General features: G+C 73.1%; 117 protein-coding genes (2 of these 117 cut by a window edge). 59 read left to right on the top strand and 58 right to left on the bottom strand.

Going from position 1 to position 111,254, the window contains the following annotated elements:
- From KSK32_RS25535 to KSK32_RS25485, 11 genes are all read left to right on the top strand, one after another.
- Positions 1–437, top strand: partial view of an MBL fold metallo-hydrolase gene (locus KSK32_RS25535; RefSeq protein WP_216933494.1) — the end only. It extends 964 nt beyond the left edge of the window; 437 of the gene's 1,401 nt are visible here — the last part of the coding sequence; its start codon lies beyond the left edge, outside the window; it ends in the stop codon at positions 435–437.
- An 85-nt stretch (positions 438–522) separates the two neighbouring features.
- Positions 523–1,107: a rhodanese-like domain-containing protein gene (locus KSK32_RS25530; RefSeq protein WP_216933493.1), complete on the top strand. Its 585-nt coding sequence runs from the start codon at positions 523–525 to the stop codon at positions 1,105–1,107.
- Entirely contained in the window at positions 1,104–2,000 is an 897-nt protein-coding gene (locus KSK32_RS25525; RefSeq protein ID WP_216933492.1) for a sulfite exporter TauE/SafE family protein, read from the top strand. The genes KSK32_RS25530 and KSK32_RS25525 overlap by 4 nt, the downstream gene beginning before the upstream one ends.
- Positions 1,939–2,547, top strand: a complete 609-nt coding sequence (locus tag KSK32_RS25520; protein ID WP_216933491.1) for a bifunctional 2-polyprenyl-6-hydroxyphenol methylase/3-demethylubiquinol 3-O-methyltransferase UbiG — start codon at positions 1,939–1,941, stop codon at positions 2,545–2,547. Before KSK32_RS25525 ends, KSK32_RS25520 begins: the two co-directional genes overlap by 62 nt.
- Before the next feature lie 74 nt (positions 2,548–2,621).
- On the top strand, positions 2,622–3,332 hold the full coding sequence (locus tag KSK32_RS25515; protein WP_216933490.1) for a spermidine synthase: 711 nt from the start codon (positions 2,622–2,624) through the stop codon (positions 3,330–3,332).
- Positions 3,333–3,404: 72 nt separating this feature from the next.
- Positions 3,405–3,584 carry a hypothetical protein gene (locus tag KSK32_RS25510; protein WP_018787202.1) on the top strand — a complete coding sequence of 60 codons (180 nt, stop codon included), beginning with the start codon at positions 3,405–3,407 and terminating at the stop codon, positions 3,582–3,584.
- 101 nt (positions 3,585–3,685) lie between these two features.
- Positions 3,686–5,365: a long-chain-fatty-acid--CoA ligase gene (locus KSK32_RS25505; RefSeq protein WP_216933489.1), complete on the top strand. Its 1,680-nt coding sequence runs from the start codon at positions 3,686–3,688 to the stop codon at positions 5,363–5,365.
- A 48-nt stretch (positions 5,366–5,413) separates the two neighbouring features.
- Positions 5,414–5,632, top strand: coding sequence for a hypothetical protein (locus tag KSK32_RS25500; protein WP_216933488.1), 219 nt, complete (start codon positions 5,414–5,416; stop codon positions 5,630–5,632).
- A gap of 57 nt (positions 5,633–5,689) precedes the next feature.
- Positions 5,690–6,781 carry a winged helix DNA-binding domain-containing protein gene (locus KSK32_RS25495; protein WP_216933487.1) on the top strand — a complete coding sequence of 364 codons (1,092 nt, stop codon included), beginning with the start codon at positions 5,690–5,692 and terminating at the stop codon, positions 6,779–6,781.
- A gap of 26 nt (positions 6,782–6,807) precedes the next feature.
- Positions 6,808–7,362, top strand: coding sequence for an AAA family ATPase (locus KSK32_RS25490; protein WP_216933486.1), 555 nt, complete (start codon positions 6,808–6,810; stop codon positions 7,360–7,362).
- Complete coding sequence (locus KSK32_RS25485) at positions 7,359–8,129, top strand: maleylpyruvate isomerase N-terminal domain-containing protein (protein WP_216933485.1); 771 nt, start codon at positions 7,359–7,361, stop codon at positions 8,127–8,129. The genes KSK32_RS25490 and KSK32_RS25485 overlap by 4 nt, the downstream gene beginning before the upstream one ends.
- Positions 8,130–8,138: 9 nt before the next feature.
- Here the strand turns inward: KSK32_RS25485 and KSK32_RS25480 are convergent, their stop codons facing one another.
- Positions 8,139–8,777, bottom strand: a complete 639-nt coding sequence (locus KSK32_RS25480) for a class I SAM-dependent methyltransferase (RefSeq protein ID WP_216933484.1) — start codon at positions 8,775–8,777, stop codon at positions 8,139–8,141.
- A gap of 51 nt (positions 8,778–8,828) precedes the next feature.
- Between KSK32_RS25480 and KSK32_RS25475 the strand changes: the two genes are divergently transcribed.
- Together KSK32_RS25475 and KSK32_RS25470 are read left to right on the top strand one after the other, a co-directional pair.
- The gene (locus KSK32_RS25475; protein ID WP_216933483.1) at positions 8,829–9,590 is read left to right on the top strand and encodes a trans-aconitate 2-methyltransferase; all 762 of its coding nucleotides are present in this window, start codon (positions 8,829–8,831) and stop codon (positions 9,588–9,590) included.
- 255 nt (positions 9,591–9,845) lie between these two features.
- Positions 9,846–11,309: a PepSY domain-containing protein gene (locus KSK32_RS25470; protein WP_216933482.1), complete on the top strand. Its 1,464-nt coding sequence runs from the start codon at positions 9,846–9,848 to the stop codon at positions 11,307–11,309.
- A 257-nt stretch (positions 11,310–11,566) separates the two neighbouring features.
- Here KSK32_RS25470 and KSK32_RS25465 read toward each other — a convergent pair whose 3' ends face one another.
- Complete coding sequence (locus tag KSK32_RS25465; RefSeq protein ID WP_216933481.1) at positions 11,567–12,211, bottom strand: alpha/beta fold hydrolase; 645 nt, start codon at positions 12,209–12,211, stop codon at positions 11,567–11,569.
- Between the two features lie 111 nt (positions 12,212–12,322).
- Positions 12,323–12,904: a carboxymuconolactone decarboxylase family protein gene (locus KSK32_RS25460; RefSeq protein WP_254187186.1), complete on the bottom strand. Its 582-nt coding sequence runs from the start codon at positions 12,902–12,904 to the stop codon at positions 12,323–12,325.
- A 62-nt stretch (positions 12,905–12,966) separates the two neighbouring features.
- On the opposite strand from KSK32_RS25460, the gene KSK32_RS25455 reads away from it, so the two are divergent.
- The gene (locus tag KSK32_RS25455; RefSeq protein WP_216933479.1) at positions 12,967–13,623 is read left to right on the top strand and encodes an HAD family hydrolase; all 657 of its coding nucleotides are present in this window, start codon (positions 12,967–12,969) and stop codon (positions 13,621–13,623) included.
- 194 nt (positions 13,624–13,817) lie between these two features.
- Positions 13,818–14,423, top strand: coding sequence for a YdeI family protein (locus KSK32_RS25450; protein WP_216933478.1), 606 nt, complete (start codon positions 13,818–13,820; stop codon positions 14,421–14,423).
- A 24-nt stretch (positions 14,424–14,447) separates the two neighbouring features.
- Here KSK32_RS25450 and KSK32_RS25445 read toward each other — a convergent pair whose 3' ends face one another.
- Positions 14,448–15,323 carry an alpha/beta fold hydrolase gene (locus KSK32_RS25445; RefSeq protein WP_216933477.1) on the bottom strand — a complete coding sequence of 292 codons (876 nt, stop codon included), beginning with the start codon at positions 15,321–15,323 and terminating at the stop codon, positions 14,448–14,450.
- 127 nt (positions 15,324–15,450) lie between these two features.
- On the opposite strand from KSK32_RS25445, the gene KSK32_RS25440 reads away from it, so the two are divergent.
- The 6 genes from KSK32_RS25440 to KSK32_RS25415 are packed head-to-tail and all read left to right on the top strand — an operon-like array spanning position 15,451 to position 19,299.
- Positions 15,451–15,675 (top strand): hypothetical protein, encoded by a 225-nt coding sequence (locus tag KSK32_RS25440; protein ID WP_216933476.1) that lies wholly within the window; start codon positions 15,451–15,453, stop codon positions 15,673–15,675.
- A 42-nt stretch (positions 15,676–15,717) separates the two neighbouring features.
- Complete coding sequence (locus tag KSK32_RS25435) at positions 15,718–16,494, top strand: hypothetical protein (protein ID WP_254187185.1); 777 nt, start codon at positions 15,718–15,720, stop codon at positions 16,492–16,494.
- 51 nt (positions 16,495–16,545) lie between these two features.
- Complete coding sequence (locus tag KSK32_RS25430) at positions 16,546–17,289, top strand: cyclopropane-fatty-acyl-phospholipid synthase family protein (RefSeq protein WP_216933475.1); 744 nt, start codon at positions 16,546–16,548, stop codon at positions 17,287–17,289.
- 57 nt (positions 17,290–17,346) lie between these two features.
- Positions 17,347–17,844 (top strand): YcxB family protein, encoded by a 498-nt coding sequence (locus KSK32_RS25425; protein WP_216927932.1) that lies wholly within the window; start codon positions 17,347–17,349, stop codon positions 17,842–17,844.
- A gap of 41 nt (positions 17,845–17,885) precedes the next feature.
- Positions 17,886–18,206, top strand: a complete 321-nt coding sequence (locus tag KSK32_RS25420) for a PadR family transcriptional regulator (protein ID WP_216936356.1) — start codon at positions 17,886–17,888, stop codon at positions 18,204–18,206.
- Between the two features lie 31 nt (positions 18,207–18,237).
- Complete coding sequence (locus KSK32_RS25415) at positions 18,238–19,299, top strand: hypothetical protein (protein WP_216933474.1); 1,062 nt, start codon at positions 18,238–18,240, stop codon at positions 19,297–19,299.
- Positions 19,300–19,305: 6 nt separating this feature from the next.
- On the opposite strand, the gene KSK32_RS25410 is transcribed toward KSK32_RS25415, so the two are convergent.
- Complete coding sequence (locus tag KSK32_RS25410) at positions 19,306–20,709, bottom strand: alpha/beta hydrolase (protein WP_216933473.1); 1,404 nt, start codon at positions 20,707–20,709, stop codon at positions 19,306–19,308.
- Between the two features lie 184 nt (positions 20,710–20,893).
- Here KSK32_RS25410 and KSK32_RS25405 point away from each other — a divergent pair, with 184 nt between their 5' ends.
- Positions 20,894–21,088: a helix-hairpin-helix domain-containing protein gene (locus KSK32_RS25405; RefSeq protein ID WP_216933472.1), complete on the top strand. Its 195-nt coding sequence runs from the start codon at positions 20,894–20,896 to the stop codon at positions 21,086–21,088.
- Between the two features lie 113 nt (positions 21,089–21,201).
- On the opposite strand, the gene KSK32_RS25400 is transcribed toward KSK32_RS25405, so the two are convergent.
- The 3 genes from KSK32_RS25400 to KSK32_RS25390 form a co-directional block, all read right to left on the bottom strand.
- Positions 21,202–21,570, bottom strand: coding sequence for a YciI family protein (locus KSK32_RS25400; RefSeq protein WP_216933471.1), 369 nt, complete (start codon positions 21,568–21,570; stop codon positions 21,202–21,204).
- Between the two features lie 92 nt (positions 21,571–21,662).
- On the bottom strand, positions 21,663–22,526 hold the full coding sequence (locus tag KSK32_RS25395) for a PhzF family phenazine biosynthesis protein (RefSeq protein ID WP_216933470.1): 864 nt from the start codon (positions 22,524–22,526) through the stop codon (positions 21,663–21,665).
- 2 nt (positions 22,527–22,528) lie between these two features.
- Positions 22,529–23,128, bottom strand: a complete 600-nt coding sequence (locus KSK32_RS25390; protein WP_216933469.1) for a TetR/AcrR family transcriptional regulator — start codon at positions 23,126–23,128, stop codon at positions 22,529–22,531.
- Between the two features lie 102 nt (positions 23,129–23,230).
- On the opposite strand from KSK32_RS25390, the gene KSK32_RS25385 reads away from it, so the two are divergent.
- The 3 genes from KSK32_RS25385 (at position 23,231) to KSK32_RS25375 (ending at position 24,663) form a co-directional block, all read left to right on the top strand.
- A complete protein-coding gene (locus KSK32_RS25385) occupies positions 23,231–23,608 on the top strand; it encodes a DUF4267 domain-containing protein (protein WP_216933468.1) in 378 nt (125 codons plus the stop codon).
- A 26-nt stretch (positions 23,609–23,634) separates the two neighbouring features.
- Positions 23,635–24,102, top strand: coding sequence for an SAM-dependent methyltransferase (locus KSK32_RS25380; RefSeq protein WP_216933467.1), 468 nt, complete (start codon positions 23,635–23,637; stop codon positions 24,100–24,102).
- Positions 24,103–24,165: 63 nt separating this feature from the next.
- On the top strand, positions 24,166–24,663 hold the full coding sequence (locus KSK32_RS25375; protein ID WP_216933466.1) for a DinB family protein: 498 nt from the start codon (positions 24,166–24,168) through the stop codon (positions 24,661–24,663).
- Between the two features lie 39 nt (positions 24,664–24,702).
- Here KSK32_RS25375 and KSK32_RS25370 read toward each other — a convergent pair whose 3' ends face one another.
- Positions 24,703–25,080 carry an MmcQ/YjbR family DNA-binding protein gene (locus KSK32_RS25370; protein WP_216933465.1) on the bottom strand — a complete coding sequence of 126 codons (378 nt, stop codon included), beginning with the start codon at positions 25,078–25,080 and terminating at the stop codon, positions 24,703–24,705.
- Positions 25,081–25,206: 126 nt separating this feature from the next.
- Positions 25,207–25,950 carry an SDR family NAD(P)-dependent oxidoreductase gene (locus KSK32_RS25365; RefSeq protein ID WP_216933464.1) on the bottom strand — a complete coding sequence of 248 codons (744 nt, stop codon included), beginning with the start codon at positions 25,948–25,950 and terminating at the stop codon, positions 25,207–25,209.
- 122 nt (positions 25,951–26,072) lie between these two features.
- Between KSK32_RS25365 and KSK32_RS25360 the strand changes: the two genes are divergently transcribed.
- Positions 26,073–26,663 carry a hypothetical protein gene (locus KSK32_RS25360; RefSeq protein WP_216933463.1) on the top strand — a complete coding sequence of 197 codons (591 nt, stop codon included), beginning with the start codon at positions 26,073–26,075 and terminating at the stop codon, positions 26,661–26,663.
- 127 nt (positions 26,664–26,790) lie between these two features.
- On the opposite strand, the gene KSK32_RS25355 is transcribed toward KSK32_RS25360, so the two are convergent.
- Positions 26,791–27,543, bottom strand: coding sequence for a GNAT family N-acetyltransferase (locus KSK32_RS25355; RefSeq protein ID WP_216933462.1), 753 nt, complete (start codon positions 27,541–27,543; stop codon positions 26,791–26,793).
- A gap of 290 nt (positions 27,544–27,833) precedes the next feature.
- Here KSK32_RS25355 and KSK32_RS25350 point away from each other — a divergent pair, with 290 nt between their 5' ends.
- Both KSK32_RS25350 and KSK32_RS25345 read left to right on the top strand, forming a co-directional pair.
- The gene (locus tag KSK32_RS25350; protein ID WP_216933461.1) at positions 27,834–28,796 is read left to right on the top strand and encodes a hypothetical protein; all 963 of its coding nucleotides are present in this window, start codon (positions 27,834–27,836) and stop codon (positions 28,794–28,796) included.
- Positions 28,797–28,848: 52 nt separating this feature from the next.
- The gene (locus tag KSK32_RS25345; RefSeq protein WP_216933460.1) at positions 28,849–29,820 is read left to right on the top strand and encodes a PQQ-like beta-propeller repeat protein; all 972 of its coding nucleotides are present in this window, start codon (positions 28,849–28,851) and stop codon (positions 29,818–29,820) included.
- Between the two features lie 49 nt (positions 29,821–29,869).
- On the opposite strand, the gene KSK32_RS25340 is transcribed toward KSK32_RS25345, so the two are convergent.
- The 3 genes from KSK32_RS25340 to KSK32_RS25330 all read right to left on the bottom strand — a co-directional run bounded on the left by KSK32_RS25340 (position 29,870) and on the right by KSK32_RS25330 (position 31,935).
- Positions 29,870–30,451: a dihydrofolate reductase family protein gene (locus KSK32_RS25340; RefSeq protein WP_216933459.1), complete on the bottom strand. Its 582-nt coding sequence runs from the start codon at positions 30,449–30,451 to the stop codon at positions 29,870–29,872.
- 66 nt (positions 30,452–30,517) lie between these two features.
- Positions 30,518–30,946 carry a helix-turn-helix domain-containing protein gene (locus KSK32_RS33605; RefSeq protein WP_254187183.1) on the bottom strand — a complete coding sequence of 143 codons (429 nt, stop codon included), beginning with the start codon at positions 30,944–30,946 and terminating at the stop codon, positions 30,518–30,520.
- A 497-nt stretch (positions 30,947–31,443) separates the two neighbouring features.
- Positions 31,444–31,935, bottom strand: coding sequence for a hypothetical protein (locus tag KSK32_RS25330; protein WP_216933458.1), 492 nt, complete (start codon positions 31,933–31,935; stop codon positions 31,444–31,446).
- A gap of 130 nt (positions 31,936–32,065) precedes the next feature.
- Between KSK32_RS25330 and KSK32_RS25325 the strand changes: the two genes are divergently transcribed.
- Together KSK32_RS25325 and KSK32_RS25320 are read left to right on the top strand one after the other, a co-directional pair.
- The gene (locus KSK32_RS25325; RefSeq protein WP_216933457.1) at positions 32,066–32,428 is read left to right on the top strand and encodes a nuclear transport factor 2 family protein; all 363 of its coding nucleotides are present in this window, start codon (positions 32,066–32,068) and stop codon (positions 32,426–32,428) included.
- A 79-nt stretch (positions 32,429–32,507) separates the two neighbouring features.
- Positions 32,508–33,161 carry a Type 1 glutamine amidotransferase-like domain-containing protein gene (locus KSK32_RS25320; protein WP_216933456.1) on the top strand — a complete coding sequence of 218 codons (654 nt, stop codon included), beginning with the start codon at positions 32,508–32,510 and terminating at the stop codon, positions 33,159–33,161.
- A gap of 7 nt (positions 33,162–33,168) precedes the next feature.
- Here the strand turns inward: KSK32_RS25320 and KSK32_RS25315 are convergent, their stop codons facing one another.
- Both KSK32_RS25315 and KSK32_RS25310 read right to left on the bottom strand, forming a co-directional pair.
- Positions 33,169–34,092 carry an AEC family transporter gene (locus tag KSK32_RS25315; RefSeq protein ID WP_216933455.1) on the bottom strand — a complete coding sequence of 308 codons (924 nt, stop codon included), beginning with the start codon at positions 34,090–34,092 and terminating at the stop codon, positions 33,169–33,171.
- Positions 34,093–34,148: 56 nt separating this feature from the next.
- Positions 34,149–34,667, bottom strand: coding sequence for an antibiotic biosynthesis monooxygenase (locus KSK32_RS25310; protein ID WP_289256392.1), 519 nt, complete (start codon positions 34,665–34,667; stop codon positions 34,149–34,151).
- Here KSK32_RS25310 and KSK32_RS25305 point away from each other — a divergent pair.
- Positions 34,560–35,728 (top strand): IS3 family transposase gene (locus tag KSK32_RS25305; protein WP_216933453.1). Its coding sequence is split into 2 segments (ribosomal slippage): positions 34,560–34,844 and positions 34,847–35,728, totalling 1,167 coding nucleotides; the frame shifts between segments, so codons are not numbered across the junction. The genes KSK32_RS25310 and KSK32_RS25305 overlap by 108 nt on opposite strands.
- Before the next feature lie 57 nt (positions 35,729–35,785).
- On the opposite strand, the gene KSK32_RS25300 is transcribed toward KSK32_RS25305, so the two are convergent.
- Positions 35,786–36,427 (bottom strand): hypothetical protein, encoded by a 642-nt coding sequence (locus KSK32_RS25300; protein WP_216933452.1) that lies wholly within the window; start codon positions 36,425–36,427, stop codon positions 35,786–35,788.
- 618 nt (positions 36,428–37,045) lie between these two features.
- Positions 37,046–37,762, bottom strand: coding sequence for a DinB family protein (locus tag KSK32_RS25295; RefSeq protein ID WP_216933451.1), 717 nt, complete (start codon positions 37,760–37,762; stop codon positions 37,046–37,048).
- A gap of 427 nt (positions 37,763–38,189) precedes the next feature.
- On the opposite strand from KSK32_RS25295, the gene KSK32_RS35005 reads away from it, so the two are divergent.
- Positions 38,190–38,603, top strand: coding sequence for a protease complex subunit PrcB family protein (locus KSK32_RS35005; protein ID WP_374226725.1), 414 nt, complete (start codon positions 38,190–38,192; stop codon positions 38,601–38,603).
- A gap of 196 nt (positions 38,604–38,799) precedes the next feature.
- Here the strand turns inward: KSK32_RS35005 and KSK32_RS25285 are convergent, their stop codons facing one another.
- Positions 38,800–39,282 carry an N-acetyltransferase gene (locus KSK32_RS25285; protein ID WP_216933449.1) on the bottom strand — a complete coding sequence of 161 codons (483 nt, stop codon included), beginning with the start codon at positions 39,280–39,282 and terminating at the stop codon, positions 38,800–38,802.
- A gap of 112 nt (positions 39,283–39,394) precedes the next feature.
- The gene (locus KSK32_RS25280; RefSeq protein WP_216933448.1) at positions 39,395–40,021 is read right to left on the bottom strand and encodes a VOC family protein; all 627 of its coding nucleotides are present in this window, start codon (positions 40,019–40,021) and stop codon (positions 39,395–39,397) included.
- Between the two features lie 62 nt (positions 40,022–40,083).
- Between KSK32_RS25280 and KSK32_RS25275 the strand changes: the two genes are divergently transcribed.
- Entirely contained in the window at positions 40,084–40,668 is a 585-nt protein-coding gene (locus KSK32_RS25275) for a GIY-YIG nuclease family protein (RefSeq protein ID WP_216933447.1), read from the top strand.
- A 2-nt stretch (positions 40,669–40,670) separates the two neighbouring features.
- Here KSK32_RS25275 and pyrE read toward each other — a convergent pair whose 3' ends face one another.
- From pyrE to KSK32_RS25255, 4 genes are read right to left on the bottom strand one after another with little or no spacing between them, the layout of a single operon-like run.
- Complete coding sequence (gene pyrE / locus KSK32_RS25270; RefSeq protein ID WP_216933446.1) at positions 40,671–41,195, bottom strand: orotate phosphoribosyltransferase; 525 nt, start codon at positions 41,193–41,195, stop codon at positions 40,671–40,673.
- A gap of 19 nt (positions 41,196–41,214) precedes the next feature.
- A complete protein-coding gene (locus KSK32_RS25265; protein ID WP_167796883.1) occupies positions 41,215–41,388 on the bottom strand; it encodes a hypothetical protein in 174 nt (57 codons plus the stop codon).
- Entirely contained in the window at positions 41,385–41,603 is a 219-nt protein-coding gene (locus KSK32_RS25260; protein ID WP_216933445.1) for a hypothetical protein, read from the bottom strand. Before KSK32_RS25260 ends, KSK32_RS25265 begins: the two co-directional genes overlap by 4 nt.
- Positions 41,600–41,779: a hypothetical protein gene (locus tag KSK32_RS25255; protein ID WP_216933444.1), complete on the bottom strand. Its 180-nt coding sequence runs from the start codon at positions 41,777–41,779 to the stop codon at positions 41,600–41,602. Before KSK32_RS25255 ends, KSK32_RS25260 begins: the two co-directional genes overlap by 4 nt.
- Before the next feature lie 397 nt (positions 41,780–42,176).
- Between KSK32_RS25255 and KSK32_RS25250 the strand changes: the two genes are divergently transcribed.
- Positions 42,177–42,923, top strand: a complete 747-nt coding sequence (locus tag KSK32_RS25250) for a GntR family transcriptional regulator (protein WP_216933443.1) — start codon at positions 42,177–42,179, stop codon at positions 42,921–42,923.
- A 215-nt stretch (positions 42,924–43,138) separates the two neighbouring features.
- Here the strand turns inward: KSK32_RS25250 and KSK32_RS34645 are convergent, their stop codons facing one another.
- Positions 43,139–44,893: an AIPR family protein gene (locus tag KSK32_RS34645; RefSeq protein WP_216933442.1), complete on the bottom strand. Its 1,755-nt coding sequence runs from the start codon at positions 44,891–44,893 to the stop codon at positions 43,139–43,141.
- 260 nt (positions 44,894–45,153) lie between these two features.
- Between KSK32_RS34645 and KSK32_RS25240 the strand changes: the two genes are divergently transcribed.
- Positions 45,154–45,936: a transposase family protein gene (locus KSK32_RS25240; protein ID WP_216930649.1), complete on the top strand. Its 783-nt coding sequence runs from the start codon at positions 45,154–45,156 to the stop codon at positions 45,934–45,936.
- Between the two features lie 83 nt (positions 45,937–46,019).
- Here the strand turns inward: KSK32_RS25240 and KSK32_RS25235 are convergent, their stop codons facing one another.
- The 6 genes from KSK32_RS25235 to KSK32_RS25210 form a co-directional block, all read right to left on the bottom strand.
- Positions 46,020–47,840: an acyl-CoA dehydrogenase gene (locus KSK32_RS25235; protein WP_216933441.1), complete on the bottom strand. Its 1,821-nt coding sequence runs from the start codon at positions 47,838–47,840 to the stop codon at positions 46,020–46,022.
- Positions 47,841–47,856: 16 nt separating this feature from the next.
- Positions 47,857–49,320 (bottom strand): 26S protease regulatory subunit, encoded by a 1,464-nt coding sequence (locus KSK32_RS25230; protein WP_216933440.1) that lies wholly within the window; start codon positions 49,318–49,320, stop codon positions 47,857–47,859.
- A 236-nt stretch (positions 49,321–49,556) separates the two neighbouring features.
- On the bottom strand, positions 49,557–50,750 hold the full coding sequence (locus KSK32_RS25225; protein ID WP_216933439.1) for an alanine--tRNA ligase-related protein: 1,194 nt from the start codon (positions 50,748–50,750) through the stop codon (positions 49,557–49,559).
- Between the two features lie 464 nt (positions 50,751–51,214).
- A complete protein-coding gene (locus KSK32_RS25220) occupies positions 51,215–52,795 on the bottom strand; it encodes a glycosyltransferase family 4 protein (RefSeq protein WP_216933438.1) in 1,581 nt (526 codons plus the stop codon).
- A gap of 169 nt (positions 52,796–52,964) precedes the next feature.
- On the bottom strand, positions 52,965–54,104 hold the full coding sequence (locus KSK32_RS25215; protein ID WP_216933437.1) for an acyl-CoA desaturase: 1,140 nt from the start codon (positions 54,102–54,104) through the stop codon (positions 52,965–52,967).
- Positions 54,105–54,118: 14 nt separating this feature from the next.
- Positions 54,119–55,210, bottom strand: a complete 1,092-nt coding sequence (locus KSK32_RS25210; protein ID WP_216933436.1) for a ferredoxin reductase — start codon at positions 55,208–55,210, stop codon at positions 54,119–54,121.
- Between the two features lie 84 nt (positions 55,211–55,294).
- Between KSK32_RS25210 and KSK32_RS25205 the strand changes: the two genes are divergently transcribed.
- The 11 genes from KSK32_RS25205 (at position 55,295) to KSK32_RS25155 (ending at position 67,254) form a co-directional block, all read left to right on the top strand.
- Positions 55,295–56,518, top strand: coding sequence for a CdaR family transcriptional regulator (locus KSK32_RS25205; RefSeq protein ID WP_216933435.1), 1,224 nt, complete (start codon positions 55,295–55,297; stop codon positions 56,516–56,518).
- A 106-nt stretch (positions 56,519–56,624) separates the two neighbouring features.
- Positions 56,625–57,620, top strand: a complete 996-nt coding sequence (locus KSK32_RS25200; protein ID WP_216933434.1) for a nitroreductase family protein — start codon at positions 56,625–56,627, stop codon at positions 57,618–57,620.
- Between the two features lie 22 nt (positions 57,621–57,642).
- Positions 57,643–58,380 (top strand): serine/threonine protein kinase, encoded by a 738-nt coding sequence (locus KSK32_RS25195; protein ID WP_216933433.1) that lies wholly within the window; start codon positions 57,643–57,645, stop codon positions 58,378–58,380.
- A gap of 798 nt (positions 58,381–59,178) precedes the next feature.
- The gene (locus KSK32_RS25190; protein WP_216933432.1) at positions 59,179–60,507 is read left to right on the top strand and encodes a DegT/DnrJ/EryC1/StrS aminotransferase family protein; all 1,329 of its coding nucleotides are present in this window, start codon (positions 59,179–59,181) and stop codon (positions 60,505–60,507) included.
- Entirely contained in the window at positions 60,504–61,685 is a 1,182-nt protein-coding gene (locus tag KSK32_RS25185; RefSeq protein ID WP_216933431.1) for an MFS transporter, read from the top strand. Before KSK32_RS25190 ends, KSK32_RS25185 begins: the two co-directional genes overlap by 4 nt.
- Entirely contained in the window at positions 61,682–62,653 is a 972-nt protein-coding gene (locus KSK32_RS25180) for a sulfotransferase (RefSeq protein ID WP_216933430.1), read from the top strand. Before KSK32_RS25185 ends, KSK32_RS25180 begins: the two co-directional genes overlap by 4 nt.
- A gap of 4 nt (positions 62,654–62,657) precedes the next feature.
- Entirely contained in the window at positions 62,658–63,488 is an 831-nt protein-coding gene (locus KSK32_RS25175; RefSeq protein WP_216933429.1) for an SDR family NAD(P)-dependent oxidoreductase, read from the top strand.
- 29 nt (positions 63,489–63,517) lie between these two features.
- Positions 63,518–64,357, top strand: a complete 840-nt coding sequence (locus KSK32_RS25170; RefSeq protein ID WP_216933428.1) for a class I SAM-dependent methyltransferase — start codon at positions 63,518–63,520, stop codon at positions 64,355–64,357.
- Positions 64,358–64,371: 14 nt separating this feature from the next.
- A complete protein-coding gene (locus KSK32_RS25165; RefSeq protein WP_216933427.1) occupies positions 64,372–65,250 on the top strand; it encodes a family 3 encapsulin nanocompartment shell protein in 879 nt (292 codons plus the stop codon).
- A gap of 13 nt (positions 65,251–65,263) precedes the next feature.
- The gene (locus KSK32_RS25160; RefSeq protein ID WP_216933426.1) at positions 65,264–66,544 is read left to right on the top strand and encodes an FAD-binding oxidoreductase; all 1,281 of its coding nucleotides are present in this window, start codon (positions 65,264–65,266) and stop codon (positions 66,542–66,544) included.
- The gene (locus KSK32_RS25155; protein ID WP_216933425.1) at positions 66,541–67,254 is read left to right on the top strand and encodes an aspartate/glutamate racemase family protein; all 714 of its coding nucleotides are present in this window, start codon (positions 66,541–66,543) and stop codon (positions 67,252–67,254) included. Before KSK32_RS25160 ends, KSK32_RS25155 begins: the two co-directional genes overlap by 4 nt.
- 224 nt (positions 67,255–67,478) lie before the next feature.
- Here the strand turns inward: KSK32_RS25155 and KSK32_RS25150 are convergent, their stop codons facing one another.
- Entirely contained in the window at positions 67,479–68,168 is a 690-nt protein-coding gene (locus KSK32_RS25150) for a hypothetical protein (RefSeq protein WP_216933424.1), read from the bottom strand.
- A gap of 375 nt (positions 68,169–68,543) precedes the next feature.
- Here KSK32_RS25150 and KSK32_RS25145 point away from each other — a divergent pair, with 375 nt between their 5' ends.
- Both KSK32_RS25145 and KSK32_RS25140 read left to right on the top strand, forming a co-directional pair.
- Positions 68,544–71,339 carry a LuxR family transcriptional regulator gene (locus KSK32_RS25145; protein ID WP_216933423.1) on the top strand — a complete coding sequence of 932 codons (2,796 nt, stop codon included), beginning with the start codon at positions 68,544–68,546 and terminating at the stop codon, positions 71,337–71,339.
- A gap of 177 nt (positions 71,340–71,516) precedes the next feature.
- Positions 71,517–72,053 (top strand): hypothetical protein, encoded by a 537-nt coding sequence (locus KSK32_RS25140; RefSeq protein ID WP_216933422.1) that lies wholly within the window; start codon positions 71,517–71,519, stop codon positions 72,051–72,053.
- Between the two features lie 10 nt (positions 72,054–72,063).
- On the opposite strand, the gene KSK32_RS34640 is transcribed toward KSK32_RS25140, so the two are convergent.
- Together KSK32_RS34640 and KSK32_RS25130 are read right to left on the bottom strand one after the other, a co-directional pair.
- The gene (locus KSK32_RS34640; RefSeq protein ID WP_216933421.1) at positions 72,064–73,119 is read right to left on the bottom strand and encodes an acyl-CoA dehydrogenase family protein; all 1,056 of its coding nucleotides are present in this window, start codon (positions 73,117–73,119) and stop codon (positions 72,064–72,066) included.
- A 15-nt stretch (positions 73,120–73,134) separates the two neighbouring features.
- The gene (locus KSK32_RS25130; RefSeq protein WP_216933420.1) at positions 73,135–74,274 is read right to left on the bottom strand and encodes an acyl-CoA dehydrogenase family protein; all 1,140 of its coding nucleotides are present in this window, start codon (positions 74,272–74,274) and stop codon (positions 73,135–73,137) included.
- Positions 74,275–74,406: 132 nt separating this feature from the next.
- Here KSK32_RS25130 and KSK32_RS25125 point away from each other — a divergent pair, with 132 nt between their 5' ends.
- The gene (locus KSK32_RS25125) at positions 74,407–74,667 is read left to right on the top strand and encodes a hypothetical protein (protein WP_194800081.1); all 261 of its coding nucleotides are present in this window, start codon (positions 74,407–74,409) and stop codon (positions 74,665–74,667) included.
- A 37-nt stretch (positions 74,668–74,704) separates the two neighbouring features.
- Here KSK32_RS25125 and KSK32_RS25120 read toward each other — a convergent pair whose 3' ends face one another.
- A complete protein-coding gene (locus KSK32_RS25120) occupies positions 74,705–75,313 on the bottom strand; it encodes an NADPH-dependent FMN reductase (RefSeq protein WP_216933419.1) in 609 nt (202 codons plus the stop codon).
- Positions 75,314–75,507: 194 nt separating this feature from the next.
- On the opposite strand from KSK32_RS25120, the gene KSK32_RS25115 reads away from it, so the two are divergent.
- Positions 75,508–76,596 carry a phosphotransferase family protein gene (locus KSK32_RS25115; protein WP_216933418.1) on the top strand — a complete coding sequence of 363 codons (1,089 nt, stop codon included), beginning with the start codon at positions 75,508–75,510 and terminating at the stop codon, positions 76,594–76,596.
- Positions 76,597–76,608: 12 nt separating this feature from the next.
- Positions 76,609–77,607, top strand: coding sequence for a hypothetical protein (locus KSK32_RS25110; RefSeq protein WP_216933417.1), 999 nt, complete (start codon positions 76,609–76,611; stop codon positions 77,605–77,607).
- Position 77,608: 1 nt separating this feature from the next.
- Here KSK32_RS25110 and KSK32_RS25105 read toward each other — a convergent pair whose 3' ends face one another.
- Together KSK32_RS25105 and KSK32_RS25100 are read right to left on the bottom strand one after the other, a co-directional pair.
- Entirely contained in the window at positions 77,609–79,357 is a 1,749-nt protein-coding gene (locus tag KSK32_RS25105) for a carbamoyltransferase C-terminal domain-containing protein (protein WP_216933416.1), read from the bottom strand.
- Complete coding sequence (locus KSK32_RS25100; protein WP_167796881.1) at positions 79,321–79,584, bottom strand: acyl carrier protein; 264 nt, start codon at positions 79,582–79,584, stop codon at positions 79,321–79,323. Before KSK32_RS25100 ends, KSK32_RS25105 begins: the two co-directional genes overlap by 37 nt.
- Before the next feature lie 141 nt (positions 79,585–79,725).
- Between KSK32_RS25100 and KSK32_RS25095 the strand changes: the two genes are divergently transcribed.
- The gene (locus tag KSK32_RS25095; protein WP_194800078.1) at positions 79,726–80,373 is read left to right on the top strand and encodes a GNAT family N-acetyltransferase; all 648 of its coding nucleotides are present in this window, start codon (positions 79,726–79,728) and stop codon (positions 80,371–80,373) included.
- Positions 80,374–80,385: 12 nt separating this feature from the next.
- Here the strand turns inward: KSK32_RS25095 and KSK32_RS25090 are convergent, their stop codons facing one another.
- Positions 80,386–81,708, bottom strand: coding sequence for an acyl-CoA dehydrogenase family protein (locus KSK32_RS25090; RefSeq protein WP_216933415.1), 1,323 nt, complete (start codon positions 81,706–81,708; stop codon positions 80,386–80,388).
- Positions 81,709–81,939: 231 nt separating this feature from the next.
- On the opposite strand from KSK32_RS25090, the gene KSK32_RS25085 reads away from it, so the two are divergent.
- Entirely contained in the window at positions 81,940–83,544 is a 1,605-nt protein-coding gene (locus KSK32_RS25085; RefSeq protein ID WP_216933414.1) for a (2,3-dihydroxybenzoyl)adenylate synthase, read from the top strand.
- Positions 83,544–84,026, top strand: a complete 483-nt coding sequence (locus tag KSK32_RS25080) for a PaaI family thioesterase (RefSeq protein ID WP_216933413.1) — start codon at positions 83,544–83,546, stop codon at positions 84,024–84,026. The genes KSK32_RS25085 and KSK32_RS25080 overlap by 1 nt, the downstream gene beginning before the upstream one ends.
- A gap of 42 nt (positions 84,027–84,068) precedes the next feature.
- Here the strand turns inward: KSK32_RS25080 and KSK32_RS25075 are convergent, their stop codons facing one another.
- On the bottom strand, positions 84,069–85,163 hold the full coding sequence (locus KSK32_RS25075) for a class I SAM-dependent methyltransferase (RefSeq protein WP_289256391.1): 1,095 nt from the start codon (positions 85,161–85,163) through the stop codon (positions 84,069–84,071).
- A gap of 67 nt (positions 85,164–85,230) precedes the next feature.
- Between KSK32_RS25075 and KSK32_RS25070 the strand changes: the two genes are divergently transcribed.
- A complete protein-coding gene (locus KSK32_RS25070) occupies positions 85,231–86,523 on the top strand; it encodes a condensation domain-containing protein (RefSeq protein WP_216933411.1) in 1,293 nt (430 codons plus the stop codon).
- Positions 86,524–86,533: 10 nt separating this feature from the next.
- Here the strand turns inward: KSK32_RS25070 and KSK32_RS25065 are convergent, their stop codons facing one another.
- Positions 86,534–86,980, bottom strand: a complete 447-nt coding sequence (locus tag KSK32_RS25065; protein ID WP_216933410.1) for a glyoxalase/bleomycin resistance/extradiol dioxygenase family protein — start codon at positions 86,978–86,980, stop codon at positions 86,534–86,536.
- A 96-nt stretch (positions 86,981–87,076) separates the two neighbouring features.
- On the opposite strand from KSK32_RS25065, the gene KSK32_RS25060 reads away from it, so the two are divergent.
- Together KSK32_RS25060 and KSK32_RS25055 are read left to right on the top strand one after the other, a co-directional pair.
- Positions 87,077–88,528, top strand: a complete 1,452-nt coding sequence (locus KSK32_RS25060; RefSeq protein ID WP_216933409.1) for an MFS transporter — start codon at positions 87,077–87,079, stop codon at positions 88,526–88,528.
- 3 nt (positions 88,529–88,531) lie between these two features.
- Positions 88,532–89,398 (top strand): acyl-CoA thioesterase II, encoded by an 867-nt coding sequence (locus KSK32_RS25055; protein WP_216933408.1) that lies wholly within the window; start codon positions 88,532–88,534, stop codon positions 89,396–89,398.
- 4 nt (positions 89,399–89,402) lie between these two features.
- On the opposite strand, the gene KSK32_RS25050 is transcribed toward KSK32_RS25055, so the two are convergent.
- The 4 genes from KSK32_RS25050 to KSK32_RS25035 are packed head-to-tail and all read right to left on the bottom strand — an operon-like array spanning position 89,403 to position 94,262.
- Positions 89,403–89,810, bottom strand: a complete 408-nt coding sequence (locus KSK32_RS25050) for a VOC family protein (RefSeq protein ID WP_135239722.1) — start codon at positions 89,808–89,810, stop codon at positions 89,403–89,405.
- A gap of 9 nt (positions 89,811–89,819) precedes the next feature.
- Complete coding sequence (locus KSK32_RS25045; protein ID WP_216933407.1) at positions 89,820–91,100, bottom strand: cytochrome P450; 1,281 nt, start codon at positions 91,098–91,100, stop codon at positions 89,820–89,822.
- A 32-nt stretch (positions 91,101–91,132) separates the two neighbouring features.
- On the bottom strand, positions 91,133–92,536 hold the full coding sequence (locus tag KSK32_RS25040; protein WP_216933406.1) for an FAD-dependent oxidoreductase: 1,404 nt from the start codon (positions 92,534–92,536) through the stop codon (positions 91,133–91,135).
- A gap of 1 nt (position 92,537) precedes the next feature.
- Positions 92,538–94,262, bottom strand: a complete 1,725-nt coding sequence (locus tag KSK32_RS25035) for an FAD-dependent oxidoreductase (RefSeq protein ID WP_216933405.1) — start codon at positions 94,260–94,262, stop codon at positions 92,538–92,540.
- 73 nt (positions 94,263–94,335) lie between these two features.
- On the opposite strand from KSK32_RS25035, the gene KSK32_RS25030 reads away from it, so the two are divergent.
- Positions 94,336–95,637, top strand: a complete 1,302-nt coding sequence (locus tag KSK32_RS25030) for a condensation domain-containing protein (RefSeq protein ID WP_216933404.1) — start codon at positions 94,336–94,338, stop codon at positions 95,635–95,637.
- A 163-nt stretch (positions 95,638–95,800) separates the two neighbouring features.
- Here the strand turns inward: KSK32_RS25030 and KSK32_RS25025 are convergent, their stop codons facing one another.
- Positions 95,801–97,180 (bottom strand): cytochrome P450, encoded by a 1,380-nt coding sequence (locus tag KSK32_RS25025; protein WP_216933403.1) that lies wholly within the window; start codon positions 97,178–97,180, stop codon positions 95,801–95,803.
- A 267-nt stretch (positions 97,181–97,447) separates the two neighbouring features.
- Here KSK32_RS25025 and KSK32_RS25020 point away from each other — a divergent pair, with 267 nt between their 5' ends.
- On the top strand, positions 97,448–98,905 hold the full coding sequence (locus KSK32_RS25020) for an amidase (protein WP_216933402.1): 1,458 nt from the start codon (positions 97,448–97,450) through the stop codon (positions 98,903–98,905).
- On the opposite strand, the gene KSK32_RS25015 is transcribed toward KSK32_RS25020, so the two are convergent.
- The 13 genes in view from KSK32_RS25015 to KSK32_RS24955 are tightly spaced (at most 49 nt apart) and all read right to left on the bottom strand, a layout consistent with a single transcriptional unit that may run on beyond the window.
- Positions 98,899–99,282 carry a hypothetical protein gene (locus KSK32_RS25015; RefSeq protein ID WP_216933401.1) on the bottom strand — a complete coding sequence of 128 codons (384 nt, stop codon included), beginning with the start codon at positions 99,280–99,282 and terminating at the stop codon, positions 98,899–98,901. The two genes, KSK32_RS25020 and KSK32_RS25015, sit on opposite strands and share 7 nt — an antisense overlap.
- The gene (locus KSK32_RS25010) at positions 99,279–101,693 is read right to left on the bottom strand and encodes a hypothetical protein (RefSeq protein ID WP_216933400.1); all 2,415 of its coding nucleotides are present in this window, start codon (positions 101,691–101,693) and stop codon (positions 99,279–99,281) included. The genes KSK32_RS25015 and KSK32_RS25010 overlap by 4 nt, the downstream gene beginning before the upstream one ends.
- Entirely contained in the window at positions 101,681–102,850 is a 1,170-nt protein-coding gene (locus KSK32_RS25005; RefSeq protein ID WP_216933399.1) for an acyl-CoA dehydrogenase family protein, read from the bottom strand. The genes KSK32_RS25010 and KSK32_RS25005 overlap by 13 nt, the downstream gene beginning before the upstream one ends.
- A gap of 48 nt (positions 102,851–102,898) precedes the next feature.
- On the bottom strand, positions 102,899–103,834 hold the full coding sequence (locus tag KSK32_RS25000) for a TIGR03560 family F420-dependent LLM class oxidoreductase (protein ID WP_216933398.1): 936 nt from the start codon (positions 103,832–103,834) through the stop codon (positions 102,899–102,901).
- Between the two features lie 45 nt (positions 103,835–103,879).
- Complete coding sequence (locus KSK32_RS24995; protein ID WP_216933397.1) at positions 103,880–105,028, bottom strand: steroid 3-ketoacyl-CoA thiolase; 1,149 nt, start codon at positions 105,026–105,028, stop codon at positions 103,880–103,882.
- Positions 105,025–106,248, bottom strand: coding sequence for a cytochrome P450 (locus KSK32_RS24990; RefSeq protein WP_216933396.1), 1,224 nt, complete (start codon positions 106,246–106,248; stop codon positions 105,025–105,027). The genes KSK32_RS24995 and KSK32_RS24990 overlap by 4 nt, the downstream gene beginning before the upstream one ends.
- A complete protein-coding gene (locus KSK32_RS24985) occupies positions 106,245–106,943 on the bottom strand; it encodes a 2-hydroxychromene-2-carboxylate isomerase (protein WP_216933395.1) in 699 nt (232 codons plus the stop codon). Before KSK32_RS24985 ends, KSK32_RS24990 begins: the two co-directional genes overlap by 4 nt.
- Positions 106,940–107,749 (bottom strand): alpha/beta fold hydrolase, encoded by an 810-nt coding sequence (locus KSK32_RS24980; protein ID WP_216933394.1) that lies wholly within the window; start codon positions 107,747–107,749, stop codon positions 106,940–106,942. Before KSK32_RS24980 ends, KSK32_RS24985 begins: the two co-directional genes overlap by 4 nt.
- A complete protein-coding gene (locus KSK32_RS24975; protein WP_216933393.1) occupies positions 107,746–108,819 on the bottom strand; it encodes a beta-ketoacyl synthase N-terminal-like domain-containing protein in 1,074 nt (357 codons plus the stop codon). The genes KSK32_RS24980 and KSK32_RS24975 overlap by 4 nt, the downstream gene beginning before the upstream one ends.
- Positions 108,816–110,033: a beta-ketoacyl synthase gene (locus KSK32_RS24970; protein ID WP_216933392.1), complete on the bottom strand. Its 1,218-nt coding sequence runs from the start codon at positions 110,031–110,033 to the stop codon at positions 108,816–108,818. Before KSK32_RS24970 ends, KSK32_RS24975 begins: the two co-directional genes overlap by 4 nt.
- A gap of 4 nt (positions 110,034–110,037) precedes the next feature.
- Positions 110,038–110,292 carry an acyl carrier protein gene (locus KSK32_RS24965; RefSeq protein ID WP_135239705.1) on the bottom strand — a complete coding sequence of 85 codons (255 nt, stop codon included), beginning with the start codon at positions 110,290–110,292 and terminating at the stop codon, positions 110,038–110,040.
- Between the two features lie 49 nt (positions 110,293–110,341).
- A complete protein-coding gene (gene fabG / locus KSK32_RS24960) occupies positions 110,342–111,091 on the bottom strand; it encodes a 3-oxoacyl-[acyl-carrier-protein] reductase (protein ID WP_216933391.1) in 750 nt (249 codons plus the stop codon).
- Positions 111,088–111,254, bottom strand: the end of a protein-coding gene (locus KSK32_RS24955) for a methyltransferase (protein WP_216933390.1). 856 nt of this gene lie beyond the right edge of the window; 167 of the gene's 1,023 nt are visible here — the last part of the coding sequence; the start codon falls outside the window, past its right edge — the gene reads right to left on this strand; its stop codon occupies positions 111,088–111,090. Before KSK32_RS24955 ends, fabG begins: the two co-directional genes overlap by 4 nt.

The raw sequence follows: 111,254 nt of genomic DNA, 5'->3' as shown, positions 1-111,254 counted from the left end.
TCGCCGACGCCCAGCGGGAACTGGTGCGCATCGGCATCGACCGTCCGGCCGCCCAGGCCACCGGCGAGCCCGAGCAGTGGACCACGGACCCGTCGCAGCTGCGTGAGCTGGCCGTGGCCGACTTCGGCGCGCTCGCCGCCGCACAGGCCGGGAAGACCCCGGCCGGGCTGCCCGAGCCGCAGGTCGTCCTCGACGTGCGGATGACAGGCGAGTGGACGGCCGGGCACATCGACGGTGCGGTGCACGTGCCGCTGCCGGACGTGCCCGAGCGGCTCGGCGACATCCCCGCCGGAACGATCTGGGTGCACTGCGGCTCCGGCTACCGGGCCACCGCCGCCGCGTCCCTGCTCGCCAACGCCGGCCGTGACGTGGTGCTGATCGACGACTCGTACGGCCGGGCCGAGGCGGCCGGCGTACGCATGGCGCCCGTCGCCTGACCTCTCCCCCAGCGCCCGGCCGGCGTGTCCCTGCGCCGGCCGGCGCTCGACCCTGCCCGAGAACACCCCGTGAAGGAGACAGAGCATGACCACGACCACCCCCACGACCATCGACGCGGCGACGCTGCGCGAGCTGATCGCCGCCGGCCGTACACCCCGGATGCTCGACGTGCGCACGCCCGGTGAGTTCGAGGCGGCGCACATCCCCGGCGCGTACAACGTGCCGCTGGACCTGCTCCGGGAGCACCGCGCGGAGCTGCGCGGCCACCTGGACGAGGACGTGGTGCTGATCTGCCGCTCCGGCGCCCGGGCCGGCCAGGCCGGTCAGGCGCTCGGTACCGTCGGCCTGCCCAACGTCAAGGTGCTCGACGGCGGCATGCTGGCCTGGCAGGCCACCGGCGCGCAGGTCAACCAGGGCCGGTCGCGCTGGGATCTGGAGCGCCAGGTACGCCTCGTCGCCGGCTCGATCGTGCTCGCCGCCGTCGTCGGGTCGGTGTTCGTCCCCGGTCTGAAGTGGGTCGCCGCGTTCATCGGCGCGGGCCTCACGTTCGCCGCGCTCACCAACACCTGCGCGATGGGCATGCTGCTGAGCAAGCTGCCGTACAACCGCGGCGCGAGCTGCGACCTCGACACGATCGTGGGGCAGTTGCGGGACGGGAGCCGCAAGTGACGACTCTCGTCCTGACGCTGGCCGGCGCGGTGCTGATCGGCGTGACGCTGGGCCTGCTCGGCGGCGGCGGATCGATCCTCGCCGTGCCGCTGCTGGTCTACGTCGCCGACCTGCCCGCGAAGGAGGCGATCGCCACCTCGCTGCTCGTCGTCGGCGTGACGAGCGCCGTCGCGGTGCTGCCGCACGCGCGGGCGAACCGGGTCCGCTGGCGTACCGGGCTCATCTTCGGCGTGGCCGGGATGACCGGGGCGTACGCGGGCGGACGGCTGGCCGAGTTCGTTCCGGCCGGCGTACTGCTGACCGGGTTCGCCCTGATGATGCTCGCCACCGCGGTCGCGATGCTCCGCGGCCGCAAGCCCGTCGAGGGGCGCCCGGTGCCGCACGAGCTGCCGATGCTGCGGGTGGTCGGCGACGGCGTGGTCGTCGGCCTGGTCACCGGTCTGGTCGGCGCGGGCGGCGGCTTCCTGGTCGTACCCGCTCTGGCCCTGCTGGGCGGGCTGCCGATGCCGGTCGCGGTCGGCACCTCGCTGGTCGTCATCGCGATGAAGTCGTTCGCCGGCCTGGCGGGCTACCTGTCCAGCGTGCAGATCCACTGGGGCCTGGCCGCCGGGGTCACCGCCGCCGCGGTCGTCGGCAGCCTGCTCGGTGGCCGGCTCGCCGGCCGGATCCCGGCCGACCTGCTGCGCCGGGGGTTCGGCTGGTTCGTCGTGGTGATGGGCGTGTTCGTGCTCGCGCAGCAGTTGCCGCCGGTGTGGGGACTCGCCGTGGGAGCCCTTGCCGTGGCCGGTACGGTCACCATGGCGGTGTGGGGCCGCCGGAGGAGGGGACACAGTGGACAGCAGCGCCTGGTACAGCCGGTACGCCGGCACGCCCGGACTGGTGTGGAGCGCTGAGCCCAACCGCTTCGTGGTCGAGTCGGTCGTCGGGCTGACTCCCGGGTCAGCGCTGGACATCGCCGCCGGCGAGGGCCGCAACGCGGTGTGGCTGGCCGGTCAGGGGTGGCGGGTCAACGCGGTGGACTTCTCCGCGGTGGCCGTCGACCGGGGGCGGGAGCTGGCCGACGCACGCGGCGTGACTGTCGACTGGCGGGTCGCGGACGTGACCGCGTACCGGCCGGTGCCGAACAGCTACGACCTGGTGCTGATCAGCTACCTGCACCTGCCCGCGCCGGAGTTCGCCGGGGTGCTCGCCGCGGCGAAGTCCGCGCTGCGCCCCGGCGGCACGCTCGTGGTGGTGGGCCACGACCTGGCCAACCTCTCCGGCGGCATCGGCGGCCCGCAGGACCCGGACGTGCTGCTCACGCCGGAGTCGGTGGTCGACGGGCTGGCCGGGCTGCGGGTGCAGCGGGCCGAGACGGCCCACCGGCCGGTCCCGGGCACCGACGGTGGCACCGTCGACGCGCTGGACACCGTCGTGGTGGCCACCCGCCCCGCCGGCTGACGCCGTCGTTTCGCCGGGCCGGGCCCGGGACCGGCCGGTAGCATCCGGGGACGGATCGGCGGAGAGGACACCGGGTGGGCGTGCGTTTCGAGGAACTGGCCTGGCGCGAGACGCCGATCGGCGAGATCAGCCTGCGGCGGCGCCGTGACCCGGCTCTGGACTCCGACGTGTACGAGGTGAAGCTCGGCGACGAGTACCTCATGTCCAGCGCCTTCCCGGTCGCGGAGATCGAGCTGGCCCGGCTCGGGCTGGCCCCGCTGGCCGGTGAGGCGCTGGACGTGGTGGTCGGCGGGCTCGGCCTCGGCTACACCGCACGGACCGCGCTGGAGGATCCCCGGGTGCGCTCGCTGGTGGTGGTCGAGGCGATCGAGGACGTGATCGACTGGCACCGGCGGGATCTGCTGCCGTTCGCCGCCGGACTGGCCACCGATCCGCGTACCCGGTTCGTGCGGGCGGACTTCTTCGCCGCGGTCGCGGGGGACGGTTTCGACAGCGACGAGCCCGGGCGCCGCTTCCACGCGGTGCTGCTGGACGTGGACCACTCCCCCCGTCAGGTGCTGCACCCCAGCCACGCCCCGTTCTACACGGTCGGCGGGCTGCGCCGGCTGGCCGCGCTGCTGCACCCGGAGGGCGTCTTCGCGCTGTGGTCGAACGACCCGCCGGACCCGGCGTTCCAGCGCACGCTCACCGAGGTGTTCCCGACCTCGGTGGCGCACGTCGTCCGGTTCCCGAACCCGTTGCAGGGCCGGGAGGCGGCGAACACGGTGTACGTGGCCCGGCACTGATCCACCCGGCGGCGCATGGCCACCCGGCCAGCGGGAAAGCGCACGGCCCACCGTACGACGGGAGGCTGGGACATGCGCGCGTTGCTCTGGGTGGTCGGCGTGGTCGCCGGTGTGCTCATCCTGCTCGGGCTGCTGCTGGAGGCGGTCCGCTGGCTCGTCATCATCGGCGTGATCGCGCTCGCCGCGGTCATCATCTTCGGAATCGTGAAGGGCCGGCGGGTGGTGCACCAGCATTCGACCCGCCGACGCTGACCTGGGGACAGTGTGACCCACCCGGCAACCTACGTGAGCGTAGGTTACCCGGTGGTTAAGTTAGGCTGGGGGCGTCATCCGCGCGACGAGGAGCAACGGCGATGGACGCGACCGCCCAGCGACCCTGGACCCGTAGCTACGCACCCGGGGTACCGGCCGACATCGCCGAGCCGGACGGCTCACTCGTCGACCTGCTCACCGAGGCGGCCGGGCGGTTCGGTCCCCGGGTCGCGCTCGACTTCTACGGCGCCACCACCACGTTCACCGAACTGGCCGACCAGGTGGAGCACGCCGCCGAGGCGCTGCGCCGGCTGGGCGTCGGCCCGGGCGACCGGGTCGCTCTGGTGCTGCCGAACTGCCCGCAGCACGTGGTCGCGTTCTACGCCGTGCTGCGCCTCGGCGCGGTGGTCGTCGAGCACAACCCGCTCTACACCGCCGACGAACTGGACCGGCAGCTCACCGACCACGGCGCACGCGTCGCGATCGCGTGGGACAAGGTCGCGCCGCTGGTGGCGGGACGCGGCGCCGTGCGTACCGTGGTGGCGGTCGACCTGACCGCGGCGCTGCCGCGGCTCAAGCGGTGGGCGCTGCGGGTGCCGCTGCCGAAGGTCCGCGCCGCCCGCTCCGCGATGACCGCCCCCGCGCCCGGCGCCCTGCCCTGGTCGGAGCTGGTCGCCGCCGCCGGGCCGCTGCCCGCCGGGCATCCCGCGCCGGAGGCCGGGGACGTGGCGCTGCTCCAGTACACCGGCGGCACCACCGGCGAGCCCAAGGGCGCGGTCCTGACCCACCGCAACCTGCGCGCCAACGCCGCGCAGGGCCGGGCCTGGGTGCCCGGCCTGCGCGACGGCGCCGAGACGGTGTACGCGGTGCTGCCGCTGTTCCACGCCTACGGACTGACGCTCTGCCTCACCTTCGCCGTGAGCATCGGAGCGACACTCGTGCTGTTCCCCCGCTTCGACGCCGACCAGGTGCTCGACGCCGTCCGCCGCCGCCCGCCGACGTTCCTGCCCGCGGTGCCGCCGGTCTACGCGAAGCTCGCCTCCGTCGCCCGCGAACGCGGCGTCGACCTCACCTCCATCCGGTACGCGCTGTCCGGCGCGATGTCGCTGCCACCGGCCACCGTGGAGCTGTGGGAGCAGGTGACCGGCGGCCTGCTGGTCGAGGGGTACGGGATGACCGAGACGTCCCCGATCACAGTCGGCAACCCGGTCGCGCCGACCCGCCGGCCCGGCACCGTGGGCGTGCCGTTCCCCTCCACCGACGTGCGTATCGTCGACCCGGAGGACCCGGCCCGCGACCGCGCGCCGGGCGAGGCCGGCGAGCTGCTGGTCCGCGGCCCGCAGGTGTTCTCCGGCTACTGGCACCGGCCGGAGGAGACGGCCAGGGTGCTGCTGCCGGGCGGCTGGATGCGCACCGGCGACATCGTCACCATGGACGCCGACGGCTTCATCACGGTGGTCGACCGGATCAAGGAACTGATCATCACCGGCGGCTTCAACGTCTACCCGTCCGAGGTGGAGGAGGCGCTGCGCCGCATCCCGTGCGTACGCGAGGCCGCCGCCGTGGGGCTGCCCACCGACGACGGCGAGGAGGTCGTCGCCGCCGTGGTGATCGACCCGGCGGTGGCCGGTACGCCGGAGGCGATCCGGACCTCGTGCCGCACCCACCTGGCCGGATACAAGGTGCCGCGCCGGATCGTGATCGTCGACGAGCTGCCCTACTCCCAGATCGGCAAGATCCTGCGCCGCGAGGTACGCGAACGGCTGCTCGCGGGCCGCTGACCCGGGCTGCTCGTTTGCCGGCCCGGCGGCGGGGGTAGACGAGCGTCCATGGTGGATTCACGGGGCAAGTCGGTCGGTCGTTACCTCATGCGTGTGGTCGGGGGTGTGGCGGTCATCTTCGGCCTGCTCGGCATCTTCGGCACGCTCGCCGAGGGCAACCTGTTCGGCATCGTGTTCAGCCTCGTTCTCATCGCCGGCGGGGTGTTCCTGCTCAAGCGCTCCGGCCCCGACCGGCGGACGGACTCCGTGCCGCGCGCCGCGCGCTGACGCGCCGGACCGTGCCGCGGCGCCGGACATGTCGGTGCCGCCACCTACGCTGTGGCGATGGTCGACAGGCGTCAGGTGATGGCCTTCCGCGTGCGCGCTCAGCAGCTCGACCGGGCGCAGGGCTCGCTCGCCGACACCGCGGTGCTCGACATCGGCGTGCAGGACACCGGTCCCGACGGCGGCCGGTGGGCGCTCGCCGCACGCGGGGTCGACGTGACCCCGCTGACCGGTGACGACCTGGCGCTGCTCTGGACCGTACGCGGCGCCCCGCACCTCTACCGCCGTGCCGACGTGGGCGCGGTGGCCGCCGCGGTCGAGCCGTTCTCCGACGCCGACGCGGGCAAGCGCATCTACGACGCGGCAAAGCCGTTGAAGGCGGCCGGCATCGGCATCGTCGCCGCGCTCGACGAGGTGGCCGCGCGGATGCGGGAGATCGTCCGCAAGCCCACGGTCAAGGGCGAGGTCTCCGGCCGCCTGGCCGAGGTGATGCCCGAGCCCTACCTGCGGTTCTGCCGGCCGTGCAACGCGACCCACCTCTACGAGATGCCGTTCCGGCTGGCCGCCGTGCGGGCCGGGCTGGAACTGCGGCTCGACACGTCGCCGCCGGTCCTGGAACGCATCCCCGGGTTCCGTCCCGCCGACGCACCCGGCGACCGGTTCGACCTCGTCCGCGCCTACCTGCGGCTGCTCGGCCCGGCCACCCCGAAGCACGTGGCCGACTACCTCGACGCCCCGGTCAAGGAGGTCAAGGCCCGCTGGCCGCGCGACGCGGTCGAGGTGAGTGTCGACGGCGACACGCGCTGGTTGCTCGCGGCCGACGAGGCCGCGCTGGCGTCGGCCGAGACGACGGCGACGCGCCTGCTCGGCCCGTTCGACCTGTTCCTCCAGGCGAAGGACCGGGCGACGCTGGTGCCGGACGCGGCTCGGGTCAAGGAGCTGTGGCCGGTGCTCGGCCGCCCCGGCGCCGTCCTCGTCGACGGCGACCTGGCCGGCACCTGGCGCCCCCGCAAGTCCGGCCGCTCCTTCACGGTCACGGTCCAGCCGTGGCGCAAGCTCACCGGCAGCGCCCGCGACGCGGTCGTCGTGGAGGCCGAGCGGCTCGCCGCGTACCGGGGTGTGCCGCTGGCCGGCGTCGACGTCGCCGGCTGACGCCCCCTGATGGCATCATCGTTCCCGTGATCGTCTGGATCAACGGACCGTTCGGCGTCGGCAAGACGACCACGGCACGGTTGCTCGCGAGCACGCTTGCGGACGCGCGGCTGTTCGACCCCGAGTTCCTCGGCTCGATGCTCACCGCGTTCGTCACCCCGCCGACCGGCGACTTCCAGGATCTGCCGCTGTGGCGTCACCTCGTCGTGCAGACGGTCACCGGCCTGGACCGGCACCACGCGGGTGTCTGGATCGTGCCGATGAGCCTGCTCGACCCGGCCTACCGGACGGAGATCATCGGCGGCATCCGCGCCGCGGGCGTCGACGTCCGCGAAGTGGTGCTCACGCTGCCCGAGGACCGGTTGCGGGCCCGGATCGACGCCGACCTGGTCGAGGCCGGCGCACGCGGCTGGCGGCACGACCACGTCGACCCGGCGCTCGCCACGTTCGCGTCGGTGAGCGACGCCCGCCTGATCGACGCCTCTCCCCCGCCCGAGCAGGTGGCCGACGCCGTCGCCGCGCACGTGCGCGGCGAAACTCGCTGTCCGGCTCCCGGGCACCCTGGTAGACAGCCGGAGTGACCCGACCCCTGACGTTCACCGATCGGCTGCGGCTGATCGACGACCGGTCGGCCGCGTTCCGGGACGCGGTCGCCGCCGCGCCGGACCTCGACGCGCCGGTGCCGACCTGCCCCGGATGGACGCTGTTCGACCTGGCCCGGCACATCGGCGAGGGACGCCGCTCGTGGGCGGCCACCGTCGCCGCCGGTCCCGAGGCGTCCGGACGGGCCGCGCCCGGCGGCCCGGGCGCACCCCGGGAGCGTACGGCGCTGCGGGACTGGCTGGCTGAGTCCACCGAGCAGTTGCTGGCCGCGCTGCTCGACGCCGGACCCGATCGTGGCTGCTGGACGTGGTGGGACACGTCGCAGTCCCCGCATACCTGCGGGTCCGTCGCCCGGCACCAGCTCCAGGAGATCGCGGTGCACACCTACGACGCCCAGCTCACCGTCGGCGCGCCGCAGCCGTTGCCGGTCGAGGTGGCCCTCGACGGCGTGGAGGACTTCCTGTTCACCTGCTGCGCGACCACTGTGCCGTGGCCGTACGAGCCCGCCGTCCTCGACTACCACGTCACCGAGGGCGGATCGTGGCGCACGCGACTGTCCCCCGACGGCGTCCGGGTCACCCGCCTGCCCGCCGAAGCCGATGCGGGCCCGGCCGGCACCGCCGCCCGCGCAGGCGCCGGTGACCTGGTCCTTGCCTTCTACGGCCGGATACCGCTGGACGCGCTCGCCGTCGAGGGCGACCGGCGCGTGCTCGACCGGATCGCCGCGTGGGATCCGGACGCGTAGACCGCCACGTCACCGGTGGGCGAAGACGAAGCCGCCTTCGACGTCCGGGGCGGGGTGATGCGTCATCTCGGCCTCGACGGTGAACCCGACGTCGGTCAGCCAGGCCGCGACCCGCTCCGGCCGGCGGCGGTGCACGTGGACGCGCATCGGATGCCCGCCGTACCCCTGCGTCTTGAGCCGGCTTCCGTCACCGGCGTGGAACCCGAGCAGCACGACCCCGCCGGGCCGCAGCACCCGGTGGAATCCGGCGAGGACGGCGGGCACCGCGTCGTCCGGCACGTGGATCAGCGAGAACCAGGCGAGCAACCCGGTCAGGTACCCGTCGGTGAGGTCGAGACGGGTCATCGAGCCCACCTCGAAACGCAGGCCCGGGTGGTCGCGCCGGGCCACGTCGATCATCACCGGTGACAGATCGATGCCGAACGCGCTCAGACCCAGATCATGCAGATGACGGGTGATCCGTCCCGGCCCGCAGCCGACGTCCGCCACCGGCCCGGCCCCCCGCGCCCGAACCAACTCGGCGAAGAGCGCGAGGATGCCGCGCTGGAACGGCTCGTTCGAAAGGGCGTCACGCAGCAGGTCGGCGTAACCGGCCGCCACCGTGTCGTAGGAGGTGCGGGTGTCGTCCAGCCAGCCGGTGTCGCTCACGCCGCGTACGATAGCCGCGAACGACGGACCGGTGGTGGGAGGGTGACCGGCATGCCGGATCGTGCGTTGAGCTTCGGAGCGGCCGCGCAGGCGTACGAGCGGTTCCGGCCCGGCTATCCGGAGGAACTGGCCGATCTGGTGCTGGCGTACGCGGGCCGGCCCGCCCGGACCGCTCTGGAGATCGGCGCCGGGACCGGCAAGGCGACCCGGCTGTTCGCCCGGCGCGGCATCGCGGTCACCGCCACCGACCCGGACCCCGCGATGCTCGCCGAGCTACGCCGGCACGACCCCGCGGACGTGCGGGTCCGGCAGGTCGCGTTCGAGCAGTTGCGCGCCGACGAGCGCCACGACCTGGTGTACGCGGCGGCGGCCCTGCACTGGACGGCCCCGGACCGGCGGTGGGAGCGGATCGCCGGGCTGCTCGCGCCCGATGGCGTGTTCGCCTCGTTCGGCGGGCCGCTGCGGCTGGCCGACCCGGCCGTGCGCGACGCGGTGGCCGCGGCCCGGTCCGAGTACCTCGCCGACGACGAGATCCCGTCGCCGGACGGGACGCCACCGGCGGCCCGGATGCAGTGGCCCGGCACCGAGCTGCGCGCGTCCGGGTGCTTCACCGACGTGCGCCAGTCGGAGATCCGGCGGCGGGTCACGATGAGCGCCGACGACTACGTCGGCGTCCTGTCGACCGTCTCGGCCTATCTCGAACTGCCTCCGTACGTACGCGAGCAAGTGTTCGACCGCATCCGGGACGTCCTGCCCGGCACGGTCGAGGTCACCGCCGACGTCACTGTGCACCTGGCGCGGCGGACCTCGTAGCCCTGACCAACCGGCACCGGGTGATCCTCGACGGCACCCTGGCGCGAGTCGGCCCGCCTCGACGCCCCTCAGCCGCCGTCGGCATGCGGAGGCGTCCCGGAGCACCGAAAGACAACCCGAAGATCTGCGCGGACGAGGGAACTTCCTGACACACCTGACCGACTACTCGATCGGGAGACGGCAACCGGGCAGCCCATGGCTCGACGGGCACGAGCCACCCCGACCTAAAGCCCATATTTTCGATCGGAGTAGTCGATGTCCGTCACCGAACTGTCCGGCGATCCCGCGCCGGACACCTCCACCGCCGCGCCGGCCGCTCGACCGGGCCGCCAGCCCACGCCGTTCGCCACGCTGCTGACCCGGCTGCACTTCTACGCCGGCATCCTGGTTGCCCCGTTCCTACTGGTCGCCGCCCTGACCGGCCTGGCATACACCATCACCCCGCAGCTGGACCAGGCCCTCTACGGCGACCGGCTGACCGTGGCCGCCGTCGGTGACCAGCCGAAGACCCTCGCCCAACAGGTCACCGCCGCACGGGCCGCGCACCCCGACGGCACCATCGCCGCCGTGGCGCCCGGCACCGGCGACCGGACCACCCAAGTGGTGTTCTCGCTCGAGGAACTCGGCGACAAACAGCACACCGTCTACGTCGACCCGTACACCGGCGAGGTGACCGGGCAGCTCACCACCTGGTTCGGCTCCACGCCGGCCACCACCTGGCTCGACGACCTGCACCGCAACCTGCACCTCGGCGAGATCGGCCGGCACTACTCCGAGATCGCCGCCAGCTGGCTGTGGGTCCTCGTTCTCGGCGGCGTCGTCCTGTGGTGGCGCCGCCGCAGCGCCGCCCGCGCCCGGACGACACACCTGCTCGTCCCGGACCTGACCGCCCGCAAGGGAGTCCGCCGTACGCGGGGCTGGCACGCCACCACCGGTGTCTGGCTCGCGGTCGGCCTGCTGTTCCTCTCCGCCACCGGCCTGACCTGGTCCCGGTACGCCGGCGCGAACTTCGGCGCCGGCCTGGACACCCTGCGCGCCGGCACTCCGGAACTGTCCACCTCCCTCGACGGCACGGCCGCACCCGCGGGCGGCGGTGAGCACCAGCACGGTGGCGGGGCAACCGGCACGGCGGACAATCCGGCGTCCTACGACACCGTGCTGACCTCCGCGCGCGGCGCCGGGCTCTCGGGGCCGGTGGAGATCAGCCCTGCCGCGGAGTCCGGCCTGGCCTGGACCGTCGCCCAGGTCGACAACACCTGGCCGGTCGCGAAGGACCGAATCGCCGTCGAGCCCACCACCGGCGCGGTCACCGCCCGCAGCGACTTCGCCGACTGGCCGCTGCTCGCGCAGCTCAGCAGCCTCGGCATCCAGGCCCACATGGGGCTGCTGTTCGGGCCGGTCAACCAGATCCTGCTCGCCGCACTCGCTCTCGGTCTGCTCTGCGTCATCATCTGGGGCTACCGCATGTGGTGGCAGCGCCGCCCCACCCGCACCGGCCGGCGCGCCCCGCTCGGCTCACCGCCCGCCCGAGGTGGCCTCCGCGGGCTTCCGTGGTGGGCGCTGCTGCTCGGCGTACCGGTCACCGTGGCACTCGGCTGGGCACTGCCCTGGTTCGGCGTCACCCTGCTCGGCTTCCTCGTCATCGATCTCGTCCTCGGCCTGCTCGCCCGTCGGCGCCGCCGCCCCCTACCCGTCTCACCCGCCCCGGCCGGAAGCTGACCCCGGCGGCTGTCCGGCAGCCACCGCTCCGGGAAGGCCGGACAGCCGCCGGGACCGTCAGTCGCGGATCCGCATGACGCCTCGTCCCTCCCGATCAGTTTGTCGTCGGGAGGGACGAGGGGAGGCCGTCGCCGCGGCGCCCCCCGGATGGTCCGGTCGACGAAGACCGGAGCGTCCGTCGCCGGGCGGCCGGTGCCGTCAGCCGGGGGTCTCCCCGACCCGGTGGCCGGACGGGGGCGGATCACGACGAGACGGGGTCAAGACACCAGGTAGGCGATCAGCCGGTCGGCGAGCGGGCCCGGACGGCTCAGCGCCACCGCGTGGCCGCCGTCGATCTCGTCAGGCACCACGCCGAGCCGGTCGGCGGCCACCCGGCGTTGGAATCCGGTGGGGAAGAACTGGTCGTCGCGACCGATGAGCACCCTCGTCGGCACGGCCGGCCAGGTGGCGAGCGGCCACGGCTCGTCCCACTCCGAGCTGACCTGCTCCCGGCCGTGCGCCGGCGCCTCGGCGACGATCTCGGCCGGCACGCCGTTGTAGAACTGCTGCTCCTCACTGAGCCCTTCCGGCTCGCGGTAGCCGGTGTTGCCCCACCACTCCCCCGGTTTCTCGCCGGGCCGCGGGATCATCGGGGTGAGCAGGACCAGCAGCCGCACCGGCAGCCGGTCGGCGATCAGCGGTGCGGTGAACGCGCCGTACGAGTGCCCGACCACCACGAGGTCGTCGCGGTCACCGACGGCGTCGACCACCACCCGGCGGAAGTCGGCGAACCCCGCCGACCGGTCCCCGATCGGCAGCTCCGGCACCACCGCGTCGTGGCCACGGGCGGCCAGCTCGGGAACGACCCGATGCCAGTCCCACGCGCTGCCCCCGCCGCCGTGGATGAGCACGAACGTTGTCATGCCCGGACCCTCCCACACCGGTACGACATGCCGTGACCGTGCGGGGTGGCCCGCGTCCGCGTTCCGCGCTTCGCACGCGGGCCACCCCGACCAGCGTCCGGACTCGCCCGTTCAGACCGGGCGGCCGAACGTCACCGCTTTCCGGACCAGCGGTGGTGCCTTCTCCGCCAGTTGCGCGTCCGGCCGCGCGCCGAGCGCGTCGTTCACAGTGGAGAAGGCCAGCCGGAACGCGACGAGCGCCGTCGCCTCGAAGATCTCCCGGTCGCTCAGGCCGGCGTCACGCAGGCGTTGCGTGTCGGCCTCGGTGGTGGCATTCGGGTCCGTCACCACACGGCGCGACCAGTCGGCCAGCGCCGCCTCCCGCTGCGACAGGTCCGCCTCGGCGCCGCACAGCACCGCGGCGGCGGTCGTCTCGTCGCTCATCCCGGCCAGCCGCGCGCCCCAGGCCAGCGCGCAGTACGAGTCGCCCCGGGCGGCGGCCGTGGCGGCGACCAGCACTGCCACCTCCCGCGAGGACAGGGTGGACTCGGACAGCAGTTCGGTGCGCGAGTTCTGGAACGACATCAGCACGTCGGGTCGCCAGCACCAGACGCGGGTGAGGTTGTTGACGTAACCGTCGGCGGCGAGGTCGTCCTCGTAGGCGGCTTTCGCCGCCGGGCTCTGCGGCGGTTCCGGGAGGAAGGAGGCATTCATGCGGGCAGTCTGCGCCATCCGGGCGCCCCCCACAGGCTGATCAACGACAGTACGATCAGCTGATGATCCGGACGGTCTTCTTCGACGTGGGCGGGACGATTCTCGACGAGACCCGCGAGTTCGCGACCTGGGCGGACTGGCTCGGCGTGCCGCGGCACACGTTCTCCGCCGTCTTCGGCGCCGTGATCGCCCGAGGGCTGGACTACCAGGAGGTGTTCCGGGCGTTCCGGCCCGACTTCGACCTCACTGCCGAACTCGCCCGCCGGGTCGCCGCCGGTGATCCGGAGTCGTTCGGCGCCGACGACCTCTACCCGGACGCACGGGCCTGCCTGGCCGCCCTGCGGGAGCAGGGATTGCGGGTCGGCCTGGCCGGCAACCAGCCCGAGCACGCCGAGGCGACGCTGCGGGCGCTGGACCTGCCGGTGGACGTGATCGGCACGTCGGCGGCGTGGGGCGTGGCGAAACCGGCGCCGGAGTTCTTCGCCCGGGTCGTCCGCGAGGGCGGTGGCGACCCGTCGGCGATCCTGTACGTGGGTGACCGGCCGGACAACGACGCCGCCCCGGCGATGGCCGCCGGGATGTCGGCGTGCCTGATCCGGCGCGGCCCGTGGGGCCACATCCTCGACATGCCGGACGTGGCCGACCGGTGCTTGTTCCGCATCAACTCGCTGGACGAGCTGCCCGCCCTGGTCGCGCGGCATGGACCGAGAGTCACCTGAGTACCGGAGAGCTCGTGGCACCAGCCCGGTGACGAGGCGGCACGACCTGAGCGACGCCCCGGGAAAGGCGTGGAATCGCCGTGGCCTGCGGATCAGCGGCCGGCCGTCGCAGTGGCGTACGACAGGATGCCGGCGCCAGACGCACGAGCGGTGAGCCGCCGCCGATGTCGTACCCTCGGATTAGCCTGTCAGCCATGGGAAGCGCCGAGCTGGACGAGTTGATCGTGCCCGACGCGGAGGCGCTGCGCGCGTGGTTGTCCGCCCACCACGACACGTCTCCCGGCGTCTGGCTCGCCCTGACCCGCAAGGGCGGCACGGTCACGACGCTGACCTGGCAACAGGCGGTCGACGAGGCGCTCTGCTTCGGCTGGATCGACGGGCAGGCCCGCAAGCGCGACCACGAGAGCTCCTGGATCCGGTACACCCCACGCCGGGCGCGCAGCTCCTGGTCGCAGCGCAACGTCGCGCACGTGGCCCGGCTGGAGTCGGAGGGGCGGATGACGCCCGCGGGCCGGGCCGCGGTGGAGGCCGCGAAGGCGGACGGCCGGTGGGCTGCGGCCTACGCACCGCCGTCGGAGGCCGAGGTGCCCGCCGACCTGCTCGCCGCGATCGCCGCCGAGCCCGCCGCCCAGGCCATGTTCGACGTCCTCACCAGCGCCAACAGGTTCACGCTCATTCACCGGCTCAACGCGGTCAAGCGCGCGGAGACCCGGCAGCGCAAGATCGGCGAGTTCGTCGCCATGCTGGCCCGGCACGAGACGCCCCACCCGCAGAAGGCGAAACCCTCGACCACGCCGTGACGTCGCGGGCGCCCACGCCACGGCTCACGAGTGGTCCCGGACGAACGCGCGCATGAGCGCGGCGCACTCGGCCGCGTGCGTCTCCAGCAGCAGGTGGCCGCCGTCGTAGATGTGCGCGTCCATCCGGTCGAGCACGCGGTGGTAGGCCAGGACCTCGTCCACGTCGAAGTACGCGTCGTGCCGGCCCCACAGCACCAGCGCCGGCGGCTGGTGGACGCTGTGGTACCCGGCGATCTCACCGAACCGGTCGACGTGGGCGGCGTAGTCGGTGAACAGCGCGAACTGCGCGTCGACGTTGCCGGGCCGGGTCATCCGCTCCCAGTCCAGGTGCCACGCCTCGGGCGCCTGGAGCGGGCGTACGTGCTCGGGCAGCCCGGCGAGGTACTGGTCCCGGGTGCCGGCGAACGTCAGCCAGTCCGGCAGCGCGGCGCGCGTGGCCTCGCCCGGGTCGGCCCAGTACGCCCGCGCGGTGTCCCACTGCGCGCCGAGCCCGTCGGCGTGCGCGTTGCCGCTCTGCACGATCAGGCCCCGGATCCGTTCCGGGGCGCGCAGGGCGAGGTGGTAGCCGACCGGCGCGCCGAAGTCGTGCAGGTAGACGAAGAAGCGGTCGACGCCGAGCCGGCCGAGGAGCCGCTCGACCGTCCACGACAGGTTCTCGAACGTGTAGTCGTACTCGGCGACCGTGGGCGACGAGGACATGCCGAAGCCGGGCAGGTCGGGCGCGAGCACATAGGCGACCTCGGCGAGCGCGGGCATGACCGCGCAAAACGTGTGCGACGAGCTGGGAAAGCCGTGCAGCAGCAGCACCGCCGGGTCGCCGGGGCGGCCGGCCTCGCGGAGGAACACCTCCAGGCCGTCGACGTCGGCGTGCCGGTGGCGGACCTTCTGACTGGCGCGCATCACCTCATCCTGGCGGCCCGGGCTCGCCCGTACGGCCGGTTCGCCGCAGTCCGCACCATGACCGGCGACTGAACCGGGAAGAGCCGGGCGTACGCTCGAACGAGCCGACGGTGGGAGGTGGCCCGCGATGATCCCGGTGCTGATCCTGCCCGGGCTTCTCCTCGGGCGCTGGTGGCGGTCGTCGCTCGTCGCCGCGGCGCTGGGCTGGCCGGCCCTGCTGGTCGCGACCGGCGTCATGGACGTCGGCGTCGGGCCGTTCGGCGCGGCCATGCTCGCCGTCGCCAACACCGGTGCCGGCGCGCTGCACCATCAGGGAGCCCGCCGGGCGATCCGGAGGCTACGGGCGTCCTGAGGCGGGGCGTCGCGATCCGGTCGGTCCCGGCATGATGAGCCGATGCGGGTGACGATGGCGACCGACGCGGGGCATCCCGGGCGCGCCAATGAGGACTTCGCCGGCGCCGTGTCGTACGGCATGGTCCTGGTCGACGGCGCCGGTGGCATCGCCGGCGCGCACGAGGTCTGCCACCACGGCATCGCCTGGTACGCGTCCCGGCTCGGCGGCGCGCTGCTCGGCGCGCTGTCGCCGGATCGGAGCCTGCGCGACGTGCTGGCCGAGGGCATCGGGCAGGTCACCGCGGCGCACCGCGACACGTGCGACGTGACCCATCCGATCAGCCCGTTCGCGGCCGTGGCGATGCTCCGGTTCTCCGGCGGGACCGTCGAGCACCTGGTCCTCGGCGACGCGGTGGCGATCGTCGGCCGGGTGGGCGCTGAGCCGCTCGTCGCCCACGATCCGCGGGAGGTGGTGATCGCCCGTTCCTTCGAGGAGCGGCTGAAGGACGTGCCCGAGGGCGGCGACGAGTACCGGCGGCTGCTGATGGAACTGCGATCCCGCCGCAACAGCCCTGGCGGGTTCTGGGTCGCGAAGGACGACCCGAAGGTCGCGGACGAGGCGGTCACCGGCGAGTGCCCGGCCGACGAGGTGGGCACGGCGGCGCTGCTCAGCAACGGCGCGAGCCGCCTCGTGGACACCTTCGGCCTGACCGGCTGGCCGGGGCTGCTGCGTCTGCTGGAGACCGACGGCCCCGCCGAGGTCGTCCGCCGGGTCCGGCAGGCGGAGTCGCGCGGTGGCGTCGCCACCGACGACGCGACTGTCGTCTGCCGGCTCTGACCGTGCGAAAGCTCGCTGCGCGGACCCGCCGTGCTCGTGTTGACTGCGGCGATGGACCGTCAACGGCTCAGCAACATCGCGCACTCGCACCACCCGATCGCGGCTCCGGTCTCCGGTGTCGACGTCAACCGGCTGCTGCGCCGGGCCGGTCGCCGGCCGGCGGCCCGCATCCTCGACCTGGGTTGCGGTGAGGCCGCCTGGGCGTTGCAGGCGCTCGCGCACCACCCGGACGGGCACGCCGACGGCGTGGACCTCAACCCGTACGCGCTCGAACGCGCCGCGGAGGCCGCCGCTGTGCGCGGCCTCGCCGACCGGCTGACGCTGCACGAGCGCGACGCCCGGTCGTACGTGCCGGACGGCGACTACGACCTGGTGCTCTGCGTCGGGTCGACGCACGCGTTCGGGGGGTTCGGCGGGACGTTGGAACTGGCCGGCCGACACGTGAACCCCGACGGCATCCTGCTGGTCGGCGAGGGCTTCTGGCAGGTGCCGCCGACGCCGGAGGCGCTTGCCGCGCTGGGCGCGAAGCCCGACGACCACACCGACCTCGCCGGCCTGGTCGACGCCGCCGAGCAGGCCGGCTGGGCCCCGGTGTACGGGCATGTCAGCGACATCGCGGAGTGGGACGACTACGAGTGGTCGTGGACCGGCTCGCTGACCGAGTGGGCGCTGGACAATCCGGGTCACCCGGACGCCGCCGCTGCGCTCACCGCCGCCCGGGAGCACCGGGACCAGTGGCTGCGCGGATACCGCGGCGTGCTGGGTTTCGTGACGCTGGTGCTGCGCCGGACCTGACCGGCGCGCTACGCGGGTCCGGCTCGGCACAGGCGGGCGGAGGACTATCGTTCGGGCGTGCAGATCCGTTTCGCCGTACCGGCCGACCCCGCCTATCCGGCCCGCGTGGCCGCCGCGCTCGCCGCCGCCCGGCTGCGCCGGTTCGGCTACATCGGCGCGGCTCTCGCCGCGATCGGGGTGATCGGCTGGGTCGCCTCGCAGGCGTCGGAGCGGGGAGACCGCTTCGCGTCGCTGTGGACCGCGTTCGTCGTGGCCGGCGTGCTGTCGATGCTGTACGCGCCGTGGGTGCGGTGGCGGGCCCGGCGCCGCTCCGGCGGCTACGCGGTCGAGGGCGCCTACGACATCGACGACCGCAACATCATGATGCGCAGCGGTTCGGAGTCCGGCGGCATCGCCTGGGACGGCGTCACGCGGGTCACCGAGACCCCTGATTTCTGGATCGTGTACGTGAGACGGATGCCGGCCACTGTGATCCCCCGGTGGCTGATGTCCGCCGAGGACGCCGGGAGGCTGCGCGCTTTCATGGCCGAGCGGCAGCTGCTCGGCGACCGTTGACCATGTATTGATCGGCTGTATATGTTGCCTCGGTGAGTGAGATGCGCGAGGCGACCTTCCTGATCCTGACCGCGCTGGCCGACGAGCCGCGCCACGGCTACGGGATCATCCAGGAGGTCGCCGGCCTGTCCGGCGGGCGCGTCAACCTGCTGCCGGGCACCCTCTACGCCGCCCTGGACCGGCTGGTCGCGCAGGGCCTCGTCGAACACAGCCACGAAGAGGTGGTCGACGGCCGGCTGCGCCGCTACTACCGGCTGCGCGCCGACGGCCGGGCCGAACTGGCACGCCAGACCGAGCGGCTGCGACAGCTCGCGTCCGCCGCCGAGACCCGGCTGCGCGCCCTGCAGCCCCGCACCGCCTGACCCCACCGTCGCGGCCCCGTAGGGAGATACCATGCACCGCTGGCTGCTGCTGGCCTACCCCCGTGCCTACCGCCGGGCTCGCGGGGCCGAGATCCTGGAGACGGTACGGGACGTCGGCCCAGCCCACCGGCGTGCCCGGATCGCGGCGAATCTCGTACGCCATGGTCTGCGGGCCCGGCTGGGACGGCCGGCGAGCCGTTCCGTGGCGGCCTGGGCGGCGGTCTTCGCGGTGGCCTGCGGTCTGTTCGCCGGGTCTTTCGGCACCTGGCTCGCCTGGCTCGGCTCCCGCCCGCTCGACCACCGCGACCTCGCCGCCGTGGTGGGACAGCTCTACCCGGACCGGCAGGTCGACCACCTCGACCAGGACGACCCGCCCGCCGTGTTCCTCATCTACGGCCACCCGCTGAACGAGGACCTCCTGTCCGAGCTGCTGCTCGGCGACGGTGGCGAGTACGCGCCGGCCGAACTGAGCGCATCCTTCGACCAGATGCCGGCCGCCGGCCTCACCGAGCTGCGGCAGCGTCTGGACGCCGCCGGGTGGGAGCAGAGCGAGCCCGTCCACTCCAACGCGTACGATTGCATCCCCGGCCATCCACGGTGCGACCCGGCGACCATCCCCTCCGACATCACCGTGTACGCCGCACGCGGCGACCACATCCTCGCCGTGGAACTCGACGCCGAGGGCTCGACGAGCCTCACCCTCAGCCGCGCCACCCCCGGCGCCGCCTACCCCGCCGGCCTGCTCGGCCTCGCACTGGGCACGCTGGGCGGCTGGGTGCTGTTCGGCTGGGCCAGCCGCCGCACCGCGGGACGACGCATGCTGGTGCAGGGCCCGGCGAAGGTCCTGTACGGCGTCGCGATGCTGTTCTGGACCGCGCCGATCCTGTTGAGCGCGCCGCTGATGCTCGCGCACCACCTGAGCGAGCCGCATCCCCGCTGGCACGTGCCGTGGGAGTGGCTCGGCCAGCCCACCCTGTCGCTGCCGTTCCTGCTCGGCGCGGTCCTGCTGCTGCTCGTACTGGGCCTGGCGGCGCTGCCGCACCGGCACCCGGCGGCCCGCCCGCTCGCCGAGGCGCCGGGACCGGCGGTCTAGCAGCGGTCAGCTCGCCGGGCATCGCGCACCGGGGGCGGGCACCGTCAGGTCGACGAGGTACCGGTCCACCACTGCCTCCGTGCAGTCGTTGCGCTGGTAGGTGCCGTGGCCCCAGCCCTCGTAGGTGACCAGACGTCCGTGCCGGCCGAGTTGCCGGGCGACGTTCACCGCCCACGCGTAGCCGGTACGGGGATCGTGCCGGGTGTTGAGCAGCAGCAGCGGCGTGCGGGTGTGCACGTTCAGCTCGTGCGGCGGGTTGCGGACCGGGGACGGCCAGCCCAGGCAGGTCTGCACGGCCAGCAGACCGGCGCCGTACCGGACGTCCGGGGCGACGGCCCTAGCGTCCCGGACCAGGCCGGCGTACGCGGCGTAGTCGCGTACCTGCGCCGGCCAGTCCGCGCAGAACGCCGCGACCGAGAGCGGGAAGTTCACAGCCGGTGGCGGCGTGCCGGCGTCCATGTCCCGCACGATCGCCGCGAGTTGCGGCCAGCGCGGACCGGCGAGCAGGCCGAGCGCCACGGCCGTGACGTCGAAGGCGGTACGGGGGGCGTACTCACCCCGGTCCGCGCGGGCCAGCACCCGCGCCCACACCGACCGTACGTCCCGTTCGTGGAGCACACAGTCCGCTGACCTGTCACACCAGGAGACGAACTCGTCGAACGAGTCCTGCAACGTGGCGGCCTGTGTCCACACGAAGGATCGCGTGTCGAGGCTGTGGTCGAACACGCCCTCCAGCACGACGGCCCGTACGCGCCCGGGATACCGCTCGGCGTACTGCTGGCCCAGCAGCGTGCCGTACGAGCTGCCGTGGAACGACAGCCGCCGCTCCCCCAGCGCACGCCGCAGGGCGTCGAGGTCCCGGGCCGTGCTGAGCGTGTCGGCGTGGTCGAACACAGGGCTGGTCGGACGGCACCTGCGCCACAGCGCCTGGTTGTAGGCCACCGCGGCGTCGAAGTCCGCCTGGCCGGTCAGCGGGACGGGCGGCTTGCGCAGCGCCGGATCCGGGGTGCAGACGGGCGCGGCGGTGCGGGCGACCGTACGCGGGTCGAAGCTGACCAGGTCGAACCGGTCCAGCAACTCGTCGCTGAACCGGTCGCCCTTGCGGATGCGTTCCACCCCCGAGTCGCCGGGGCCGCCCGGCCCGAACACCAGCGTGCCCACCCGCTCCGGCGTTCGCGCGAGCCGGCGTGCCACGGCGAGTTCGAACGTCGGGCCGTTCGGCCGGGCCCAGTCCACCGGCACGCGGAGCCGGGCGCATCGCACGCGCTCGTCCGGCGGGACGTTCGGCAGGTCGTCGGCGCACTCGCCCCAGTCCAGGCGCGGCGGCGGGGCACCCGCGCGCGCCGGGCCGGGCAGTCCGGCCAGGACGGTGAGTGCGGTCAGGACGACGGCCACGGTAGGTCGGAACACTGCGCCTCCCGGTGTTTGGATGCTCGTCGATTCTTCGGCGGCGACCCACCCGAGTCCCATCCGGAACCGCCCCGAAACGCCTGTCCGGTCCTTCCCCGAATCTGACCCTGAGAACTGCGGGGACGGGAACGGCACTGCACTCGCCGGGGCATCGGGCTCGCAGCCGGCGGTCTAGCATCGGGCGATGACGTCGTCCCTGGACACCCTGCCGAAGATCGGCGCTCCGGCGACGCGGGCGCTGACCGCCGCCGGCTACACCACGCTGCGCCAGCTCGCCGGGGTGCCGCGCGCGGAACTCGCCCGCCTGCACGGCATGGGGCCGAAGGCGCTGAGCGTCATCGAGGCCGCCCTCGACGAGCACGACCTGCGGCTGAGCTGACGAGGTGATCGCGATGCCGCTCGGCACCTAGTCGTACGAACAAACGACCATGGTTGGCGTGGCCGCCGTCCGGGTGCCACGCCCACCCCGTCATCGCGGCGACGTCGGACCTGTCACCGGCCCGCCGCGCGGAGCATCGCCTCCGTCTCGGGGTCGGGCATGATCTCCCGGACCTCCTGGGCGCAGCGGCACGAGACGGCGATCTTGGCCGCCCACGTCAGCGCCTCGTCCCGGGAGGCCGCGTCGAGGACCACGAACCCGCCGATGACCTCCTTGGTCTCCGGGAACGGCCCGTCGGTGACCACCCCGTCCGTGCCGACGATGCTCGCCTGCTGGCGTTCGAGCCCGGTGCCGTACACGAACACGCCCGCGTTCACGGCCTCCTGGATGACCGCGTGCGCGTCCTTGCCCACCTGGGGGATCTCCTCGGCGGGGATGTGGTCCATCGCACCGTCGTTGAACGAGATCAGGTACCGCGGCATGCCATGACTCCCTTGTCCGGGCGGCCCGGTCCGGCCGCCTCTCACCCCGTACTACGAACGAGCCACCCGGGATCCGACGACACGCGTCCTCCTCACCGGACCGCCTCCTCGACAGGCGGGATGGGCACGGCGGTGCCGGTCACCGAGATCCCGGTGCCGGGACCGGCGGGGATGCCGACGGTGAGCAGGCTCGGCCGCCCCATGTCCTCGCCCTGCCGCACGGTGACCGTCGCCGGTGGCGTCACCAGGCCCAGCTCGCGCAGGTAGCCGCCGAACGCGGCGGCTGCCGCCCCGGTCGCGGCGTCCTCGACCACGCCGCCGGGCGGGAACGGGTTGCGCGCGTGGAACACCAGCTGGGACTCCCGGTGCACCAGGTCGATCGTCGTCCAGTCCCGCTCGGCCATCAGCGCGCTCAGCGCCGCCATGTCGTAGTCCAGGTCCGCCAGGCGGCGCCGGGTCGCGGCGGCCACGATCGGATGCCAGGCCCCGGCGTACGCGACACGCGGCGGCAGCGTCGCGTCGAGATCGTCCGGGGACCAGCGCAGTGCGGCGAGCAGCGCCGCACGGTCCTCATCGCCCAGGGGTACGGTGCGCGGCGCGACGCTGGTCAGCGTGGCGGTGGTGGTGCCGTCGGCCCGCACGCTCGTGGCGACCTCGACCAGTCCGGCGCGGGTGTCCAGGTGCAGCACGCCGGAGCCGTGCCGCTGCCCGTAGGCGACCGCCGACGCGATCGTCGCGTGACCGCAGAACGGCACCTCCGCCAGCGGGCTGAAGTAGCGGACCGTGAACCGCCCGTCCCCGCCGGCGGGCACGAGGAACGCCGTCTCGGAGTAGCCGACCTCGGCCGCCACCTGCTGCATCTCCGCGTCCCCGACGCCCGTGGCGTCCAGGACGACACCGGCCGGATTGCCACCGGCGGGGTCTGCGGTGAACGCCGCATATCGGAGAACATCCATGATCACGATCCTAGGTCAGCGGCCCCGTCGCCGGCTGGCCCGAACCGGGCGACGAGGAAGTCGAGTCGCTCCTCCTGCCCGCCCGCCGGGACACGGCCGCTGCGGGCCAGCACCGTGATGCCGTGCAGCGCGCTCCAGAGGACCTCCGCGGAAAGCTCCCGCCGCTCGTCTCCCGGGTCGAAGCAGTTGACGAACTCGTCGAAGCAGGCTCGCAGCGGCGGCGGGGTCTCGGCGCTGGCGAACCGCAGTTCGGTGGGCAGGACGAACATGGCGTCGTACAGGGCCGGCCGCTCGGTCGCGAAGTCCAGGTAGGCGTGGCAGACCGCGCGCAAGGACTGCCCGGGAGCGGGCGCGGCCCGCCGTGCGCGGCTCAGATGGGCGGCGAGCTCGGTGAACCCGTCCAGTGCGACGGCGGCGACGATGGCGCCCTTGCCGTTGAAGTGGCTGTAGAGCACAGGCTGGCTGTACTCGACCCGGTCCGCCAGCCGCCTGGTGGTGACCGCCTCCCAGCCCTCGGTCTCGGCCAGCTCGCGCGCGGCGGCGACGATCAATCGATGACGCTGCGCCCGTTCACGTTCGCGGCGCTCGCTGACAGCGGACATGATCGGATCCTAGCACCGCTAGACATCCTGTCGGCGGCAATCTATCGTCGCTCTCACTGCTAGCGCCGCTAGCGATCCGCCGTCACCGAGGGGATGCCATCCATGCTCACCACAGTCGCCACAGTGCTCGCCGGGCTGATCGGGGCGGGCTGCGTCCTCATGGGCGGGCTCGCCTTCCGGGCGCCGCAGGGCGCCGCCGGCTTCGGCATCCCCGACACGCCGACCGAGGATCCGGCCTTTCGGGCCTGGCTGACCGTCAAGGCCGTACGCGACATCGCCTCGGGCGTCTTCATCCTCATCCTGGTGGCCGGCGCGACACCCCACCTGCTGGGCTGGTTCATGCTCGCCGCCACCGGCATACCCGTCGGGGACGCGCTGATCGTGCGCCGCAGCAACGGCCCCGCGACCGCCGTCTACGGCGTTCACGGCGCCACCGCCCTGGTGATGCTGGTGATCAGCGTCCTGCTGCTCGCCGCCTGACCCACGACCGAACGGAGATTCCGATCATGCATAGTTTCGAGATCACTTCCATCGGGACCGTCCGCAACGACCGGACGGACATCCAGCACAGCGACAACTGGGGTGCCGTCCGCAGCACCATCGTCGTCGACGAGCGCTTCGGCGAGGCGTGTCTCCAGGGCCTGGAGGAGTTCTCCCACGTGGAGGTCCTGTTCGTCTTCGACAGGTTCCCGGACGGCGGCGACCACCGGGAGGCCCGTCCCTACCGGGGGCGGCCCGACCTGCCGCCGATGGGCGTGTTCGCCGGTCGCGGCCCCCGCCGGCCGAACCGCATCGGCGTGACGTGCTGCCGCGTCGAGTCCGTAGACGGCCGCGAGCTGGCGGTGGTGGGCCTCGACGCGGTGACCGGCACCCCGGTGATCGACCTCAAGCCGGTGCTGGCGGAGTTCGTCCCCGCCGACGTCCGGCAGCCGGAGTGGGTCAGCCGCATGATGTCCGACTACTTCCAGCCTTAGACCCCGCCCTGTGCCTCAGCCGCACGCGCGCGGGTGGGAGCGCCGATCTGGGATGCTTCGTCCATGCCGTCCTTCCCGCCCACCTTCTCCGCCGAGGTCGTCGCGCAGCCGATCCAGGCCCAGTTCGAGGCGTTTCTCGACGAACACCGCGACGCGCTCGACCGCTGCCTGGACGGGCTGACCGAGGAACAGGCGCGCCGGTCGCTGGTGGCCTCCCGGACCACGCTGCTGGGTCTGGTGAAACACGCGACCTTCGTCGAGAAGGTCTGGTTCGATGAGGCTGTCACAGGCCGGTCACGCGCCGAGATCGGCATCCCCGAGCGGTCGGAGGACTCGTTCCTCCTCGACGACGGCGACACGATCGCCGGCGTGCGGCAGGCCTATCGCGACGCCCGCGACGCGTCACGCCGGGCGACCTCCACGCGGGGCCTGGACGACATCCTCACCGGGCATCGGCGAGGCCCGGTTCCGCTGCGGTGGGTGTATCTCCACGTCCTGCGCGAGTTCGCCCAGCACTGCGGGCACGCGGACATCCTGCGGGAGCAGATCCTCGGCGCATAGCGGGCGGCCGGCGGACGCTCGCCGTCGACACGGCCGGCGTCACGCGCCGGCGCCCTCGTCGGGGTCACCGGTCAACGAGCCGGGGGCACGCATCCGCCACGCGTCGGTGACCAGTTCCGTCAGGCGGTCGACGCCGACGTGCGCCAGCCGCAGCATGACCAGGGGTGACCCGTCGTACGCGGGCGTGGTGAAGAAGAGATCGGGCTCGCCGAGCAGCAGCGCCTGCTTCTCCGCCTCGTCGCCCACGTACAGCACGGCGATGTCGGTGCGGATGCGCCGCGGCCTACCGGGCGTGCGCTCGGGATAGGACCAGACGAACCCCTTGCCGGCAACCCGGAAGTCGAAGCCGTCACTGTCGATCTCGACCACGTGCGGCAACGACAGCGCCACCCGGCGGACGTCGTCCGCGTCAACCATGACGGTCACCCCGGGACACCGCCTTCACACCGGCAGAGCCTAGCTGCCGCCTCCGACAGGTGCGGCCCGTCCCCGGTGAAGTGGGTGGGGGGACGGGCCGCGGCCGTCTGCCAGGAAGAGAGTCGATCAGATGGTGAATCCGCCGTCGACGTTCACCGTCGCCCCCGTGACGTAACGCCCGTCCGGGCCGGCCAGGAACGCCACGGCGGCAGCCACGTCGGCCGGCTGCGCGTAGTGGCCGAGGGCGGTGAACCCGTTGATCGTGTCCGCGTTCGGGCCGTCGGCCGGGTTCAGCTCAGTGTCCGTGGCACCGGGGTTCACCAGGTTCACCGTGATCGCTCGGCCGCCGAGTTCTCGCCCGAGCGCCTTGGTCAGACCGATCAGGGCGGTCTTGCTCATCGCGTAGAGCGAGAAGCCCGGGAAGACCGCCCGTTCGGCCGTGTTGCTGCCGATGTTGACGATCCGTCCGCCCGCGGACATGTGGTGCACCGCGGCCCGCGAGGCGACGAACGGCGCCCGGACGTTCACCGCGACTGTCTGCTCGAACTCGTCGAGAGTCAACTGCTCCAGCGGCCCGAGCAGGAACGCGCCCGCGTTGTTGACCAGGATGTCCAACCGGCCCAGCTCACCGGCGGCCCGGTCCACCGCCGCGATCACCGCCGCCGGGTCGGCGCTGTCGGCCCGCACGGCGATTGCCCGGCGTCCCACAGCCTTGATCTGGTCCACCACGTCGTCGGCGCGACGCTGATTCTGCTGGAACGTCAGCGCCACGTCGGCGCCGTCCTCGGCCAGGCGCAGCGCCACCGCCGCGCCGATGCCACGGCCACCGCCGGTGACCAGAGCTACCTTGCCGTCGAGTGCGTTGTTCATGGTGGAAAGCCTGGTCGACGACCGGCCGGCTGTCCGGCGGGGATCGGACGCCGCGTTCGTGACACGACGACGATACGAACGGTCCGGTGGCGGGCACCATCTCGGCTGCGAGGATGGGTGACGTGGGTACCGACATCGCCGGTGGGGTGGAGATCCGGCCGCACGGTCCGGGTGCGCCCTGGCAGCTGGCCGACGTCAGCCTGGACGCGCTACCTCGCCACTACGACGCCTTCGGGCTGCTGTTCGGTGTGCGCAACCACGCCGGGTTCGAGCCGGTCGCGCCCGGCCGTGGCCTGCCGGACGACGCCGGCGCGGATCTGCTCGCTCTCCTCGCGGACGGCGGACACGATCACACCTGGGTGACATGGGCGCAGCTGGCATCCGTCGACTGGAGCGCGCAGGCGCCCCGGGTGGACGACCGGATCCACGAGTACGAGCTGACGAGCCAGGGGCCGCGCTTCGTGGGCAAGGCCGGACAGCACGGGCGAGCCTGGCGCGAAATAGCCGGCGAGCACGCGGACCACCGGGGCAGCAGCTACCCGGAGGGAACCGAATGGCGCGCTGCCGGCCGGGTGTGGCGGGTGGAGCGCCTGACCCACGGTGATGTGCTGCGCGCCGACCCGCAGCTCCGCGCGCTGCTGGACCGCATGCGTGAGCTCACCGATCGGTACGGCGACGACAACGTGAGGCTCGTCGTCTGGTTCGACAGCTAGCGCCCCGCGCGATCAGGAGGCTTCCCCCTCGTGCGGTGCCGCAGCAGCACGGCCTGCGGGATCTCGTGCCTCCCGCAGAGGTGGCCCGGGTCCGGGTCGCCGCAACCCGACCCGGGCTCCTCCGTCCTCAGTTCATGGCGATGTAGAGCCGCTGACCGCCGGGCCGGTAGCCGACGCGCTGGTAGACGCGCCACGAATCCTCGCCGCCGGCCTCCAGCCAGGCGACCTTCGTACCGGCGTCGAACAGCCTCCGGGTGACGTCGGCGGTGATCGCGGACGCCAGTCCTCGGCGGCGGTACGGCGCGCGAACGGCGACGCCGGCCACCTCGCTGACCGCGTCGGCGGGCGCAGCCGCACCGCCGCCACCCGCGCACGTGCCGTCGTCGCTGACGGCCATCACGACCACTCCCCCGGCGTCCTGCTGGCGCCGCACGCGGGCCACGTCGGCCGTGGAGGCGACCGGATCTCCGCCGAACGCCTCGTTCTGCGCGCTGATCAGCGCGGCGCGCTGGGCGTCGGCAGCCGGTTCGCGCAGGCTGAGGTGTTCCGGCACGGGTGGGGACGCCAGCGTGCCCGGTACGCAGACCAGGTAGGTGTGCCGGGCTTCCACTGTGAAGCCGGCGGCGGTCAGCAGCGCCTCCAGAGCGGGGGCGCAACTGGTGACGTATTCCAGACGGGGTCTGCGGTCCGCGGCGCGGAACGCCGCGACCAGTGCGGTGACGTCGGCCGAGGTGACGACGGTGCCGGGACGCGGCGTCGCGTAGTTGACGTACGGGCTGGGCGTTGCCGGGTCCAGCCCGATCACGAAGGGCCCCACCTCGACGGGCGCGGGCCGGCGGGACAGGTTGACGACTACTGACTGTTGGATGCGGGCATCCATGCTCAACGGAAGACCTCGATGCATGAGAGAGGCTGCGACGGGCGGAGGAAAACGTCGGACCGCCCCGCCGTGCCGCAGGCACGCGACGGTCATCCGTCGCGTGGTCGACACTCAGGCGGCCGCTCGGCCTACCCGGATCACAGGCGTCATTCCCTCATGCGAAGTGCCCACGCGGTGCGCGTGGCTGACTGCCACCTTGCCCGCCCGACCTGGACGTGTCAATTGCGTACGGCCGGGCGCCGAGAATGATCTCGCTTGTGGAACGAGATCGCGGCGGGCATCCTCGTGCGGTGGAATGGACGGACGACCTGACGGTGCGCCTCGCTCGCGGAACATCGGTACCCGCTCTTGTGCGCTATCTCCGTGCGGCCGAGGCGGAGGGGACGCGCCGTGGCGATGTCCTTGCCGTCCTGACCGAGCGGTTCGCGCTGCCGTTCGACGACGCGCGGCTCGCGATGGACCGGGTCAGGGGTGGCGTGGTTCGTGCCGCGTCCGGCAACCCCGCGAACCAGCCGGATCCCGTCACGGACCCGCTGGCGTGGACCTCGTACCGGCTCGCGCTCGGACTGCCGGTCGACGACGGGGATCCCGGGCCGTCGCCCGAGGAACGGGCGGCAGCGCAGGCCCTTCTGGACGGGGCCAGGCGTGGTGAACCCACGCGTGGCACCGAGGACGTCGCCGTGGCGCTCGAGGTCGCGCGGCTGGCCGTCGCGTCGCCGCAGAGGGATCGGATCGGCTTCCACCTCCTCCTGCAAGCAGCGACGGCACTGTCGGTCGCAGCCGAAGCATGCATCGCTCGGCTGGGGCAGCAACCCTGCGCCGAGGAGGGTTCCCAGGAGTGGGTCGACGGTGTCGCGCTCGCCGCGGCGGCCCGTCAGGTCACCGCGGAGTTCGCCGCCCGGCCCGATCCGGAGCTTGAGGAGCGTGGCCTCGACCTGGTGGGGCGCATCGTCACCCGTCTGCTGGGCCAGTGTCACGCCTTCGTCGGGCGAGCGATGATCGAGTCGGCTCGCTGCGCGCTGCGCAACGGTGCTCCCGACCGAGCCGCCGCCCGCGCCGAGGCGGTGGTGGCCGACTTCGCGGTCCTGCTCGATCGATTCGAGGCCGACGTTCCCTTCGACGAGGACATCGTCGCCGTGGGGTATCTGCGGGCTGCCGTCGACCTCCTCGTCGAGGTACGGGGCGGTTCCGCCGAGCTCGACGCCATTCGTCACCGGACCGAGGAAGTGCTTGCCGGCTCGTCCATCGACTGAGGAGAAGAGTCGATGTGGAAGGGTCGCGCACCGGCGGCTCTATGCTGCTGCGATGCAACCCCGCTCGATCAATCAGGTGCGGCTGCCCGGCATTCGGCATGTCACGGAGGCAGCCGGCCTCGGCTGGGCGGTCACTGAGCGGGAAAGCGCCACAGTGCACCTCTTCGACCACGACCTGCGTCGCGTGACGCGACTGGCAGCGCCTCTCGACGACCCGCCGATGACGGTCAGTGCCACCCGTCGGCTCGTCGCGGCGGGCGACGACCATCAGATCGTCGTGCTCGACCACGACGGCGCGGTCCGGTGGCGCAGCAGTTGGGATCGGCTCGGCGGCAGCGCCGGCGGCTTCCACCTCGACGGTGACCACGTCCTCTGGATCCGCCTGGGCGACGCCCTCGTCGCCGTCCACGGTGTGAGCGGCGCGGAGATCCGTCGCACGCCGCTGCCCGGTCCCGAGGCCGCCTGGTTCGTGCACTCACCCGAGGGCGACTGGACCGGCTTGACGCTGCTCGATCCCGACCAGTCACGCGCCATGCTCATCCGGCTCGACGCCGGGCGCATCGTGTCCCGGCCGCTGGCCGGTGGCGGTCTCGCCGGTTTCAGCCCGGCGGGCGGCCGCTACGTGACACCGGCACTCGACGGCTTCCTGTCCGTCCGTGACGTCGCCTTCGGCGCAGTGATCGCAGAAGGACACCTGGAAGACCTGCCGGGCATGCCACCGAGCCGCCCGAGCTGCCGAGACGTGGACCGCGCGGTGTTCCTCACCGAGGACCTGATCCTCACCGCCCTGACCTCCGCGGACCTGCCGGACGACGCCGAGGAGCATCTCCTGCTGTCCGCGCTCAGCCTCCGGTGCCGCTCCCGGCTGCGCTACCCGCACCACCACGGATCCGGCGCCGTCCACCCCTCGTACGAGCCGGGCCGATGGCTCACCCGCCACCATGAGGACGATCAGCTCCGGCTGTGGCAGCTCGGCGCTCGCCTCGACGACGAGCCGATGCCCGGCCAGCTCGCCCTGCTCTGACGGCACCACCCTGCCGACCGCCGTGCGGCCGAGGTCTCGATCGGAGCGGTCAGCGGCGCACCCGGTAGCGCAGGTGAAGCACCCGGTCCCCCGGAAGCACCACGTCGGGATCGTCCAGCAGATGCCGCGCGTCGACCGGCCCGAAGTAGCGCTTCCCGGACCCGAACACCACGGGTACGACGTCCATGCGTACCTCGTCGACCAGGCCCGCGGCGAGCACCTGGCCTCCGACGTCGCCGGCGGCGACCTCGACGATGCGGTCCCCCGCAAGCTCCTGCGCCCTCGCCACTGCTGCCTCGACGCCGTCGACGAAGTGGAACGGCGCCTCGGCGTCCCAGCCCTCGGGTGCCGGCCGGTGCGTCACGACGACCACGTGGTCGATCCCGCTCGGCGGCGTCCCGTTCCAGCCGTCGGTCAGATCGAAGACGTGCCGGCCGACGACAGTCACCCCGATCTGGTCCCAGTACGGCCGGACGTAGTCGTAGGACGTCTGCGACACCCTCAACGCGCCGCTGTCGTCCAGCGGGACGTCACCGCTCGTCAACCAGTCGAACAGCGGGCCGGGCTGGTCGTTCTCGTCCGCGACGAAGCCGTCCACCGACACCGAGCTGTACAGGACCACAGTGCCCACGCGGGCTCCCCTCTGCCTTGGGTGCCCCCAAGCTAGCGTGCCGTGAGCTGCCGTTCTTGTACGAAATCAATCGGCAGGCAGCGGCCAGCCGTCCATCGCGTGGCCGGGGTGTTCGCGCAGGAAGCGCCGCCGGACCTCGATGTACCGGGTCGGTGTGAGCCCGGTGAACTCCCGGAACTCGTGGCCGAAGTGCGCCTGGTCGAAGTAGCCCGCGCCACCGGCGAGCCGGCCCCAGTCGACCGGCCCGGCGGGGTCGATCGCGAACACGGTGGCGGCGAAGCGGTAGGTACGGGCCAGCCGCTTCGGCGTGACCCCGACGAGAGCCTTGAACCGTTGCGCCAGATGGGTGCTGCTGACACCGGCTGCCGTCCTCAGATCGCCGATCGCCACCGCACCGCTGGTCGCCGCGATGACGCCACTCGTGTGCCGCACGAGGCCCAGACCGGTCGTCTCGGACAGCCGTCGCATCAGCTCCTGTTCGAGCAGCGTCAGCATCTCGTGCGGTCCGTCCGCCGCGGCCAGCCGGTCGCGCAGCTCGGCGACGGCGGGCCGGCCCCAGACCTGCTCCCGCGACGGCGGGCCGGCCCCAGACCTGCTCCCGCGTCACCGGCCGGTCGCACAGCTCGGCCGCGGGCATCGGCAGGATCGGCGCCAGGCCCCACGGCTTGACGTGTACGCCGACGGACCGGGTCGGGCATGGGTAGCCGAACTCGAACGCGCGGGTGGGCGTGGTGATCACGCAGCCGTCGGCGTACTCCGCGGTGTCGATGTCGGTGCCGCCGCGGATGCGGAACGGCGCCCCGAGATTGACGACGAGCAGCGCCGCCGGCATCGGCGGCAGCATCAACCGGGCGTACGGGGGCGCGCCCGCCAGGAAGTAGAGGTCGTCGATCAGCCCGTCCAACGGCGGTCGCGGCGCTCTGGAGACGTACTCCACGCCCACAGCATCGCGGACGCCTCACCGTCGTCGCCGACGCCCCGCCGGGGCCGGGTCACGAAAGGGCGGCGCCGCGGGCGGAGCCGATCACCAGGAAGGTGTTGTCGGGCCACTCGTAGGACTGGTCGTCACCTGGCAGGGCCGGCCGGAGGAAGACGATCCGCACGAGGCGGGGCCACCAGCGGGTCGGCTCCGACCAGGAACACCGCACCCGCCGCTCCCCCGTGTCGGCGCAGTCCCCGACCTGTCTCCAGCCGTCGAGCTGCCCGGCGACAGCGGACCGGACCTGCTCCCACTCGGTCGCGGACGGCATGGCGTACGTGTCGACCTCCGGACCACCGCGGTCGTTGCGCAGATCGACGGACACCTCGGACGCCCGGTTGTCGACGACGGTCTCGTACGCGCCCTCCGGCAGCGCCGCGGACGCCCCCGGCGGCGCCGCGACGGAGACCGGCTCACCGGCGGCGGTCCAGCGCACCCCGGCCGACGTCGCCGCGGCCGCGCCCAGCACGACAGCCGCCCCGGCGATCACAAGAGGAACTCGCACAGCCGGGAGTCTATGAACACGGTTCCAGCCGGACCGGCCGAGGCGATCTGCGCGTCCCCTCGGACGCTGGCGGTTCTGCTGACCGCTAAGTGGTCTTCATGGGGTCGCGTCCAGCGGTCATGCTGGCTCGATGGACCCGCCGCGACCCCTGACGTCCCAGGCTCTGCTCACGGACCTCTACGCGGCCTTCAACAGGCGTGACATCCCCACGCTGCTGGCCGCCATGGCGCCGGACGTCTCGTGGCCCAACGGCTGGGAGGGAGGCGTCGTTCGCGGCCGGGACCAGGTGAGTGCCTACTGGCGCCGGCAGTGGGAACAGCTCGATCCCGTCGTCACGCCGACCGCGTTCCGCACGGAGGCCGACGGCCGCATCGCCGTCACGGTTCATCAGGTCGTCCACGACAAATCCGGAGCGAAGCTCGCCGACCACACCGTCACGCACGTCTACCGCCTCGACGACGGCCTGGTGGCGGCGATGGAGATCCGCGAGTGACGCGACGTGCGGCGATGAGTTTCGATACGGTGCCCGGTCTGCATTCCCGTGCACCCAACCGCTGCCACCGGAGGTAGGCGTGAAGCTTCTTCTCACATCCGCAGGCGTCCAGAACCCGAGCATCCGCGACGCGCTGGTCGGCCTGCTGGGCAAGCCGATCGCCGAAGCCAGTGCCCTCTGCATCCCCACGGCGGCCTACCCGATGGGCGGACCGGCCTCGGCGTGGCGCTTCATCACCGGTGAGACGCCGCTACCCATGAGCGGCCTCGGCTGGAAGTCGCTGGGCGTCCTCGAACTGACCGCGCTGCCCAGCATCGGCCAGGAGCACTGGGAACCCTGGGTCCGCGAGGCAGACGTCCTGCTCGTGCACGGCGGCGATGCGACGTACCTGTCCCACTGGATGCGGCAGTCCGGGCTGGCGGATCTCCTGCCGTCACTGCCGGACACCGTCTGGGTCGGGCTGAGTGCCGGCAGCATGGTGCTGACCCCCCGCGTCGGCAAAGAATTCGTCGAGTGGCAGTCCGCGCCCGACGACCGCACACTCGGGCTCGTCGACTTCTCGATCTTCCCGCACCTGGGCCTCGAACCGGACAACACCATGGCCGCCGCCGAGAAATGGGCCGCCGAGATCGCCGGTCCGGCGTACGCGATCGACGACCAGACGGCCGTCACGGTGACCGACGGCACCGTCGAGGTCGTCTCCGAGGGACATTGGAGGCGGTTCCCCTCGTAGCTGGTCGCTACCCGAGCAGCGTGGCCGCTCCGGCCAGGGTGGCCAGCGACAACGTGGTGGTCACCACCACCGCCCGGTTGGCCACCGCCTCGCCGACGCCGTACTCCTGGGCGAAGATGAACGTGTTCTGCGCCGTCGGCAGGCCCGCGCACACCACCACGGCCAGCAGTTGCGGCGCGGACAGTTGCAGGGCCAGTCCGGCGGCGTACGCGACGACCGGCTGCGCGACCAGCTTCAGCGCGGTGACCGCGGCCAGTTCGGCGGGCTCGGCCGGCTCTGCCCGCGACGGCGACGTGCGATGCAGCGACGCGCCGAGCGCGACCAGAGCGGCCGGAACCGCGGCGCCCGCCAGCAGCGTCAGCGACGCGGCGGCCGCCGACGGCAGGCGCAGGCCGGCAGCCGAGCAGGCGACACCGAGCAGCGACGCCAGGATCACCGGATTGCGTACGGGCAGGGAGGCGATCCGGCGGAACCGCACTCGCCCGGCATGGTCGCTGCGCCGGTCCAGGGTCACCAGGATCACGGGTGCCACCACCAGTACCTGCAGCAGCACCACCACGGCCAGGAACGACACGTCGCCGAGAACCTGCGTAGCGATCGGGATGCCGAGGTTCGCCGAGTTCACGTACCCGGCGGTCATGCCCCAGATCGGCCGTTCGCCGGGCTCGCGACCGAACAGCCGGCTCGCGCAGGCCCACCCGAACCCGATGACCGCGACGGTGCTCACCCCGAAGGCGAGCAGCGAGCGGCCGGCGAAGCCGGACAGCGGCATCCGGGACAGGGCCAGGAACAGGGCGGCCGGCATCGCGAGCTGGAACACGAACCGGCCGAGCACCGACGCCGCCGCCTCGCCCAGCAGTCCCCAGCGGCAGGCCGCGTAGCCGACTGCGGTGAGGATCCAGATCGGTACGAACGCCGACACCAAGCTCATCGCGCTCAGCCTCGCATCCCGTCCGTGCCGAGCAGACGCGGCGTGCCCCCGTCCGGTCAGACGTCGAGACGCTGTGGCCCGGGGCCGACCTCGCGGGCGACGATGTACGTGGGAACGCCGGTCATGCGGGCTTCGGCCTTGCCGGACAGGCCCGCCAGGGCTCGTGAGATGGCGGCCATCCGGCCTTCGGTGTCTGAGGTTTCCACGAAATTGCGGTAGTCCGCCTCGCTGGCCCAACGCACGACGGTGTACACCCGGGTGCCGTCGGTGCTCAGGTAGAAGCGAGCCGACTGGTAGCCAGGATAGAAGCGCACCCAGCGCTCCTGGATCTCTGCGAAGGCCGCCACGAACTCCCGTTGGGTGCCGGGCCCGTCAACCGTGTAGTCGATGATCGAGTGGGGGTCTGCTGCACCGATAGGTGACATCTGAGATGGCTTGCCCTGACGGCGAGCTGGAAGGATGTCGCTGTGCCCAAGCCCTATCCCCGAGAGTTCCGCGACGATGTCGTGCGGGTGGCCCGTGACCGCGATCCGGGCGTGACGGTCGAGCAGATCGCCAAGGACTTCGGAGTCCACCCGATGACGTTGTTCAAGTGGATGCGCCAGGCTGACGTCGACGCCGGAACCAGACCGGGTGTCAGCGGCGGCGAGTCAGCCGAGCTGCGTGAGGCCCGTAAGCGGATCAAGCTGCTGGAGCAGGAGAACGAGGTCCTGCGCCGGGCTGCGGCTTACCTGTCGCAGGCGCATCTGCCGGGAAAAGGCTCTACCCGCTCGTGAGCGAGCTGGCCGCTGACGGGGTCCCCGTGGCGGTGACGTGCCGGGTATTGAACATCGCTCGTCAGCCCTACTACCGGTGGCTTGCCCGCCGTGTCACAGACGCCGAGCTGGTGGCGGCGTATCGGGCGGACGCGTTGTTCGACGCGCATCGCGACGACCCGGAGTTCGGCTACCGGTTCCTGGCCGACGAGGCCCGCACTGCCGGCCAGCCGATGGTCGAACGCACCGCCTGGAAGATCTGCTCCCACATGGGCTGGTGGAGCGCGTTCAGCAAGCGCAAGCGTCGGGGCAAGGGCGGCAAGGTCGGTCCGCCAGTGCACGACGATCTGGTACGCCGCGACTTCACCGCCGACGGCCCGAACCGGTTGTGGCTGGCCGACATCACCGAACACCGCACCGGCGAGGGCAAGCTCTACCTGTGCGCGATCAAGGACGTGTGGTCCAACCGGATCGTCGGCTACTCCATCGACTCACGGATGAAGTCGAGGCTGGCCGTCAACGCCATGCACAACGCCGTAGCCCGCCGCGGTGACGTGGCCGGCTGCGTGCTGCACACCGACCGCGGGTCGCAATTCCGAAGCCGGAAATTCGTCCACGCCCTCAACCAGCACAACATGACCGGGTCGATGGGCAGGGTCGGCGCCGCCGGCGACAACGCTGCCATGGAATCCTTCTTCGGCCTGCTGCAGAACAACGTCCTCGACCGCCGAACCTGGACGACCCGGCAACAGCTGAGGACCGCGATCGTGACCTGGATCGAGCGGACCTACCACCGCCGACGACGCCAACGATCCCTGTCCCGGTTGACCCCCATCGAGTACGAGACCATCATGACCCCACCGGCCAGTCAGGCCGCGTGACTGAACCTGTCACCTATCGGTGCAGCAGACCCAGGTGAGCGGCTTGGGCCGGCCCGGCTACAGGCTTCCCGAGTCCGGCCAGTTGGACCAGTGGGTGTTGGGCGGCAGGCTCGGCGCATATCGCCTGAGGTCGCCGGTTGTCAGGACATCGGCAATCTGGCGGAAGGTCTCAGACTCGCTCGGTCGTAGCCCGCCGGCCAGGTCGGGGTGGTTCCACTGGTCCAGCCGGAGCACCTCGGGTATGTCGACCCGGATTCGGCGCCGCAGTTCTTTCTCGTCGGCCAGGAGAAGCTCGCGATGGCGTGGAACGAGCTGGCGCAGCACGTCGACCAGGTCCTCGCCCGGCTCGGCCGTAAGGGCGATCGTCTGGCCACGAACCATTACCGGTCCTCCCCGGTAGGTCTCGGGCTCGTCGGGGTCTTCTATCTCGTCCCAGTTGTCGATTCGGTCGAGAAAGTCCCCGTTGCCATAGCCAGGTTCGCCGCTGGTTAGGCAGTTGCCGAACACGTGGAGCACGTCGGTGAGGTTGCCGGCCCGTGGCGAATAGCCGACCGCCTCGACGATGAGGGCCCACTGCTCAGCGTCACGATACCCATGTAGCCGAACGTCAACAGCGTAGTTGTAGCCGTGGCCCAGGTCCGGAAACAGGAACTCCGCGGCTGCGGCGTCGAACTGTTCGAGGACCTCGACCGAGCGCATAGCCGAGCAGTGTAACCAGGCGCGCCCGTGACCCGAGAGGCCCGCACATGCCGCTGGGCGAGCGCGTTCCGTCGGCCTGACTCACCGCATGCCAGCCGCTTTCGGTCTGACACCGCCTTTGTACAGCAGTTCCGGTCAGCGGCTCAGTCGGTGCCCGTGGATCGAGTTCGCAGGCCGATGCCCCCGCTCATGGCCCTGCGCGAACTGTGCCGTCTGTCGGCGCTGCCAGTGCCCGACGCGGCGGCCCTGACAACGACCGGACAGGTGATCTGGCCCGGACCCGACGCTGCTTGAGCGGACGCGCGGGGATTTGCTCGCTGGGCGTATCGACCCTTCTGCCGCTGAGTGGGCGCGCCGGAAACAGGAGCTTCTGTCACTCTCCGTAAACGTCTGTATGTATCGGCTCGATCCCCGTGCACGCACGTGCCGAAGAGCGCGCGTTCCAGTCCCGACAGATCTCGCCGACCCTCCACGGCCGCCCGCCCGGAGAACACGTGGGCCAGAGCCGCCGGATACTCCAGAAGTGCCGCGTCCAGCTCCGGGGTCAGCAGCTCGGCAGCGCGCAGACAATCAGCGATACCCGCATGGGCAAGAGGCCGAATCGACGGCCGGCCCTACTCAGTGGTTCTGTGCCGAAATCAGGTCGAGGTCGCGGACGCAGAAGCCGTGGTGCTCGAAGGTCTCGTTGAGCACCGTGCGGAGGCACCGCCACACCGAGCGGCCCCGGGCGTACGGCGGCCAGACATCGTCGTCGGGCACCGGCGCTCGCGCGGCTAACTGTACCGCGGTGACCTTGTCGAGCCAGGCCTCCAGCTCGGCGGCCTGTGCGTCACGCACGCTCACTATCTCGTCCAGGGCCGGGTCGGACGAGAGGTCAAGCCCGTGCGCTCCGCCGTAGGGCTCGACGCTCGGCCCGATGCCCATCGGAGTGAACAGCTGTGTCGAGCCCAGGCAGCAGCGGCGGAACCACGAGTCGTGGACGAAGACTAGGTGGCGCAAGGTCTGCACCGCTGACCACTCGTCGTTCACGCTGCGGCGCTCGATGCCGGGCGTCTGGCGGATCCGCTCGATCGTGGCGGCCCAGCCGGTATGGAGCTGACGTGCTGCCTCGCGCAGGTCGGCAGGGTCCTCGGAGCGGATCAGCGCCCGTACCGGATGACGCCGGTCGAGCTCTGCTTCGACGTACTGCGTGACTTCGACACCGTTCACCACGAGGTTGGTGACCAACCCGTCGATCACGACATCTTGCATGACGACACCGATCAGCCGCGCCCCGGTCAGATCACACTCGCGGAACTCAGCACCGTGCAGATCCTCGTCGACATATCGCGTCATGCCCCACACATTAGGGCCGCACACCGACAAGTCAGCCTCGGCTCGGCTGCACTCCGTGATCTCCCCACCAACTGCACGGCGGCCAATGGCGAGCCAGGACGCAGCCTGACGCACACCCGAGGCGGCCGGATGCACGCTCATGCCGCGAGTTGCTTGCCGTGGCCGGCCACTGCCGGACCCCCGGCATCACCGTGCGTATTCGGCATGCAGTTCGGCGTACGGCCGGCGTCGGTCGGGGTGGCGGCGGGCTCTGCCCGGCACGACACGGCGACAGAGTTACCTGACGAGGTCCTCGGCGGTGACCTCGTCGAGGATCTCGGCTGGGTACACCGTGCTCTCACCGCGTCGGCCGCATCGGCTCGGCCGTCAAGAGCCGCCGGATGTGGACGGAGGCTGTCCCAAGGGTCAGTGCCGGTAGGGTCGGCGGGTGAGCAGATCGTCCGGACGCGCCGGGAACTTTCGCACCCTGTACCACGGGCAGGACAAAGCCGGGTTGGGTTGCGGCCTGTTCCTGATTCGCCGATCGGGGTCGTGGGCCCAGCGTTGGGCGTCCATCAATGCCGGAAGGCAGCCTGTCCCGCCACCGCCGCCGGTAGACCTCGCACGTGAGACAGTTGTCGTCCTCTCGGTAGGGGAACGTCCTGTGCTGGGCTACGACGTCACGATCGAGGACGTGACAGTGCGGGAGACGACCCTGGTGGTGACCGGCGTCGAGAGGCGTCCCGTGGGCGGCGTGACGCTGGACATGGTGTGTTCACCGGTGCACATCGTGGCGGCACGATTCGGACCCGAAGCCTTCGAGGACATGCTGCTGAATCTGCGTATCGTGCCCGCAGAATGACGTGAGCCGGTGAAGTGGGGTGACCGTGCCGCGCCGCCTGCCGTTTCCCCGCCAGGAACTCCCCCTCGGCCCAGTTCGGTGCTCTGCGCGTACGCGAAGCGGGTCGCCCCGTCCGCCAGGCGGAAAGGGGCCGGAGCACCCTCGTACTCCGCAGGCGACTCCCGCCGCCGCATCGCGCTCGGCCACGGCGCGATGTCTAGGCCATGCCTTCTGGATCTTGGAGGCTGGGATCGAGGGTGAGGTTGAGTAGTTCCAGGCCGGTGACGGGCTGGAAGCCGATCTCGTTGTAGAGCGCCAGGGCGGGGATGTTGTCGGTCTCGGTCTGGAGTGAGACGCGATGCGCGCCGGCGGCACGGGCGTTGCGGATGACGTGCTGGAGCAGGGCCTTCGCGATACCGCTACGGCGATGGTGCGGGGCGACGTAGAGGTCGCGGACCGACCATGAGGTGCCCAGCATGAGCGATGCCGGCATGATCGTGACCGTGATGAGGCCGCAGACGTGATCAGCTCGGATGGCGGCAGCCGCGGAGATCCGGTGTTGTGCGATCTGGTCGTGCAGCCAGGAGCGGGTGATCTCCGGGGTCGACGGTTGGCCGTAGTGCGCCCGGTAGTCGTCGAAGAGAGCAGCTACCTGATCGAACGCCGGGTGGGCGGGGCCTGTCGGCACGATCGTCGTCATGCCGTCAGTGTGGCCGACGGTCAAGCCGGTGTGTCTGTTCGTGCCGGCCGACGTCGGCGAGCGTCGGTCGACACGATCGATTGCGGCCGTGAGCCTTCCGAGTGGGCCGCCGTCATCGGCCGAGCCAGGTGGCGACGCACGCCTCATTGCCCTCGGCGTCGGCCAGGACCCACCACTTCGGTGCGTGCGCATTGGAGACCAGCCGGCCACCGGCAGCCAACGCGGCGGCGATTCGGACCTCGGCCTGATCATGTGGGACGGCGACATCGAGGTGCATGCGGTTGCGTTGTGGACGCGGAGCATCCATCGGCTGCACCCCGAAGCCCGGACCCCGGCGCGCCGGGTCGGCCAGATAGTCGTCGTCGATCTGGCGGTAACCCAGCAGCGCCCGCCAGAACGGCAGCACGTCCGCGCCGACCAGGGCGTCGAGTGTGACGTTGACGAGCTGCACGGCGGTCGGATCGACGGGGATGCCCAGGTCCCTGGCGGCAGCCGAGATCCGCCGGGCCAGCGCGACGTCCCGCGACGACAGGGACACCGTGACGCCGGCATGACGCAGATCGACGTTGACGTACTGCTGCTCCGTGCCACCGGCGAGCCGGCCGATCTCATCGACGAACGCTATGCCCTCAGCCAGCGAGCCGGTGCGGAAATACGCCGAGACCACGTGGTAGAGGCAGCGCCAGTCCTCGACACCGTCGGCCGCGTGGAACTGTCCGGCCGTGATGCGCACCGTCATGCCGGCGAACCTAGCATCGGCTGTGCGAAGGAGCGCGCCGCGGCGCTCGCACTCACCCTAGGATGGTCCCGGTGACCTTCCCCGAACGGCGGCCCGCCGACGTCCCGACCGACGAAGCCCGGCTCGACGAGGCCCTGCGGTTGCTCACCGGTGTGCCGGTCGCCCTCGATGTCGCCGTCAAGCGGCTCGCCCGTGGCAGCGGCGTCTACGCCTGGTGGGCTGCTCCCTCGGTCCTCCCCGACCTCCCCGGACCGCCGAACGACAGCGACCCGTCGCGGCGGATGCTCTATCTCGGCCGGGCGACCAGCCTGCGCGGCCGGATCCTGCGCAACCACCTGCGGCGTTCGGGCAGCTCGACGCTGCGCCGCACGTTGGCCGGCCTCCTCGTGTCCGAGGGCTACCGGACCACCTGGACCGACCGCGTCGTCCTGACTCCCGAGGACGAGACACGCCTGACCGCGTGGATGCACGAGCACCTGCGCCTGACCTGGGCGGAGGATGCCGAGCCGGCGACCATCGAGGCTGAACTCGTCCGGCGTCTGCACCCGCCGCTCAACGTCTACGGCGTCGACCCCGAGCACATCCAGGCGGCAGTGGTCGCCGCCAAGAACTCGTACAACGTCAGCAGCGGGCCGGCGCAGCCCTAGCCTCACGCCGTCACTGAGGCTTCCAGATCACGACGGGTGAGGGCGGCGCGGAGTTGCAGTCCCTCGGCCGCCAGGTTCTCCCGGCCGCCCTGCTCGCGGTCGATCGCGCAGACCACTGTCTTTACCTGGGCACCGACGGACCGCAGGTGTCCGCACGAGACCAGAAGCGCACCACCGGTGGTCACGACGTCCTCGATCACCACGACCCGCAGACCGCTCACCGGCCCGCCCTCGGCCACCTTCGCGGTGCCGTACTCCTTCGCCTGCTTCCGCACGAAGACCGTCGGCAGCCCGGTCAGCTGCGACATCACCGTGGCGATCGGGATGCCACCCATCTCCATCCCCGCCAGCACGTCGCACTCCGGCAGCAGGGCCACCATCGCCTCGGCGACCTCGCGCAGCAGCTCCGGCTTCCCCTCGAACAGGTACTTGTCGAAGTACTCGTCGCTGACCTGCCCGGATCGAAGATGGAACCGGCCGGTGAGATGGCAGGTGTCGTGGACGCGGCGCGCGAGCGGGTGAGTCACCGGCCCAGTTTCGCACCCGTCACACGATCCGGCGGATGCGTACCCTCGGACGCTCGTTGCGCAGGTGCCCCAGCTTGTGCTGGCGGACCTGCTCCTCCCACACCTCCTGGTCGTACTCCGGATCCGGCGCCGTCCACCGGTGCGATCCGTCGCTGTAGTGGAACTTCTCGTCGCCGGCCCGCAGCACGCTCACCGCAGCCACCCCAGGAACCGCCTGTGCAACGCCCCCGCCGGCGCCCAGCTCAGATCGGCCGTCGCCCGCACCAGCTGCGCCCCCAGGTACACCGCCAGCGACACCGGCGCACCCTCGTACTCCGCAAGAAGCTCCCGCTGCCGCGTCGCGCACGGCCACGGCGCACCGCACCCACCGCACGTCCAGACCGGCAGCACCGGCCCGTGGGTGCTCACCCGCGCACCCCCAGGAAGCGGGCGACGCTCGCGCGCGCCTGCCGGTTGGTCGCCCACGCGACCTGCCAGCAGGGGTACGGAGTCAGCCGCGCCCACCACAGCCGGCAACCCACGCACATCCCGTCCAGACCCCGTACGTGCACCGCCAGGATCGCCGCTTCTCCCTCGGCAGTCATGCCGGCTCCTTAGGACCGTTGCTCGCGAGCGGCTCGTCATGACGGTGCCCTTCTCGCAGCCGAGCCGCCTGATCAAGCAGCCTCCGCTGCGCCTCCGCCTGCTCGCGTTCCTGGATGGCCTGCCCGGCTCCCTGTTCTCGTGACTCCGTTCGACGCCGCAACCGTTTGAGCAGTTCGGTGATGCTCGCCGCCATCGCGTCTCCATCGTCGGCCTGCCAATGACGTGTCAGGGCTCCCCGTTACCGCGAGGCGTGGTTGCTGACCGGAGCCGAGCGGTAACGGGTCGCCAGCAACAGAACCTAGTGCACTAGGTTTGGGTCGGCAAGGGAGGCGCGCGAACTTGGCACACCAGGTTGTCTGTGGTCGACTGGGCGGGCTGACCGGAGGTACCGCCGACATGCCGAACACGCCTGCATACCTGACGATCGCCGCCGACCTACGTGCCGCGATCCTGTCCGGAGAACTCCCCGCTGGAGCGAAGTTGCCGTCCGAGTCCGGCCTGATGCGCCAGTACGACGTGAGCCGGACAGTAGCCAAGTGGGCCATCGCCGTCCTGAAGGGCGAGGGCGTTGTGGAGGGTCGCGCCGGATCCGGCGTGTACGTACGAGACACCACCCGGCTGGTCCGTCACGCCCGGGGCCGCGACGTTCGCTCCGGCGACGGCCCGACGTCCCCGTTCGCCCGCGACGCGGCCGGCGCGGGACAGCAGGGCACCTGGGAGCATGACAGTCGCCACGAGCAGGCCGATGAGCGGATCGCCGCCAGGCTCGGCATCGAGCCGGGCGCACCGGTGATGCGGACGTCGTACCGCTTCCTCGCCGACGGCGAACCGATACAGCTCTCCGTGTCGTACGAGCCGCTTGCCCTCACCGAGGGCACTCCGATCGAGTGGCCCGAGGACAGCGACGTGAAGGGCGTCGTCGCACGAATGGACGCCATCGGCGTACGGGTCGACGAGGTTGTGGAGCGTGTCAGCCTTCGCTCGGCTACCGCCGACGAGGTTGAGGCGCTCAACCTGCCGGCCCGCACGTTCGTGCACACCATCGAGCGGACCTATACGGCGAGCGGTACGCCGGTGGAGACGGCCGACATCGTGCTGCCAGCCGGCCGATACGACCTCGTCTACCGCCTCCCCATCAACTGACGAGACCCTACAACCCCCATACCGGCAAGGGGATACCTGGCAGATAAATCCTTGACGCTCTTTCGGCGAAACGGCTTGTCGGAGGCCCAGGGGACTTACCCCAAATCTCGAACTGTGGGTGCAAGTTGCCCGGACTGACCCTTCTACCGTCGACCACCCTTCCGCTCAGCGCATTGCGACAGAGACGATAAGCGCAAAAGGCTGCTCACCGCCCGTCACAACACCATTGCTGAGTTCTTGAGCACCGCCTCCGCAAGATGCTGGGCGAAAATCTGACGCTTTGTGGCGTCAGCGGTGGTCATTGAGTGCTTCCGGGAAAAGTCAGCCAAGGACCTCGCCGAAACCTCGTAGGCCCACTCAAGTTCTTCCTGAGAAAAGTCCTTATCCGCCTTTGCGATGTGGACAATGTCGGTCCAGTGCGCAGGTGCTTTCCCAATTGCCCGAACAACAGCGGCGAAAGCGATGAAGTGGGAGAGATGCCGCTTCTCCCAGTACTTCATTGCCGCATTTCCGCCCTGCAGGCTCTCATCCACCGCTCGAAGAACCTTGGCACACCAATAGAAGATCGACAAGTCGGCGTTCGGATCGAACGCCTGCTTATAGCGAGTGTCCTCAGCCAGGAGCGAGTTCGGCTTACCCCTGGCAACCTCGGGCCTGCCATATGCGATAGCGTAGACAGCTTGACCAAGGTATCCGATACTGATAATTCTCCCTGGATCCTTACCCAAGTTGCGGTAGTAACCTTTTCGCCTATCGTAGAACAGCCCCTTGGAGCCGAAGTAGGTTTCGATTCTCCGCTGAACCTCGTCGGTCGCGCGGAGCGAGGCATCAGCCACTGGTGTTTGCCGGTTAGTAGCCCTAATAATTCGGTCTCGCACTGCAGTGTCGTTTGCCACGATAACGCGCACGAGGATTTTCCGTTCGTCAGCAAATAGCGCCTCGGCCCCGCCCTCCAACTCCCGCTGCTCGTTGAACCACTTGGCGAGATTGTGGGAGGTCTGCAGACCATTAACGATCTGAATGTTCTTAAGAGCAAACCTCTTACCCACGCTATGAGCCTCATCGCAGAGGATGGTGACGCCGTTATTCAACCACCAGAAGTCTGGTCCGTCGCCTTGCTGAAGCGAAGCCATGATCTCTTTGTTAACTGCGACATCACCTTGAAAGTCCCGAACGTTCGCATCGAAGACGTGACGCTGCACCGCCCAGTTGTCATCGGCAATGAGCTTCATAAAGTTCGAGAGCCGCGCCAACGCGATATACGAACCGCCGCTCGTCATCACCTCGTCACATTCGAGCGTGAGAGTGCTACTGGGACGGCGGTCGTACATCGACCACAACTCTTCAGCCCCAATGAAGGAAACATCAATCTCTGCGGACGGCAACAGTCTCGCGAGATCCTGCTGTAGCGCTTTCGCCCGACTAAATACGTTCGCCGCCACCCGATCCGAAAAACCTCGAGAGACCATCGCCACGCGAACTGAAACCTTTGGTCGCCGCGATAGCAAGTTGCGGTAGGCCGCTCGGAATATTTCCAGCTGCTCACGGGCAGAATCGTTAAGCTCATCCTTCAGCACGTCGAGAGATCGGCCTAGGTCGAGAGCACGCGGCAAGATGGACTGAAGCGCGGTGACCATCAACTGCGGAAATTTTTCGTTATTTTTGGCCTGCACGACATGCAGCGTGAGCTCAAGGCCCTCCGTCATCGTACGCGCAGCTTTCGGGTCTTCGACAGCCTTATGATCCGGTTGGACGATCCCGCTTTCCAGCAAGGTATAAACCGCATCAATGCCGCCGTCGTTGCTTCCGTCAACAACTCCAGCATGCAACGAATCTAAAGTAACGTCAAAATCGCGCAGCAACAGCCAAGCGACAAAAACCTCCCATGCATCATCCTCCGACATGTGCGGCAGATTCTCCTGATGCCAGTCATGAAAGACAGTTGCCACCAAGGTTTGTGCGCCTGACACCGATGATCCTCCCCTGAATAGGTCACTCGATGCAGTCAGTTACCCTACCCGGCCCTTCACAAGAACGCGAGTGACCAGCCACCCGCGTCCAGACCGTGGCCGATGTCCGAACGTCTGGAATTGCGATCCATAGAGCGAGCCTTTTCCAAGCTGATCTTGCAGCTCAGGGCGGTTGCGGTAGGCCCGGTGATCGATGGGTGCGAGGCTCCAGGTAGGACAGCTGTCGACCAAGACTCGAAGCCCCGACCGGGAGCCTCGCCATGCTGTCCTACCCCGCCACGATTCCGTTGTCCAGCCGCACCCTGAACCACCTCGCCGAACGCATCCGCGGCCACCGTAAGCAGCGCCGATCCCGGTGGCGGCGTCTCGAACCCGGCCGGCAGGCGCTGCTCGCTCTCGCCCATCTGCGCAACGGCGACACCTACACCCGACTCGCGGCCGGATTCGAGATCGGCGTCGCCACTGCTTGGCGCTACGTCCAGGAAGCGATCGCCCTGCTCAGCTCGGCAGCCGATGACCTGGACACCGCGATGCGACGCATCCGGCTGCTGGCGTACGCGATCCTGGACGGCACGCTCATCCCGATCGACCGAGTCGCCGATCAGAGGCTCTACTACAGCGGCAAGCACAAACGCCACGGCGTGAACGTGCAGGTCATCGCGGACGCCGCCGGCCGGCTCGTGTGGGCATCACCGGCACTGCCCGGGTCGGTACACGACCTGACCGCCGCCCGCCATCACGGCATCATCGATGCTCTGACCCGCGCGGATGTGATGACCTTCGCCGATAAGGGCTACCAGGGCGCCCGTGGCAGCGTGCGCACCCCGTTCAAGCGACGCCGCTTCCGCCCGAAGCTGTCACGCCGGCAAAAGGCCGTGAACCGGGCCAACGCCAAGATCCGCGCCCGCGGAGAACGAGCGATCGCCACGCTCAAGACCTGGAAAATTCTGGTCAAGCTGCGCTGCTGCCCACGCCGAGCCACCGCGATCGTCCAGGCCATCCTCGCCCTGCACCACGTCGAAGCGAACCGCTACGCAGGATGAAAATGGCTCAGCGAACTTCGGCGCGCCGACCAGACACAGACCGACGCTCATGCGAGATTCCCAGGCAGGATGCAGACAGCAGCTCAGAACCAGCTCTCGCGCATGTCCAGCGTCGTTCGGTCCAGCCCTTCCAGCAGGTCGAACTGCGCCCCCACCTTCGGCAGCTCCCACCGGTAGAAGTACCGCGCCGCCTGCCTCTTCCCCGCCAGGAACTCCCCCTCGGCCCCCTCCGGCGACCCCAACGCCTCCACCACCAGCACCTGCTCCAACCACATCCACGCGATCACCACGTGCCCGACCGCCTCCAGGTACACCGAGGCGTTCGCCAGCGCCAGCTCCGGGTCGCCCGACGCCCACAACCGCCGAGTCACCACGGCGATCCGGTCCACCGCCGCGCCGAGCTGACCGGCCAGCTCCGAGGCGAACCCCTCCGCCTTCCACGCCCGGTTGACGGTGCCGCGGATGGTCTCCAGCAGCAGTTCCAGCGCTGCGCCGTCGCGCATGGTGACCTTGCGGCCGAGCAGATCGAGGGCCTGGATGCCGTGGGTGCCCTCGTGGATGGCGTTGAGCCGGTTGTCCCGCCAGTGCTGTTCGACGTCGTAGTCGCGGGTGTAGCCGTACCCGCCGTGCACCTGGATGGCCAGGTCGTTGGCGGCCAGGCACCACTGCGCCGGCCAGCTCTTGGTGATCGGGGTGAGCAGGTCCAGCAGCAGCTGCGCCCGCTCGCGGTCGGTCTCGGCGGGCGCGGTCTTCTGCTCGTCGAGCAGCCGTCCGCAGTAGAGCACCAGCGCGAGCGCGCCCTCCACGTAGCTCTTCTGGGCCAGCAGCATCCGGCGTACGTCGGGGTGGGCGACGATCGGCACCTGCGGCGTGGTGGGGTCCTTGTCGGCGACCGGGCGGCCCTGCGGGCGCTGCCGGGCGTACGCGACGGACTTCAGGTACGCGGTGTAGCCGAGCGCGGTGGCGCCGGCCCCGATGCCGATGCGCGCCTCGTTCATCATGTGGAACATCACCGCGAGCCCGTGGTGCGGATTTCCGACCAGGTAGCCGACCGCCCCGGCCCGCCCGTACGGCCGGTGCACGCCCTCACCGAAGTTCAGCAGCGTGTTGGTGGTGCCGCGGTAGCCGAGCTTGTGGTTCAGCCCGACCAGCACCACGTCGTTGCGCGGCCCGAGGTTGCCGTCGTCGTCGAGCAGCACCTTCGGCACGATGAACAGCGACAGGCCCTTCACGCCGGGCGGCGCGCCGGGGATGCGGGCCAGCACCAGGTGGACGATGTTCTCGGCCAGCTCGTGGTCGCCGCCGGAGATCCACATCTTGGTGCCGACGATCCGGTACGTGCCGTCGTCCTGCGGCTCGGCCCGCGTGGTCAGGTCGGTCAGGGAGCTGCCCGCCTGCGGCTCGGACAGGCACATGGTGCCGAAGAACCGGCCCTCGACCATGGGGCGTACCCAGGTGTCGATCTGCTCGGCGCCGCCGTGGGCGAGCAGCAGGTTGGCGTTGGCGAGGGTGAGCATCGGGTACGCCGACGTGCCGACGTTGGCGGCCTGGAACCAGGCGAACGCGGCGGCGGCGACCGTGTGCGGCAGTTGCAGGCCACCGACCGACTCGTCCATGGTGGCGGCGAGCAGCCCGGTCTCGGCGAACGCCGCCAGGGCGGCCTTGACCTGCGGGATGGTCCGCACGCGCTGCCCGTCGAACGTGGGTTCGCCGGTGTCGGCGGCCCGGTTGTGCGGGGCGAACCGTTCGGCGGCGACCCGGGCGACGAGGTCCAGCACCTCGTCGACGGTCTCCCGGGTGTGCTCGGCGTAGCGGGGCCGCTCGGTCAGCCGGCTCACGTCCAGCCAGTCGTGCAGCAGGAACGCGAGGTCACGGCGGGACAGCAGCAGATCGGACGAGGACAATGTGGACTCCTTCCGGTCAGCCGCGGCGCAACCCGGCGACGGCCTCCCGCAGGTCATCCTGACCGATCGGAGCCGGTGGCGCACCCTCCGCCGCCTCCCGGAGTGCCTTGGCGAGTTGCACCCGGCGCAGCGCCTCGCGGAGGTCCGCGCCGGTCAGCCCGGCCGTGTCGGCGGCGAGCGCGGCCGGGTCGAGGTCGTCGGCGAACATCTGGAAGCCGGGCCGCTCGTGCCGGTCGATCAGCTCGCGGACCATCTTGGTGAGGATCTCCGCGCGTCCGGCCTCGTCCGGCGCGGGAATGGCGATCTTCAGGTCGAAGCGGCCGGAGCGGATCAGCGAGGCGTCCACGCGCTGCGGGAAGTTGGTGGTGGCGACCACGATGACGTCGGGGTTCTCCTCGAACAGCGTGTTCATCTCCTGCTTGAAGATGCCCGCGACGGCGTTGACCGCCTGGCTGGCCGCGTCGCCGCCCGCACCGGCGTAGCTGATGATCGAGTCGAACTCGTCGAACAGCATCACTGTGGGCCGCCGGTAGCGGCGTGCCTCCCGGAAGATGCGCTTGATGTTGCGTTCCGAGCCGCCGAGGTACTTGTCCAGGATCTCCGGGGTCCGGATCTCCACGAAGTCCGCGCCGACCTCGTTCGCCAGGGCCCGGGCCAGCATGGTCTTGCCGGTGCCCGGCGGGCCGTACATCAGGATGCCCTGCGGCCGCCGCGCGCCCCACCGGGCCATCGCCTGCGGGTGCCGGAACGACACCGCCACCTCGCGGAACCGCGCGACCACGTGGGGCAGGCCGCCGACCTGGTCGAGGGTCACCGCCGCGCTGCGCGGCCCGGCCGCCGCGACCGGTCGCCGCCCCACGAGGTACGTCCGTCCGCGCAGCACGGCCGGTTCCTCGCTGTCGCCGGACAACTCGCGTACGGCCTGGAGCAGCAGGCCCAGCATCGCCCGCAGGTGCGCCGCATCGACCTCGGCGCTGGGCACGTCGGCGCGGATGCGTACCGTGCCGTTGTCCTGGTCGACGCGGGGCCGCAGCCCGGCTTCCCGGGCCGTGCGCAGCACCTCCCGACCGGCCGCGTCGCCCGGCGGCGTGGCGAGCGTGGCGACCGGTCGCGGCCAGATCCGCCGTCCGGCCTCGGCGGCGATCCGGCCCACCGCGGCGGCCGGGCCGTCGCCGCCGCGCGCGGCCAGCCGCTCGGCGAGAAGCACGCCGACCGGCCCGGCCAGACCGAGGGCGAGCAGGCCCGCGGGTGCGGCCTCCACCCGCAGGTACGCCTCGAAGCGGTGCACCGGCGGCTCGGCGGCGGTGTCGACGCGCACGGTGCAGCGGACCTCCCGCACCGGGGCGGGGAAGTCGCCCCCGGCCAGCAGTTCGACCGGTCCATCGACGGCGGCGGCGGCGAGCAGCCCGGCCGCGTCGGTGATGCGCACCTCGGCGCCGAGCAGCGGCACCGTCTCCTCGTCCGGCCGAACCTCGGTCATCGGCAGCCCTCTCCTCGCGGCGGCGTCCGCTTCCCTCGCGTGGCGTCCGCCTCCGAGTCTGGCACCGGCCCGGCCGGGCGGCCACCGCTGCGCACCCGGCCCTCACTCACCCGGCCGCTGGTCACCCGGCCCGCCGCTCGCCCGGTCGCCGCTCAACTGGCCGCCGCTTGCCCGGTCGCCGCCTCGGCCGCCGCTCGCCCGGCCGCCGTCTTGGCCGCCGCTCGCCCGGCCGCCGCTCAACCCGCCTCGGCGAGCAGGCCGTCGACCAGGTCGCGGGGCAGGCCGTGGGTGTCGTGCAGCCAGTGGTAGTCGCGGTCGGTCAGCGGCCCGCGCTTTCGTACCCGGTCGACGAGCGGCCGTCCACGTCGCAGCAGCCCCCGGAATCGGCGTTCCTCGTCCACGATCGTCGCGTGCAGCGCGCCGACGTCGACCGGCTCCGCGTTCGGATCGGACAGCTGGCGGAAGCGGCGCAGCGTGTCCGCGTACACCTGGGGTGGCAGGTCGTCGAGGGTGCGCGCCGGGTCGTCGCGCCACAGCACGGTGAGCGCGCGGCGCAGGAGCCGCCGCAGCACGTACCCGCGGCCGGTGATGCCGGGGCGTACCCCGTCACCGAGCACGACCACCGCGGACCGCAGGTGGTCGGAGACCACGCGCAGGTCCGCGTCGCGCAGATCCCACCGCTCCCCCACCTCGCCCACCCACCGGCGCAGCCCGTCGCCGGTGAACACGGACCGGTCGCCGCGCAGCACCATCTCCAGCCGTTCCAGGCCCATGCCGGTGTCGATGCTGGGGCGCGGCAGCGGCGTGAGCCGCCCGTCGGGGTGCCGGTGGTAGCGCATCTGCACGTGGTTCCACACCTCCACCCAGCGCTCGTCGCTGCTGGGCGTGCCGGTGGGCGGGCCGTCGCCGGTCCATACGAAGATCTCCGAGTCCGGTCCGCAGGGGCCGGTCGGGCCGTTGGACCACCAGTTGTCCTCGCCCAGCGCCTCCACCGGCACACCGAGCCCGGTCCAGGTGTCCCGCGCGGTGTCGTCCGGTCCCTCACCGTCGCCGCCAGCGAAGACCGTGGCGTGCAGGCTTCCCGCCGGGATGCCGAACCCGCCGGTGAGCAGCTCGAACCCCCAGCGCAGGCTGGTCGCGATGTCGTAGTCGCCGAGCGACCACGAGCCGAGCATCTGGAACACGGTCAGGTGGGTGTTGTCGCCCACCTCGTCCAGGTCCGTGGTGCGCAGGCACCGCTGCACGTTCGCCAGTCGCCGTCCGCCCGGGTGCGGGCGCCCCAGCAGGTACGGCGTGAGCGGGTGCATGCCGGACGTGGTGAACAGCACCGGGTCACCGGGCGGCGGGATGAGGGAACTCTCCGGCGCGTCCCGATGGTCGTGGCGGTGGTACTGGTCGAGGAACGTCCTGATGATCTCGTCGGGCGTCATGGCGGGTGCCTTCCGGGTACGGGTGACCGGACGGCCCGCCGCGCGCGTAGGCGTCGACACGACGACGCCGGCGGACCGTTTCCGGTCGCCGGCGTCAGAGTGGGGCAGGTCAGGCGGCGGCAACCGGCGAGCGGGAAGCTCGCGCGGCTGCGGCGGTAAGGGTGCGCCTGCTCTGCATACGTCGACGCTAGCCCGATCCACCCCGTCCTGCCCAGCCCTTTTCCCGCGTGCCCGCGTGCCCGCGGGCCGCCGGGCTCCGGCGCAGGCGTACGCGCAGGCGCCAGCGCAGGCGCAAGATCGACACTACTTCCCCGAGATGGCGGGGTCACCGGCCCTCGGACGCCGCCACCTCGCCGAGCTGGAGTTGACCATGCCCCCGAGGCGCGGGGTGGAACGGCACGGGTGTCAAAACGGGCCGGAGACACCCGTGGTGTTCCACCCGGGCGGGTGGTGGGCGGCGGGCGTCAGAGGGTGGGGGTGAGCAGGCGGCGGTAGAGGGCGTCCAGGCGTTCGGCCTGCGCCTCCCACGTCCAGCCGGGCAGTGGCGAGTCCGGGCCCTCGTAGGCGGCGCGGTAGCGGGCCGGGTCCGCCAGGACCGTGCGGACCGCGCGGGCCAGGTCGGCGGCGTCGCGGGCGCGGAACACCTCGCCCTGCCCGGTGGCCCGGACCGTCTCGGCCATGGTCCGGACGTCGCTGACCACGATCGGCAGCCGCGCGTGCGCGTACTCGAAGAACTTGGTGATCAGCGCGATCTCGTGGTTGGGCCAGTGGTGCAGCGGGATCAGCCCGATGTCGGCGGCGGCGAGGAACGCGACGAGTTGCCGGTGTGGCACGTACGACAGCACGTGCACCCGGTCGGCCACCTGATGCCGGGCGGCGCGGGCGACGACCTGGCGGACGTAGGCGGCGCCCGGGTCCGCGACGACAAGCGCCAGGTGTACGCCGGGCAGCAGCGGCAACGCCTCGACCACGGTGTCCACGCCGCGCTGGACGGCCATCGCCCCGCTGTAGACCAGCAGCGGCGTGTCCGGGGGCAGACCGCACCGCTTCCGCAGGTCGGGAGCGGCCAGGTCGGCGGGCTCGAAGGCGGCCGGCTCGGGAGCGGCCGGCTCGGAGGCGGGCGGCTCGGAGGCGGGCGGCTCGGAGGCGGGCGGCTCGGGAGCGGTCGACTCGATGGCGGACGGCTCGGAGGCGGCGGTGACCGGGGCGTTCAGGATCACGGTCGGGCGCTCGGGCAGGGCGTGATCGCGTACCAGCAGGTCGGCGAGCGTGTCGGAGACGGTGACCACCGCGTCGGCGTGGCCGGCGTACTCGCGGACGTAGCCGAGGTGCGCGGGCAGCCAGCGGGCGTTGTCGCGGCGGGGCCGGGCGCCGGGCAGCCACTCGTGCGCGTCCCAGACCAGCTTGGTGTCGCGCCCGGCGGCGCGGGCACGCTCGACAGCGCGGGCGGCCACGCCGAGCATCCGGAAGTCGTGCGCGTGGATCAGGTCGGGGCGCAGCTCGTCGACGACCGGACCGGCAACCCGCTCGTAGTCCCAGAGCCCCGGCTCCAGCCGCCGCCAGGCCCCGTCGCGCAGCCGCGCCCGCCAGTAGCGGACCTGGGCGTGCTCCACCGGCCGGCGTGCCAGCCGCGCCGCACGCAACGGCACCCCGCCCCGGGCCACCAGCAGCGCCCGCAGCCCGGACACGCCACGCAGGCGGGAGCCGTCGCGCGAACCAGCGCCACGGCCCGAAGCGGAGACGTCGGCGCCCTCGGGGCCGGGGACACCGCCGCCCGGGCGGGAGACGACGGCCGGCGCAGTGGCGGGTGGTGCAGTGGCGGGTGGAGTAGCGCGAGCGGCGGCGAGCGGCAGGACACGTACCTCGGCGTCGCCGAGCCGCCAGCGGCGTTCGGCGTCGACGTGGGCGCAGCCGATCAGCGTGACGTCCCAGCCGGCGTCGGCGGCCGAGCGGGCCGCCTTCTGCACCCGCGAGTCACCGTCGACCGCGTTGTCGACGAGCATGACCACGCGCCGGCGAAGCCCCGTCGTGTCGTCGCGCCGCATCGGCGGTCCACCCCTTCACCCGTACGCCCGGACGGGCGCGAGTGTACGGGGGCGCGGGACCGCCACGACGGCCGCGAGACCGGCCCTGAGCTGCGGTGATGCCGACCGTGCATCGGATGGTCGGGTGCCGGCCGGTGGAAGTTCACCGGCCGTGCACCGAACGGGCGGGTCAGGCCGTGCCGGAGGAGGCCAGCGCGGCCGGGGCGACCGGCTGCCGGCTGTCCTTGCGGTTGGGCAGCGACAGGCGGATGACCTTCCACCACGCGGAGGCGACCTGCTTGGGCAGCGGGCCGGTGGTGTAGTGCAGGCCGTACCTGTCGAACAGCGCCCGCACCTGCGGGGCGATCTCCTGGTAGCGGTTGCTGGGCAGGTCGGGGAAGAGGTGGTGCTCGATCTGGTACGACAGGTTGCCAGTCATGATGTGCAGCAGCCGGCTGCCGCTGATGTTGGCCGAGCCGAGCATCTGCCGCAGGTACCACTCGCCGCGGGTCTCGCCGTCGATGGAGGTCTTCTCGAACGTCTCCACCCCGTTGGGGAAGTGCCCGCACATGATCACCGAGTGGCTCCACACGTTGCGCAGCAGGTTCGCGGTGAACGTGGCGGCGAGCGTGGACAGGAACGACGGGCCGGACAGCAGCGGGTGCACCACGTAGTCCTTGAGCACCTGGCGGCGGATCTTGCGGCCGACGGCCTTGGCCTTGGCGCGGAACTTGGGATCCTTGAGCTTGCGCTGCTTGAGGTGGTCGCCGAGTTCCATGTCGTACGCGGCGATGCCGTACTCGAAGAACGCGGCGTTGAGCAGGTTCCACAGCGGCTGCCCGAGGTGCATCGGGTGCCACGGCTGGTCCTCGTCGACACGCATGATGCCGTACCCGAGGTCGTTGTCCTTGCCGACCACGTTGGTGTACCGGTGGTGCAGCTCGTTGTGCGACTGCTTCCACTGGTCGGCCGGGGAGACGTGGTCCCACTCCCAGGTGGTGGAGTGGATCTTCGGGTCGCGCATCCAGTCCCACTGGCCGTGCAGGACGTTGTGCCCGATCTCCATGTTCTCCAGGATCTTGGCGACCGTGAGGCCGGCCGTGCCGGCGATCCAGGCCGGCGGGAACAGCGAGAACAGCAGCACCGCGCGACTGCTCATCTCCAGTGTCCGCTGGGTCTTGACCACCTTGCGGATGTAGCGGGCGTCCCGCTCCCCCCGGTCGGCGAGGACCCGGTCCCGGATCGCGTCCAGTTCCTTGCCGATGATCTCGATGTCCTCGGCGCTCAGGTGGGCGATCGGGTTGACGGCCTTCTTCTGGATGACGGTCACGTGGGTGGCTCCTGTCAGAGATCGATGTCGCAGGTACCGGCGGCGGCCGACACGCACGTCTGGACGAGCACGCCGTCCCCCGGTACGGCAGTGGTGACGTCGCCGTTGCGCAGGTCGCGGACAGCGCCCTGACGCAGCGGTACGAAGCAGCCGAAGCAGATGCCCATCCGGCACCCGGAAGGCATCAGCACTCCGGCGTTCTCCCCCGCGTCGAGCAGGGTGGTGGCGCCGTCGGACTCGACGGTCACCCCCGCCCCGGTGAAGGTCACGGTGCCTCCCTCGCCCGGCGTGATCACCGTCGGGCGGAACCGCTCGGTGTGCAACCGCTCGACGAGGCCGTTCGAGGACCAGTACCCCTCAACCGCGTCGAGCATGCCGATCGGCCCGCACGCCCAGGTCTCGCGGTCGAGGTGGTCGGGCACCAGGCCGGCCAGGTCGGCGACGTCGAGCAGGCCGTCGGCGTCGGTGTGCCGCTCGACCAGCCGCAGCGCGCCGCGTTCGGCCAGCGCGCGCAGCTCCGTACCGAAGATGACGTCGTCGCGGGTCGGCGCCGAGTGCACGAGCACCACGTCGGCCCGGTCGGCCAGCCCGGAGCGCAGCATCCCCATGACCGGGGTGATGCCGCTGCCGGCGGTGAGGAACAGGACGCGCTCGGGCGTCGCGGCGGGGAGCACGAACTCACCCTGGGCCTGGTCCAGGTGCACGAGCGTGCCGGGCCGGAGCCGGCGTACGAGATGGTTGCTGACCTTCCCGTCGGGGATCGCCTTCACGGTGACGGAGATCCGGCCGTCCGCGGTGTCGGGCGGCGAGGTGAGCGAGTACGCGCGCCACTGGCGCACCCCGTCGACGTCCACGCCGAGGCGGATGTACTGCCCGGGCGTGTGGCCCTGCCAGGCGCGGCCGGGCTGGATGATCAGCGTGGCGGCGTCCCGGGTCTCCGGGCGTACGGCGACGATCTTGCCGCGCAGCGGGGCGCCCGCGCGCAGCGGCGCGATCAGGTCGAGATAGTCGTCCGGCAGCACCGGCGTGGTGACCGCTCCGGCCAGCCGCAGCAGCCTGTCCCGGAAGGTGACCTTCTGAGGGCGGCGGGAGGCAGTTGTGGTCATATGACCAGCGTGACCGCCCGATCGCATAACATCTTGACCGGCAAAGGTGAAACGGTCGCGGGTTTTTGTTCGGAGGGAACAAACATGACGTCGGAGACCGGCACGGGGCAGCGCGCCGCGCACCTCGATCTCGACGCCGGGATGGCGGAGACGCTGCGCGCCCGGCTGCCGATGGTCGCCGAGCGGACGGTCTCCGCGATCACCGCCGAGGTGCCTGACTACTCCGGCGCGCTCACCGGTGCCATGCGGGCGAAGATCGAAAACGCGGTACGCATCGCACTGGGAACGTTCCTCCAGCTCATCGAGGGTACCCAGGCGTTCGACCCGAGCACCCCCCTGGCCCCGGCGCTGGAGGCCGCGTACGCGCTGGGCAGCGGCGAGGCCCGCTCGGGGCGCAGCATGGACGCGCTGCTGGCGGCGTACCGGGTGGGCGCCCGGGTGGCCTGGCGGGAGGTGTCCACCACCACGGTACGCAGCGGGCTGGCCGCCGAGACGGTGGCCGAGTTCGCCGAGCTGATGTTCGCGTACATCGACGAGCTGTCGGCGGCGAGCGTGGCCGGGCACGCCGACGAGCTGGCCAGCGCCGGGCGGATGCGCCGCCGCAGCCTCGAACGGCTCACCCAGCAGTTGCTGGCGGGCGAGCCGGAGGAGTCGTTGCGGCGCAGCGCGGAGCGCGCCGACTGGCCGCCGCCGCAGACGCTGACTGTGGTGCTGCTGCCCCGCCGGCACCTGCGCGCGGTGCTGGCCCTGCTCAGCCCGTACACGCTGGAGAGCGGGGAGGACCTGCCCGGCATGAACCCGGTCGAGGAACTGGCCGTACTGCTGGTGCCGGACATGCACGGCGGGCGACGCCGCCAGCTCACCCGGCTGCTGCACGGACACCGGGCGGTGCTCGGCCCGGCCCGGCCCTGGCACCGGGTGGCGGCGTCGTACCACCGGGCCACGCGGGCGCTCGCGCTCGGACTGGGCGAGCCGGACGCCGGGCCGGTCGACACCGAACGTCACCTGGCCACGCTGCTGCTCAGCATGGACCCGGAGGCCCTGGCCGACCTGCGCGCGCAGGCGCTCGCGCCGCTGGCCCCGCTGCCTCCGGCCACCGCGCACCGGCTGGCCGAGACGCTGAGGTCGTGGCTGCTGCACCAGGGACGCCGCGACGACGTGGCGGCCGACCTGTTCGTGCACCCGCAGACCGTCCGCTACCGGATGGGCAAGCTGCGCGAGCTGTTCGGCGACCGGCTGCACGACCCCGCCACGGTCCTCGACCTCACCATCGCCCTGGCCGTACCCCCGGAGCCGGAGGACGCCTGACGCCGCGCCGGGGCGCACGGCCCGATGCGGCCGGGACCTCCGGCCCTGTCCGCCCGCGACGGCGGCGGGCAGGGTCGGAAGGGGACGAGCAACCAGGAGGGCCGCCATGAACAGCTCATCGACCCGGACCGACCAGGATCCGAGGGTACGGGTGCTGGAGGCGGCCGCCCGGCAGTCCCTGCACGCCCCATCGGTGTTCAACACCCAGCCCTGGCGCTGGCGGGTCACCGGCGGCGCGCTGGAGCTGCGCGCCGACGCGGACCGGCAGCTCGCCCACACCGACCCGGACGGCCGGCTGCTCATGCTGAGCTGCGGCGCCGCCCTGCACCACGCGCGCGTGTCGCTGGCGGCGGCCGGGTGGGCCGTCACCGTCGAGCGGCTGCCCGAACCGTCGCTGCTGGCCCGGGTGCGTACCACCGGTCCGGCCGACCTGGACGTGCCGGCGGGCCGCCTGGTCGACGCCATCCCGCGCCGCCGCACCGACCGCCGCGCGTACGGGGACCGGCCGGTGCCGGAGGCGGTGCTGGCCCGGCTCGGCGACGCCGTCGAGGCCGAGGGCGCCCACCTGCACGTGGTCCGGCCGGACCAGATGCCGATGCTCGCCGTCTCCACCGGTCGCGCCGCCGACGCGGAGCTGGCCGACCCCGCGTACCGGGAGGAGCTGCACCGCTGGACCCACCGCCCGGCGGGCAGCGGAGACGGGGTGCCCGCCGCCACCGCCGTGCGGCCGTCCCCGCGACGGGTGCCGCTGCGCGACTACGCCCCCGGCGGGGCGGCCGGGCTCAGCGCGGGCACGGACTTCGACCGGGGCGCGGCGTACCTGATCCTGTTCGGCGACTCCGACGAGCCGGCGGCCTGGCTGCGCGGCGGCGAGGCGCTGTCGGCGCTGATGCTCACCGCCACCGCCGAGGGCCTGGCGAGCGCGCCGCTCAGCGACGCCGTGGAGCTGGCCTGGCCGCGCCGGATGATGCGCGACCTGCTGGCCGGCATCGGCGACCCGTACCTGGTGGTGCGCGTCGGCTGGGGCCCGGACGGGGAGCTGCCCCCGGCGCCGCGCCGCACACCGGCCGACGTGATCGAGGTGGTGGACCCGCAGCGGTAGGGCTGCGTCGTAGCCTCGACGCGTGTGGGATCTGGATCCGGCTGCCGCGTTCGTGGTCTTCGGCGACCAGGACTCCGGGTGCGTCTCCTACGGCGTGGAGTCGGCGGGCCGGCGCTGGTTCGTCAAGCGGGCCGGGACACCCGCCGCGCGCGAGTCGCTGACCCGCGCGCTGGGCCTGCACGCCGCGGTCCGGCACCCGGCGGTGGTCCGGCCCGCGCTGGTACGCGACGGCACCGACGGCCCGACGCTGGTGTACCCGTGGTGCGACGGCGTCGTGCTCAACCACGCCACCACCGGCGGCGGCAGCGACCGGAGCGGCCTGCACCGCTTCCAGCGGCTGCCGGTCGCCGAGGTACGCGCGGCGCTGGACACGATCCTCGACGCCCACCTGGCCGTGAGCGCGGCCGGATACGTGGCGGTCGACCTGTACGACGGTTGCTTCCTCTACGACTTCGACGCCCACCTGATGCGGCTGATCGACCTGGACGAGTACCGGCCGGGACCGTTCGTGCTCGACTCCGACCGGCTGCCCGGCTCCCGTCGCTACCTGTCGCCCGAGGAACTGACCCGGGGCGCGACGATCGACGAGCGCACCACCGTTCACGTGCTGGGTCGTACGCTGCACCACCTGCTCGACGGTCCGTACGGCTGGCGGGGCACCGCCGGGGAGCGTGCCGTGGCCGACCGGGCCGGTCGAGCCGATCCGGCGGCGCGGCACGCCACTGTGGCCGCTCTGGTCCGCGACTGGCGAGCCACCTGATCCGCCTGCCCTCCAGCCGGGCTTCGGTGCGCCCCACCGGTTCGGGAGGTCACTTTCCGTCATGTCGGTCGCCGCGGGGCAGCAGGTCACACAGGGTGATGGTCTTCTCCCTCGTCATCGGGACCGGTTTCTCGACAGCACGCCCCTGAGCAGCGGAGACTCCGGAGAGTCCGGCAGCGGCACGCATACCCCTGCGCGCCCTTTGCGCTGCAGCCGCATACGCGGCAGTGGCCGTGAGTCACCGATGCGTCGATGGCTGCAGAGCAAAGGGCGCCAGGTGAGTGATGCCGGAGAAGCCCCGCCGCTACCTTCGGTGACGGCAGAGCCCGGCGTGGCAAGGCCGACGCAAGCAAGCCCGACGCAAGCAGTCCGGCGCACGCAAGCCCGACGCAAGCAGTCCGGCGCGAGCAAGCCCGACGCGACCGGGACGCCGAGCCGACACGCCGGGCACCTCGCACGGCGGGCCGAACGCGACTGGCGGCCCCGGGGTTCCGCGGCAGGAGGAGCCGGCACGGACCGCGGATCAGCGGGCCGACCGCGACAATTCCGCATAGCCCACTGTCGGCACGGGCCGGCGCCGAACGTATTTACGCTCATCTGTTGACGGGTACGGGATTGACGACAATCATTACTCTCGCTGGATCGACGTACGATGAATGTCGGATCTGGTGGCATTTCTCACCCCTCGACGGGATCGCGCCGGGACTGCGATTCCGCCGGGCGACCACGCCCGGCGCACGCCCGGCCAATCCTATCGAGCCACTAGGAATTGTCGCCGCTCGCCCGAGGAGTCCGCCGGTGGAGGGGAACAACCACGCTCCCGCACCGAGCCCGCCGAGGCCGGTGCAGAACGGCTCTGAGCTGGCCGAACAGCTCGCCCTGCACGGCGGACAGCCGGTGCGGTGCGCGCCCTGGCCGACGTACGACAAGGGCGCGGTCTTCGTGCACACCGAGGACGAGGACGCGGCTATTCGCGCCGTCCGCAGTCACCTCTACTTCCGATACGACCACCGCCCAACGGACGAAACCGAATGCGGGCGGTTCGAGGACGAACTGTGTCGCTATTTCGGCACCCGGCACGCGCTGGCCGTTTCCAGCGGGACCGCGGCGCTGGCGCTCGCCCTGATGGGCGCCGGAGTGCCACCGGGATCATTGGTGGCCTGCCCCGGATTCACTTTCGTCGCCTCCCCCAGCGCCATTGTGCTGGCCGGTTGCCGGCCATTCCTGGTCGAGGTCGACGACGACCTGCGGATGGACCTCGACGACCTGCGCCGCCGCTGGCGGCCCGAGATCCGCGCCGTCATGGTCGTGCACATGCGCGGCTTCGCCGCCGACGTCGAGGCGCTGTCCGCGTTCGCCGCCGAGATGGGCGTGCCGCTGATCGAGGACGCGGTACCAGCGCTCGGCGCCGAACTCCGCGGCCGCAAGCTCGGCACGTTCGGGGCCGCCGGGGCGTTCAGCACGCAGTCCGACAAGGCGCTCAACTGCGGCGAGGGCGGCTTCCTGATCACCGACGACAGCACGCTGTTCGCGCGGGCGGTGGCGCTGTCCGGGGCGTACGAGGGGCGGCTGCGGCGGCACTTCCCGCACGGCGAGCCGCCGCTGACCGGCCTGGACCTGCCGCTGCTGAGCCTGCGGATGGACGAGATCCGGGCGGCCCTGCTGCGCGCCGAGCTGACCCGGCTGCCGCAGCGGCTGGCGCTGTTCCACCGCAACTACGCGCACGTCAGCGCCGCCCTGGCCGGGCTGCCCGGCATCGCGGTCCGGCGGCCGGTCGCGCCCGGGGCGTACCTCGGGGAGGCGTTCGTGTTCCGCGTGCCGGGCGGCGGCGCGGGCTGGGGCGACGCGGGCTGGTTCGCCCGCGCGCTGCGGGCCGAGGGGATCGACGCCCGCAACATCGGCGCGGACGACGACCTCAACGTCCGGGCGTTCTGGAACTGGCGGTTCCTGTACGACAGCGCCGACCCCGGGGAGATCCGCGCGACGCTGCCGCGCACCGCACGGCTGCTGACCGAGACCGTCGACGTGCCGCTGTCGTCGAACCTCACGCCCGAAGACTGCGACGACCTGGTCCGCGCGGTCCGCAAGGTGGCCGCCGCCCGTGCGACCGCCCTGGTCGGGTCGTGACCGGCGGGCAGGCCCCGGCCCGGCCCCTGCCCCGGCTCGCGCTGGCCGGTCTGCTCGGCGGGCTGTTCACCGGCTACCTCGGGCTGACCGCGGTGATCCCGGTGCTGCCCGGCTTCCTGCGCGAACGCCACGACGCCGGTGACCTGACAGTCGGCGTGGTGGTCACGGTGACCGCGGTGAGCGCGCTGCTGGTGCGGCCGGTCGCGGGCGCGCTCGCCGACCGGCACGGCCACCGCACGGTGATGCTGGCCGGGGCGCTCGTCGTGGCCGGTGGTGGTCTGCTCTACCTGGCCCCGCTGAGCGTGCCCGCGCTGGTCGCGGTCCGGCTGCTGCTCGGCGCCGGTGAGGCGGCGCTGTTCACCGCCGGCGCGGTGTGGATCGTGCAGCTCGCCCCGCACGAGCGGCGCGGCCAGCTCATCGGCCTGTACGGGGTGAGCATGTGGGGCGGCATCTCCGCCGGCACGTTCCTCGGCGCCACCGTGCAGCAGGCCGGCTATCCGGCGGTGTGGCTGCTCAGCGCGGTCGCCCCGGCGGTCGGCGCGGCGCTCGTCGCGCTGGTGCCCGCGCCGGCGCGTACCGCACCGGCCGCGAAGGGCGCCGGGCTGCTGCTGCGCCCGGCGCTGCTGCCCGGCATCGCGCTCACCTTCGGTGCCGCCGGGTACGCGGGTCTGGCCGCGTTCGTCGTCCTGCACCTGGACGCCCGGGGCGTCGGCCACGGCGTGGTGGTGCTGAGCGTCTTCAGCGCCGTGTACGCCGGCACCCGCCTGGTCATCGGCCACCTGCCCGACCGTCTCGGCCCGCGCCGGGTGGCCACCTGGTGCGGGGTGGGCGAGGCGGCCGGGCTGCTGGTCATCGCGGTCGCGCCGAACCTGCCGGTCGCGGTGGCCGGCAGCGTGGTGATGGGCGTCGGGTTCTCCCTGCTGCACCCGTCGCTGGCGCTGATGGTCATGAACCGTACCGACCCGGCGCGGCAGGGTGCGGCGATCGGGGCGTACACCTCGTTCTGGGATCTCGGGCTGGCGGTGTGGGGCCCGGCGACCGGCCTGGTCGCGGCCGGTCTGGGCTATCCGGCGGTCTTCGTCGCCGGCGCGGCCGGCGCGGCCGTCGCCGCCGCGATGGCGCTGCGCATCGGCCGGGTCGCGCCCGCGCCTGCTCCGGCGGAGGTACGCGCGGCATGAGCGCACCGGTGACCGTCCTGAGCGTCAACGGCTGGTGCCGAAACGGCAGCACCGTCATCGGCAACGTCCTCGGTGAGGCGCCCGGTGTGGTGCACGTCGGTGAGCTGCACTTCCTGTGGAAGAACTCGACCGGGCGCGGAGTGAACGACAGGTGCGGCTGCGGCGCCGCGCTGACCGCGTGTCCGCTGTGGTCGGCGGTGCTGCCGCTGGGCCGCCCGGCCGGGATGCCGGCGGACGCGCACGCGGCCGAGGTGATCCGGCGGCAACGGGCCCGGCTGCGGACCCGGCACACCTGGCGGGTGCTGCGCCGGGGCGCGTACGACGCGGACACCCGCGCGCACGCCGACCTGCTCGGCGCGGTCTACCGGGAGGTGGCCGCGCGCACCGGCGCCCGGGTCATCGTGGACAGCACCAAGATCCCCGGTGAGTCGGCGTTGCTGCCGCACGTGCCGGGCGTCGAGGCGTACTGGCTGCATCTGGTGCGCGACCCGCGCGCGGTGGCGCACTCGTGGCGGGAGCCGAAGGAGTACGTCTACGCGATGTCGGCGGCGCGCAGCACCGCGTACTGGCACGGGTTCAACCTCGCGTCGGCGGCGATCAACAGGCGTCACCCGGGCCGGTCGGCGTTCCTGCGCTACGAGGACTTCACCGCCGACCCAGCCGGCACGATCGGCGCCCTGCTGCGGCTGGTGGGCGTGGACCCGGCGGCCAACCCGGTACGGGAGCGGACCGTCGAGCTGCGCGGCAACCACACGGTCACCGGCAACCCGGACCGGTTCCGGACCGGCCCGACCGTGATCCGGGACCGCGACGACGGGTGGCGGCGCACGCTGACCGGCCGGCAGCGGCTCGCGGTGGCGGCGCTGGCCTGGCCGCTGTCCACCCGGTACGGCTACCGGTCCGGCGGGCCGGACGGCGACCCGGCGCACCCCGGCGCGGCGGCCCGCGCCGTCGAGACGGAGAGGTGAGGACGTGGATCTGGGGCTCAAGGGCCGGGTGGCGCTCGTCGCCGGCGGCACCAGTGGCATCGGGCTGGCCTGCGCGAAGGAGTTCGCCGCGGAGGGCGCGCACGTGGCGGTCTGCGGGCGTGACCCGCAGCGGCTGGCCGCCGCCGAGCGGGAGCTGACGGCGGTGGCCTCCGGCCGGGTCAGCGCGACCGGCGTAGACCTCACCGACACCGAGGCCGCCGCCCGCTGGGTGGACCGGGTCGCCGCCGAGCTGGGCGGGGTGGACGTGCTGCTGGTCAGCGGCGGCAGCCCGCCCGTGGGCACCGCCACCGGGTTCGGCACGGACGACTACCGGGCGGCCGTCGACCGGGTGCTGCTACCGGCGGTAGCGGTGTCGCTGGCCGCGATGCCGCACATGCGCGCGAAGGGCTGGGGCCGGCTGCTGCTGGTGGCCTCCGAGACCGCCTGCGTGCCGATCGGCCCGCTCGTGCTGTCCGGGGTGACCCGGGCGGCGCTGGTCCGCTTCGCCCAGGGCCTCGCCGTCGACGTGGGCCGCGACGGCATCACCGTGAACGTGCTGGCGCCCGGCGGGGTGCGTACGCCGCCGATGGAACGCGCCGCGGCCCGGCTCGCGGGCGCCGACGGTGACGTCGAGGCGCGGCTGGCCGCGATGGGTCACCACAGCGCCGTCGGCCGGCTGGCCCGGCCCGAGGAGGTCGCCGCGGTGGCCGCGTTCCTGGCCGGCGAGCGGGCGTCGTACGTGACCGCGGGGGTGCACCTGATCGACGGCGGCGCCGCCGCGACCGGCCCCGACCTGCCCCACCTCACCGGCGTCCGCAAGGACACCTACGCCTGACCCACCGACCGCCGCACAAGGGAGTGCCCATGTCCACGACCAGCCGGTTCACCGAGCGGGACGTCTCCGAGTTCTTCGACCAGACCACGCAGACGTACCTCAGCTTCTGGGACAGCGAGGGCGTGCTGCACACCGGCTACTTCACCGGGGAGGACGACAGCGACTACCACGCGGCGGCCGACCGGACCTCCGACATCCTCGCCGCCGACGCCGGGATCGACGCCTCGGCGAACGTGCTCGACGTGGGCTGCGGCTGCGGCAACTTCCTGCTGCGCCTGGCCGAGCGCACCGGATGCCGGGGCGAGGGGCTGGACCTGAGCATCGAGCGGGTGCGCTTCGCCGAGCAGCGGCGCGCCGAGCGGGGCGCGTCGCTTCCGGTGTCGTTCCGGCACGGCTCGGCCACCGACCTGCCGTACGACGACGGCACGTTCACACACGTGGTCAGCCAGGACGCACTGTTCCTGGTGCCGGACAAGCCGCGCAGCCACGCCGAGATGTTCCGGGTGCTCGCCCCCGGCGGGGTGCTCGCGGTGTCCGACTTCCTCCAGCCCACCGAGCGGATCGGCGAGGCGGCCCGCCGGCACGTCTACGACCGGGTGCGCTGGAACGACGGCTACTCGCTCGACGGCTACCGCCGGGCGCTGGCCGAGGTCGGGTTCGTGGACGTGGTCGCGCGCAGCCTCGACGCGCACATCAGGCAGACGTACCGGGTGCTGGGCCGCACCGCCCGGCAGCGCGCGGAGACGACGGCGGACGAGGCGGCGCGGACCTGGATCCTCGGCTTCGCCGACTCGTGCGACGAGATCCAGGCGGCGATCGACAGGGGCGAGTTCGGCTGGGGCATGTTCGTCGCCCGCAAGCCGGCCTGAGGGAGGGACAGCAGATGTCGCAGCGCACCGACACCGTGAAGCGGACGATCGCCGAGGTGGTCGCCGAGCGAAAGACGCAGATGTCGCCCGGCGCGACGTTCGTCGAGGCGTTCGCCAAGGACGGCTTCGACACCAGCGTCGACTACGACGTGACGATCACCGACTCGCTCACCAGTTCCCGGCGCAAGCCCCGCTACCCGTCCCGGAACATGCTCAAGGTGGTGGACCTGTCCCGGGATCCGCAGGACCACTACTGGCACGAAAGCCCGCCTCGGCCGGACGATCCGGCGGTGGACGGCGCGGACCTGCGCCGGGAGGCGGCCAACCACTTCCACCGCTCCCCCATCCCGCCGCTGCTCACCACCACCGCGTGGGTGCAGGTGCCGGACGCCCTGTGGGAGGACCCGGCCAGCTTCGCGCAGTTCGTCGACTACCGGCTGGTGGTGCGGCTGGCCACGGCCGAGAACCACACCATCCTGCGCGGCGAGGGCGGGCTGCTGACCATGCCGGGCCTGGGCCGGCTCACCGACCCGGGGCCGTTCGCGTCCACGATCCTGGCCGCCTGCAACGAGGTCGAGCAGATGGGCAGCACCGCCGACGGGCTGATCATCAACCCGGCCGACTACTACCGGCTGCTGGGCAGCGGCTCGCTGATGCGGGACGTGGAGGACAACGGCGTGTTCATCGTGCGTACCCGGCTGGTCGACCCGGGCACCGCGATCGTCGGCGACTTCGGCCACGGCGCGCTGCTGTTCGACGCCGGCCGGTCCACCATCGCGTTCGCCGAGCCGCCGCCGGGCACGTTCGCCGAACCCGGGGTGGCGCTGCGCGCCGAGATCTGGGAGCGGGTCGTGGTGAACCTGCCCACCTGCTTCTTCGTCGTGACGCTATGACCGGCGGCAACTGATGACGACGCCGGGCCGTACCGACCCCGACGTGCTGGTGGTCGGCGCGGGCGTGGTGGGCCTGTGCTGCGCCTGGTTCCTGCGCCGCGCCGGGCTCAGCGTGACGGTGGTGGACCGGGGCGAGGTCGGTGACCCGGCGGCCTGCTCGGCCGGCAACACCGGTTTCGTCGGCACCCAGGGCTCGGCGCCGCTGGCCGAGCCGGGGGTGCCGGCGACCGGGATCCGCTGGCTGTTGCGCCCGGAGAGCCCGTTCGCGGTCCGGCCCCGGCTCGACGGCGCGCTGCTGGCCTGGCTGTGGCACTTCCGCCGGCACTGCACCGAACGGCACGCCCGCGCCGGGTTCGAGACGCTGCTCGCGCTCAAGCAGCGCAGCCTCGCGCTGCTGCGCGAGATCTGCGCCGAGGACGAGCTGGCCGGGACGCTCACCGAACGCGGCATGATCCTCGCCTGCCACACCGAGCAGGGGTACGCGAAGGCACGCCGGACGATCCCGGCGGCGACCGCGCGCGGCGTGCCGCTGCGCGAGCTGGACCGGGCCGAACTGGCCCGGCTGGAACCCGGCGTCGACTTCGCGGTGGCCGGGACGCTGCTCAACGAGGAGGGCGCCGCGCTGCGCATCCCGGCGTTCCTGGTGGCGCTCGCGGCGGCGCTGCGGGCCCAGGGCGTGGACGTCGTCACCGGCGCGGAGGTACGCGACTTCGAGGTGACCGGGCGGCGGGTACGCGCGGTGCGCACGGCCCGGGGCGAGCTGCGCCCGGCCGAGGTGGTGATCGCCGCCGGGGTGTGGTCGGCGGCCTGCGCCCGGATGCTCGGTGTCGGGCTGACGCTGCAACCGGCGAAGGGCTACACGGTCACGCTGCCCGCCGGGCCGGGCACGCCCAGCCGGCCGGTGCTGCTCAGCGAGGGCAAGGTCGCGGTGATGCCGCTGGGTGACCGGGTACGCGTCGGCGGCACGCTGGAGCTGTCCGGGCTGGACACGTCGATCTCACCGCGCCGTGTCGACGGAATCCTGCACACCGCGCGGCGGTACCTGCCGGCGCTGGACACCGGCCGGCGCCTGGACGTGTGGAGCGGGCTGCGGCCGTGCACCCCGGACAGCCTGCCGCTGATCGGGCGGGCCGGCGGCTACGACAACGTCAGCGTGGCCACCGGGCACGGGCACATCGGAATGGGTCTGGCCCCGGCCGGTGGGCAGCTGCTCGCCCAGCTCGTCTCCGGCGCCGAGCCGGACCTGCCGCTGGAGACGTTCGCGGTGGACCGCTTCCGGGGAGGGATCTCGTGAGCGACCGGCCGGAGATCGGCGTGCTCTGCCTCGACACCAGCTTCGACAAGATCCCCGGGCACATCCGCAACCCGGACACGTTCGACTTCCCGGTGCGCTACCGGGTGGTGGAGGGCGCCACGCCGCAGCGGCTGGTCCGCGAGGCCGACGCCACGCTGCTGCGACCGTTCGTCGACGCGGCCCGTGACCTGGAGGCCGCCGGGGTCGCCGGGATCACCGGGGCGTGCGGGTTCCTCGTGCTGTTCCAGGCCGAACTCGCCGCCGCCGTGCGCGTGCCGCTGTGGTCGTCGAGCCTTGTGCAACTGCCGATGGTGCACCGGATGGTCGGGTGTCCGGTCGGGCTGCTGGTCGCCGACGAGGCCGCGCTGACCCCGCGTCACCTGGCCGCGATCGGCGCCGCCGACGTGCCGGTGGCGGTCACCGGCATGGCCGGGCAGCCGGAGTTCCGCGAGGTGATGCTGGAGGGGCGGCGCGACGCCCTCGACGTCGAGCGGCTCGCCGCCGAGGTGGACGAGCGGGTCGACGCGCTGGCCGACGCGCACCCGGATCTGGGGGCGCTGGTCGTCGAGTGCACCGATCTGGTGCCGTTCGCCCACCGGATCCAGGCGCGGCTGGGTGTGCCGGTGTTCGACATCGTCACGCTGACCACGATGGCGTACGCGAGCCTCACCCGGCGGCCGTACCACCGGAAACGGCGCGGACCGCAATGAGGAGCTGTCGGAGAACTGCGCCGGAAACCGCCGGTTTCGTACCCGGCCGGGGCGCAACGACAACGGGCGACCCGCTGACGTGCGGCACTTCCACCGATTGGTCAATAATTGCGGCCCGAAGAAGTGGGCAACCGCCTGCAAACTGTTCTGTGGGCGGGCTCCCGGGCTCCCGAATTGACGCAGAGTGAGCCGGTGGTAACAGTTTCGGTGAACGGTCGCCGCGGTCAGCCGCACCAGTCGTAACCGGGCGCGCGGCGGGTGCGGTGCGCCCGCAACGGGACGCCGGAGGTGGCGGCGAGCACCGCCCGCCGCGCGGTCGCCTCGATCCGCCGGCTGTCCGCCCCGGTGAGGCCGATCTGGTTGAGCAGACACCGCAGCGGGGTGGTCAGCTCGTCCGGCCCACCGGCCGCCGGAACGATCCCGGACCGGCGCAGCACCCCGGTCCACCGCGCCGCCCAGCCGCGCCCCTCGGCGAGCAGTCCGGCCACGCCGCGCAGCCGTGCCGGCACACCGGGCGGCGGCGACCGCAACCACTCCACGCAGTGCGGACAGGCGTCCGGCCCGGCCGGCGCGGCGGCTGCCGAGCCGGGGTACGCGGCGGCGACCCCGGCGCAGAGGAACGTGGCGAGGGCGAGATCGCAGCCCGTCCGTATCCGCGCCGGGCGGGCGGCGGTCGCCGCGATGATCTCCAGGGCGAGCGCGCTGGACTGCTCCCGCAGGTCGGTGTGGCGTACCGGAAGAGCGTCGGGCTCGGGGCACACGGTCACCGGCCGGCCGGCGCTGCGGCCCGCGAGCACGAGACCGGCCAGCCGGGCCCGGAGCACGCCGGGGTCGGTGCAGCGGCCGTGCACGTGGACGTCGGCGGAACCGCGCCGGTCGTAATACCAGCCGGTAACCTCACCGCTCCGGTGCATACCCGAAAAGAGCGGACCGATACCCCTCGTCAGAAAGGAGTCGGCATGGGTCGAATGGCCCGGTAACGGACAGTGCAACAGCACCCAGTCACCGGTTTCCTGACCTCGTTTGCGCATGGGCGAACCCTTTCCGCGAAACACCGCGACCAGTGTCGATCGCCGGCCCGTCGTCGACAGTGGGGGAAACCCCACATTGCACCGGGGCGTTAGGGTCGTGGCGTCAACAACCGTCGATTACGCCGGTATCGGGCGCAACGGCGCGCCCGCCCGGCGCCGTGCCGTCGAGCGGCACATCATGGACAGCGACGCCCGGGCGGAGCAGGCAGCCGGGGTCGGGCGCCCCCGCCGCACGTCCCGAAAGGATGCAGGTGTCCGATGGCGAGCCTCGACGACGACCCGGAGGGAGCCGAACCGGCGTCGTTCGTGGGCCGGGCACCCCTGCTGGCGGCGGCCCGCCGGGCCGTCACCGCGGCGGCCGACGGCACGTCCACCGTCCTGGAGCTCCCCGGCGCGCCGGGGATCGGGAAGACGGCGCTGCTCGAACGCTGCGGGCGCCTCGCCCGCGCCGCCGGACTCGCAGTGCTGTCCGCGGTCGGACGCGCCCCCGCGACGTACGCGATGCTCGCCCCGCTCTGGCGCTCCCACGACGGCGCCCGCGGTCCGGGCCGGCGTGACCCGCGGTCGCGGCTGCTCGCGGCGCTCGCCGCCGGGCACAGCCGGCAGGGCGGCCCGATGCTGCTGGTCGACGACGCGCACCTGGCCGACGCGTCCTCACTGGAGCTGATCGGCGAGCTGGTCCGCAATCCGCCGGCTGGGCTGGTCCTCGTGCTGGCGTACCGGCTGGCCCGGATGTCCGCCCCGCTGGCCGCGGCACTGGCGGTGACCAGCGGACGGCACGAACGCCTGGAGGTGCCGCCGCTGTCCGTGGTCGAGGTCGGGCGAATGCTGGCCCAGCCGTGCCACCGCGCGGAGCGCATCCACGCGCTGGGCGGGGGCAACCCGCTGTACAGCCAGGCGTACCGGCACCTCGACGACGACTGCCTGGACCCGAGCCGGCACCAGCCGGTCGACCTGGCCGAGGCGCTGCCGCCCGAGGTGGTGCGGGTGCTCGCGCCGGAGCTGGCGCTGCCGGCGCCGGAACGGGCCGTGGCCGAGGCCGCCGCGGTGCTCGCGGTGACATTCGACCCGACGCTGATCGCCGCCATGTGCGAGCTGGACCCGCAGGACTGTCAGAACCTGACCGACCGGCTCGTCGCCCGCGAGGTGCTGCGCGCCGATCTGCACGAGGAGCCGGCGCTGCGGTTCCGGCACCCGGTGCTGTGCGCCGCGGTCTACCAGCAGGTGCCGCCGGGACGCCGCCGCACGCTGCACGCCACCGCAGCCCGGGTGCTGCGCGAGCTGGGCCACCCCGCGCCCGCCTACGCCGACCACCTGGCCCGATCGGCGCGCCCGGGTGACACGGACGCCGCCCGTACGCTGCTCTCCGCCGCCGGTCATCCGTTCGTGCCGGCGGCGGACACCGTGCGCTGGCTGTCGGTGGCCGCGCGCCTGGCCCCGTCGGCGTCGGCGCGCTCCGGGCTGCCCCCGGCCGAAGGGCTGCACCTGGCCGACGCGCTGGTGCGTGCCGGCCGGGTGGCCGACGGGCGGGGCGTGCTCCAGGACGTCGCGGCCCGGTCGGACGGCGACGTGCGGGCGGAGGCGGTCCTGGCCCAGGCCCGGGTGGAACGGCTGCGCGGGCAGAGCCGCCTCGGGTACACGCTGCTGCGTGACCTGATGCCGGAACCGCACACCGCGCCGCTGCCCGGACGGCTGACCGCCGCCGTCGCCGCGGAACTGGCGATCTGCGGGGCGCTGGCCGGTGAACGGGAGGCGGCCCGCTACGCCGCGCTGGCCCGGCGGACCGGCGGCGCGGCCGGCCGGCCGGTGGAGGCGGCGTGGTTCGGGGTGGTCTCGGCGTTCGCCGCCTGCTACGTGCCGAGCACAGTGGACGTGACGGCGACAGTGGCCGACGCCACGACGGCCGCCGACGCCTCGACCGACGCCGAGCTGAGCACCCACCTCGACGTGCTGGCGCTGCTCGGCTGGGTGGAACTGCTCCAGGGCCGCGAGACGCGCGCGATCCGGCACTTCGACCGGGCGCTGCGCATCGCCGCCACCGCGCGCAACGACGTGCTGGTGCCGTACCTGCGCAGCGGGCGGTCCTGCGCCGCCCGCCAGCTCGGCCTGCTGGACCAGGCGCGCGCGGACGCCGTCGAGGCCGAGCGGTACGCCGACCGGCTCGAGCTGGACACCATGCACCGGTTCGCCCGCATCATGCGTACCGCCGTCGTGTACTGGCAGGACGGGCCGGCCGCGGCGCTGCGCCTGGCCGAGCCGGTCGTGCGCAGCTCGGCCGACGACTGGTTCGGCTCGGTCGTCCAGCGCATCCACGCGCAGATGCGCGACGAGTGCGCCGACCGCGCCAACACGCTGACGTTGCTGATCCGGGCCTGCGGCGGGACCACGCTGCGCGCGGTGGACGTGTGCCACCGCCCCTACTGGGCCGCGACGCTGTCCGGCGCGGCGCGGCGTCGGGGCGACGTCGAGGAGGCCCGGCGGTGGGTGCAGCAGGCCGAACGGCACGCCGGCGCGTGTGACCTGCCGGGGCAGCAGGCGCACGTGGCGCTGGCCCGGGCGCGGATCACGATGGCCACCGACCTGCCCGCCGCGGCGGCCGGCGCGGCCGGCGCCGCCGAGGCGTTCGCCCAGCTCGGCTGGCCGCTGGAGGAGGCCGCCGCGCGTCTGGTGCACGCCAAGGCGCTGGACGGGCTGCACGACTGGCAGGCCGCCGAGGCGAGCCTGGCCCAGGTGCGGCGCATCGCCGAGACGTGCGGCGCCCGGATCCTGCACCGGGCCTCGATCAGCGCGCAGAGCCGGTTGCTGGGCCGGGCCGGTCGCGCCGGTTGGCGGACCTCCGGGCCGCCGGCCGACATGCCGACGCTGACCCGCCGGGAACGGGAGATCGTCCAGCTCATCGCGACCGGCATGAGCAACAGCGAGGCGGCGGAGCGGCTCTACGTCACGGTCAAGACCGTCGAGGCGCACCTGACCCGCATCTTCCGCAAGGTCGGGGTGTCGTCACGCTCCGCGCTCATCGCCTCGATGATGGACCCCGGCACCGACGAGTATTGAGTCTCTGTGCTGGGCTCCGGCGATTCCGCGTTCGCCGCTTGGTGTATTGCGTCTTCTGTTCCGCTACGATGTGTCAACCGTGCTTTGACGCAAGCCGCGCACCTTACCCCCGACGCCCGGGCCGCGCCACCGCGGGACCAGAAACTCTGGACCGCAGGTGCCCGAAGAAGGCATGACATGAACGAATACATCGTCACCATCGTCCCCGTCGTCGACGACAGCTTCGCCAGTCCGGCGGTGCAGACGCGGGTCCGCCTCGAAGTCGAGGACGGCCGTCCGGCGGTCAAGGAGGTGGTGATCCAGCCGGTCGAGGGCGCGGAGATGCGCGGCGGCGAGCTTCCGTACGTCAATCTCGAACTGCTGCTGTCCGCGTTCATCCCGGGTGCCGCCGGGGACCGGCCGGGCGTCTCGGTGACCGGTGCCGCGCTCCCCCGGGTCAGCACCGGTGCGGCCGAGCCGGCGCGCGCCGAACCGGCGAGCCCGACGGCCGGCCGGTCCCGCAAGGGCGGGCTGAGCCGCAAGCCGTCCGCGACCGCCCGCATCCAGGCCGGGCGGGCGTACCGGCGGGCGCCGCAGGACGACGAGCTGGAGGCCGTCTACCGGCAGACCGGCACGATCGCCGGGGTGGCCGGGCACTTCGGAGTCCCGGCGCACACCGCGCAGGGCTGGATCACCCGGTTGCGCCGCAAGCACTCCGCGGCCACCGACAGCTGAACCCGGTGCGTCAGGCCGCGGCGAGCACCATCGCGGCCAGCTCGGCTCGCAGATCCGACGCCGTACCGGCGAAGTCCTGGTGCCACAGCGCCCGGCGGTACCAGCGATGGGCCGGATGCGCCCAGGTGAACCCGGCCGCGCCGAGCGTCTGGATCGCGGCCTCGGTGGCCGTGAGCGCCGCCTCCCGCGAGGCCAGGGCCGCCGCGACGACCTCCGGCTCCGCGCCGGGCTCCCGCTCCGCGACGCACCATGCGGCGCGGTAGGCGAGCGACCGCGCCGTCTCGATCCGGGCGTACGCCTGGGCGAGCGGATGCGACACCGCCTGGTTGGCGCCGATCGGGCGGCCGAACTGCACCCGGTCGCGGGCGTGGGCCACGGCGATCTCGTGAGCCCGGCGGGCGATTCCCACCGCCTCGCAGGCGAACAGCGCAAGCGCCAGCCGCCGGGTGTCGGCCAGTACCCGGCGGGCGTCCAGCCACAGATCCTCCGCCGGCGCGCCGGCGAGGTCCACCCGGCACTCGACGCGGGTGGCGTCCCACGGCGCCGGCAGCGGGGTGCGGCGGGTCGCCGCGAGGTCGGCGAGGTACAGGCCGGGGCCGTCGGGCCCTCGGGCGACCACCACCGCCGACGCGGCGGTCAGTCCGTCGACGACACGTTCCTTGCGGCCGTGCAGCCGGACCGCGTCCCGGTCCGGCACCGCCCGGCAGCCGGGCAGGTGCGCCTCGTCGAGACGGGCCCGCCCGGCGGGCGCCTCCGCCCACGCCAGCGCCACCGGGCCGGCCGGCGGCTGACCGGCGGCCCGCAGCGCCGGGCCGGCCAGCGCGACGGTGGTCAGCCAGGGCTCGCGGTGTAGCCCGTAGCCGGACTCCTCGGCGAGCACGCCCCACTCGACCGCGCCGAGGTCGGCGTCGAGCCAGCCGAGCGCGCCGAGCGTCTTCCAGGCGGCCTCGCGCCGGGCCGGGTCGGTCTCGGGGACACCGGCGGCGTCGGGCGGCTGCTGCTCGGCCAGGTACCGGCGGGCGGTCTCGGCGAGGGCGAGTTGTTCCGGGGTGAACGCGAAGCGCACGGTCCCTCCACGGGTTCAGCGGGATCGGGGCAGGCCGAGCACCCGTTCGGCGAGGACGTCGCGCAGCACCTCGCTGGTGCCGCCCTCGATGGTGTTGCCCCGGCTGCGCAGCAGACGGTCCCGCCACAGCGCCGTGGCGCGCTCGTCCACCGCGGCGACCTCCGCGCCCAGGTGCGCCAGCCGCTGGTTGGCCTGCGACCAGAGCAGCTTCACCACCGAGGTACGGGGACCGGGTTCGCCGCCCTCGGCCAGCTCGGCCAGCAGCCGCAGGTTGGTCCAGCGCAGCGCGGCCAGGTCCGTCCAGATGGTGGCGAGGCGGTCACGGACGCCCGGGTCGTCGGCCAGCGGGGAGGCCCGCAGCAGCGCGACGAACTGGCGCAGGTGCTCCTCCAGCCGGGCGGTGAGGGTAAAGCCGAACGTGCCGCGCTCGTGGGCCAGAGTCGTCATCGCCACGCGGAACCCGTCACCGGGCTCGCCGAGCACCGCGGCGGCCGGCACCCGCGCGCCGTCGAACGAGATCTCGGCGAAGTCCGCGCGCCCGGTGATCTGCCGCAGCGGCCGTACCGTCACGCCCGGCGTCCGCAGGTCCACCACCAGGCAGGTGAGTCCGCGGTGGCGTTGTCCCCCGGTACGCGCCAGCAGCAGGCAGTGGTCGGCGACGGCGGCGTACGAGGACCACAGCTTCTGCCCGTCGACGACGTAGGCGTCCCCGTCGAGTCGCGCGGTGGTGGCCACGGCGGCCAGGTCGCTGCCCGCCTCGGCCTCGGAGAAGCCCTGGCAGAACAGCAGGTCCCCGCGCATGATGCCGGGCAGGTAGTGGGCCCGCTGCGCGGGCGTGCCCCAGGCGACGACTGTCGGGCCGACCATGCCCAGCCCGATCACGCCGGCCTGTTCGGTGGCGCCCCGGCGGGCCGACTCCTCCAGGAAGATCGCCTGGTGTCCGAGCGGCAGCCCCCGGCCGCCGTACTCGACCGGCCAGCCCAGTCCGGCGTAACCGGCGGCGTGCAGGCGGCGCGCGTACGTGGTCAGAAAGTCCCTGTCGAACCAGCGGGCCCGGGCGGCGGCCGGGTCGTCCACGGCCGGGACCGCCTCCGCGAGCCAGGCACGTGCCCGGGCGCGGAAGGCGGCCTCGTCGGGCGAGTCACGCAGGTCCATGGCCGGACGCTAGCCGACCCGTTCGACAAAGGCGAGATACACGAAGCGACAAGGCATGACAGGCGGCACCGGCTCTCCTAGGATCACTGGCGGATCCGGGCCGCCGAACGCCCCGGTCGAGAGGAGCATCGGGTGACCGACACCGAGACCGCCGGCCAGCGCCCCGGCGCCGGAACGCTGAGCTTCGCCCGCGACATCCGGCCGCTGTTCCGCGAGATGGACGTGGCCGAGATGACGTTCCTGCTGGACCTGACCAGCCTGGACGACGTCCGGGACTACGCCGAGTCCATCCTGGAGCGAGTCGCGGACGGCTCCATGCCCTGCGACGCGCCCTGGGAGGCGGAGAAGGTGGAGCTGTTCCGCAACTGGATCGCGCAGGGCATGGCCGCCTGACCGGTCCGGAGCCGGGCCGGGCCGGCTCCGGACCGCCCTACACGAACGTGAGCAGGGACGGATCGGGCAGCATCGGCAGGATCGGGTCCGCGACCGCGGGCAGCACCCCGGCCAGGACCGGCGCGGCCGCCGAGCACCACCGCCCCACCACGTCGTCGAGCCGGTCGAACTGCGACTCCAGCACGGACAGCCCGGGTACCGGCACGCTGGCGTCCAGCGCCAGCAGCAGCGGCCGCAGGTGGCTGTCGACGGCGTGCTGGTCGGCCGCGCGCGCCGCGGTCATCACCGGCACCGCCACCGTCGCGCCCAGCGCCCGCCGGGGAAGCGGGTCCACGAACAGCTTGAGCAGCCCGGTGTAGGAGCCCTTGAACGTGGGCGTGGCCACCAGCAGCAGCCGGGCCGACGTCACCTGCCGGTACGCCTCGGCCAGCGCCGCCGGCGGCGGCTGCGCCCAGTCGGCTGTGGCCAGCAGCGGGGTCAGTCCCGACAGGTCCACCACGGACGGCTCGGCCAGGCGTACGCCACGCGCGGCCAGGCACTCCACCAGCGTGTCCGCCGCCCGGCGCGCCACGTTCGCGGTGCGCGACCCGGCACGCGGGTTGCCCAGCAGGACCGTCACCGGGTGCGGCCCGTTCGACTCGATCACCACACGGCTCCCCTCGCGCCACCGGCCCGGACGGGGCGACGGCGGTCCTCCGCGCCGGTGCACCCGGCGGGTTCACGTCGCTATCCTCGCCGATGACACATCAGTGTCGATACGAGATACGGAGTGCGAGTGCTGATCGCGCGCATCCTCCAGGCCGTCGTCCGCCCCCGCGCCGCCTCACCGGCCGGGCCCCGATGAGCGCCCCCGCGCCGGTAACCGTGCCGGTGCGCCCGTTCCGGGAGCCCGGACTGGTCACCCCCGGCCGGCTCACCGAGGTGCTGGTCGCCGCCGGCGCCGCCGCGCCCGGTGACCGGGTCGACGCGGTCACCGCCACCCCGCTCGGGCTGGGCAAGCTCGGGCACAACGTCCGGTACGAGCTGGCCTGGGCCGGCGGGAGCGGACCGGCCAGCGTCGTCGGCAAGTTCCCGGCGCTGGACGAGCGCAGCCGCCACACCGGGCAGGGCAGCGACGCGTACCGCCGGGAGGTGGCGTTCTACCGGGAGCTGGCCGGCGCTCTGCCGCTGCCGGTGCCGCGCTGCTACGCGGCCGGGTACGACGAGTCCTCCGGCGACTTCGTGCTGCTGCTCGGCGACGCCGCGCCGGCCCGCCCCGGCGACCAGCTCACCGGCTGCACCGTCGACGAGGTCGCGACCGTGCTGACCGGGCTCGCCGCGGCGCAGGCCGTCCACTGGGACCGCCCGGCGCCCGGCTGGCTGCCGGTACGCGGCGCGGACGGCGGACGACGGCTGGGCGCGGCGTACCGGCTCACCGCCGGGGCCTTCGCGGAACGCTTCGGCGATTTGCTCTCCCCTGCCGCGCTCGGCGTCGTCGAGGCGCTGCGCACCCGGATCCGCGGCTGGGTGCGGGCGGACCGGCCGCCGCTGACGCTGCTGCACGGCGACCTGCGGGTGGACAACCTGCTGTTCACCGACGGCCCGGAACCGGCGGTGACGGTGGTGGACTGGCAGACCGTCCAGCTCGGACCGGGGCCCAGCGACGCCGCGTACCTGGTCGGCGGCAGCCTGCCCACCGACGTGCGCCGGGCGCGGGAGGCGGAGCTGTTCGCGTCGTACCACGACGCCCTGCGCGCCGCCGGGGTGCGGTGGAGCCGGGACGAGTGCTGGCGGTCGTACCGGGTGAACACCGTCGCCGGCCTGCACATGACCGTCGTCGGGGCGATGCTCGTCGCCCGCGACGGGCGCGGCGACGCGATGTTCGTGGCGATGGCCGAACGGCACGCCGCGCACGTCACCGACCTCGACGCGCTGACCCTGCTGAGCTGAGATCGGAGCGCGATGGACATCCTCACCGCCCCGGACGAGGAATTCGTCCACTTCACCCGCCCGCCCGGCCCGCGCCTGCCCCGGGCGTACCGGCACTGGCGGGAGAGCTACTTCTTCGTGGCGCACCCGGACCGGGCCGACGGCGACGTGCTGCTGGTGACGCTCGGCCACCACCCGTACCGGGGTGTCGTGGACGCGTACGTGATGGTGCGCGTGGACGGACGGCTCCGCTTCGACAGGTTCTCCCGCCCGGCCGGTGGTGACCGGCCGGACCCGGTGGCCGGGCCGGTCGCGGTGACCGTCGAGGAGCCGTACCGCCGGGTCGGCGTCCGCGCGTCCGGTCCCGGCGTGCCGGTGCCGCTGGAGCTGACGTTCACCGCGCGGACCGCGCCGCACGCGCTGCCCCGGGGGGTGCTGGACGGCCCCGGCGGCCCGGTGTGGGACCAGCGGCACATGTTCCAGTCCGGCTGGTTCGACGGCGCCTACTGGGTCGACGGGGAACGCCGGCCGGTCCGGCGGTGGTGGGGTCAGCGGGACCACTCCTGGGGCGTACGCGACCACCGCAACGTGCCGGCCTGGATGTGGTTCGCGGTGCAACTGCCCGACGGCATGCTGGGCCTGTGGTGCTGGGAGTACCCGGACGGCTCGCGGGTGTTCACCGAGGGCTGCTGGGCGCCGGCCGGTGCCGCGCCGCCGGTGCCGCTCACCTCGTTCACGCACGAGCTGGACTGGACCGGCGCGGACGGCGCCCCGGTCGGCTACGGCCGCGACGGCGAGGCGGTGACCGGGCTGGCCGGCACCGTCACCGCGGCCTTCGCCGACGGCAGCACGATCCGGCTGACCGGTACCGGCGCGTGGTCGGCACGGTACGGCCGGCTCGGCGGCGGCCAGCAGCTGATGGCGGTACGCACCGACGACGGCCGGACCGGCACGGCCATCTATGAGATCACCGGTGCGCGGCACCACCGGTTCTTCCCGGTCGCCCGGGCAACCGGGGTGCCGCAGCGGTGAGTCACCCGGCGGCGCCGGCTCCCGGGTCGGCGTCGGAGGTGAACAGCGTGCCGTTCGACCAGACGTACCGGACCTGACCCCAGCGCATCACCGACTCGGCGTCCGGGAAGAACCCGCTGCCGCGGAAGTTGGCGCTGGTGTTGCAGAGCACCGGCACGCCGGTGCTGCGCTCGTACGCGGTCAGCAGCCGCCACATCAGCTCGTTGTCCGGTCCGACGGTCTCCAGGCGGGCGCTGTTGTCGACGTGCGCGACCGCCGGGACACGGGAACGCCACTGCGGCCGGATCTGGTGGTCGAACAGCATGTACGGATCGGGCGTGCCCGGGTCGAAGACCTCCGGCGCCCGGTGCTCCAGGCAGATCGGCGCGACCGGACGGTAGGGCTCCCGGCCCTTCACGGCGTTGAGCCGGTCCTTCATCGCCGCCGAGGTGGGCGGGGCGATGATGCTGCGGTGGCCCAGCGCGCGCGGGCCCAGCTCGGCGCGGCCGCTGACGACCACGACCGGTTCGCCGTGCACCTCCAGGATCTTGGCCAGTTCCTCGATCTCGCAGGGCTGCGCCGACCACCCGGGCGGCGGCTGGCCGACGTCGCGGACGCCGGGCCCGGCGAACACCGACCACTCCAGGTCGGCCCGGCCGGTGCGGCGCACCATCTCGGTGCAGGCCGCGCCGATCGCCGAACCGCTGTCGTTGGGGAACGGCGGCACCCAGACGCCGGCGAACCGGCCGCTCGCCCGCAGCCCGGCGTTCCACTTGATGTTGAGCGCGCAGCCGCCGGACAGGCAGATCGGCAGGCCGTCCAGGTCCGGCCGCCGGGACAGCACGCCGTCGAGCCCGGCCGCGAAGACCCGGAACAGGAACTCCTGGATCGAGCCGACGAGCGCCGCGTCGGACAGGCCGAGCGGCGCGGTGCGGGTGAGCACCCGGCGGCTCCACAGGTACGCCGGGATCGCCGCGTCGACCAGGCCGATCTCCTCGGTCACGGCGGCCATCACGGCCACCGCCTCCTCGCTGACCGTGTCCAGCGCCGCGTACGCCATCGCCTTGCCCGCGATCGGCAGCAGCGCTTCCAGGCCGGGGCCGGGATCGTTCGCGCGCCGGGTGCCGTGGTCGATCTTGAACGGCGCGAAGTGCGAGCAGAAGATCGGGAACAGCGCGCCGGAGATCGAGCCGACCGGCCCCAGGCACTCCAGGCTCACCCGCTCCGGGTCGAACACGTACAGGCACGGCACCATGCCGCCGTCCCAGACCGTGATCAGCGCGCGCTGCCGCCGGGCGGCGAACGGGCTGGTGCAGTAGCTGGACAGCGCGTGGTCGGTGGCGTGGCTGAAGCTGCGGAACGGCGTCGGCGCCCCGAGCAGCGGCGCGCTGCCGGCCACCCCGGTCAGCAACCGGCCGGCGCCCGGCTCGTCGTGGTAGCCGGCCACCTCGACCGGGTGCAGCGTACCGGCGGCGTCGGCGACCTCGACCCAGGTCTCGCCCTGTGCGCCGCGCGCCCAGCCGTCCACCGCGACGCCGGCGAGGTCACCCGGGGCCAGGCCGTTGGCGGCGAGCTGGGCGACGATGTCGGCCGCCTCGTGCATGGTGGCGTGCCGGGGCCGGTTCTCCAGCTTCTCCGCCTCGATCGAGAACAGCAGGCGGTTCCCCTCGATGGCGGCGACGCCGCCGTCGTGCGTGAGTTTCAGGCCGCACCATACCTCGGGCGTCGGCATGCTCAGCCCGACCGCTGCGCGCTGATGACGGACACGCACTCGTTGACAGTGGGATTCTCGAACAGCAGGAACAGGTCGATGACCTCGCCGAACTCCTCGTTGATGCGGTTGCACACCTGCATCAGCTGGATGGAGTCGAGCCCGAGGTCGAAGAAGCTCTCGTCGGGCCGTACGTCGACGCCCGCGACCTCCTCGACGATGCCGTGCACGACGGTGGCGGGATCCGCCCTGTTCGTTTCCTGGCCGCTCGCCTGGTCCAAAGCCATCTCGTCTTCCCCACTCCGGTCGGTGCGACAGAACCGAGAACTCCGAGGCAACATAGGTGCCGGATCGCCGCCGCCACAAGGATCACGGACGCCGTCATCACGCCCCTGCCCGGGCCGCCGCGCCGCTGTTAGCGTGCGCCCGTGACCGACACCAGAGCCGTACCCCGGACCCTGCCCACACTCCAGATACGAGAGCTGCGCAAGGACGACCGCCGCCCGGCCGCCGGACTGGTCGCCCGGGCGATGCGGGACAACCCCACCACGTACGCGATGTTCGGCGACGAGCCGCTGGACCGGCTGGCCGGGCTGATGCCCATCTGGACGGCGTTCTTCCACCGTCCCGCGCCGCCGCAGATCGGCGCGTTCTACAAGGGCTGCCTGGTGGGCGCCGCCGCGGCGGTCCCGCCCGGCGGCTGCATCGGCGCCGCGCTGGACAGTGACGCCCGGCGGATCGCGCTCGGCGCGGCGCCGCCGGTGGGCGACCCGGCCCGGGCCGAGTACGTCCGGGCGCACTACGCGATCCACGACCTGGCCGAGCCACACTGGCACGTCGGTCCGGTCGGCGTCGAGCCACGTTTCCAGGGCCGGGGCATCGGCGAGGCGCTCATGCAGGCGCTGCTCGACGTGATGGCCGGCGACCCGCGTCCCACCTGGGGCGAGACCGACACCGAGGCGAACGTGCGCTTCTACACCGCGCTCGGCTGGGAGCTGACCAAGACCGTCGAGGTCGTCGGTATCCCGCTGTGGTACCTGCGCCGCGACGGGCGGCCGGCCGACCGCACGGGCTGAGGGCCCTTCCCGTCAGCCGGCGGCCGCCGCCGCGCGGGCCGACGCAAGGCTGTCCCGCAGTTCCTCGAACGGGTCCAGGCCCAGCGCGGTACGCCCGACGAACTCCAGCGCCTCCGGCGGCGAGTACGGCTGCATGAACCCGCCCGCGCGCACGTCCCGGTAGAGGCGGTTGAGCAGGTGCCCGGTCCGGTACGACTGGCCGCCGGCCACCGCCATCGCCCGGTCGACCACCGCGGCGGCGGACCGGTTCACGACCAGCTTCGCGACCTGGAAGTCCTCGATGGCGCGGTACGCGTCGGCCGGCTCCACCTCGGCGTCGGGGCGGGCCAGGAACGCGTCGATCGCCTCCGCCGCCCGGCCCAGCACGGCCCGCGCGACGGCCAGCTCCACCGCCATCTCCGCCACCTGCGACCGCACCGGCGCGCGGTGCGCGAGCAACTGGCCGGAGGGCTGCTGGCGGCGCGTCACGGCCAGCTCCGTCACATGGCCCATCGCCCGCTCGGCGATGCCGACGTACGCGGCCACGAGCGGGAAGTTCACCGCCAGCAGGCCCGGCCACTCGGTGGCCATCTCCCCCAGTGGACGGCCGACCAGCACCATGTCCCGCCCGACGACGCAGTCGGTGAAGCGGATGTCGTGGCTGCCCGAGCCCCGCATACCGAGTGCGTCCCAGGTGCGTTCCACAGTCATCCCGGGTGTGCCGGTGCGCACCACAGCGGTGCCGGCGTTGAACCAGCCCGCGCCGTCGGGCACCCGCAGGAACACCACCACCGTCTCGGCGATCTCGGCGTTCGTGGCGAAGATCTTGTGCCCGTTGATCCGGTAGCCGCCGGGCACCGGCTCGGCCGTCGTACGCGGGAAGCTGATCGCCCCGCCGCCGGGCTCGGTGCCGGCGTGCGACACCACGATGCGGCCCCGGCCGAGCAGCCGCAGCAGCATGGTGAGCTGCGGCGGCGGCTGCGCGGCGGCCCCCCAGCCCCGGGCCGTGCTCCACACGAACCCCAGGTGCATGTTCGCGGCGATCGCGGTGGACGGGCAGCCGCGGGCGAGCCGGGACACCGCGACGACGAGGTCGTGCAGCGACGACACGCCGAGCCCGCCGAACTCCCGCGGCGCGGTGGCGGCAAGGAAGCCGCTGGCCTTCATCGCCTCGAAGTTCTCCCGGACGAACGTGTTGTCCCGGTCGTGGTCGGCGGCGCGGGTGGCGAAGTCGGCGGCGTGCTCCTGCGCCAGCTCCACCATCCGCCGGCCGGCCTCGGTGCGCGCGCTCAGCTCACCCGCATCCGACCGGCACTCCTTGCCCCGCCCGTCGCCGCCGTTGACCTCCGGGCCCATGCGTCCCCTCCCGTCGGATGACAGTCCCCGGCCGGGCGGCCGGCTGTGCAACTGATGCGCATCCGCAGTCGCACCCGGTCACGACCGGGGAGACCTGCGCCCGCGCAGGATCGCAGCCGGGCCCCGCGGGCGGCAACGCGTGACCGCTTGCCGGGCCGCGACGGCAGCGGCCAAGGTGGAGCGCACCTCGCCCGAGGCGGACGCGTCCACAGTTGACAGGGGAGTCGTGCGGTGCTGAAAGGTTGTGTCGCCTGGCCCGAGACGGACGCGGAACGCTACCGCGCCGCGGGCATCTGGACCGGTGAGCTGCTCGGCGAGATCGGCCGTGAGGGGGCGCGCCGGCACCCCGGCCGCACCGCTGTCGTCGACGCCGACGGCCGGATGAGCTACGCCGAACTCGACGCCGCCGCCGACCGGTTCGCCGCCGGTCTGCACCGGCTCGGCCTGCGCGCCGAGGACCGGGTCGTGGTGCAACTGCCGAACACGGCCGCGTTCGTGGTGGTCGCGCTCGGCCTGTTCCGCCTCGGCGCCGTACCGGTGTTCGCGCTGCCGTCGCACCGCGAGGCCGAGCTGACCTACCTGGCCCGGCACACCGAGGCGCGGGCGCTGGTCGTGCCGGACCGCTTCGGCGGGTACGACCACCGGCCGCTCGCCGCGACGGTGGCCGCGTCGGCCGCCGGCCTCGACCACGTCATCGTGGCCGGGGAGCCCGGGCCGCACCTGGCCCTGAGCGAGGTGCGCGCCGAGCCCCGGGACCTGCCCGCGCCGGATCCCGGCGACGTCGCGTTCTTCCTGCTCTCCGGCGGCACCACCGGGCTACCGAAGCTGATCCCCCGCACCCACGACGACTACGCCTACCAGCTGCGCCGCAGCGCCGAGGCGCTCGGCGTGGACGAGCACGGCGTCTACCTCGCCTCGCTGCCGGCGGCGCACAACGCGGCGCTGGGCTGCCCCGGCGTACTCGGCACGCTGCGCGCCGGCGGCCGGGTCGTGCTGAGCCCGACGCCGAGCCCGGACGACGTGTTCCCCCTGATCACCACCGAGGGCGTCACGCTGACCACGCTGATGCCGCCGCTGCTGGCGGTCTGGCTCGACCTCGCCGGCGACTACGGCGTGGACCTGTCCGGCGTCCTGCTGGAGGTCGGCGGCGCGCCGCTGCGCCCGGAGGTGGCCCGGGAGATCCTGAGCCGAGGGCTGCGGCTGAGCCACTGGTTCGGGATGGCCGAGGGACCGCTGTGGTACACCCGGCTGGACGACCCGCCGGAGACGATCGCCACCACCCAGGGCCGGCCGCTGATCCCGGCCGACGAGTACCGCGTCGTCGACGAGCACGACCGGGACGTCCCGCCGGGCGGCGTCGGCGAGTTCCTGGTCCGCGGGCCGACCACGCTGCGCGGCTACTACGACGCGCCGGAGTACAACGCCACCGCTTTCACCGCCGACGGCTACCTGCGCACCGGCGACCTGGTCCGGCTCACCCCGGACGGCAACCTGATGGTCGCCGGGCGGATCAAGGACGTGATCAACCGTGGTGGCGAGAAGATCGGCGCGGCCGAACTGGAGAGCCAGATCGAGGCGCATCCGGCCGTACGCGCCGCCGCCGTCATCGCCGTACCAGACCCGGCGCTGGGCGAGAAGATCTGTGCCGTGGTGGTCCGGCGCGACGACGGCGGCGGACTCGACCTGGCTGAGCTGCGCGCCTTCCTGACCGGCCGGGGGCTGGCCGCGTACAAGCTGCCGGACCGGCTGGAGGTGGTGCCCGCGTTCAGCCACACCGGTGCCGGCAAGGTCGACAAGCGGGCGCTGCGCCGGTCCCTCACCGGGGACGGCGCCTGATGGCCGTACGACGGCTCGACGAGCACAGCGGCCCGCTGGAGACGCACTGCTTCGTGTGCAGCCCGATCAACGAACACGGGCTGCGGATCCCGTTCTCCTACGACGACGAGCGCGCCGAGGTGCTCGCCTCGTTCACGTTCGCGCAGTGGCACTCCGGCGCGCCGACGTACGTGCACGGCGGGCTGAGCCTGGCCGTGCTGAACGAGGCGATGGCGTGGGCGGTGGTGGCCGGCGCCCGGCGCTTCGCGGTCACCGTCGACACCACGGCCCGGTTCGTCCGGCCGCTGCGCATCGGCGTCGACTACCGGGTGCGTGCCCGGATCGCGACGACCGCCCCCGACCGGCTCGGCACGACGGGCACGATCGTCGACGGCGCCGACCGGGTGTGTGTGGAGGCCACCGCGGAGTTCCGGGTGCTGTCCGAGTCGACAGCGAGCCGGCTGAGCGCCCGGGTGGCGGCCCGCCGCGACCCGTCCGCCTGAGCCGCAGGCCCCCGGCCGGGCCGGTCAGGACGACCGGTTCGGTCAGGCCGACGGGTCCAGGCGGTAGAGGCGGTGGAACCGGTGCTCGACCGGCAGCACCGTGGTCGCGGCGAAACCGGCCCGCTCGGCGTAGCGGCGCACCGTGTCCGGCCGCATGACGGTGCCGGTGCCGGCCGGGGCGCCGCCGTCGTCGCCGTCGCCGGTCAGGCCGACCGGCAGGCAGTGCAGCACGCTCACCGCGTACATGAACCGCTCGACCTCACCGGCCGGCGCGGTGAACCGCTCCCCCACCCGCGGCTCCATCAGCAGCACGCAGCCGCCCGGTCGCAGCCGTTCCCGGGCGGCGGTGAGCACCCGTACCGGCCGGCTCATGTCGTGCAGCGCGTCGAACACGCACACCAGGTCGCCGCGCTCGGCGCCGGGCTGCTCGGCCACGTCGGCGACGGTGAACACGACCCGCTCGGCCAGCCCGGCCGACACGGCGCGGTCGCGGGCCGCGCCGATCGCGGCGGCACCCAGGTCGACACCGTGGACGGTGGCGAACGGGTACGCCTGCGCCAGCGCCAGCGAGGAGTCACCGGTGCCGCATCCGACGTCGATCACCACCGCGCCGGGCCGGGACAGCCGGGCGTGCACGTCCGGCAGGGCGGTCCGGATCCAGCGCGGCAGCTCGTGCGTGAACACCGGCCGGTTCATGCCGGCCTGCGCGGCGCGGAACTCCTCGCCGTACTCGTCGTAACCCACGCCCTCGCCCTTGGCGTACGCCTCGACCAGCCGGTCGAGCATCGGCGCCAGCCCGGCCACCGGCAGCACCGCGAGCGACAGCACCGCGAACGGGCTGGTGGCGTCGGTGAGCGCCTGACGGTGGCCCTCGGGCAGACGGAACCGGCCGTCCCCGGCGGGCTCCACCACTCCGGCGGCGGCCTGCTGCTCCAGCCACTCGGTGGCGTGCCGGGCCCCGACGTCCGCGCGGGCGGCCAGCTCGGCACCCGTCACAGGCCCCTCGCCGAGCACCCGGTAGAGCCCCAGCCGATGGCCGAGGTACATCGTCATCAGCTCGGCCGCGCCGAGGCTGTGCAGGAACAACCGCATCGACAGGGCCTGCGCCTGCCGCGCCGGTGAGCTGGACGGTTCCACCTTCGACCTCGTTTCACCGGCCGGATCGCATTGCGCCGGGCGTCGCCGGATCTCGATACTCCGGGGCATGGGCGTACGCGAAGTGCCGGCCTCGATCGGACAACGGTTGCTGTGGTTCCTGGAGCATTATCGGCCCGACTCGGCATCGCTCAACTGCCCCGTCGTGTGCCGCCTGCACGGCCCGCTGGACGTCCGCGAGCTGCAGATCGCGCTGGACCGGCTGGCCGCGCGGCACGAGGCGCTGCGCACCACGCTGGTGCGGCAGGGGCGCAACCTGGTGCAGCACGTGCACGACCCGGCGCCGGTGCGGGTCCGCCACGTCGACCTGCCGGACCCGGACGAGGAGACGCTCGGCGCGGCGGTCGCGGCCGAGGTCCGCGACAACGTGGACGTCAGCGAATGGCCGGTACGGGTGACGCTGTGGCGGCTCGGGCCGGACGAGCACGTGCTGTCGGTGAACATGCACCACCTGGTCTCCGACGCCTGGTCGTGCGGCATCATCGTGCAGGATCTGATCCGGCTGCTGGAGGCGGGCCCGGACGGCGAGCCGGACCTCACGCCGATCGGCTGGCAGTACCCGGAGTTCGCGCAGTGGCAGCACGAGCTGATGACCAGGGGCGAGCTGAAGCCGCACCAGGACTACTGGACCGGGCAGCTGACCGGGCTGACGCTGCCCGACGTGCCGATGCGTGAGCTGGACCCGCAGGCACCACGGCGCAGCTACCTGGAGGCCGAGACGATCGACCGCGAGACGTTCAACCGGCTGCGGCTGCTGGCCCGCACCGAGCGGACCACTCTGTTCACGGTGATGCTCTCGCTGTACTACCTGATCCTGCAGCGGGAGACCGGAAGCACCGACCTGGCGGTCGCGTCGTTGTTCGCCAACCGTTCCCGTCGCGAGGTGCAGTCGACTGTCGGGTTCTTCGCCAACATGCTGATGCTGCGCACACGGATCCCGCAGGGTGCGAGCTTCCGCGAGGTGGTGCAGGCGACCCGCCGCACCGTGGTCGACGCGTTCCTGCACGAGGGCATCCCGTACCAGATGCTGCCGGTGCGGTTCCAGACGAACGGGCGGCGCGCCGACGACGTGGTGTTCCAGATGCTGCTCACGCCGCCACCGGGCACGAAGGTCACCGCGCGCGGCGTCGACTTCGACCTCTACGTGCCGGAGGCGCTGCGCAGCCGGTTCGGGCTGGAGCTGGGGCTGATCCCGCAACCCGGCGGCGACTGCCGGGCGCTGCTGTTCTACGACGACCAGTTCGACCCGGAGTGGGCGCGGACGTTCCTCACCGACTACGTCGCGCTGGCCGTTCGGGCGGCGGGCGCGCCGGACCGGCGGCCGCAGCCGGACCCGGTCTGACGCGACGGCGCTACGCCGGGCGAACCTCGCGCCAGCCCGGCGCCAGCCGAACCTCGTCGGTCAGGTGCTGCCAGAACGTCCACTGGTGCCCGCCCGGGTCGGTGACGATGTAGATCCGTGCCCCGTACGGCTGGTCCTCCGGCTCGGGCGCGTCCACACCGGCCGCCACCGTCGCCTTGTGGTGGGCGTCGACGTCCTCGACGTACACGATGCACATGTGCCCGACCGGGCCGGGCGCCGACTGCTTCGCCCAGTAGCCGGGGTCGGCGCCGTGCAGCATGATGAGCGTGTCCCCGGCGTGCAGCTCCGCCTCCCGGACCACACCGGCCTCGTCGAGGTAGCGGACCTTCTCGGTGAAGCCGAACGTGCGGACCAGCCAGTCCAGCGCGGCGCCCGCGTCCTCGTAGTAGAGATACGGACTGTAACCCCGATAGTGTGCTCCGGTGAGATCGGCCATGCGGGCAGTATGCCAGCCCCGGCCGCCGCTCCCGAGCGCACGAGCCTCCCCGCCGCCGGCGCGTCCCGGGCCGGCCCGAGCCCTTGGAGCCCGCAAGTGACGACGACAGGAAAGGCGGCGCCGGCGCCGGCCCGTGCCCCCGGTGCGCCGAGCGGGGCGATCCTCGCGGTGGTCTGCCTCGCCCAGTTCATGGTCATCCTCGACGTCGCGATCGTGAACCTGGCGCTGGACCGGATGGGCGAGTCGCTGGCCATGGGCCCGGCCGAGCTGCAGTGGGTGGTGAACGCGTACACCATCGTCTTCGCCGGGTTCCTGCTGCTGGGCGGCCGCACCGCCGACCTGTTCGGACGCAAGCGGATGTTCCTCACCGGCCTGACCGTCTTCACCGTGGCCAGCCTCGTCGGCGGCTTCGCCCCGAACGCGGGCACGCTGATCGCCGCCCGGGCGGTGCAGGGCCTCGGCGGCGCGATCCTCGCCCCGACCACGCTGACGGTGCTCGTCACCACGTTCACCGACCCGAAGCAGCGAGGACGGGCGATCGGCCTGTGGAGCGCGGTGGCCGCGTCCGCCGGCGCGATCGGCTCGCTGGCCGGCGGGGTGCTCACCGACCTGCTCAGCTGGCGCTGGGTGCTGTTCTGCAACGTGCCGCTGGGCGTGCTGCTGTTCGCCGGCGCGGCCTGGGCGCTCACCGAGTCGGCACCGGCCGCCGGGGCGCGCCGCCGCCTCGACGTCACCGGTGCGGTCACCGTCACGGCGGGTCTGGCCACGCTCGTGTACGGCATCGTCGGCGTGCGGGAGCACCCGTTCCTCTCGGCTCCCGTCCTGGTGCCGATCGGGGTCGGCGTCCTGCTGCTGGCGGTGTTCCTGGTGGTCGAGACCCGGGCGGCCGAGCCGATCATGCCGCCGGGTTTCTTCCGGCACCGCAACGTCGCGCTCGCCAACGTCATCGCGCTGGTGGGCGGCACCGCGATGGTGTCGATGTTCTTCTTCCTGTCGCTCTTCCTCCAGCAGGTTCTCGGCTACCGGCCGATCGAGGCCGGGCTGGCGTTCCTGCCGCTGTCGATCGGCATCGTCGCCGGCTCCGGCGTCTCCACGAAGCTGCTGCCGAGCACCGGTCCCCGGCTGCCGCTGGTGGCCGGTGGCGTGGTCGCCGCGGTCGGGCTGCTGTGGCTGTCCCGGACGCCGGCCGACGCGACGTTCCTGGTCGACCTGCTCGCCCCGACCGTGCTGATCGGACTGGGCATCGGCATCGTGATGGTGCCGATCACCGCGGCGGCCACCAGCGGCATCCCGCCGGCCCAGGCGGGCCTGGCGTCCGGGGTCATCAGCAGCACCCGGCAGCTCGGCGGCGCGATCGGCCTGGCCACGCTGGTCACCGCCGCCGTGGCGCACGCGTCGCACCTGGCCGACGCGGGGCGGTCCCCTGCTGTCGCCCTGGCCGCCGGGTACGGCCGTGGTTTCCTGCTGGCCGCCGTGCTCATCGGCGTCGGCACCGTGGTCAGCCTGCTGACGCCGGGCCGCCCGGCGACGTCGGCGACGGCGGGCTGAGCCGTGGGCCACCTCGCCGAGGACACCACCATCGAACCGGCCGGCGACGGCCTGTTCCGGGCGAAGCTGTGCTCGGACTGGGCGCTGATGGGCCCGAACGGCGGCTACCTGGCCGCGGTGGCGCTGCGCGCGGCCCAGCAGACCCTGTCCCTGCCCCGTCCGGCGAGCCTGTCCTGCCAGTTCCTGAGCCCGCCCCGGTTCGGCTACGTCGACCTCGCGGTGGTGACGCTGCGGGCGACCCGCCGGGCGGCGGCGGCCCGGGTGTCCATGACGCAGTTCGGCCGGCCGGTGCTGGAGGCGATGGTGTGGGCGGCGCACGACGGGCTCACCGGCCCGGACGGGCCGTGGACGCCGATGCCCGAGGTGCCCGGTCCGGAGGAGCTGCCCGACCTGCGGGAGCTGCTGGAGGCGGAGGGGCGGGGCGTGCCGCCCTGGCACGACTGCGTCACGCTGCGGGAGCTGGCCGGGCGGACCACGCTGGAGACGCCGGCGCCGGTGGCGTTCAGCTGGGCCCGGTTCCGGCCGCAGGCCACCTTCGACGACCCGTGGCTGGACGCCTGCCGGTCCGTGATCCTGGTGGACAGTCTCCAGTGGCCGGCGGTGATGAACGCGTTCCCGGAGCTGGAGACGCAGTTGTTCGCCCCGAGCATCGACCTGTACGTGGCGTTCCACGACAGCGCCCCGGGCGACGAGTGGCTGCTGGTCAACGCGGCCGGGGTGGCGTCGCACCGGGGCGTGCTGGGTGGGGCGGCCCAGGTCTGGGCGCCGGACGGCCGGCTGGTGGCGGCGGGGATGCAGCAGATGCTGAGCACCTCCACCCGGCGGGGCGCCGCGATGGCACCCCGCCGGGTGCAGCCGACCCGCGCCTGAGCCGTTAGGCCGGGGCCGGGGTGCTGCCGGGCTGATAGGTGCCGATGATCCAGACGTTGCCCTCGGGGTCCCGGGCGGCGTACCCGCGGGACGTCCCGAAGTCCTCGTCCTTGAGCTCCCGGATGATCTCCGCGCCGGCCGCGACGGCGCGGGCGTGGTGCGCGTCCGGGTCGTCCACCACGAGGTAGAGGCCACCCTGCCCGACCTCGGTGGCCAAACGCGTGCCGGTGCCGACGGAATTGACCATCACCGCTGAACCCCGCCAGCCGAGCTCGGCGTGCGCGATGGTCCCCTCGGGGCCGGGGAACACCACGTTCTTGGTGAACCCGAACGCCTCGACCAGCCATTCGATCGCCTTTTCGGCATCCCGGTACAGCAGACACGGGTAGATGCCGACCGCATTCTCCGTCATGCCCGAACGCTACGACGCGGGCCAGCGCACCAACAGCCGTTCAGGCCCGTGGAACGAGGTGTTCGGGGCGTGACCGAAGTCCTGGCCGGGCACCAGTTCCAGCGCGGGCAGGCGGCGGGTCAGTTCCTCCAGGACGACGCGCAGTTGCAGCCGGGCCAGGTGCGCCCCGAGGCAGGCGTGGTTGCCGTCGCCGAACGCCAGGTGCCGGCGCACGCCGCGCCGGGCCGGATCGAACGTGTCCGGGTCGGCGAACATCTCGGCGTCCCGGTTGGCCGACGCCGTCACCAGCAGCAGCCGGGCCCCGGCGGCCAGCGGCACGCCACCCAGGACGGTGTCGCGGACCACCCGGCGCCGCCAGGCGACGACGGGGGGACGCAGCCGCAGGCACTCCTCCACCGCGGCCGGGATGCCGGCCGGGTCGGCGCACAGCGCCGACCACGCGCCCGGCGTCTCCAGCAGCGTCCGCACCGCGTTGGCCGCGCCGGACGCCGTGGTCTCGTGCGCCGCGGTGGTGCCGTTGAGCACCAGCGACTGCAGGTACGAGTCGCTGAACAGCTCCGGGTTGCGGGCCTGGGCGCGGACCGCGTGGGCGATCCAGCCGGCACCCCTGCTCTCGGTCTCCTTGAGCCCGCTCACCAGGCGGGCGGCGTACTGCCAGTACCGGCCCATCACCTCGCACGCGGCCACCTGCTCGTCGTCGGTGGGCAGCCCCCAGTTGAACACGGCCTGGGACACCGAGTAGCCGCGCACCTCGGCCAGATCCTCGTCCGGTACGCCCATGAAGACGGCGACGACCAGGGCGGGCACCTCCCACAGCAGCTCGGCCACCAGGTCGGCGTGGCCCCGGCCGGCGAACGCGTCGATCCGCTCGCCGACGAGCGCGCGCACCCGCGGTTCCAGCCGCTGCACCCGGCGCCGGGTGAACGGCCTGGCGAGCCGGCGCCGCCGCCGCAGGTGCACCGGCTCGTCCTCGTTTGCCAGCACCGGGCCGCCGGTGAACCGCCGCCGGACCAGCTCGCGCAGGGCGGGGCGGGACAGCGGGCGGTACGGGTCCATCGCGTTGGCCGCCGAGAACGTGTCCGGGTCGCCGAACACTGCACGCACGTCCCGGTACCTCGTGACGATCCAGTAGTCGAGGCCGGGGTGGTGGAAGACCGGCTGCTCGGCGCGCGCCTCGGCGAGACTCGCCCCGGCTTCGGCGTTGTAGGCGGGGCCGAACGGCTCGAAGCCCGCGGCGCCGGTCACCGGGCAGCGGGCGGGAGCGTCGGTCCGGGCGGGTCGTGCGTCCATGGTGGCCTCCGAAGGTGCCGTCCGGTCGCGGCTCAGGCGGCGACGATCGCCTCGAACTCCCGCCGGGCCGGTCCCTCGACGGCGTCGTCGGTGACGGTCCGGCCGTCGAGGAAACCGGTCACCCGGCGCACCACGTCGCGGTCGCCGAGCAGCTGGGCGGGTGTGATGAGCAGGTGCGCCATCCGGCCGAGCGCGCGGGCGACGACCTCGTCCCGCCCGGCCAGCACCTCCATGCCGGCCATGAAGCGGGCGAACGGGTCGTCGGACACCGGCGGCGGCTGGCCGCGCAGCCCGGCCGCCATCCGCCGCAGGCCGGCGGTGTCGGCGGTGACCTGCGTGCGGTACCACACGCCGAGGTTGCGGGCGGTCCACGCCTCGAACGCGTCGGTGAACGCCACCGAGCCCGGGTCACCGGCCGTGTCCAGGGTGCGGGCGAGCTGCTGGGCGTGCAGGAACGCGATCGAGACGCCCCGGCCGTACGTCGGGTTGGTCTGGAGCGCGGCGTCGCCGAGCAGGACCAGCCCGGCCAGCGCCGGCCCGTCGTCGTCGTGCATCCGCTGCCAGCGGTTGGCGATGCCGGACATGGTGCGCACCGGCCCCACCGGTACGCCCCGGCGGGCCCACCGGTGGGTGTGCGGCACCGCGGCGATGAACCGGTCCCACGTGGCCGGGCGGCGCAGCGCGTGACGCAGCTCGTCCTGGTCGGACAGCGTCACCGACAGCGAGAAGGTGCCGTTGTCGGCCGGGAACGCGAGCGTGGCGGCGTACCCGAGGCTCATCGCGAGCGGCCGGTCCAGCGGTGGCAGCTCGGCGCCGGGCCGCAGCCGGTAGTGCCGGGTCAGGTAGACGAAGCCGCACGGATGCACCAGCGCGGGCGGGCGGCGCACGTCGATCGAGTCGAGCAGCCGGGCGTGCCGTCCGGCGGCGTCCACGACGAGATCGGCTGACACCACCTCGCCGGAGTCGAGCCGGACGCCGTCCACCGTCGGCACGCCGCCGTCCGGGCGCCCGGTGACCAGCGCGCGGGCGGCCGCACCGGGCCGCAGACGTACGGTCGGTTCGCGTCCGACGGCGCGGCGCAGCACCGCCTCGTGCATCAGCCGCCGGGCGGCGAGCGCGAACTCGTCGGCCGGCGGCGGCCCGGTGTGCAGGCGGCTGACCGGCACCCGCACCGCGCCGGCCGCGACGAGGTCGTCCAGGACGTCCGGCGCCTCCTCGGCCAGCACCCGGCACGACCGGGCCAGGAACTTGTGCGAGTGCCGTCCCTGCGGCAGGCCCGGCCGGTGCCAGTCGGTGAACCACCGGTCCGCGCCCGCGCCGTCCGGCGGCGCGGCGGCGTCGCGTTCCAGCAGCGTCACCTCGTGGCCCCGGCGGGCGCAGAACAACGCGGCGGCCAGGCCCGCCATGCCGGCCCCGACGACGGCGATCCGGCTCACGTCAGCGGCGGATGTTGGAGAAGAACCGGATCGCGGTACGCCGCAGCGCCGGCTCGGACCACTGCGGCGGCTCGACCGGCTCGGGAGCGCGGCCGAGGACGGTGGTGAGGGCGTCGCGCAGCGCCCGTTCCGGGTCGTCGGGCCGCGACACCGCCCGCCACACCACGTAGCCGTCCGGCCGGACCAGGACGGCGGTGTCCGGGCCGAGGTCGTAGCGGCGTGCCGCCTCGCCGGTGTGGTCGGTCAGGTCGGCGCCGAAGGCGTACACCGGCAGTGGCACGCCCAGCGCGGCGGCCTGCTTCTCGGAGGCGGCCCGCCACGGCGTGCCGGGCGAGCCGAGCAGCAGCACGTGGTCGCGGCCGAACAGGTCGAGCAGCGAGATCTCCCGGTCGCCGTGCCGGACCGGCACGTGCGGTGCGCGGCTGCCCGGCCGGGCCTGCGCCAGCTCCGGATCCTCCAGCAGGTCGCCGTCGTCGTCGGGCTCGGTGCTGACGAACGGCGAGTGGACCCGGTAGCCCAGGTGCTCCCAGACCGGGCTCACCTCCTCGGCGAACTGCAACGTCTTGAGCTGCGGCGCCATCCGTTCGGAGAGGCGGTGCAGCTGCCGGTTGGCGGTCGACTCCCCCACCGGCCGCCGCTCGACGTCGTAGCCGGTGAGCAGGTTCGGCCCGGCGTATCCGGCGACGACGGCGGCGATGCGCCAGGCGATGTCGTAGCCGTCCTGGATCGCCGTGGCGCCGCCCAGGCCGCCGGTCTGCGGCATGACGTGCGCGCTGTCGCCGGCCAGGAACACCCGGCCCTCGCGCATCCGGTCGGCGACCCGGTGGGCGATGACGAACGTGGACTGGTCGGTGATGGTCACCTCCAGGTCCGGCTCCACCATGGCCTTGCGGACCAGTTCCACGCAGCGCTCGTCGGTGAAGTCGTCGTCGCTCTCGCCGCGCTCGATGAAGTAGTTGATGCCGAGCAGGTGGGCGCCGGAGACGCCGAACACCTCGCGGGCGTTCTCCAGGTACGCGTACAGGCCGGTGAACTCGTCGTTCTTGAAGTACGTCAGCAGCGCCTTGCGCCCGGCCAGCAGCTCGGTCAGGTCGGCGTCGAAGAGGATGGTCCGGCACCGCCACAGCTCGCCGACGCCGTGCGTGGGCAGCTCCAGCCATTCGCGGACCGGCGCCTGCCAGCCGTCGGCGGCCACCAGGTAGTCGGCGGCCACCCGGTAGCGGCGCCCGGTGGGCAGGTCGACGAGGGTGGCCACCACGCCGTCGTCGTCCTCGTCGAAGGACTCCAACCGGGTGGAGAAGCGCAGGTCGCCGCCGAGCTCCTCGGCGGTGCGGCGCAGGATCGCCTCGATCTTGGACTGCGGCAGGGCGCCGAAGCCGGCCGGGGTCAGCCGGATCAGCCGGGACATGGTGTCGTCGTTGCCGGCCAGGAGGACCTCCGGGTTCGGGTCCTTCATGTCGGTGGCGATGGTGATGTGGGCCTCGTTGACGAAGTCGATGACGTCGGCGGCGAGGATCTTCTCCTCCAGGCCGGGGATCTGGCGCAGCAGCTCCATGCTGCGGTGCACGATGCCGAAGGCCTTCGGCTGCACCGACGTGCTCGGATGGCGTTCGACGAGGGTCACCGGCACACCGCGCCAGGCCAGGAAGAGCGCCGCGGTGAGCCCGGCGTAGCCGGCGCCGACGACGATGACCCGGGTCCGGTGTTCGATCGCATCCTCAGACATGGGTTAGGACTACCACGAGTGTCCGGACCGGCAGTAGAGCGCAGATAGCAGATACGCCCATAGACTCCTCGCCATGTCGTACACGGAGATCCCGGCCTCCATCGGTCAGCGGCTGATGTGGTTCCTGGCGCACTACCGAGCCGAGACGGCGTCGGTCAACTGCCCGGCCGGCTTCCGCATCCGCGGGCCGCTCGACCCCGGCAAGCTGGCCGACACCGTCGACATCCTGATGCGAAGGCACGAGTCGCTGCGCACCACGCTGCACCGGCGCGGGCGCGACCTGGTGCAGCGCGTCCACGAGCCCGGCCCGACCCGGGTCGAGTGGACCGAGCTGCCGGCCGGCGCGGAGGCGGAGGTCCAGCGGCAGTACGCCGACGAGCTGCGCGCCCCGATCGGCGTCGAGCAGGCCCCGGTGCGCTGGCACGCCTGGCGGATCGGCGCCGACGACCACGTGCTCTGCGCCAACATGCACCACCTGGTCTCCGACGCCTGGTCCTGCGGGGTGCTGATCAACGACGTGATCGCGCTGCTCGGTGACGGCGCGCCACCGGCGCCGGTCGGGTGGCAGTACCGGCAGTTCTCCGCCTGGCAGCACGAGCAGAGCGCCTCCGGGCAGATGCGCGCCGACCACGACTACTGGGCCGCCAAGCTCGACGGGATGCGGGTGCCCGACCTGCCCGCGCGGCGCCCCGGTCAGGGCGCGCCGCGCCCCGGGCTGGCGCTGCACGAGTTCGGCGACGCGGACGCGGCGGCGCTGCGCGCGTTCGCCAAGGGCGAGCGGACCACGCTGTTCCCGGTGATGCTGGGCCTCTACTACCTGCTGCTGCACACCGAGACCGGCGCCGACGATCTGGCGGTGGCCTCGCTGTTCGCCAACCGCACCCGGCCGGAGGTGCAACTGACCGTCGGCTTCTTCGCCAACATGCTGGTGCTGCGCACCCGGCTGGCCGACGGCGGCTCGTTCCGCGACCTGCTCGCCGCGACCCGTCGTACCGTCCTGGACGCCGTCGTACACCAGGGCGTGCCCTACCAGACGGTGCCGGTGCCGGCACTGCGCGAGGCCGGCGGCCGGGTCAACGACGTGGTCTTCCAGATGCTGCCGGACCGGGCGCCGGACTCCTGGTCGCCGACGGCGGTGCGCAACGGGCTGGAGATCGACACGTTCCGGCCGAGCCAGGGGCTGAGCCGCTTCGGCCTGAGCCTGACCGTCATCCCCCGCGCCGACCGGTTCGACGCCCGGCTGTCCTACGCCGAGGACCAGTTCGAGCCGGCCTGGGCGCAGGACTTCGTCCGCCGCTACGCGGAGCTGGCCGGGCGCGTCCTGGCCGACCCGGACGCGCCGCTGCGCCGCCTGGTCTCCGCCGCCGGCCGCTGAGCCGCCGGCCGCTGAGCCGCCGGCCGCTGAGCCGCCGGCCGCACCGCCGGGCGCACGGTCGCGCCGTCAGGCGCTCCCGGGCCGTCGGGCGCGTTCCCGGGCCGACCGCCGACACGGGACGGGCCGGCCCTCGTCGAAGGCCGGCCCGGTCGATCGGTACGCCTCAGGCGCTCGCCGCCTGCTTACGCGGCTCGGCCACGACGGTCGCCCCCTCGGACGGGGTGAGCAGCACGTGCGACGTCTTCTGCGCCTCCGGTCCGGCGCCGTCCGGCCGGCGCAGGTCCATCCGCTTGATCACCTCGGGGATGACCGCCTTCATCTCGATCATGGCGAACTGTGCGCCCAGGCAGTGCCGCCGGCCGCCGCCGAACGGCAGGAACGCCGACTTCGGCACGTCCTCGCCGAGGAAGCGGTCCGGCCGGAACTCCTCCGGCGACTCGAACGACTCCTCCCGGCCGTGCAGCAGCGGCACCGACGGCGCGACCCACCAGCCGCCCGGCACCGTGTAGCCGCCGATCTCCAGCGGGCCGGACAGCGCCCGCGGCATCACCGGCACGATCGGCCGGGTCCGCATCGTCTCCTTGATGACGGCCTCCAGGTACGTCTCGTCGCCGTCCTTGGTCTCCTCCAGCAGCCGCCGGTAGACGTCGGGGTGACGGACGAGCCGCTCGAAGACCCAGGCCATCGCCGCGGCGGTCGTCTCGTATCCCGCCTCCAGCAACGTCATGAGCGCGTCGCGCAGCTCCAGGTCGGTCATCGGCGTGCCCTCGTCGTCCGCGGCGCGCAGCAGCTGGGACATGATGTCCTTGCGCTCGGCGTTGTCCGGCTCGGCCCGGCGCCGCCGGATCTCGTCGTAGAGGATCGCGTCGCAGTCCGCGCGCGCCTGGGTGAACCGGGCCGCCGCGCTGCCCGGGATCTTGCGGAAGATCGGCTCGATGCCGGCCCACGCCGAGCGGGACAGCACGAACGCCAGCGTCTCCATGCTGGACGCCGACGCGGTCAGCCGGGGCAGCATCTCCCGCAGCTGGGCGACCCGTTCGAGGTCGCGGATGCCGAACACGACGCGCAGGAGCACGTCCAGCGCGATGGTCTGCATCTTGGGCCGGACCGGGAACGGGGTGCCGACCGGCCAGGTGGCGACCGACTCGACCGCGATGCGGCGGATCTCCTCCTGGTAGCTCTGCAGGTAGCGGGTGTGGAACGCCGACCCGATCATCTTGCGCTGCCGCAGCCACTCGTCGCCGTCGAGCACCAGGATCGAGTAGTCGCCCACCATCCGCTGCAGGAAGTCCTGCCGGGTACGGCCGGCGTTGCCGACGCTGCGGTCGGTGGCGAACACCTGGCGGGCGAGGTCCGGGTTGGCGACGTACACGATCGGCGGCATGCCGATCAGCGACACCGTGAAGATGTCGCCGTACTTGCGGTGGTTCTGGTCGAGGTAGTCGATCGGACCCCGGACGAACGACGCGGTCTGCACGAACCGCGGCGCGTTCGACCCCGGTGGAGTCTTCGAGGTGGTCGACCTGGTCGGAGCGGAAGTCATGCCAGTCTCCCCTGTGGGCAGGCGACGATCGCCACGGATGCACGCGTGGACGCTGCGGCGGCCGCCCCGTAACGAGGCCCGTTGCCCGCCCGGAGCACGCTCGCGGTGTCCCCGGCAGCGTCGCCCGCCGCGCCGCCGCCGCACAAGCGTTCAGGACGCCGCGCAACTGCGACCGGTCCGCAGTCGACCGGCCGGGCGGTACGGTGCCACGACCGTACCCAGCCCGTGCGGCCGGCGCAGTCGGCGCGGGTGCGGCCGGGAGGTGCGATGGAGGACCTGGCCACGGTGAGCGCGACCGCGTTGCTGCGCGCCCTCGACGCCGGCGCCGTGTCCAGCGCCGACCTGGTCCGGGCCCACCTGGACCGGATCGAGCGGCTCAACCCGCCGGTCAACGCGGTGGTGGCGGTGGACCGGGACCGGGCGCTCGCCGCGGCGGCCGCCGCCGATCGGGCACGCGCCGCCGGGGAGTCCCGCGGTCCGCTGCACGGCCTGCCGATGACGGTGAAGGACGTGTTCGAGACCGCCGGGCTGGTGACCACCGCCGGTGCGCCCGAGCTGGCCGGGCACCGGCCGGACCGCGACGCCGAGGCGGTCGCCCGGCTGCGCGCCGCCGGCGCCGTCGTGGTGGGCAAGACCAACGTGCCGCCGTACGCGGGCGACTTCCAGACCGACAACCCGGTGTACGGGCTGACCCGCAACCCGTGGGATCCCGGGCGCACCGCGGGCGGTTCCTCGGGCGGCTCCGCCGCCGCGCTCGCGGCCGGGCTCACCCCGCTGGAGCTGGGCAGCGACATCGCCGGGTCGATCCGGCTGCCGAGCCACTTCTGCGGCGTGTACGGGCACCTGCCGACCTTCTCGGCGGTGCCGACTCGGGGGCACATCCCCGGGCCACCCGGCACGCTCGGCACGTCGCCGCTGGGCGCGGTCGGCCCGATGGCCCGGCACCCGGCCGACCTCGACCTGGCGCTGGGCGTGCTGGTGGGCGACGACGCGGGCGGCGTACCGGGCGGGACGCTGCCCCCGGCGCCCCCGGCGACGCGGCGGATCAGCGGCTGCCGGATCGCGGTCTGGCTGGACAACCCGCTGATGCGCACCGACCGGGAGACGCTGCGGGTGCTCCGGGAGTTCGTGGCGCGCCTGGCCGGCGCGGGCGCGCTGGTCGAGGACCGGCTCCGGCCGCCCCGGCCGTTCTACGAGTGCTACGAGATCTACCTGGAACTGCTGCTGGGGGTGCTCAGCACCGACTTCTCCGACGCCGACTTCGCCAAGCTGGCCCGGATCGCCCGGCGGGCGCGCCCCGACGACGACCGCCCGGTGGTGCGCCTCGCCCGGGGCCTCGCCCAGCCGTACCGGGCCTGGCACCGCAGCGCCGAGCGGCAGGCGCGGTCGGCAGCCGCGTGGCAGGCGGTCTTCGAGCGGGTGGACCTGGTGATCACGCCGTCCGCGCCGCTTCCGGCGTATCCGCACCAGACCGACGCTCCCCCGCTGGCCCGGCAGCTCACCGTGGACGGCCGGGCGGCGCCGTACGCCGGGCAGCTGGTGTGGGCGAGCCTGGCGAGCCTGGCCCGGCTGCCCGCCACCGCCGTGCCGGTGGGCCGTACCGCGGCCGGGCTGCCGGTCGGGGTGCAGGTGATCGGGCCGCGCTGGGGTGACCGGGGCACGCTGGCCTTCGCCGCGGCGGTGCACGAGCTGACCGGCGGCTACGTGGCCCCGCCCGGCTACTGAGTCGAACGGCCACGGTCCGCGCGGCGGACCTGGTCGCCCACCTCGACGACCGCGTACCAGCAGACGCTGCACGCGGCGCGGGCGCTGCCGTGGGCCTGCCGGAGGCGCTCGTGCGACTCGGCCCCCGGGGTGGAGCCGGCCGGCCACCGGGCCGCCACCTCGACGAGGTCGCGGGCCGCGTCGAGCACCGCGGCGAGCGCGTCGCCGAGCGGGTCGGCGCGCGGTCCGACCAGGTCGGCGACGGCGGACAGCAGCGCGTCGACCCGCTCCACGGGGACAGGGGGCGCGGCCGGGGCGGCCTCGGTGGCCGGCCGCCGCCCGTTGGCGACGCTCAGCCGGGTGCCGTTCGTCCGCGCGCCCGCCGGTTCGCCGGTCATGCCGTCACCGCGGCGCCGGGGCGGTTCGGGTCGTGTTCCCGTCCCGCCGAAACCGTCCAGCGGCCGGGCGGCCGGTGGTGCCGGACGCCGCCCACGTCGATCTCCACCGGCACCGGGGATTCCACCGTCACCTCCGTGCCCACGTCGACCGTGAGCGGGCCGTGCGGCGTCGGCACCGCCCCGCGCGCCCAGTCCAGGTCACCCAGGCGCGGCGCGACCCGGGCCCGGGCGAAGCCGGGTGCCGCCGGGCCCGCGCCGAGCGTGTACAGCGGCAGGTCCCGGCTCGGCGTGGCGGACCAGCCGTGGCAGAGCGAGCCGCCCGACCAGGTCTCCGGCCAGGTGTCCGACTCCTCCGTCAGCAGCGCCCGCCAGTCCCGGCACAGCCGGGCCACGTGCTCCGCGCCGCCGAGCGCGGCGACCGCGTCGTGCACCACGTACCGGAAGAACGGTTGTGCCGCGACCACCTCGCGGTCCACGTCCCAGTCCGGCTGCGGCGGGCCCATCGCGGCCCGCAGCGGCATGACGCCGAAGGACCAGGCACTGGTCACGCGGTCCTCCCGCGCCAGCAGGAACCGCAGCACCGCGGCCCGCGACGAGGCCGGGACGAGGCCGCCGACGACTGCAGCCGCGGCGGCGTGGTCGCTGAGGCCCGGACCGGCCAGGCCGTCGCGCGCCCAGTCCCGGTAGCCGCCGCGCGCGGGGTCGAAGAAGATCCGGTACGCCTCGGCGAGACGGCGGTGCCGCGCGCGCGCCCAGCGGGCCCGGCCGTGGTCGCCGAGCCACGCGGCCATCTCGGCGAAGTCGGTCAGCGCACGTCCCCACAGCCCGTTCAGCACCGCCCCCGCGCCACGGCCCTGCACGCTGGCCCAGTCCAGCAGCACCCAGCCGGTGACGTCGGTGAGCAGCCCGTCGCGGGCGAACTCGGCGAACCAGCGCAGCACGCCCTCGGCCACCGGCAGCAGCGCGGCGACCTCGTCCCGGTCGCCGGCCCACCACCACAGGTTGCGCACCGACCGGATCCAGTGCAGCGACCAGTCCGGGATGGTGGTGGTGGCGCGGTGCTCGAAATCGCAGGCCACCGCCATCGGCAGCAGCCCGTCCGGGCCGGGAACGGCGGCCAGGCGCGGATGCCAGCGGGCCAGCCGCCAGTCCGGGTTGGTGACCAGGTCGACGGCCTGGTGCACCACCGAGTCACCGGTCCAGGCGCGCTGCTCCCGGGTCGGGCAGTCGATGTACGCGTCCTGCGCGGTCAGGTCGACGGTCCGCAGGCCGACCCGGTGGATCTCGTCCAGCAGCGGGTCGCTGCACGTGAAGAACGGGCCGGGCGGCCGTGGGCGCAGCCGTTCGTGCACCGTGACGGCGTCCACCGTGACCCGGCCGGAGCCGGTCAGGCGCAGCACGGCGTACCGGCCGCCGCCCGGGTCGGCGGTCTCGAACGTGTCGGCGTGTCCGCGCAGCGTGTAGGAGAACGCGGCGCTCGGCGGCGACGGCGCGCCCTCGCCGTCCAGGCGTTCGCCGAGCGAGCCGTCGGCCACCACGCCGGCCGGGCCGGTCAGCCGCAGCGCGAGCGTGCCGGCGACGACGCGGCCGAAGTCGGCGGTGACGACCTCCGGCGATCCGGCGTCCAGGTCGACCGTCAGCGGCAGCGTCACCGGCTCACCGGGCGTGCCGGGCCGGTGCCGCCGCAGCGCGGCCGGGATCCTCGGCGTCACGGCCGGCGGCGCGGTGACACGCGGCGGCATCGGCCCGTACGGGTCGGTGGGCGGGACCGACCGGCCGATGCCCCCGAGGTGCAGCGCGGTGACCACGCGGGGCGCCGACCAGCCTTCGTCCGGGTGGCCCGGCCGCAGCCAGTCCGGGTCGAGCCGGCGGCCGTCGAGCACCTCCGGGCGGGCCTGGCCGAGACCGGACGGGCGCTGGCGCGTCCACGCGTCACTCACCCGGCAGCGCCAGGTCCGGTCGGTGCCGAGGACGCCGCCGGGCAGGTCGACCTCGGCGACGAGCACCCCGGCGCCGTGGCTGAACGTCGGCACCGCCGGCATCCACCAGGCGGTCGGCTCGCCGTAGAAGCGCACCAGCACCCCGACGACGTTGACGCCGGGACGCAGCGCCGCGGCCACGTCGACGGTGTCGTGGAGCAGGCGGCGGGGATGGCTGCGGGCCGGGCCGCGGGCCAGTTCCACCCCGTTGACCCACAGCACGTACCGGGAGTCCGCGGTGATCCGCATCGGCGCCCGCCCGGGCACCCGGTCGAGCGTGAACTCGCGCCGGAACAGCACCCGCCGGTCGTGGACCCGCTCGTCGACCACCGGGATGCTCTGGAACTCGCCGGTGCGGCGGATGCCGGTCTCCTGGCACCAGATCCACCGGCCGGTCCACGGCCGGCGCCCGTCCGTCGTCACATCATCCATGGGTCCGGCACCGGCACGCCGAGCAGCGCCCGGCCCACGCGGGTCTCGTGGTACTCGGAGAAGTAGCCGTGGTGACTGCCGGCGTTGATGTCGCGCCAGCACCGTTGCAGCGGCGACCGGTTGTAGAGGGCGCTGCCCCCGGCCAGCCGGAAGATCGAGTCGACGGCGGCGGTCCCGGCGCGCATGGCGTTGCCGGTGGCCAGCCGCACCGCGACCCGGTCGTCCATGGTCATCTCGTCGCCGGCGAGCGTACGGTCCCACGCCCGGCCCAGCGTGTCCTGCACGAACGCGTGCGCGGAGCGCAGCTGCCCCTCGGCCCGGGCGACGGTCAGCTGGACCGACTGCTCCTCGGCCAGCGGGCGGCTGCCCCGCGACTTGTGCGGGGCCACGGTGACGAACTCGTCGATCGCGCGCCGGGCGATGCCCAGCGGGAACCCGGCGAACAGCACGCCCATGAGCGCGAAGAAGGACCAGCGGAAGATCGTCCCGTCCAGCTTGGCCGACTCGAAGATCGGGTTCGCGGTGTACTCCGGCGGCACGCGTACGCCGGCCATGCGCACGTCGTTGCTGCCGGTGCCGCGCAACCCGGCGACGTCCCAGGTGTCGAGCACCTCGACGTCCGCGGCCGGGACGAAGACCAGCCGCCAGTCGGGACGCCCGGGCGGGACGACGGCCGGCTTGTCGCCGTCCATCACCATCACGCCGTTGGCGAACCAGGAGGCGTTGCGGCAGCCGCTGTTGAACGGCCAGCGGCCGTCCACGACAAGCCCGCCGCCGGGATCCGGCGTCGCCTTGCCCAGGGGCGCGAACACGGTGGCGATGGCGCGCGGCCGGTCGGCGAGCACCGAGCGGGCGACGTCCGGCTCCAGCCAGGCGACGAAGAACGTGGCGTTGAGGCTGAGGATGGTGAAGCCGACCGAGCCGTCCGCGCGGGACAGCTCGGTGATGACGTCCACCACTGCCATCGGGTCGAGTTCGAGGCCGCCGAACGACTGCGGCAGCATCAGGTCGATCAGCCCGGCCCGGGAGATCCGGTCCAGCAGATCGGGGGGTACGCAGCCGAGGCGTTCGCCTTCGGCGGCCCGGTCCGCGATCGTCGGCGCCAGTTCCCGGGCCGCCTTGAGGGCGTCGATCGTCACGGGGGTGGTCGAGGTCATTTGACGTTCCTCCACATTCGACACGCGTGCGGATCGGCCGTCGCCGGGTCAGTCTGCCAACGCCGGTACGGCCGGAACAACGATGTGCGCCGGCACAGCGGCCGGCTGGGTGCGGCCGAGCGGCGCGACCGCCTCGGCCAGCGCCGCGAACAGCTCGAACCGGCGCTCGTCGGCCTCCGCGCCCAGGTCCACGACGGCCAGGTCGACGCCGAGTTCCGCGAGGTCCTGGAACCGCCGGTGCGCCGCCCGCGGGTCGGCCACGTCCTCGGCGCGCAGCGCGCCGAACGTGGTCCGCAGGATGTCGTCATAGGGGCGGCCGGCCTGCTCGCAGTTGCGCCGCAGCAGGTCCAGCTTGAGCCGCAGCATCGGCAGCCCGCCCGCCTCGAACAGGTTGCAGGCGTCGGCGTAGCGGGCGACGAGCCGCAGCACCCGCCGCTCGTGCGCGCCGCCGACCAGGATCGGCGGGCGGCGCAGCGGCGGCGGGCACAGCCGGGGCCGGTCGAGCCGGTAGTGCTCCCCGGCGAACGGAGTGGTGTCGCCGTCCCACACCTGCCGGGTCAGCCGCAGGATCTCCTCCAGCCGGGCGAAGCGCTCCGGCCACGAGCCGACCGGGATGCCCATGTCCCGCTGCTCCCGCTCGTGCCAGGGCGGCCCGATGCCGAGCCAGGCCCGCCCGCCGCTGAGCACGTCCAGCGTGGCGACGGTCTTGAGCAGCACGCCCGGGTGCCGGTACGTCGCCGAGGTGGTGAGCGTGCCCAGCTCGATCCGGCTGGTCCGGGCCGCGACGAACGCCAGCGCCGTCCAGGACTCCGGCACCGGGTCGTCCTCGCCGCCGAACATGGGGATCTGGAAGAGGTGGTCGTTGAGCCAGAGGCTCGCCGCGCCGGCCCGCTCGGCCCGTACGGCGAACGCGGCCAGCCGCTCGCCCAGCGCCGCCGTACCGCCGGGACCGGTGAAGTCGCCGGCGAACACTCCCATCCGCATCTGGTGCTCCCTCCACTGCGGCCCGGCCGGGTACGTGCGTGCCCGTCAGCAGCGCTGCAGGATCGAGGCGGTGCCCTGCGAGCCGCCGCAGCACATGGTGATCAGGGCCAACTCCGTGCCGGTCCGCTCCAGCTCGTGCAGCGCGGTGGTGATCAGCCGTGCGCCGGTGGCGCCCATCGGATGCCCGAGCGCGATGGCCCCGCCGTTGACGTTGACCCGGTCCAGGTCCGCGCCGAGGCGCCCGGCCCAGGACAGCACCACGGCGGCGAACGCCTCGTTGACCTCGTACCTGTCGATGTCGCCGAGGCTCGTGCCGGCCCGGGCGAGGATCCGGCCGGTGGCCTCCACCGGGCCGTCGAGCAGGTAGTACGGGTCGGCGCCGGTCACCACCTGGTGGGTCAGCCGGGCGCGGGCCGGCAGGCCGAGCGCCCGGGCCCGGCCGGCCGACATCCACAGCACCGCTGCGGCGCCGTCGGAGACCTGCGAGGTGGTGCCGGCGGTGTGCAGGCCGCCGTCGACTGTGGGGCGCAGCGCGGCCAGCCCTTCCGGGGTGGAGGCGCGCAGCCCTTCGTCGACGGCCACCGGTGGGCCGCCGGGCACCGGCACCGGCACGACCTCACGGTCGAAGTGCCCGGCGGCCCAGGCCGCGGCGGCCCGGCGCTGCGAGCGCAGGCCGTACGCGTCCAGCTGGTCACGGGTGAGTCCCTGCCGCGCGGCGATCCGCTCGGCCCCGCCGAACTGGAGCCGGGGCGGGTCGTCCCACGGGTAGTCCTCGGTGCGGAAGTCGGCCGCGCCGGTGAAGTTGCTGCCCACCGGCACCCGGCTCATCGACTCCACCCCGCAGGCGATGCCGACGTCGATGGCCCCGGCGTGGATGAGCGCGGCCACCAGGTGGTTGGCCTGCTGGGCCGAGCCGCAGCTCACGTCCACGGTGGTCGCCGCGACCCGGTGGTCCAGGCCGGTCGACAGCCACGCGTTGCGGGTCACGTTGAGGCCCTGCTCGCCGACCTGGGTCACGCAGCCGCCGATGATCTGGTCGACGTCTGCGGGCGCGACGCCGGTGCGCTCCAGCACGGCCAGCAGTACGTGGCGCAGCAGGACCGCGGCGTGGACGCCGCTGAGCGCGCCCCGGCGGCGGCCGATCGGGGTGCGGACCGCCTCGACGACGACCGGGTCGCGGTCGGGCGGGGTCACCGGGGCACCAACCGCACCGGCAGGCTGGTACGGCCGCGCAGCACCAGGCTGCGGGTCAGTACCGGCTCCCCGGCCGGCTCCACCCGGATCGCGGCGGCGAACAGCTCGTGCAGCACCGCCGCGACCTCGGCGGTGGCCAGCCGCGCGCCGAGGCAGAAGTGCGGGCCCGCGCCGAAGCCGACGTGGTCGTTGGGGCGGCGGTCCGGCCGGAACTCGTCCGGCTGGTCGAACCGGCGGCCGTCGCGGTTTGCCGCGCCCCAGACCAGCAGCACCCGGGCGTCGGCGGGCAGCGTACGGCCGTGCAGCTCCACCGGCTCGCGGGTGCCCCGCCACAGCGCCTGGACCGGGGTGTCGTAGCGGATCGCCTCGTCCACGGCGGTCGGCACCAGGCCTGGATCGTCGCGGATGCGGTCCTGCAACCCGGGGAAACGCAGCAGCGCGGCCATCAGGTTGGTCAGCAGGTTCGTGGTGGTCTCGATGCCGGCGACGAGCAGGAACGCGCAGAACGCCAGCAGCTCCTGCTCGGACACCCCGGCGGCGCGGGCGGTGGCGATCGCGTCGAACAGGTTGGCCCGGCCCGGCGTGGCGCGGCGCAGCTGACGGCTGAAGTAGCGGAACATCTCGATTCCCCGGCCCACCCGGGGCGGCCCGGACGCCTGGTCGAGATCCTTGGTGATGACTGTGGACCAGTCCCGGAACTCCTCGTGCATGTCCGCCGGCACGCCGAGCAGGTCGGCGAGCACGAGCACCGGCAGCGGCTCCGCCAGGTCGGTGAAGAAGTCGCCGCACCCGGCCTCGCTGCGTTCCCGCAGCACCCGTACGCGCTCGCGGGCCAGCGCGCGGATCCGGGGCGTCGCCGCGGTCACCGAGGCGGGGGTGAAGGCGCCGGCCACGGCGCGCCGGAAGATCTGGTGCTCGGGTGGATCGGTGGCGATCAGAACCCGTACCGACGGCGCGCCGATGCGGTAGCTGACGCCGGTCTGCGGGCCACCGGCGACCGCGAAGTCCGGGCTCATGCCGATCTTCGAGGAGAAGCGGGCCGGGTCGCGGGCGATGGCGACCACGTCGTCGTACCGGGTCACCATCCACACGTCGTACTCGGGCAGGTAGCTGACCGGGTCGTGGTCGCGCAGCCGCGCGTAGGCCGGATACGGGTCGGCCAGGACGGCGGGGTCGAACGGGTCGAACAGTCGCGCCGACTCCCGTGCGCTCGCGGTCATCCGCAGCCTCCCGCCGTGTCGGTGTCGTACGCCCCGATCCGCCGGGCCGCGCCGGCCGGGGCGGGCCGCCGCACCGGGGTGGGGTATTCCAGCTCGGCGACGAAGTCGTCCACCCGGTCCAGGCCCCAGAACCGGTGCCGGCCGATCCGGAAGTACGGGATGCCGAAGATGTCGTCGTGGTACGCCTGTTCCAGGCAGTCGACCGCCTCGGCCCGGATCCGCGGGTCGTCGGTGGCCCGGGCCGCCGGTCCGGGGTCGAGCCCGGCCTCCCGGGCGATGCGCTCGACCGCCTCGACGGTGCAGATGTCCTCGCCGCGCTCCCAGCGGGCCGCGCACGCCGCCTCGTAGAACTGCCGGGCGCGGCCGGCGCGGCGGGCGCAGAGCCAGGCCAGGTGCGGCAGCTCCCACCACGGGTCGTCGTCGATCGGCCAGCGCATCGGCACGCCGACGCGGGCCGCCTGCCGTTTGGTGTCGTGCAGGATGTAGAGGTGCTTCGCCTTGCTCATCGGGGCGTAGTGCAGTTCCGCGCCACGCTCCCGCAGCGCCGCCTCGGTGACCGCGTCCGGGTTCCAGAACGGCACGAAGGTGACCCGCTCGTCCAGGTCCGGCACCCGCCGGCGCAGGACGGTGATCGCCAGCCAGCTGAACGGGCTGCGGAAGGAGAAGTGCACGCGTGGCTGTTTCTTCGGTGTCATCGGGCCGGCCTCTCCGCGTCGGTGCCGTACCGGGCGAACCGGTCGATCGACCGGCCGAGCCGGTGGGCGTGTCGCCGGTGGCAGAAGTGGTCGTAGTCGGGTTCGCAGGCGAGCAGGCCCAGCGGCAGCCGGTCGGTGAGCGCACGCAGGTGGTCCCGGTTGAGCCCGGGATCCCGTTCACCGCCGACCACCAGCACCGGGATCTCCACCGTCTGCACCGGCAGGTGGCCGCTGGCCAGGTACTGCTCGAAGACCGCCAGGAACGCACTCGGGCCGGTGCGCTCCCACGCCCGTTCGAGCATCGATTCGAGGATGTCGGGTTCCAGGGACGTCTTGCGGGCGGTCAGCCGCGAGCGCAGCCCGTCGCTGATCTGGCGCTGGAAGATCCGCCGCGACCTGTCGAACGCGCGCCAGGTCACCGGCGCGTCGTGTGGCCGGTAGAACGGCGTGGTCAGCACCGCCGATCGGGCCGGCGGCTGCGGGCTGGTGGCCAGCAGTTCCAGGATCGCGTTGGCGCCGAAGGAGTGCCCGACCAGGACTATCGGTGGCGCGGGCAGCTTCGACAGCCCGGCCGCCACCCACTCCCCCGGCCGCCCGGCGTACCGCCAGGAGTAGTCGTTGCCGGCGTGCCAGGGCACGCACATCGCCAGCGTCCGCCACTGCGGGCCGAGGCTGCGGGCGAGCGCGGTCCAGCCCCGGCAGTCGTCCTCCATGCCGTGCACGAACACCGCGACCGGGCCGTCGCCGTCGGCGGCCGTGGCGTCCCGGTCGTCGGCGGTGAGGCCGTGCAGTCGCGGTGGGATCATCGCCGGCTCCGGCCCCGGACCACCGCGGCGCCGACGCCGCCCTCCGGCGTCCGCGCCACGAGCAGCGAGTACGCGCCGTCGCGGCCCGGGTCGGCGCGGTGCCGGGCGAGCACCGCGGCCAGTTCCCAGGCCCCGGTCGCCGCCTGGCAGTCCCCGACCACGTCGTCGACGTGCAGCCGCTCGGCCGGCGAGCGCCCGCCGAGCCCGTCGTCCACCGCCGACCAGACCTCGGCGTCGTCGGGCGCGTCGCCACGCCGGCCGCAGGCGACTGTGGTCACGTCCGCGCCGTCCACGCCGGCCTCGGCCAGCGTCGCCCGGACGAGCGCGGAGAGCGCGGCGGGCCGGGACTGCGCGGCCGGGCAGAAGCCGACCCGCACGGCGAGGACGGCGCCGTCGGCCGGCCCGTCCGGATCGCGGCGCAACACGAACGCGGCGCCGCCCTCCCCGGCGACGGTCCCGCCGGTACGCCGCACGGTCCAGGCGGTGTGCGGGGTGAACTCCTCCACCGTGGAGGCCAGCAGCACGTCGGCACGGCCCCGGCGGAACAGGTTCGCGCTGTAGCGCAGCCCGGTCAGAAAGGCCAGCGGCCCTCCGGCGACGGTGGCGTTCGGCCCGTGCAGCTTGTACCAGATGGCCGACTGACCGGCCGCGCAGTTCATCACGGTGTTCGGGAACAGTGCCGGATTCACCAGGTACGGCGGCTGCTGGGTGAACGTCTCCGCCGCGTAGTCCACGCTCGACTTGACGCTGCCGGCGGTGGTGCCGGTGACGATGCCGATCCGGTCCCGGTTGTCGTCGGTCACCACCAGCCCGGCGTCCTCGATGGCGCGGCCGCAGGCGACCACCGTCAGCGAGGTGCGGCGGTCGAAGAAGGCGGTGCCCCGGCGGCGCAGGTGCGCCTTGACGTCGAAGCCGACCAGGGCGTGCGCCCGCGCGTCCGGCAGTTCGTCGGCGTACATGCCGGTGACCGGCACCGGCTGCGGCGCGGCGCCGAGCGCCGTGGCGAGCGCCTCCGGGCTGTCCGCGGCCGGGCCCACGACGCCCCAGCCGGCGATCGTCAGCGCGGTCACGACGGCGCCCCGAGCAGGACGATGGCGTTGTTGCCGCCGAACGCGAAGCCGTTGTTCTGGGCCACCCGTACCGGCGCGGGGCGGGCCCGGTTCGGGATCGGGTCGAGCCACGACATGGCCGGGTCCGGCGACGCCCAGTTCACCGTCGGGGGCAGGAACCCCCTGGCGATGGCGACGGCGGACGCGATCGCGCCGAACGCGCTCGCCGCGCCCATGGTGTGGCCGAGCATCGACTTGATCGAGCTGACCGGCGGCACCTTCCCGTCGAACGCCTCGAACAGCGCCTCCGCCTCGGTGGCGTCGTTGGCAGCGGTGCCGGTGCCGTGCGCGCAGACGTAGTCCACGTCCGACGGGCTGATCCCGGCGTTGTCGAAGGCCAGGCGCATGCACGCGGCGATGGTGGCCGCGTTCGGCGCGACCATGTGGCTGGCGTCGCAGTTCAGCGCGTAGCCGAGCACCTCGGCGTAGGGCCGGGCGCCCCGCGCGGCGGCGTGGTCGGCGGACTCCAGCACCAGCATCGCGCCGCCCTCCGCGGTGACCATGCCGGAGCGGTTCAGGTCGAACGGCGCGCAGGCGGTCTCGGCGACGGCGCCGAGCCGCACGAACCCGGCGTGCGCCCACCGGCACACCGAGTCGGCGCCGCCGGTGAGCATCACCTCGGCGTCACCGGCGGCGATCGCGTCGTACGCGTAGCCGATGGCGTAGTTGCTCGCCGAGCAGGCGGTCGCCAGCGTCACCGACTCACCCGTCACACCCAGCTCCTCGTTCACGGCGAAGGCCAGCCGCCCGGCCGGCAGCCCCGCGAGCAACGCCGGCTCCACGGCGGCGAACCCGGCGTCGACCACCCGCCGGCCGAACTCCTCGGTCAGCTTCGACTCGCCGCTGGTGGTGCCGACCACCACGCCGACCCGGTCCGGGGCGAGCGCACCGGCGTCGAGCGCCGCGTCCAGGCCCGCGTCGCGCACCGCCAGCCGGGCCGCGGCGGCCGCGAACAGGGACGAGCGGCCCCACGCCCGGACGTCGAGCCGGCGCAGCAGTCCCGCCGGGACGAAGTCGCGGACCTCACCGGCCATGGTGCGGGGGAAACCGGTGGTGTCGAAGCTGCGGATCGGCCCGACGCCCACGCGCCCCTCGCGCAGCCCCTGCTCGAAGGCACGGGCCCCGATGCCGATGTTGGAGACCGGCCCGACGCCGGTGATGACGACACGGTTCATCGCACTAGCTGTCCCAGCCCGCGTAGGTGGCGGTGATCTCGTACACCGCCTTGAGGTTCTCCATCCCGGCCAGCTCCCGCTGCGGGATCTCCACCTTGTAGCGTTTCTCGATCCGCGCCAGCATCTCGATCGCCCGCAGCGAGTCGGCCTCGTACTCGTCCTGGAAGTCGGCGGTGTCCGTCAGCTCCGACGGCTCGACCTCGAGCACCTCCGCGACCAGCTCGCGCAGCTCCTCGAGGTGGGTTTGCTTGTCCGACATGACACTGTTCCTCTCCTGGTACGACGGTCGGTGGGGCACGGCACGGGCGTCACAGGACGATCCCGCCGTCGACGTGGAAGACCTGGGCGGTGATGTACGACGCGGCGGGCGACAGCAGGAAGGCCACCAGCGGCGCCACGTCGTCCGGTACACCGAAGCGCCGCAGCGGGATGGCGGCGAGCGCCTTGGCGCGCGACTTCGACGCAAGCGCCGAGGTCATGTCGGTGTCGATGAACCCGGGCGCGACCACGTTGGCCCGCAACCCGTAGGGCGCCATCTCCTTGGCCAGCGAGCGGGTCAGGCCGATGATGCCGGCCTTCGCCGCCGCGTAGTTGGTCTGACCGGCGTTGCCGTAGACACCGGCGACCGAGGAGATGTTGACGATGTCGCCGGCCCGCCGCTTGAGGAAGCGGAACCCGACCGTGCGGCACAGGTTCCAGGTGCCGGTGAGGTTGACGTCCAGCACGTCCCGCCACTGGTCGGCGCGCATGAGCACGGCCGGGGCGTCCCGGGTGATGCCGGCGTTGTTGACCAGCCCGGTCAGCGGGCCGATCTTCTTCTCCGCGAGCGCCACCAGGTCCTCGACGGCGTCCGGGTCGGACACGTCGCAGGACTGGAACAGGCAGCGCGCACCGTGGGCGGCGACCTCCGCCTCGGCCGCCTCGGCGTCCTCGCCGTCGCGCCGGTAGCAGCCGGTGACGTCGTAGCCCAGACCGGCCAGGTGCACCGCGACAGCGCGACCGATGCCCCGGGAGGCGCCGGTGACCAGGACGTGCCCGGCGGACTCGGAGCCGCTCATGCCGGCGTACCCCCTTCCCCGGCGCCCGGCCGGAACTCGACGTAGGCGAACCCGCCCGGCAGCGCCACCGGCGCGGCCGGATGCACGGCCCGCAGGCCGGCCACCGCCCCCAGCGCCGCCAGTTGCGCGGCGGTGCGCTGGCGGCCGGCGAAGAGCGTGAGCA

Source organism: Micromonospora sp. WMMB482 (genome assembly GCF_019038635.1).
Taxonomy (GTDB): Bacteria; Actinomycetota; Actinomycetes; order Mycobacteriales; family Micromonosporaceae; genus Micromonospora; species Micromonospora marina.
Note: the sequence above shows the minus strand (reverse complement) of the source record. Positions and strands in the feature narration are given on the sequence as shown.

Coding starts and splice junctions, on each gene's coding strand:
- KSK32_RS25530 (WP_216933493.1), top strand. CDS start 523: ATGACCACGACCACCCCCACGACCATCGACGCGGCGACGCTGCGCGAG.
- KSK32_RS25510 (WP_018787202.1), top strand. CDS start 3,405: ATGCGCGCGTTGCTCTGGGTGGTCGGCGTGGTCGCCGGTGTGCTCATC.
- KSK32_RS25505 (WP_216933489.1), top strand. CDS start 3,686: ATGGACGCGACCGCCCAGCGACCCTGGACCCGTAGCTACGCACCCGGG.
- KSK32_RS25500 (WP_216933488.1), top strand. CDS start 5,414: ATGGTGGATTCACGGGGCAAGTCGGTCGGTCGTTACCTCATGCGTGTG.
- KSK32_RS25495 (WP_216933487.1), top strand. CDS start 5,690: ATGGTCGACAGGCGTCAGGTGATGGCCTTCCGCGTGCGCGCTCAGCAG.
- KSK32_RS25475 (WP_216933483.1), top strand. CDS start 8,829: ATGCCGGATCGTGCGTTGAGCTTCGGAGCGGCCGCGCAGGCGTACGAG.
- KSK32_RS25470 (WP_216933482.1), top strand. CDS start 9,846: ATGTCCGTCACCGAACTGTCCGGCGATCCCGCGCCGGACACCTCCACC.
- KSK32_RS25465 (WP_216933481.1), bottom strand. CDS start 12,211: ATGACAACGTTCGTGCTCATCCACGGCGGCGGGGGCAGCGCGTGGGAC.
- KSK32_RS25460 (WP_254187186.1), bottom strand. CDS start 12,904: ATGAATGCCTCCTTCCTCCCGGAACCGCCGCAGAGCCCGGCGGCGAAA.
- KSK32_RS25455 (WP_216933479.1), top strand. CDS start 12,967: ATGATCCGGACGGTCTTCTTCGACGTGGGCGGGACGATTCTCGACGAG.
- KSK32_RS25450 (WP_216933478.1), top strand. CDS start 13,818: ATGGGAAGCGCCGAGCTGGACGAGTTGATCGTGCCCGACGCGGAGGCG.
- KSK32_RS25445 (WP_216933477.1), bottom strand. CDS start 15,323: ATGCGCGCCAGTCAGAAGGTCCGCCACCGGCACGCCGACGTCGACGGC.
- KSK32_RS25440 (WP_216933476.1), top strand. CDS start 15,451: ATGATCCCGGTGCTGATCCTGCCCGGGCTTCTCCTCGGGCGCTGGTGG.
- KSK32_RS25435 (WP_254187185.1), top strand. CDS start 15,718: ATGCGGGTGACGATGGCGACCGACGCGGGGCATCCCGGGCGCGCCAAT.
- KSK32_RS25430 (WP_216933475.1), top strand. CDS start 16,546: ATGGACCGTCAACGGCTCAGCAACATCGCGCACTCGCACCACCCGATC.
- KSK32_RS25420 (WP_216936356.1), top strand. CDS start 17,886: ATGCGCGAGGCGACCTTCCTGATCCTGACCGCGCTGGCCGACGAGCCG.
- KSK32_RS25415 (WP_216933474.1), top strand. CDS start 18,238: ATGCACCGCTGGCTGCTGCTGGCCTACCCCCGTGCCTACCGCCGGGCT.
- KSK32_RS25405 (WP_216933472.1), top strand. CDS start 20,894: ATGACGTCGTCCCTGGACACCCTGCCGAAGATCGGCGCTCCGGCGACG.
- KSK32_RS25400 (WP_216933471.1), bottom strand. CDS start 21,570: ATGCCGCGGTACCTGATCTCGTTCAACGACGGTGCGATGGACCACATC.
- KSK32_RS25395 (WP_216933470.1), bottom strand. CDS start 22,526: ATGGATGTTCTCCGATATGCGGCGTTCACCGCAGACCCCGCCGGTGGC.
- KSK32_RS25390 (WP_216933469.1), bottom strand. CDS start 23,128: ATGTCCGCTGTCAGCGAGCGCCGCGAACGTGAACGGGCGCAGCGTCAT.
- KSK32_RS25385 (WP_216933468.1), top strand. CDS start 23,231: ATGCTCACCACAGTCGCCACAGTGCTCGCCGGGCTGATCGGGGCGGGC.
- KSK32_RS25380 (WP_216933467.1), top strand. CDS start 23,635: ATGCATAGTTTCGAGATCACTTCCATCGGGACCGTCCGCAACGACCGG.
- KSK32_RS25375 (WP_216933466.1), top strand. CDS start 24,166: ATGCCGTCCTTCCCGCCCACCTTCTCCGCCGAGGTCGTCGCGCAGCCG.
- KSK32_RS25370 (WP_216933465.1), bottom strand. CDS start 25,080: ATGGTTGACGCGGACGACGTCCGCCGGGTGGCGCTGTCGTTGCCGCAC.
- KSK32_RS25365 (WP_216933464.1), bottom strand. CDS start 25,950: ATGAACAACGCACTCGACGGCAAGGTAGCTCTGGTCACCGGCGGTGGC.
- KSK32_RS25355 (WP_216933462.1), bottom strand. CDS start 27,543: ATGGATGCCCGCATCCAACAGTCAGTAGTCGTCAACCTGTCCCGCCGG.
- KSK32_RS25345 (WP_216933460.1), top strand. CDS start 28,849: ATGCAACCCCGCTCGATCAATCAGGTGCGGCTGCCCGGCATTCGGCAT.
- KSK32_RS33605 (WP_254187183.1), bottom strand. CDS start 30,946: ATGCTGACGCTGCTCGAACAGGAGCTGATGCGACGGCTGTCCGAGACG.
- KSK32_RS25325 (WP_216933457.1), top strand. CDS start 32,066: ATGGACCCGCCGCGACCCCTGACGTCCCAGGCTCTGCTCACGGACCTC.
- KSK32_RS25315 (WP_216933455.1), bottom strand. CDS start 34,092: ATGAGCTTGGTGTCGGCGTTCGTACCGATCTGGATCCTCACCGCAGTC.
- KSK32_RS25300 (WP_216933452.1), bottom strand. CDS start 36,427: ATGCGCTCGGTCGAGGTCCTCGAACAGTTCGACGCCGCAGCCGCGGAG.
- KSK32_RS25295 (WP_216933451.1), bottom strand. CDS start 37,762: ATGACGCGATATGTCGACGAGGATCTGCACGGTGCTGAGTTCCGCGAG.
- KSK32_RS25285 (WP_216933449.1), bottom strand. CDS start 39,282: ATGACGACGATCGTGCCGACAGGCCCCGCCCACCCGGCGTTCGATCAG.
- KSK32_RS25280 (WP_216933448.1), bottom strand. CDS start 40,021: ATGACGGTGCGCATCACGGCCGGACAGTTCCACGCGGCCGACGGTGTC.
- KSK32_RS25275 (WP_216933447.1), top strand. CDS start 40,084: ATGGTCCCGGTGACCTTCCCCGAACGGCGGCCCGCCGACGTCCCGACC.
- KSK32_RS25255 (WP_216933444.1), bottom strand. CDS start 41,779: ATGACTGCCGAGGGAGAAGCGGCGATCCTGGCGGTGCACGTACGGGGT.
- KSK32_RS25250 (WP_216933443.1), top strand. CDS start 42,177: ATGCCGAACACGCCTGCATACCTGACGATCGCCGCCGACCTACGTGCC.
- KSK32_RS25240 (WP_216930649.1), top strand. CDS start 45,154: ATGCTGTCCTACCCCGCCACGATTCCGTTGTCCAGCCGCACCCTGAAC.
- KSK32_RS25230 (WP_216933440.1), bottom strand. CDS start 49,320: ATGACCGAGGTTCGGCCGGACGAGGAGACGGTGCCGCTGCTCGGCGCC.
- KSK32_RS25225 (WP_216933439.1), bottom strand. CDS start 50,750: ATGACGCCCGACGAGATCATCAGGACGTTCCTCGACCAGTACCACCGC.
- KSK32_RS25220 (WP_216933438.1), bottom strand. CDS start 52,795: ATGCGGCGCGACGACACGACGGGGCTTCGCCGGCGCGTGGTCATGCTC.
- KSK32_RS25210 (WP_216933436.1), bottom strand. CDS start 55,210: ATGACCACAACTGCCTCCCGCCGCCCTCAGAAGGTCACCTTCCGGGAC.
- KSK32_RS25205 (WP_216933435.1), top strand. CDS start 55,295: ATGACGTCGGAGACCGGCACGGGGCAGCGCGCCGCGCACCTCGATCTC.
- KSK32_RS25200 (WP_216933434.1), top strand. CDS start 56,625: ATGAACAGCTCATCGACCCGGACCGACCAGGATCCGAGGGTACGGGTG.
- KSK32_RS25180 (WP_216933430.1), top strand. CDS start 61,682: ATGAGCGCACCGGTGACCGTCCTGAGCGTCAACGGCTGGTGCCGAAAC.
- KSK32_RS25170 (WP_216933428.1), top strand. CDS start 63,518: ATGTCCACGACCAGCCGGTTCACCGAGCGGGACGTCTCCGAGTTCTTC.
- KSK32_RS25165 (WP_216933427.1), top strand. CDS start 64,372: ATGTCGCAGCGCACCGACACCGTGAAGCGGACGATCGCCGAGGTGGTC.
- KSK32_RS25160 (WP_216933426.1), top strand. CDS start 65,264: ATGACGACGCCGGGCCGTACCGACCCCGACGTGCTGGTGGTCGGCGCG.
- KSK32_RS25150 (WP_216933424.1), bottom strand. CDS start 68,168: ATGCACCGGAGCGGTGAGGTTACCGGCTGGTATTACGACCGGCGCGGT.
- KSK32_RS25145 (WP_216933423.1), top strand. CDS start 68,544: ATGGCGAGCCTCGACGACGACCCGGAGGGAGCCGAACCGGCGTCGTTC.
- KSK32_RS25140 (WP_216933422.1), top strand. CDS start 71,517: ATGAACGAATACATCGTCACCATCGTCCCCGTCGTCGACGACAGCTTC.
- KSK32_RS25130 (WP_216933420.1), bottom strand. CDS start 74,274: ATGGACCTGCGTGACTCGCCCGACGAGGCCGCCTTCCGCGCCCGGGCA.
- KSK32_RS25115 (WP_216933418.1), top strand. CDS start 75,508: ATGAGCGCCCCCGCGCCGGTAACCGTGCCGGTGCGCCCGTTCCGGGAG.
- KSK32_RS25110 (WP_216933417.1), top strand. CDS start 76,609: ATGGACATCCTCACCGCCCCGGACGAGGAATTCGTCCACTTCACCCGC.
- KSK32_RS25100 (WP_167796881.1), bottom strand. CDS start 79,584: ATGGCTTTGGACCAGGCGAGCGGCCAGGAAACGAACAGGGCGGATCCC.
- KSK32_RS25090 (WP_216933415.1), bottom strand. CDS start 81,708: ATGGGCCCGGAGGTCAACGGCGGCGACGGGCGGGGCAAGGAGTGCCGG.
- KSK32_RS25080 (WP_216933413.1), top strand. CDS start 83,544: ATGGCCGTACGACGGCTCGACGAGCACAGCGGCCCGCTGGAGACGCAC.
- KSK32_RS25070 (WP_216933411.1), top strand. CDS start 85,231: ATGGGCGTACGCGAAGTGCCGGCCTCGATCGGACAACGGTTGCTGTGG.
- KSK32_RS25065 (WP_216933410.1), bottom strand. CDS start 86,980: ATGGCCGATCTCACCGGAGCACACTATCGGGGTTACAGTCCGTATCTC.
- KSK32_RS25050 (WP_135239722.1), bottom strand. CDS start 89,810: ATGACGGAGAATGCGGTCGGCATCTACCCGTGTCTGCTGTACCGGGAT.
- KSK32_RS25045 (WP_216933407.1), bottom strand. CDS start 91,100: ATGGACGCACGACCCGCCCGGACCGACGCTCCCGCCCGCTGCCCGGTG.
- KSK32_RS25035 (WP_216933405.1), bottom strand. CDS start 94,262: ATGTCTGAGGATGCGATCGAACACCGGACCCGGGTCATCGTCGTCGGC.
- KSK32_RS25030 (WP_216933404.1), top strand. CDS start 94,336: ATGTCGTACACGGAGATCCCGGCCTCCATCGGTCAGCGGCTGATGTGG.
- KSK32_RS25025 (WP_216933403.1), bottom strand. CDS start 97,180: ATGACTTCCGCTCCGACCAGGTCGACCACCTCGAAGACTCCACCGGGG.
- KSK32_RS25020 (WP_216933402.1), top strand. CDS start 97,448: ATGGAGGACCTGGCCACGGTGAGCGCGACCGCGTTGCTGCGCGCCCTC.
- KSK32_RS25015 (WP_216933401.1), bottom strand. CDS start 99,282: ATGACCGGCGAACCGGCGGGCGCGCGGACGAACGGCACCCGGCTGAGC.
- KSK32_RS25010 (WP_216933400.1), bottom strand. CDS start 101,693: ATGGATGATGTGACGACGGACGGGCGCCGGCCGTGGACCGGCCGGTGG.
- KSK32_RS25005 (WP_216933399.1), bottom strand. CDS start 102,850: ATGACCTCGACCACCCCCGTGACGATCGACGCCCTCAAGGCGGCCCGG.
- KSK32_RS25000 (WP_216933398.1), bottom strand. CDS start 103,834: ATGCGGATGGGAGTGTTCGCCGGCGACTTCACCGGTCCCGGCGGTACG.
- KSK32_RS24990 (WP_216933396.1), bottom strand. CDS start 106,248: ATGACCGCGAGCGCACGGGAGTCGGCGCGACTGTTCGACCCGTTCGAC.
- KSK32_RS24985 (WP_216933395.1), bottom strand. CDS start 106,943: ATGACACCGAAGAAACAGCCACGCGTGCACTTCTCCTTCCGCAGCCCG.
- KSK32_RS24980 (WP_216933394.1), bottom strand. CDS start 107,749: ATGATCCCACCGCGACTGCACGGCCTCACCGCCGACGACCGGGACGCC.
- KSK32_RS24970 (WP_216933392.1), bottom strand. CDS start 110,033: ATGAACCGTGTCGTCATCACCGGCGTCGGGCCGGTCTCCAACATCGGC.
- KSK32_RS24965 (WP_135239705.1), bottom strand. CDS start 110,292: ATGTCGGACAAGCAAACCCACCTCGAGGAGCTGCGCGAGCTGGTCGCG.
- fabG (WP_216933391.1), bottom strand. CDS start 111,091: ATGAGCGGCTCCGAGTCCGCCGGGCACGTCCTGGTCACCGGCGCCTCC.